This window comes from Qipengyuania sp. JB2-7 (assembly GCF_055693485.1).
Window position 1 is genome coordinate 780001 of the sequence record NZ_CM146335.1, and the last position, 115343, is coordinate 895343.

At 56.8% G+C, this 115343-nt stretch carries 91 protein-coding genes, 2 tRNA genes, 2 rRNA genes, 1 other RNA gene and 6 pseudogenes (2 of these 102 only partly in view); 52 read left to right on the top strand and 50 right to left on the bottom strand.

The features are described from left to right. The 4 genes from ACZ1GM_RS03840 to ACZ1GM_RS03855 all read left to right on the top strand — a co-directional run. Positions 1 to 1376 (top strand): 23S ribosomal RNA (locus ACZ1GM_RS03840); it begins 1415 nt to the left of the window's first position. A 138-nt stretch (positions 1377 to 1514) separates the two neighbouring features. Then, a 5S ribosomal RNA gene (gene rrf / locus ACZ1GM_RS03845) occupies positions 1515 to 1631 on the top strand. Between the two features lie 109 nt (positions 1632 to 1740). Further along, positions 1741 to 1817, top strand: a tRNA-Met gene (locus tag ACZ1GM_RS03850). A gap of 270 nt (positions 1818 to 2087) precedes the next feature. Further along, entirely contained in the window at positions 2088 to 3962 is a 1875-nt protein-coding gene (locus tag ACZ1GM_RS03855) for a DEAD/DEAH box helicase (RefSeq protein WP_472677834.1), read from the top strand. Positions 3963 to 3984: 22 nt separating this feature from the next. Here ACZ1GM_RS03855 and ACZ1GM_RS03860 read toward each other — a convergent pair whose 3' ends face one another. The 11 genes from ACZ1GM_RS03860 to ACZ1GM_RS03910 all read right to left on the bottom strand — a co-directional run bounded on the left by ACZ1GM_RS03860 (position 3985) and on the right by ACZ1GM_RS03910 (position 26263). Continuing rightward, a complete protein-coding gene (locus ACZ1GM_RS03860; protein WP_472677835.1) occupies positions 3985 to 6144 on the bottom strand; it encodes a site-2 protease family protein in 2160 nt (719 codons plus the stop codon). Positions 6145 to 6154: 10 nt separating this feature from the next. Continuing rightward, positions 6155 to 6349, bottom strand: coding sequence for a hypothetical protein (locus ACZ1GM_RS03865; RefSeq protein WP_472677836.1), 195 nt, complete (start codon positions 6347 to 6349; stop codon positions 6155 to 6157). A gap of 7 nt (positions 6350 to 6356) precedes the next feature. Further along, positions 6357 to 7541 (bottom strand): efflux RND transporter periplasmic adaptor subunit, encoded by a 1185-nt coding sequence (locus tag ACZ1GM_RS03870; RefSeq protein ID WP_472677837.1) that lies wholly within the window; start codon positions 7539 to 7541, stop codon positions 6357 to 6359. After that, positions 7522 to 8514: an efflux RND transporter periplasmic adaptor subunit gene (locus tag ACZ1GM_RS03875; RefSeq protein ID WP_472677838.1), complete on the bottom strand. Its 993-nt coding sequence runs from the start codon at positions 8512 to 8514 to the stop codon at positions 7522 to 7524. The genes ACZ1GM_RS03870 and ACZ1GM_RS03875 overlap by 20 nt, the downstream gene beginning before the upstream one ends. Next, a complete protein-coding gene (locus ACZ1GM_RS03880) occupies positions 8489 to 9985 on the bottom strand; it encodes a TolC family protein (protein ID WP_472677839.1) in 1497 nt (498 codons plus the stop codon). The genes ACZ1GM_RS03875 and ACZ1GM_RS03880 overlap by 26 nt, the downstream gene beginning before the upstream one ends. Positions 9986 to 10043: 58 nt before the next feature. Then, positions 10044 to 13730: an Ig-like domain-containing protein gene (locus ACZ1GM_RS03885; protein WP_472677840.1), complete on the bottom strand. Its 3687-nt coding sequence runs from the start codon at positions 13728 to 13730 to the stop codon at positions 10044 to 10046. Beyond that, positions 13696 to 14352: an Ig-like domain-containing protein gene (locus ACZ1GM_RS03890; protein WP_472677841.1), complete on the bottom strand. Its 657-nt coding sequence runs from the start codon at positions 14350 to 14352 to the stop codon at positions 13696 to 13698. The genes ACZ1GM_RS03885 and ACZ1GM_RS03890 overlap by 35 nt, the downstream gene beginning before the upstream one ends. Further along, the gene (locus tag ACZ1GM_RS03895) at positions 14324 to 14806 is read right to left on the bottom strand and encodes a cadherin-like domain-containing protein (protein WP_472677842.1); all 483 of its coding nucleotides are present in this window, start codon (positions 14804 to 14806) and stop codon (positions 14324 to 14326) included. Before ACZ1GM_RS03895 ends, ACZ1GM_RS03890 begins: the two co-directional genes overlap by 29 nt. Continuing rightward, complete coding sequence (locus ACZ1GM_RS03900; RefSeq protein ID WP_472677843.1) at positions 14770 to 22677, bottom strand: Ig-like domain-containing protein; 7908 nt, start codon at positions 22675 to 22677, stop codon at positions 14770 to 14772. The genes ACZ1GM_RS03895 and ACZ1GM_RS03900 overlap by 37 nt, the downstream gene beginning before the upstream one ends. Further along, positions 22625 to 24106 carry a DUF4347 domain-containing protein gene (locus tag ACZ1GM_RS03905; RefSeq protein WP_472677844.1) on the bottom strand — a complete coding sequence of 494 codons (1482 nt, stop codon included), beginning with the start codon at positions 24104 to 24106 and terminating at the stop codon, positions 22625 to 22627. The genes ACZ1GM_RS03900 and ACZ1GM_RS03905 overlap by 53 nt, the downstream gene beginning before the upstream one ends. A gap of 288 nt (positions 24107 to 24394) precedes the next feature. Beyond that, on the bottom strand, positions 24395 to 26263 hold the full coding sequence (locus ACZ1GM_RS03910) for a beta-galactosidase (RefSeq protein WP_472677845.1): 1869 nt from the start codon (positions 26261 to 26263) through the stop codon (positions 24395 to 24397). Between the two features lie 104 nt (positions 26264 to 26367). On the opposite strand from ACZ1GM_RS03910, the gene ACZ1GM_RS03915 reads away from it, so the two are divergent. Continuing rightward, positions 26368 to 27243 (top strand): HpcH/HpaI aldolase/citrate lyase family protein, encoded by an 876-nt coding sequence (locus ACZ1GM_RS03915; RefSeq protein ID WP_472677846.1) that lies wholly within the window; start codon positions 26368 to 26370, stop codon positions 27241 to 27243. A gap of 28 nt (positions 27244 to 27271) precedes the next feature. Here ACZ1GM_RS03915 and ACZ1GM_RS03920 read toward each other — a convergent pair whose 3' ends face one another. From ACZ1GM_RS03920 to ACZ1GM_RS03955, 8 genes are all read right to left on the bottom strand, one after another. Further along, a complete protein-coding gene (locus ACZ1GM_RS03920) occupies positions 27272 to 29047 on the bottom strand; it encodes a methyl-accepting chemotaxis protein (protein WP_472677847.1) in 1776 nt (591 codons plus the stop codon). Continuing rightward, positions 29044 to 30612, bottom strand: coding sequence for a putative bifunctional diguanylate cyclase/phosphodiesterase (locus ACZ1GM_RS03925; protein ID WP_472677848.1), 1569 nt, complete (start codon positions 30610 to 30612; stop codon positions 29044 to 29046). Before ACZ1GM_RS03925 ends, ACZ1GM_RS03920 begins: the two co-directional genes overlap by 4 nt. Positions 30613 to 30688: 76 nt before the next feature. Beyond that, positions 30689 to 31567: a CheR family methyltransferase gene (locus ACZ1GM_RS03930; protein WP_472677849.1), complete on the bottom strand. Its 879-nt coding sequence runs from the start codon at positions 31565 to 31567 to the stop codon at positions 30689 to 30691. Beyond that, positions 31564 to 32655 (bottom strand): chemotaxis-specific protein-glutamate methyltransferase CheB, encoded by a 1092-nt coding sequence (cheB, locus tag ACZ1GM_RS03935; RefSeq protein ID WP_472677850.1) that lies wholly within the window; start codon positions 32653 to 32655, stop codon positions 31564 to 31566. Before cheB ends, ACZ1GM_RS03930 begins: the two co-directional genes overlap by 4 nt. A gap of 14 nt (positions 32656 to 32669) precedes the next feature. Further along, positions 32670 to 33035, bottom strand: coding sequence for a response regulator (locus tag ACZ1GM_RS03940; protein WP_472677851.1), 366 nt, complete (start codon positions 33033 to 33035; stop codon positions 32670 to 32672). Positions 33036 to 33090: 55 nt separating this feature from the next. Continuing rightward, on the bottom strand, positions 33091 to 33525 hold the full coding sequence (locus ACZ1GM_RS03945; RefSeq protein ID WP_472677852.1) for a chemotaxis protein CheW: 435 nt from the start codon (positions 33523 to 33525) through the stop codon (positions 33091 to 33093). Then, complete coding sequence (locus tag ACZ1GM_RS03950; protein WP_472677853.1) at positions 33522 to 35909, bottom strand: chemotaxis protein CheA; 2388 nt, start codon at positions 35907 to 35909, stop codon at positions 33522 to 33524. Before ACZ1GM_RS03950 ends, ACZ1GM_RS03945 begins: the two co-directional genes overlap by 4 nt. 84 nt (positions 35910 to 35993) lie before the next feature. Beyond that, positions 35994 to 37334, bottom strand: a complete 1341-nt coding sequence (locus ACZ1GM_RS03955; RefSeq protein WP_472677854.1) for an MATE family efflux transporter — start codon at positions 37332 to 37334, stop codon at positions 35994 to 35996. A 129-nt stretch (positions 37335 to 37463) separates the two neighbouring features. Between ACZ1GM_RS03955 and ACZ1GM_RS03960 the strand changes: the two genes are divergently transcribed. Beyond that, a complete protein-coding gene (locus ACZ1GM_RS03960; protein WP_472677855.1) occupies positions 37464 to 38231 on the top strand; it encodes a class II aldolase/adducin family protein in 768 nt (255 codons plus the stop codon). A gap of 41 nt (positions 38232 to 38272) precedes the next feature. Further along, on the top strand, positions 38273 to 38839 hold the full coding sequence (locus ACZ1GM_RS03965) for a (2Fe-2S)-binding protein (protein WP_472677856.1): 567 nt from the start codon (positions 38273 to 38275) through the stop codon (positions 38837 to 38839). Positions 38840 to 38898: 59 nt separating this feature from the next. Here ACZ1GM_RS03965 and ACZ1GM_RS03970 read toward each other — a convergent pair. Then, positions 38899 to 41108 (bottom strand): annotated as a pseudogene (locus ACZ1GM_RS03970) (TonB-dependent receptor). Positions 41109 to 41219: 111 nt separating this feature from the next. Between ACZ1GM_RS03970 and arsC the strand changes: the two are divergent. Further along, positions 41220 to 41564, top strand: a complete 345-nt coding sequence (gene arsC / locus ACZ1GM_RS03975; RefSeq protein ID WP_472677857.1) for an arsenate reductase (glutaredoxin) — start codon at positions 41220 to 41222, stop codon at positions 41562 to 41564. 20 nt (positions 41565 to 41584) lie between these two features. Here arsC and ACZ1GM_RS03980 read toward each other — a convergent pair whose 3' ends face one another. Then, positions 41585 to 42931: an MFS transporter gene (locus tag ACZ1GM_RS03980; RefSeq protein WP_472677858.1), complete on the bottom strand. Its 1347-nt coding sequence runs from the start codon at positions 42929 to 42931 to the stop codon at positions 41585 to 41587. Positions 42932 to 43030: 99 nt separating this feature from the next. Between ACZ1GM_RS03980 and ACZ1GM_RS03985 the strand changes: the two genes are divergently transcribed. Then, positions 43031 to 43654, top strand: a complete 624-nt coding sequence (locus ACZ1GM_RS03985) for a class I SAM-dependent methyltransferase (RefSeq protein ID WP_472677859.1) — start codon at positions 43031 to 43033, stop codon at positions 43652 to 43654. A 16-nt stretch (positions 43655 to 43670) separates the two neighbouring features. Here ACZ1GM_RS03985 and ACZ1GM_RS03990 read toward each other — a convergent pair whose 3' ends face one another. Continuing rightward, positions 43671 to 44492, bottom strand: a complete 822-nt coding sequence (locus ACZ1GM_RS03990) for a glycerophosphoryl diester phosphodiesterase membrane domain-containing protein (RefSeq protein WP_472677860.1) — start codon at positions 44490 to 44492, stop codon at positions 43671 to 43673. 56 nt (positions 44493 to 44548) lie between these two features. On the opposite strand from ACZ1GM_RS03990, the gene lipB reads away from it, so the two are divergent. After that, positions 44549 to 45235, top strand: a complete 687-nt coding sequence (gene lipB / locus ACZ1GM_RS03995) for a lipoyl(octanoyl) transferase LipB (protein WP_472677861.1) — start codon at positions 44549 to 44551, stop codon at positions 45233 to 45235. After that, positions 45232 to 45564 (top strand): hypothetical protein, encoded by a 333-nt coding sequence (locus ACZ1GM_RS04000; RefSeq protein WP_472677862.1) that lies wholly within the window; start codon positions 45232 to 45234, stop codon positions 45562 to 45564. Before lipB ends, ACZ1GM_RS04000 begins: the two co-directional genes overlap by 4 nt. Here ACZ1GM_RS04000 and ACZ1GM_RS04005 read toward each other — a convergent pair. Then, a pseudogene (locus tag ACZ1GM_RS04005) lies at positions 45561 to 46669 on the bottom strand (alkene reductase). The gene ACZ1GM_RS04000 and the pseudogene ACZ1GM_RS04005 overlap by 4 nt on opposite strands. A 63-nt stretch (positions 46670 to 46732) precedes the next feature. Between ACZ1GM_RS04005 and ACZ1GM_RS04010 the strand changes: the two are divergent. After that, on the top strand, positions 46733 to 47665 hold the full coding sequence (locus tag ACZ1GM_RS04010; protein ID WP_472677863.1) for a DMT family transporter: 933 nt from the start codon (positions 46733 to 46735) through the stop codon (positions 47663 to 47665). Here ACZ1GM_RS04010 and ACZ1GM_RS04015 read toward each other — a convergent pair. Next, positions 47632 to 48951 (bottom strand): DUF2254 domain-containing protein, encoded by a 1320-nt coding sequence (locus ACZ1GM_RS04015; RefSeq protein WP_472677864.1) that lies wholly within the window; start codon positions 48949 to 48951, stop codon positions 47632 to 47634. The two genes, ACZ1GM_RS04010 and ACZ1GM_RS04015, sit on opposite strands and share 34 nt — an antisense overlap. A 70-nt stretch (positions 48952 to 49021) precedes the next feature. Further along, positions 49022 to 50008 carry a quinolinate synthase NadA gene (gene nadA / locus ACZ1GM_RS04020; RefSeq protein WP_472677865.1) on the bottom strand — a complete coding sequence of 329 codons (987 nt, stop codon included), beginning with the start codon at positions 50006 to 50008 and terminating at the stop codon, positions 49022 to 49024. Positions 50009 to 50170: 162 nt separating this feature from the next. Here nadA and ACZ1GM_RS04025 point away from each other — a divergent pair, with 162 nt between their 5' ends. Then, positions 50171 to 51787, top strand: a complete 1617-nt coding sequence (locus ACZ1GM_RS04025; protein ID WP_472677866.1) for a class I adenylate-forming enzyme family protein — start codon at positions 50171 to 50173, stop codon at positions 51785 to 51787. Here the strand turns inward: ACZ1GM_RS04025 and ACZ1GM_RS04030 are convergent. After that, positions 51784 to 52659, bottom strand: coding sequence for an MBL fold metallo-hydrolase (locus tag ACZ1GM_RS04030; RefSeq protein WP_472677867.1), 876 nt, complete (start codon positions 52657 to 52659; stop codon positions 51784 to 51786). The two genes, ACZ1GM_RS04025 and ACZ1GM_RS04030, sit on opposite strands and share 4 nt — an antisense overlap. Positions 52660 to 52739: 80 nt before the next feature. Between ACZ1GM_RS04030 and ACZ1GM_RS04035 the strand changes: the two are divergent. Beyond that, positions 52740 to 54210, top strand: a pseudogene (locus ACZ1GM_RS04035) (glycerol kinase). Between the two features lie 37 nt (positions 54211 to 54247). On the opposite strand, the gene ACZ1GM_RS04040 reads toward ACZ1GM_RS04035, so the two are convergent. Then, positions 54248 to 54715: a DUF1465 family protein gene (locus ACZ1GM_RS04040; RefSeq protein WP_472677868.1), complete on the bottom strand. Its 468-nt coding sequence runs from the start codon at positions 54713 to 54715 to the stop codon at positions 54248 to 54250. 117 nt (positions 54716 to 54832) lie between these two features. Then, on the bottom strand, positions 54833 to 55030 hold the full coding sequence (locus tag ACZ1GM_RS04045) for a YdcH family protein (RefSeq protein WP_472677869.1): 198 nt from the start codon (positions 55028 to 55030) through the stop codon (positions 54833 to 54835). Positions 55031 to 55228: 198 nt separating this feature from the next. Between ACZ1GM_RS04045 and ACZ1GM_RS04050 the strand changes: the two genes are divergently transcribed. The 6 genes from ACZ1GM_RS04050 (at position 55229) to tilS (ending at position 60867) form a co-directional block, all read left to right on the top strand. After that, positions 55229 to 55399 carry a YdcH family protein gene (locus tag ACZ1GM_RS04050; protein ID WP_472677870.1) on the top strand — a complete coding sequence of 57 codons (171 nt, stop codon included), beginning with the start codon at positions 55229 to 55231 and terminating at the stop codon, positions 55397 to 55399. Positions 55400 to 55484: 85 nt separating this feature from the next. Then, positions 55485 to 57758: a phosphoenolpyruvate--protein phosphotransferase gene (gene ptsP / locus ACZ1GM_RS04055; protein ID WP_472677871.1), complete on the top strand. Its 2274-nt coding sequence runs from the start codon at positions 55485 to 55487 to the stop codon at positions 57756 to 57758. Between the two features lie 179 nt (positions 57759 to 57937). Next, positions 57938 to 58774, top strand: a complete 837-nt coding sequence (locus ACZ1GM_RS04060; protein ID WP_472677872.1) for a helix-turn-helix domain-containing protein — start codon at positions 57938 to 57940, stop codon at positions 58772 to 58774. 156 nt (positions 58775 to 58930) lie between these two features. Beyond that, complete coding sequence (locus ACZ1GM_RS04065; protein WP_472677873.1) at positions 58931 to 59455, top strand: hypothetical protein; 525 nt, start codon at positions 58931 to 58933, stop codon at positions 59453 to 59455. Beyond that, positions 59439 to 59858 carry a tetratricopeptide repeat protein gene (locus ACZ1GM_RS04070; RefSeq protein WP_472677874.1) on the top strand — a complete coding sequence of 140 codons (420 nt, stop codon included), beginning with the start codon at positions 59439 to 59441 and terminating at the stop codon, positions 59856 to 59858. The genes ACZ1GM_RS04065 and ACZ1GM_RS04070 overlap by 17 nt, the downstream gene beginning before the upstream one ends. 79 nt (positions 59859 to 59937) lie before the next feature. Further along, on the top strand, positions 59938 to 60867 hold the full coding sequence (gene tilS, locus ACZ1GM_RS04075; RefSeq protein WP_472677875.1) for a tRNA lysidine(34) synthetase TilS: 930 nt from the start codon (positions 59938 to 59940) through the stop codon (positions 60865 to 60867). Positions 60868 to 60882: 15 nt separating this feature from the next. Here the strand turns inward: tilS and ACZ1GM_RS04080 are convergent, their stop codons facing one another. Next, on the bottom strand, positions 60883 to 61545 hold the full coding sequence (locus ACZ1GM_RS04080) for a L,D-transpeptidase family protein (RefSeq protein ID WP_472677876.1): 663 nt from the start codon (positions 61543 to 61545) through the stop codon (positions 60883 to 60885). 103 nt (positions 61546 to 61648) lie between these two features. Then, a complete protein-coding gene (sppA, locus tag ACZ1GM_RS04085; RefSeq protein WP_472677877.1) occupies positions 61649 to 63535 on the bottom strand; it encodes a signal peptide peptidase SppA in 1887 nt (628 codons plus the stop codon). 111 nt (positions 63536 to 63646) lie between these two features. On the opposite strand from sppA, the gene ACZ1GM_RS04090 reads away from it, so the two are divergent. After that, positions 63647 to 64681, top strand: a complete 1035-nt coding sequence (locus ACZ1GM_RS04090) for an aspartate carbamoyltransferase catalytic subunit (protein WP_472677878.1) — start codon at positions 63647 to 63649, stop codon at positions 64679 to 64681. Next, positions 64678 to 65904, top strand: coding sequence for a dihydroorotase (locus tag ACZ1GM_RS04095; RefSeq protein WP_472677879.1), 1227 nt, complete (start codon positions 64678 to 64680; stop codon positions 65902 to 65904). Before ACZ1GM_RS04090 ends, ACZ1GM_RS04095 begins: the two co-directional genes overlap by 4 nt. A 201-nt stretch (positions 65905 to 66105) precedes the next feature. On the opposite strand, the gene ACZ1GM_RS04100 is transcribed toward ACZ1GM_RS04095, so the two are convergent. From ACZ1GM_RS04100 to ACZ1GM_RS04110, 3 genes are read right to left on the bottom strand one after another with little or no spacing between them, the layout of a single operon-like run. Next, positions 66106 to 67578 (bottom strand): SPOR domain-containing protein, encoded by a 1473-nt coding sequence (locus ACZ1GM_RS04100; RefSeq protein ID WP_472677880.1) that lies wholly within the window; start codon positions 67576 to 67578, stop codon positions 66106 to 66108. A gap of 39 nt (positions 67579 to 67617) precedes the next feature. Next, on the bottom strand, positions 67618 to 68160 hold the full coding sequence (locus ACZ1GM_RS04105) for a hypothetical protein (RefSeq protein WP_472677881.1): 543 nt from the start codon (positions 68158 to 68160) through the stop codon (positions 67618 to 67620). Positions 68161 to 68199: 39 nt separating this feature from the next. Next, positions 68200 to 68919, bottom strand: coding sequence for an AAA family ATPase (locus ACZ1GM_RS04110; RefSeq protein WP_472677882.1), 720 nt, complete (start codon positions 68917 to 68919; stop codon positions 68200 to 68202). Between the two features lie 231 nt (positions 68920 to 69150). On the opposite strand from ACZ1GM_RS04110, the gene ACZ1GM_RS04115 reads away from it, so the two are divergent. The 4 genes from ACZ1GM_RS04115 to bfr all read left to right on the top strand — a co-directional run bounded on the left by ACZ1GM_RS04115 (position 69151) and on the right by bfr (position 72592). After that, entirely contained in the window at positions 69151 to 70254 is a 1104-nt protein-coding gene (locus ACZ1GM_RS04115) for an SPOR domain-containing protein (protein WP_472677883.1), read from the top strand. A gap of 66 nt (positions 70255 to 70320) precedes the next feature. Next, positions 70321 to 71619, top strand: coding sequence for a DUF418 domain-containing protein (locus ACZ1GM_RS04120; protein ID WP_472677884.1), 1299 nt, complete (start codon positions 70321 to 70323; stop codon positions 71617 to 71619). Between the two features lie 156 nt (positions 71620 to 71775). Then, positions 71776 to 71964 (top strand): (2Fe-2S)-binding protein, encoded by a 189-nt coding sequence (locus ACZ1GM_RS04125; protein WP_472677885.1) that lies wholly within the window; start codon positions 71776 to 71778, stop codon positions 71962 to 71964. A 142-nt stretch (positions 71965 to 72106) separates the two neighbouring features. Continuing rightward, entirely contained in the window at positions 72107 to 72592 is a 486-nt protein-coding gene (gene bfr / locus ACZ1GM_RS04130) for a bacterioferritin (RefSeq protein WP_472677886.1), read from the top strand. A 27-nt stretch (positions 72593 to 72619) separates the two neighbouring features. Here the strand turns inward: bfr and ACZ1GM_RS04135 are convergent, their stop codons facing one another. From ACZ1GM_RS04135 to ACZ1GM_RS04145, 3 genes are all read right to left on the bottom strand, one after another. After that, positions 72620 to 73105, bottom strand: coding sequence for a DUF2721 domain-containing protein (locus ACZ1GM_RS04135; RefSeq protein ID WP_472677887.1), 486 nt, complete (start codon positions 73103 to 73105; stop codon positions 72620 to 72622). Beyond that, the gene (der, locus tag ACZ1GM_RS04140; RefSeq protein ID WP_472677888.1) at positions 73105 to 74538 is read right to left on the bottom strand and encodes a ribosome biogenesis GTPase Der; all 1434 of its coding nucleotides are present in this window, start codon (positions 74536 to 74538) and stop codon (positions 73105 to 73107) included. The genes ACZ1GM_RS04135 and der overlap by 1 nt, the downstream gene beginning before the upstream one ends. A 170-nt stretch (positions 74539 to 74708) precedes the next feature. Beyond that, positions 74709 to 74993 carry a DUF3297 family protein gene (locus ACZ1GM_RS04145; protein ID WP_472677889.1) on the bottom strand — a complete coding sequence of 95 codons (285 nt, stop codon included), beginning with the start codon at positions 74991 to 74993 and terminating at the stop codon, positions 74709 to 74711. 162 nt (positions 74994 to 75155) lie between these two features. On the opposite strand from ACZ1GM_RS04145, the gene ACZ1GM_RS04150 reads away from it, so the two are divergent. Further along, positions 75156 to 75240, top strand: a tRNA-Leu gene (locus ACZ1GM_RS04150). Between the two features lie 75 nt (positions 75241 to 75315). Beyond that, complete coding sequence (tig, locus tag ACZ1GM_RS04155; RefSeq protein ID WP_472677890.1) at positions 75316 to 76866, top strand: trigger factor; 1551 nt, start codon at positions 75316 to 75318, stop codon at positions 76864 to 76866. Positions 76867 to 76887: 21 nt separating this feature from the next. Here tig and ACZ1GM_RS04160 read toward each other — a convergent pair whose 3' ends face one another. From ACZ1GM_RS04160 to ACZ1GM_RS04170, 3 genes are all read right to left on the bottom strand, one after another. After that, positions 76888 to 78486 (bottom strand): amidase, encoded by a 1599-nt coding sequence (locus ACZ1GM_RS04160; protein ID WP_472677891.1) that lies wholly within the window; start codon positions 78484 to 78486, stop codon positions 76888 to 76890. Between the two features lie 40 nt (positions 78487 to 78526). Further along, on the bottom strand, positions 78527 to 79615 hold the full coding sequence (locus ACZ1GM_RS04165) for a hypothetical protein (protein ID WP_472677892.1): 1089 nt from the start codon (positions 79613 to 79615) through the stop codon (positions 78527 to 78529). A gap of 77 nt (positions 79616 to 79692) precedes the next feature. After that, positions 79693 to 80658, bottom strand: a complete 966-nt coding sequence (locus ACZ1GM_RS04170) for a TonB-dependent receptor plug domain-containing protein (protein ID WP_472677893.1) — start codon at positions 80656 to 80658, stop codon at positions 79693 to 79695. Positions 80659 to 80872: 214 nt separating this feature from the next. On the opposite strand from ACZ1GM_RS04170, the gene ACZ1GM_RS04175 reads away from it, so the two are divergent. The 7 genes from ACZ1GM_RS04175 to ACZ1GM_RS04205 all read left to right on the top strand — a co-directional run bounded on the left by ACZ1GM_RS04175 (position 80873) and on the right by ACZ1GM_RS04205 (position 89308). Further along, positions 80873 to 82102, top strand: a complete 1230-nt coding sequence (locus tag ACZ1GM_RS04175) for a HAMP domain-containing protein (RefSeq protein ID WP_472677894.1) — start codon at positions 80873 to 80875, stop codon at positions 82100 to 82102. A 13-nt stretch (positions 82103 to 82115) separates the two neighbouring features. Next, positions 82116 to 82544 carry a methyl-accepting chemotaxis protein gene (locus tag ACZ1GM_RS04180; protein WP_472677895.1) on the top strand — a complete coding sequence of 143 codons (429 nt, stop codon included), beginning with the start codon at positions 82116 to 82118 and terminating at the stop codon, positions 82542 to 82544. A 211-nt stretch (positions 82545 to 82755) separates the two neighbouring features. Then, a complete protein-coding gene (locus tag ACZ1GM_RS04185; RefSeq protein WP_472677896.1) occupies positions 82756 to 83454 on the top strand; it encodes an ATP-dependent Clp protease proteolytic subunit in 699 nt (232 codons plus the stop codon). A gap of 224 nt (positions 83455 to 83678) precedes the next feature. Then, positions 83679 to 84950 carry an ATP-dependent Clp protease ATP-binding subunit ClpX gene (gene clpX, locus ACZ1GM_RS04190; RefSeq protein ID WP_472677897.1) on the top strand — a complete coding sequence of 424 codons (1272 nt, stop codon included), beginning with the start codon at positions 83679 to 83681 and terminating at the stop codon, positions 84948 to 84950. Between the two features lie 385 nt (positions 84951 to 85335). Then, entirely contained in the window at positions 85336 to 85641 is a 306-nt protein-coding gene (locus tag ACZ1GM_RS04195; RefSeq protein WP_472677898.1) for an Lrp/AsnC family transcriptional regulator, read from the top strand. Further along, a complete protein-coding gene (locus ACZ1GM_RS04200) occupies positions 85616 to 85741 on the top strand; it encodes a hypothetical protein (RefSeq protein ID WP_472677899.1) in 126 nt (41 codons plus the stop codon). The genes ACZ1GM_RS04195 and ACZ1GM_RS04200 overlap by 26 nt, the downstream gene beginning before the upstream one ends. Before the next feature lie 270 nt (positions 85742 to 86011). Then, positions 86012 to 89308, top strand: a complete 3297-nt coding sequence (locus ACZ1GM_RS04205; RefSeq protein WP_472677900.1) for a TonB-dependent receptor domain-containing protein — start codon at positions 86012 to 86014, stop codon at positions 89306 to 89308. 144 nt (positions 89309 to 89452) lie between these two features. Here the strand turns inward: ACZ1GM_RS04205 and ACZ1GM_RS04210 are convergent, their stop codons facing one another. The 7 genes from ACZ1GM_RS04210 to ACZ1GM_RS04240 form a co-directional block, all read right to left on the bottom strand. Then, positions 89453 to 90016 (bottom strand): fasciclin domain-containing protein, encoded by a 564-nt coding sequence (locus tag ACZ1GM_RS04210; RefSeq protein WP_472677901.1) that lies wholly within the window; start codon positions 90014 to 90016, stop codon positions 89453 to 89455. Between the two features lie 110 nt (positions 90017 to 90126). Then, a complete protein-coding gene (locus ACZ1GM_RS04215; protein ID WP_472677902.1) occupies positions 90127 to 90858 on the bottom strand; it encodes an anti-sigma factor in 732 nt (243 codons plus the stop codon). Beyond that, positions 90855 to 91379, bottom strand: coding sequence for a sigma-70 family RNA polymerase sigma factor (locus ACZ1GM_RS04220; protein WP_472678496.1), 525 nt, complete (start codon positions 91377 to 91379; stop codon positions 90855 to 90857). The genes ACZ1GM_RS04215 and ACZ1GM_RS04220 overlap by 4 nt, the downstream gene beginning before the upstream one ends. A 176-nt stretch (positions 91380 to 91555) precedes the next feature. Further along, entirely contained in the window at positions 91556 to 92227 is a 672-nt protein-coding gene (gene mtgA, locus ACZ1GM_RS04225) for a monofunctional biosynthetic peptidoglycan transglycosylase (RefSeq protein ID WP_472677903.1), read from the bottom strand. 314 nt (positions 92228 to 92541) lie between these two features. Next, entirely contained in the window at positions 92542 to 93873 is a 1332-nt protein-coding gene (locus ACZ1GM_RS04230; RefSeq protein WP_472677904.1) for an MFS transporter, read from the bottom strand. Positions 93874 to 93986: 113 nt separating this feature from the next. Then, the gene (locus ACZ1GM_RS04235; protein ID WP_472677905.1) at positions 93987 to 94448 is read right to left on the bottom strand and encodes a hypothetical protein; all 462 of its coding nucleotides are present in this window, start codon (positions 94446 to 94448) and stop codon (positions 93987 to 93989) included. Between the two features lie 128 nt (positions 94449 to 94576). Then, positions 94577 to 96322 (bottom strand): bifunctional helix-turn-helix transcriptional regulator/alpha/beta hydrolase, encoded by a 1746-nt coding sequence (locus ACZ1GM_RS04240; RefSeq protein WP_472677906.1) that lies wholly within the window; start codon positions 96320 to 96322, stop codon positions 94577 to 94579. Positions 96323 to 96668: 346 nt separating this feature from the next. Here ACZ1GM_RS04240 and ACZ1GM_RS04245 point away from each other — a divergent pair, with 346 nt between their 5' ends. Both ACZ1GM_RS04245 and ACZ1GM_RS04250 read left to right on the top strand, forming a co-directional pair. Further along, positions 96669 to 96866 carry a hypothetical protein gene (locus ACZ1GM_RS04245; protein WP_472677907.1) on the top strand — a complete coding sequence of 66 codons (198 nt, stop codon included), beginning with the start codon at positions 96669 to 96671 and terminating at the stop codon, positions 96864 to 96866. 98 nt (positions 96867 to 96964) lie between these two features. Continuing rightward, entirely contained in the window at positions 96965 to 97303 is a 339-nt protein-coding gene (locus ACZ1GM_RS04250) for a PEPxxWA-CTERM sorting domain-containing protein (protein ID WP_472677908.1), read from the top strand. A 331-nt stretch (positions 97304 to 97634) separates the two neighbouring features. On the opposite strand, the gene rpoH is transcribed toward ACZ1GM_RS04250, so the two are convergent. Together rpoH and ACZ1GM_RS04260 are read right to left on the bottom strand one after the other, a co-directional pair. Beyond that, positions 97635 to 98522: an RNA polymerase sigma factor RpoH gene (gene rpoH / locus ACZ1GM_RS04255; protein ID WP_472678497.1), complete on the bottom strand. Its 888-nt coding sequence runs from the start codon at positions 98520 to 98522 to the stop codon at positions 97635 to 97637. A 141-nt stretch (positions 98523 to 98663) separates the two neighbouring features. After that, a pseudogene (locus ACZ1GM_RS04260) lies at positions 98664 to 99624 on the bottom strand (RluA family pseudouridine synthase). 17 nt (positions 99625 to 99641) lie between these two features. Here ACZ1GM_RS04260 and ACZ1GM_RS04265 point away from each other — a divergent pair. After that, positions 99642 to 100031: a M67 family metallopeptidase gene (locus tag ACZ1GM_RS04265; RefSeq protein WP_472677909.1), complete on the top strand. Its 390-nt coding sequence runs from the start codon at positions 99642 to 99644 to the stop codon at positions 100029 to 100031. Between the two features lie 2 nt (positions 100032 to 100033). Here the strand turns inward: ACZ1GM_RS04265 and ACZ1GM_RS04270 are convergent, their stop codons facing one another. Next, a complete protein-coding gene (locus ACZ1GM_RS04270) occupies positions 100034 to 100675 on the bottom strand; it encodes a PEPxxWA-CTERM sorting domain-containing protein (RefSeq protein ID WP_472677910.1) in 642 nt (213 codons plus the stop codon). Between the two features lie 328 nt (positions 100676 to 101003). On the opposite strand from ACZ1GM_RS04270, the gene ACZ1GM_RS04275 reads away from it, so the two are divergent. From ACZ1GM_RS04275 to rnpB, 4 genes and pseudogenes are all read left to right on the top strand, one after another. Next, positions 101004 to 101663, top strand: a complete 660-nt coding sequence (locus ACZ1GM_RS04275; protein ID WP_472677911.1) for a histidine phosphotransferase family protein — start codon at positions 101004 to 101006, stop codon at positions 101661 to 101663. A 116-nt stretch (positions 101664 to 101779) separates the two neighbouring features. Beyond that, positions 101780 to 102415: an N-acetylmuramoyl-L-alanine amidase gene (locus ACZ1GM_RS04280; protein WP_472678498.1), complete on the top strand. Its 636-nt coding sequence runs from the start codon at positions 101780 to 101782 to the stop codon at positions 102413 to 102415. Between the two features lie 110 nt (positions 102416 to 102525). Further along, positions 102526 to 103246: pseudogene (gene aqpZ / locus ACZ1GM_RS04285) on the top strand (aquaporin Z). Positions 103247 to 103321: 75 nt separating this feature from the next. After that, positions 103322 to 103786: RNase P RNA component class A (gene rnpB, locus ACZ1GM_RS04290), an RNA gene on the top strand. Positions 103787 to 103799: 13 nt separating this feature from the next. On the opposite strand, the gene ACZ1GM_RS04295 is transcribed toward rnpB, so the two are convergent. After that, positions 103800 to 105302, bottom strand: coding sequence for an acetyl-CoA acetyltransferase (locus ACZ1GM_RS04295; RefSeq protein WP_472677912.1), 1503 nt, complete (start codon positions 105300 to 105302; stop codon positions 103800 to 103802). Positions 105303 to 105389: 87 nt separating this feature from the next. Here ACZ1GM_RS04295 and ACZ1GM_RS04300 point away from each other — a divergent pair, with 87 nt between their 5' ends. The 10 genes and pseudogenes from ACZ1GM_RS04300 to ACZ1GM_RS04345 all read left to right on the top strand — a co-directional run. After that, positions 105390 to 106367, top strand: coding sequence for an NAD(P)H-dependent flavin oxidoreductase (locus tag ACZ1GM_RS04300; protein WP_472677913.1), 978 nt, complete (start codon positions 105390 to 105392; stop codon positions 106365 to 106367). Positions 106368 to 106406: 39 nt separating this feature from the next. Then, positions 106407 to 107549, top strand: coding sequence for an acyl-CoA dehydrogenase family protein (locus tag ACZ1GM_RS04305; RefSeq protein WP_472677914.1), 1143 nt, complete (start codon positions 106407 to 106409; stop codon positions 107547 to 107549). A gap of 14 nt (positions 107550 to 107563) precedes the next feature. Further along, positions 107564 to 108304, top strand: a complete 741-nt coding sequence (locus ACZ1GM_RS04310) for an SDR family NAD(P)-dependent oxidoreductase (RefSeq protein WP_472677915.1) — start codon at positions 107564 to 107566, stop codon at positions 108302 to 108304. A 272-nt stretch (positions 108305 to 108576) separates the two neighbouring features. Then, the gene (locus ACZ1GM_RS04315) at positions 108577 to 109173 is read left to right on the top strand and encodes a lytic transglycosylase domain-containing protein (protein WP_472677916.1); all 597 of its coding nucleotides are present in this window, start codon (positions 108577 to 108579) and stop codon (positions 109171 to 109173) included. 15 nt (positions 109174 to 109188) lie between these two features. Next, complete coding sequence (locus ACZ1GM_RS04320; protein WP_472678500.1) at positions 109189 to 109479, top strand: TrbC/VirB2 family protein; 291 nt, start codon at positions 109189 to 109191, stop codon at positions 109477 to 109479. A gap of 4 nt (positions 109480 to 109483) precedes the next feature. Beyond that, complete coding sequence (locus ACZ1GM_RS04325; RefSeq protein WP_472677917.1) at positions 109484 to 109768, top strand: VirB3 family type IV secretion system protein; 285 nt, start codon at positions 109484 to 109486, stop codon at positions 109766 to 109768. A 29-nt stretch (positions 109769 to 109797) separates the two neighbouring features. After that, positions 109798 to 112235, top strand: a pseudogene (locus ACZ1GM_RS04330) (VirB4 family type IV secretion/conjugal transfer ATPase). Further along, on the top strand, positions 112232 to 113470 hold the full coding sequence (locus tag ACZ1GM_RS04335) for a TrbL/VirB6 family protein (RefSeq protein WP_472677918.1): 1239 nt from the start codon (positions 112232 to 112234) through the stop codon (positions 113468 to 113470). Before ACZ1GM_RS04330 ends, ACZ1GM_RS04335 begins: the two are co-directional and overlap by 4 nt. Next, entirely contained in the window at positions 113467 to 114264 is a 798-nt protein-coding gene (locus tag ACZ1GM_RS04340; RefSeq protein ID WP_472677919.1) for a TrbG/VirB9 family P-type conjugative transfer protein, read from the top strand. Before ACZ1GM_RS04335 ends, ACZ1GM_RS04340 begins: the two co-directional genes overlap by 4 nt. An 11-nt stretch (positions 114265 to 114275) precedes the next feature. Further along, on the top strand, positions 114276 to 115343 hold the 5' portion of the coding sequence (locus ACZ1GM_RS04345) for a TrbI/VirB10 family protein (RefSeq protein WP_472677920.1). The gene runs 42 nt beyond the window's last position; 1068 of the gene's 1110 nt are visible here — the first part of the coding sequence; its start codon is at positions 114276 to 114278; its stop codon lies beyond the right edge, outside the window.

Sequence of the window (115343 nt, forward strand, 5' to 3'; positions counted from 1 at the left end):
CCACGTAAATATTCGTGGGCTTGGAGATGTGTGACGGATGGCGGAAGTAGTGTGTCCTTATTGGATTGGGCATGCTGCCATGTTGTTCCAGGAAATAGCCTCTCCGTATAAACCGTACCCGAAACCGACACAGGTGGTCAGGTAGAGTATACCAAGGCGCTTGAGAGAAGTATCCTGAAGGAACTCGGCAAATTGCCTCCGTACCTTCGGAAGAAGGAGGCCCTGAATCGAGGCAACTCTTTTCAGGGGGCACAGGCCAGGGGGTAGCGACTGTTTAGCAAAAACACAGGACTCTGCTAAGTCGGCTTCAAGACGACGTATAGGGTCTGACGCCTGCCCGGTGCTTGAAGGTTAAGAGGAGGAGTGCAAGCTCCGAATTGAAGCCCAAGTAAACGGCGGCCGTAACTATAACGGTCCTAAGGTAGCGAAATTCCTTGTCGGGTAAGTTCCGACCTGCACGAATGGCGTAACGACTTCCCCACTGTCTCCAGGATATGCTCAGCGAAATTGAATTCTCCGTGAAGATGCGGAGTACCCGCGGTTAGACGGAAAGACCCCGTGCACCTTTACTGCAGCTTTAGAGTGGCATTAGGAAAGAACTGTGTAGAATAGGTGGGAGGCTTTGAAACTTGGGCGCCAGTCCGAGTGGAGCCAACCTGTGAAATACCACCCTGTTGTTTTCTGATGTCTAACCTAGATCCGTTATCCGGATCAGGGACCCTCTATGGCGGGTAGTTTGACTGGGGCGGTCGCCTCCTAAAGAGTAACGGAGGCGCGCGATGGTAGGCTCAGGCCGGTTGGAAACCGGCTGCGAGAGTGCAATGGCATAAGCCTGCCTGACTGCGAGACCGACAGGTCGAGCAGAGACGAAAGTCGGTCATAGTGATCCGGTGGTCCCTCGTGGAAGGGCCATCGCTCAACGGATAAAAGGTACGCCGGGGATAACAGGCTGATGATTCCCAAGAGCTCATATCGACGGAATCGTTTGGCACCTCGATGTCGGCTCATCACATCCTGGGGCTGGAGCAGGTCCCAAGGGTTTGGCTGTTCGCCAATTAAAGTGGTACGTGAGCTGGGTTCAGAACGTCGCGAGACAGTTTGGTCCCTATCTGCCGTGGGCGTCGATTGTTGAAAGGAGTTGCCCCTAGTACGAGAGGACCGGGGTGAACATACCTCTGGTGTACCAGTCATTCCGCCAGGAGTGCCGCTGGGTAGCTATGTATGGACGGGATAACCGCTGAAAGCATCTAAGCGGGAAGCCTCCCTTAAGATAAGCAATCTTCGAACCGTCATAGACCATGACGTTGATAGGCCGGGTGTGGAAGCGCAGTAATGCGTGGAGCTAACCGGTCCTAATAGTTCTTTTCGCGCTTGTAGAATTCATACCATCAACGACAGCTCTGCCTGATTTCGATTGGGTCCGTTGTCCTCGATGTGGAGGAACTCTTCAGCCGGATACGCTCAGAAGTAGCTCAACAAGCATCGATTTAACCTGTTTTGCGCTGGCTCCATTGCTTGGTGGCCATAGCGTCTGTGACCCACCCGATCCCATCTCGAACTCGGTACCGTGAAACCAGATAGCGCCGATGGTACTAACGCTTAAGCGTTGGAAGAGTAGGTCGTCGCCAGGCATTGCAGCCAGCGCGGAACGGTAAAACCCATTCATAAGTCAAAGGGCTGGCCTCACGGTTAGCCCTTTTGGCGTCTCTGGGATCCGCAGAGTACGCCCATGCTAGGTGACGCGGGATGGAGCAGTCCGGTAGCTCGTCAGGCTCATAACCTGAAGGTCGTTGGTTCAAATCCAACTCCCGCAACCAGCAAATGTTTCACATATTTGCGCAATATGGCCTCACTGGAAACGGTGAGGCTTTTGTCGTTTTATGGGTGATGTGGGTAGCGCTCAATGCAGTACCCATTCTGACCCAAGAAATAAGACGGGCCAAAGCGAAAGGTAGTTGGTATGGGCGTGCGCCTGCTTTGTGGGCATTGGCCCTTATCACGCTACACTAGCCGAGTGCGGCGTCTGCACCCTTCATACCTCCTATCCCTCTGCGACAACATCCGCACAGCCAGTATCGTGAACACGCATGTCTTTTGAAACCCTTCCAACGATTTTGTCTGCGGCCTTGGCTGATCGCGGATATGCCGAGCCGACCCCAGTGCAGGCCGCAGTAATCGCGCCGGACGCTGCGGGGCGAGACCTGATTGTTTCGGCGCAGACCGGATCGGGCAAGACGGTTGCATTCGGTATTGCCTTGGCGGACGAACTTCTCGGTGAAATTGGCGGCACGCCGCTCGCCGACAAGCCACTTGCATTGGTTGTTGCACCGACGCGCGAACTGGCTTTGCAAGTTAGCCGCGAGCTTGGTTGGCTCTATGGCAAAGCAGGTTTGCGTATCGCGACCTGTGTAGGCGGGATGGACGCCAGCAAAGAGCGTCGGGCATTGCGCTCGGGCCCCGCCATTGTAGTTGGCACTCCCGGCCGTCTGCGTGACCATTTGGAGCGCGGCTCGCTTGATCTTTCGGGCTTGGTTGCGGCGGTTTTGGACGAGGCCGACGAGATGCTCGATATGGGCTTTCGTGACGATCTTGAAGAGATCCTCGATGCAACCCCGACCACCCGCCGCACGCTATTGTTTTCGGCTACAATGCCGCGCGCAATCGTCCGTTTAGCAGAACGATATCAGTCAAACGCGCTGCGGCTTTCGCTCGCCGGTCAGGATCGCGGGCATGGTGATATTAGCTATCAGGCGATCACGGTGGCCCCGTCGGAGGTTGAAAACGCAGTGGTCAATCTGCTTCGCTTTCACGAGGCCGAATCCGCGATCTGCTTCTGCGCTACACGTGACAGCGTCCGTCGGCTCCATGCCACACTGCAGAACCGCGGTTTTGGTGTGGTCGCTCTTTCGGGCGAACACTCGCAATCAGAGCGCAATCAGGCCCTGCAAGCTATGCGTGACCGGCGCGCTCGTGTCTGTGTAGCAACTGATGTCGCAGCGCGTGGACTCGATCTGCCAACGCTCAGCCTCGTGATCCATGTTGATACCCCGCGTGATGCCGAAACACTGCAACATCGCTCTGGTCGAACTGGGCGCGCTGGGAAAAAGGGCACCGCCGCTATCATCGTGCCGTATAATCGGCGCAAGCGCGTGGAGAGCATGCTGCGAGGCGCGAAGATCAAGGCCGAATGGCTAGGAGCGCCAACGCCTGAAGCGATCCGTAAGAAGGATCATGCGCGCTTGATGGAAAAGCTTACATCTCCCGCTGAGTATGAAGACGACGATCGTGCGATTGCTGCCCAGCTGCTTGAACGAATACCAGCCGAGGACATTGCCGCTGCACTGGTGAAGGCACACCGTGCCAAGATGCCGCAGCCGGAAGAACTTCTCGCCAACACGCCCGAGGCGCGTGCAAAGGACAAGGCCGAACGCCACCGTCCAGGCTTTGAAGATGTTGTATGGTTCAAAATGGACATTGGCCGCCGCCAGAACGCTGAACCGCGCTGGATCTTACCACTCATCTGCCGCCGCGGGCACATAACACGCAACGAAATCGGTGCCATCCGGGTTGGCCCTAACGAAACCTGGTTCCAGGTTCCCCGCGCCATTGCACCCAAGTTTGCCGACACGTTGCAACGCACGGCAAACAGCGAAGACGAGCAAGACGCGATTGCAATTGAGGAATCTGCCGAAGGTCCCCGGGTCGAGGCACGCCACAATCGCAAGCGCAGCGGCTCAGGAGCACCCGCAGTTCGCGCCAAGACATTCCGCCAGAAGTCGGGCGGTAAAGGGAATGCTGACAAGGCGCGCCCGGGACCCAAGCGCGTCAAAAAAGACGCAGAAGGGCCTGATGGTGGCAAGCGCGCCGGGGGTAAGCCTCCACGCGGCAAAACGAAGCCCGCTTTCAAGAACAAAGCGGCAAACAAAAATAAGGGCAAACCAGCTAAGGGAAAGCGAAGCTAAACGTGGCGCTCTCAGGAGTGGCTTAAAGTATCCGACGCACCATGCGCGCTATCTCGCCAAAGGCCCAGCCCGCGAAACTTCGACCTTCTGTGCGGATTTGTACCGTCCCCGGTACTGGTTGGATCTGTTGCTCTTTATCGCCAAGTCTGCCGCGTTCGGCCACAAGACGCACGCGATAGAGAGCTTCGCGCGGTTTCAGCTCGTTGCCGTCTTTGTTAACCGCTATCGGTCCGCCATTATCTGAGGCCAGGATTGGTTGGTCGAGCCGCTCAATCGCGCTGGTGGAGACTTCAATCAGTTTTGCATCTCTGGCTGATCCCGTTCCATTGCTAGCGACAAAGGTGCCGATTGCGCCTGTCCGGACGCGCCAGATGTCGTCTTCGCGGATATATGCCTGCAGATCATAGTCACTTGGGCTCAACACATAAGCGATCACCTCTGCACCATCGAGCCACCTGCCGACATGTACATTGGGGCCTAGATCGCTCACGATGCCCGCGATAGGTGCTCGCAAGACCAATTTATCAGACCGTCTTTCCAGCCCGGCGAGCTTGCTCTTTTCACGCGCCAGCTCGCGTTCGATAACCGCGCGGTTGGACAGATCCCGGTCATCGGCCACAGCGCGACCGAATTGCAATTCCAGCTGTGCAACGCGCACTTTGGTGGCCGCCGCCTCTGCCGTGAGTTCTGGCGCACTTAACTCGATAATCGGCGTGCCGGCGGCGACTTGCGCACCATCTTGCACCAGAATCCGCTCAACACGAGCGGATTCGCCCGCGACGAGGGGAGACGCACCAATCGGCGCGAGCACAGCATGTCCGGATACATGCCGATCAAGCGGCAGCACTGCCAAGATTACGGCACCCAGGCCGATCCACAACCACGCCTTGCCGCGTCGTGTTTTGAAAATGCGGTCGCGCATCTCAGTCCAGACCTTGAGTTCTGAAAAGATCGGGCGGAACACAAACACACCCATTTCAACGATGGCCAAGATCAGGCCAAGCGGCGCGAAGAAGACACTGTACACGAGGATTGCGATCCCGGTGAACAGGAATAGACGGTAAATCCACGTCGCATAGGCATAGAGGATCATGCCGATATGCAGGCGCCGCGGCACATTTTCTGGCGCGGCATCGCCAACTGAAAACAGCAGCTCACGCAGCTTCCAGCGGCCCAGGGCGAAGGCGCGCGGTTGAAGGTTCGGTACATTCAGCAGGTCAGAGAGGATGTAATAGCCATCAAAACGCATGAACGGATTGAGATTAACTGCGAGGCTCATAATCCAGCTGGTCGTCGCCAGAATGAAGGCGACGCTGCGCAGCAAGCCATCTGGCAGGACGACCCAGAGCATCGTGGCAATACTCGCCACCATTAGCTCCGTCGCCACGCCCGCGCAGTCGATAGCGAGGCGTTGTTTGCGCGAACGCAAGCGCCAGGCGGATGTTGTGTCGGTGTAAAGGACCGGCATCATTACCAGAAAGCTCACCCCCATTGTGGGCACGCGACATCCATAGCGGGTCGCGGTATAGGCATGACCAAGCTCGTGCAGGATCTTCACAAAGATCAGCCCTATTCCGTATGCGATCAAGCCCTGCCAGCTGAAGAAATAGAGGAACGAGGCGACAAACGCGTCCCATTGACGCGACACCAGAAAGAGGCTGGTGAGCGCGAGACAGGCGAAGAAGATCAGGCTGTAGACTGACCAGAGCGGGCGGACGCGGTCGATCGTTCTTTCCAGAAACCGCGCAGGCTTCACCAGCGGCAAACGGATAAACAGATAATTATCGAGCAGCCACTTCCAGGCGGCTTTCTTACTGGCCTGTTTCTGCGATGTGTAAGCGGTTACCGCGTCCTGTCCCACCGGCGCGACGGTCAGGCCATTGGTTGCTGCGAATTCGATAACATCATTAAAGGCGTCGTCGGCGTCCTCGTCTTGAAGGCCAAGCGTCGCCAGTTGTTCGACAATCCCATCAAGCTTGCCCGATGCCCAGCGCGACAGGATGGTAAACTCGACTTTGCCCAATTGAAAGAAAGCATGACGAACCGGGTCGAACAGGGTCCAGCTTGGTGCTCCATTGACGAGAGGAGCGCCGGGTTCGATCCGTAATTCTTGGCGCAATGCGGGCAGGGGCGGCGGTGCGGGAATGTCCGGCAGTTGGATCGGTATCGCAGCATCCGCCATACGTGCGGGCCTATATGCCGATAAATTGGCGCAGCGCAGCGATTGGTCGGCGCAGCACCGAGTAAAATAGCGGTACCCATTGGCCATAGACTTGCGCAGTGCCGCGAGAGCCGATGCGCGGATTGTCGCCGTCTAACTTTGCTGTGAGGGCAAATGCCAACGTACCCTCCGGTGTCTGGCGCGCCTGATAGCTCGCCGTTTCCAACCTGCCATCAATTGCCCAGAGCGGCTGCGAGATCCAGCCACATTTTGACCTTTGCGCCCTTTTCCAGCGTCATTTGTTCTGCAGAGGGCAAGTCAATACGAATCATCGTGTTGTTCGGATCAACCACTTGCATGATCGGATCCCCGACATTCACTGCGCGACCTTCCCAATCACGCCGGTCACTGAACAGCGCCATGCCATCGCGCGGTGCGGTAATCGCGGACTGACCGACCAGATCTTTAGCATAGTCATATTCCGCCTGCGCGACCTCCAATTCGGCGCGCATGATCGCGATGTCGTTGGTTTCGTCACGCTCACCGAAGGCGGAGCTAGTTGACCTTTCGAGCCGCGAACGCGCAACGGAGAGCTTCTCTTCTGCAAGTTCCAGCTCATTGGCCAGTCGTACATCATCAAATCGCAGCAGAACCTCGCCCGCCTTGACCGGTTCGTTCGGTGTGACCTCAATGGATGCGATCCTGCCAGAGAATGGCGCGGCGACGACAAATGGCCGCTCGGCGACAATCTCTGCCGGGGCAAGTGCGGTCAGACGCACAGGAAACAGCAGGATGATTGCTATCGCTGCGGCGATCCACTTCCTTTTTGAGCTATCGAGCGCAGGTAGTCGGCGGACCGGCTTGTTGCCGCTTAGCGCACGCCAGGCATGTGCGCTTGTATCAGCTATGCGTTCAAGGCGTTTGGTTTCGCCCTCGCGAAATGCCTCTTCTCGGGCAACCAGCAGGCCACCAAAGGCCGCGCCGTCCTCGCTCAGCAACGGCTGCCAATGCATTTGCGCGAATGGGTAGTCGGCCAGCGCCTCATCCTCACCCAACTGCACAACGTCAAAGCTCCGTGCTTTGGCCAAGCCATGGTCTGCATCCAGCTTTGCCAGCAGCTTTTCAAGCCCGTGAATCAGAGGGGCATTGCGATCAATCGTTGCTAGCGAAGATGCGCAGGTGACCTGGAATCCCTCGCCCATCATCTTTTGGCGTAGGATGAACATCTGTCCGTATGGCACGATATTGCGCGCATCGTTCGCGATCAGATATTGCAGTTCGTTCACCGTTGACTGTCGGCGGATATCCGCCTCAAACTGCAACAGCCCGGCCAGTTTGCGCGCATCGGGCGGCGGTGCCTTGGGAGCCTCAGCCAGTTTTGGCTTGGCTTTGCGAGGTTCAGCTTGCGGGGCTGCCATCGCTCTCTGGTCCGGTTTCGTCTGCTGCGGGGCTTTCTGTCTCAGCCTCAGCTTCGGCTTCGCGCGGCTTCTCGAAAGTCGCGGTCCCGCTCATTCCCGGCAGAACCAGCCCGTCGCCGCGATCAATATCGGCGGTGATGCGGATCGTCTTGCTGACGGGGTCGACAGCGGCACCCAATTGCGTGACAGCGCCAGTGATCTCCGCAGCAGTCTCATCAATCGCAAAGGTAAAGTTGGCGCCGGGCCGCAGCCAGGTGAGCCAATTGCTGGGTACAATGAGCTCCGCCTCAAGATCACCACCGCTCTGGATTTTCATCAGCGGTTGGCCGCTCGCAGCTATCTCTCCGCGACTGGCGATTTCCTCGACTACGCTGCCAGAAAATGGCGCGTAAACCGCACAGTCTTTCAGCTGTGCCGAAATCGCGTTGGCTTCTGCCTGTGCCTTTCCAAGATTCGCACGAGAAACCGCCACTTCGTTTTTGCCCACCGCTTCGAACGCATCAAGCTCGACGTTGGTTTCGTAAGTGGTCTGATAAGCGTTGGCAGAAGCCCTTGCAGCGGCCAATTGTGCGCGAATTGATGAGCAATCAAACCGCGCGAGCAGAGCACCGCGGCGAAAACTCTGACCCTGACCAAATGGCATCGCCGTGATCTTTGCGGTCATGCGCGAGGCAATGGTCGATTCTTCCTTGGCCTTGATCACGCCGCGCGCGGACAGCTCCGGTTCGACAACGGGCTCTTCCTCGACCACGGCGACATCTGTCGCAGCATCACCGTTTTCAGCTGTTTGCGTTTCAGTGTCCGACCACACGGTCTCACCGCTATTTGCATAGATATATGCGCCAGCGAGCACGGCAGCGGTAATACCCCCGCCGATCAGGTATTTGGTCTTTGAATTGTCCGCAGCCGGTTCAAATTCTTCCGGCTGCACATCTTCTGTCATGATCTTATTGCCCAGATAGTCGGACCGCATTCTCGCGATCTTGCCACAATTGCGCAAGGGAGGCGCGCAGAGTGGCAACATCTTCCTGGCCAGTCACATTGGGGCTGAACTCGTCAATACCCATCGATGCGAACAGATTGGCGTAGGCGTTTTGTGCCTCGGCATAGGCGATGTCGTACTTCACCTCGCTGACCAGCGTGTTCATTTCTTCACGCAGTAGCGTCTGACGGCTCATCGCGCCAGCAGAGTGACCGGAGCGGATTTGGCCGAGGATCTTGTCCTGGACGTTCATCTGTCGTGATGCGGTGTCGAGTTCTTTGGTCAAGTGGCCAAAGCGTGCCCGCGCGACATGAACCTGAGTAATTACCGCCATTGTGAGGGCCAGTTCACGCTGCTCCAGCAAAGCGTCTTGCGCTTCAACGGCCTTTCTATGTGCGGGTAGGCGGAACAGGTTCAGCACATTCCAGCTGGCCCGTGCACCGTAGCTGATCCAGTCATTGTTAAACAGGAAGTCATTGGAATCGACATTGACGCCCAGCACACCGCGGAAGCTTGGCAGGGCAGACAGAAGTGCGGCATCCAGTTCGCGCGAGTTGATGCGCTGACGATAGCTGACTTCGCGCAATTCTGCCCGGTTGAGCAGAGCCGTCATCATCATGTCTTCACCGTCATATTTAACATCAGGAAGCTGTGTTGAACGATCCGGCAATGCGAGAGAGAATTGCGTGCCTGGGCGCAGGTTCATCAGTGCCGCAAGTTGAGCCTTCGCAACAACCAGCTCACGCTGAAGCTTGCGAATCTGCGCCTGAATTTCGAGCAATTCGCGCTGGTAGGTGAGAGCCGTCAGCGGGGCTGACAGGCGCCGCTCTGCCAAACGCTCTGAATTCTCAAGCGTGGTTGTCACTGATCCCTCAAGCTCCTGCAGCTTGGTGAGAAGGCGTTCTGCGCTGACTGCGCGCCAGTAGGCCGACCGGACATCTTCCACGATCCGGTTGGCGACCTTGCGACGACGCTCCTGAGCTATCAAAACTTCATCAGCGCCTTGCTTTGCTCGCACATAGGAAAGGCCGAAATCGAGCACATCCCAGCTGAGTGCCAGATCCGCCGTAAAGAGATCGCGTTCCTGCGATGTCGAAGGCTCCAGCGACTGACGACGAGTGATCAGCGATAGTGAGCTAGCACCGGAGAAGTTGTTGCGTCCGGCATAGCCCGCGCTCGCGACCAATTGTGGCAGCATGTCATAGCGTTGCAGGTTTAGCTCGCGATCACGCAGCGCGATTTCCATCAGCTCAACCTTGTAATCAAGGTTGTATTTCAGCGCGCGGGCCATCGCCTCATAAAGGTCAATCGAGCCAGAAACCGGTTCTTGATCAACATCGACCTGAGCGAAGTTACGCTCCGCCGTTTCATTGAGCTCTGCTGCCGTAAACGGTTCGGGAACCGTGGCGCAGGCACTGAGGAATACTGCCGATACGCTAGCAAGTGCGATACCTTTTTTCATAACGTTACCACCGTGCCTTTTTCTGACTTTCGTCCCTGAGTGTGATTATTCGAATATGTTAGCTGAAGGCTTTGAGCAGATCGCTCGCCTCATTGTCTTTTTCCGCGTTTGCTTTGGCCATCATCGTATTGAGCGTATCTGCCCGAGCCGCCTGTTCGCCTCCGCCATCATCCAGTTGAATTTCGCCGGTTGCACCTTGGATTACAACGGCGGTTTCGACCGTCTCGCCATTTTCCAGCACCGCACGAACTATCAGTCGGATTGCCTCTGCGTCCACTGGCCTTTCGATAATTGCGAGGCCGCGCGCATCCATGCGGATCCAGTCGGGTAATGGAGAACCATCACGTGTCACGAGTTGGAATTCCACGACGCGCGGCGCACTCTCCGGTCCGATATCGCGCATCTCGACATAGACCACCCGGTCGCGAACAATGCTCTCAATCATAAAGAGGTCATTGCCAGTGCTCAGCTGACGTACCGAGAAGCCGGTGAGGCTTTCGGGGATGAAATCGCCAAAGCGTGGATCGAACAGGTTATCGAGACCAAAGCGCAAGTCGCGAATGTCATCAAGGTAGCGTGTCAGATCATTGATCGGATGGCCGTTTACATCAAACTCGCCGATACCGCGCAGCGGCGCGATATCGTTCACCGCCGTAAGTATCGGCTTGTCGACATTGAGCGTGCCTGTGCCGCGCAGATCACGGAAATCATTGACTGCGTCGAGGATCACCAGCGGAGCACTGATGAACTTGTCAGTTTGATCAAGCACGCGGTCCACGCGATTGGGGTCTGGGAAACCGGGTTCTGGATCATTACCAATTAGGAATGAAATATCGGCGGTTGCCTGAACGACCGTTACCGTCGCCGTTGACGCCACAAAGCCACCATTTCCATCGGAGACGATGTAATTGATCGTGGCAACGCCATCAAATTCTGGCGGAGCAGTGAAGGACAAGGTCCCGTCCGGGTTGATGACAACCTCGCCAATGTCCGTTTCAGCGAAGAAGATGCTAAGTGGATCACCATCCGGATCACTCGCGTTTGCCAGAACATCGAGAACACGCTCACCGCCGCTGATGACTGTGAAGGCCTCATCATCATCGATTGGGGGCTCGGTCAGCGGATTGACTGTGACGGTTACTGTCGCGGTTGATGTACCACCATTTCCGTCACTGATTGTATACGTGATCGTATCCGTGCCGAAGAAATCGGGGTTCGGCACATATGTCACAGTGCCGTCTGGATTGATCGTAACCGTGCCATTGGGGGCCGAAGCATCTGTGACAGTCAGAGGGTCGCCATCTGCATCGGTGTCGTTGACCAAGACTGGGATCGTCACCTGACTGTCTTCATCGACGCTAGATATGTCGTTCGCCGCAACCGGTGGATCGTTGACTGGGTTCACGGTGACTGTGATGGTCACCGTGTCGAACCCGCCCATGCCATCGCTCACCTGATACGTGATCGTATCTGTGCCGTTGAAATTCGGATTCGGCGTGTAGGTTAGCGTTCCATCAGCGTTGATGGTGACCGTACCATTTGGCGCATTGGCCGATACAATCGTCAGCGGATCGCCATCCACGTCCGTGTCATTCGCGAGCGCAGGAATGGTAACCGGTGTGTCTTCATCCGTCGTCGCGACATCGTCAGTGCCAACTGGCGGATCGTTGATCGGGGCGACATTGACCGTGACGGTCGCCGTCGCGGTGCCACCCATGCCATCATCAATGGTATAGGTGATGGTGGTCGGCCCGTTGAAGTCGGGATCCGGTGTAAAAGTAATCGTGCCGTCTGGGTTGATCGTGACCGTACCATCAGGCGATGTCGCCTCTGTCACGGTCAGCGGATCACCGTCGGCGTCGCTATCATTGCCGAGCACTGGGATCGTGACCGGCTGATCCTCAACCGCATTGACTGTATCATCTTCGGCAACCGGCACATCGTTTACCGGATCGACTGTGACCGTGATTGTGGCCGTATCGAAACCGCCATTGCCGTCACTGATGGTGTAGGTGATGACATCTGTGCCGTTGAAATTCTCGTCCGGCGTGTAAGTGACTGTGCCGTCGGGATTGATGACGACGGTGCCGTTGGGCGCCGTCGCCGCTGTGACCGTCAGTGGATCACCATCGGCATCACTGTCATTGTCGAGCAGCGGGATCGTTGCAGGCGTATCCTCAGGCGTTGTCACCGTGTCATCGACGGCAACGGGCGGATCATTCACTGGAGCAACATCGACTGTGACCGTGGCGGTCGCGGTGCCGCCATTTCCATCATCGATGGTGTACGTGATTGTGGTTGGACCGTTGAAATCCGGGTTCGGCGTGAACGTGATCGTGCCATTGGGGTTAATGGTTACCGTGCCATCCGGTGAGGTCGCCGCTGTAACCGTCAGTGGATCGCCATCAACATCGCTGTCATTGGTCAGCACGGGAATAGTGACTGGCGTGTCTTCCGGTGTTGCGGCGGTATCATTTACCGCAACCGGCGCGTCATTCACTGGCGTTACGGTAACTGTGATTGTCGCCGTGTCCGTGCCACCCATGCCATCGCTGATGGTATAGGTGATGGTATCGGTGCCGTTGAAGTTCTCGTCTGGCGTATATGTGACCGTGCCGTCGGGATTGATCACGACGGTGCCGTTGGGCGCGGTTGCATCAGTGACAGTCAGTGGATCGCCATCAACATCGCTGTCATTACCTAGCAGCGGGATAGTGACCGGCGTATCTTCCGGTGTCACCGCACTGTCGTTCACGGCAACAGGTGGATCGTTCTCTGGGTCAACCGTGACTGTGACGGTCGCCGAGGCGGTGCCACCATTGCCATCGCTGATCGTGTAGCTGATCGTGTCGACGCCATTGAAATCCGGGTCGGGCGTGTAATCGATCGTGCCATCGGGCAGGATCGTGACGGTACCGTTTGGCGCGCTCGCGGTGATAACCGTCAGCGGATCGCCATCTGGGTCACTGTCATTGTCGAGCACATCGATATTGACCGTGGTGTCTTCGTTAGTGCTGGCCGTGTCATTGACCGCAATCGGCGCAGGGTTGGTAACCGTCCAGGTGAAGGTTGTGGAGACGGTGGGCGGTGCATCAAACGGGTCCATTGACATTGTGCCGTCGTTAGCGGTGATAGTTACCTCGTAAACACCATCACTATTTGGGCCACCAATAGATGCTGCTGGATCAATTGTTCCGCTAATCACACCCGTGTTTGGGTTGATTGTGAGACCAGGCGGTAGGCCGGTCGCAGTGAACGTCAGCGTATCGCCATCAACATCATCAAAATTCCCGGATACATCGACACTGATGTTGTCACTGTCAGCATTGTCGCGCGCTGGCAGTGGGTCGGCGGTGGGTGTATCGTTAAATGGTGTGACAGTTACTGTCACAATGGCGGTGGAGGTTCCGCCATTTCCATCACTGATCACGTAAGTGATGATGTCAGTGCCGTTAAAGTCTACGTTTGGCGAGTAATCGAGCAGGTCGGTCGGGCCGAAAGTTCCAGCTGGGATGACCATGACTGACCCGTTCAGCGCGGTCGCCGAGATAATTGTTAGCGTGTCGCCATCTGGATCGGAATCATTAGCAAGAACATCAATGATGTTCATTGGCAGTTCCTCACCAGCGGTGAGCATATCATTTACCGCAGTCGGCGCAGGGTTAGTCACCGTCCAATTGAATGTCTGGTCGACTGTGCCGCTATTGCCATCATCGGTACGTGATCGTGACTTCGTAAATGCCATCGCCGTTCGGGCCACCGATTGACGCGCTTGGATCAATCGTACCGGTGATATTGCCATTGGCGTCAATAGAAAGCCCGGTTGGCAGGCCCGTCGCGCTGAATGTGAGCGGGTCGCCATCGGCATCGGCAAAGCCGCCGGATACGTCCAGATTGATGATATCAGCATCGGCATTGCTGCGCGCCGGCAAAGGCGGCGCAGTTGGCTCATCGTTCTCTGCGCCCACCGTGACTGTGACGATGGCGGTGGATGTTCCGCCCTGGCCATCATCAATCTGATAGGTGATGGTGTCAGTCCCGTTGAAGTTTGCATCCGGTGTATATGTCAGCGTGCCATCGCCATTGATGACGACCGTGCCATTCGGCGCGCTGGCAGAGACAACGGTCAGCGTGTCATTGTCTGGGTCGTTGTCATTGGACAGCACATCAACTGCCGTGATCGGCGTATCTTCGGTGGTTGAGGCCGTGTCGTCATTCGCTGTCGGACCAGGGTTAGTGACCGTCCAGACAAACATAATGTCCGTCACCCCGCCATTGCCATCATCAGCAGTGATGACCGCTGAATAGACGCCGCCATTCACCTGGCTCGCGTCAGAATTAATTGTGCCGGTGATCTGACCTGTCATCGAGATCAATGCTGAGCCCGGCGGGCAGATTGCTGACGCTGTACGTCAACGTGTCACCCTCAATATCCGTGAACAGCGCTGCGGCATCGATAGTGATCGCGTCGCCATCTTCATCCGCACGATCAGGCAGTGGAGTTGCCTGTGGCGCGTCATTTTCCGGGGCGATCGTAATTGTCGCAACAGCGGTTGCTGGATCGCCGTTTGCGTCTTCGATCGTGTAAGTGACTGTCGCAACGCCGTTAAAGTCATCGTCTGGCGTAAACGTGATCGTTCCATCAGGATTAACCACAGCAACGCCGTTCGTTGCGGTCGCGGCGATCACGACGATGGGCGTCATCGGATCGCCATCGGGATCAATATCGTTGGCGAGGACATCCAGCACGATTGGCGTGTCTTCCGTGCCAGTGAATGTGTCGTTCACGGTACCGTTGGCGGTTCGTTGTTGATCGTCCATGTGAACGTCGTTGAAGTTACGCCGCCATTGCCATCGTCAGCGGTGACGGTAACCGTGTAAACTCCATCGCTAAGCGGCCCGCCGGTCGAAGCAGTCGCCGATGTCGTTCCGGAAACAAGCCCAGTCGCGGGGTCAAATGTCAGCCCATCGGGCAGGCCTGTGACGTTGAAGGTTAGCGTGTCGCCTTCAGGGTCACTGAATGCTGGCGCGAGTGGAACGCTGATCGCTTCGTTATTGCCGTCAACAAGATCGGGCAGGCCGACCGTTTCCGGCGCATCGTTCAGCGGATTGACAGTGACGGTGACTGTAGCGGTTGACGTGCCGCCTTCGCCATCGTCGATAGTATAAACGATGGTGTCGGTGCCGTTGAAGTTTCCATCCGGTGTATATGTCAGCGTGCCATCGGCGTTGATCGTCACCGTGCCGTTATTCGCGCTCGCCGCTGTCACGGTCAGATCGTCGCCATCCGGATCATTATCATTGGCAAGGACCGGAATCGTGACCGGGTTATCCTCGTCAGTCGTGGCCGTGTCATTGGCGGCGACAGGAGGCGGGTTCCCGATCATCCATACGAAGGTTGAGCTGGTTGTCCCGCCATTGCCATCATCGGCGGTGACGGTGACAGTGTAAATGCCGTTGCTGGCCGGGCCGCCCTGACTGGCAGAATTATCAATCGTGCCGGTGATGTTGCCATTGGCATCGATGGAAAGGCCGGCTGGCAGGCCGGTGGCCGTAAACGTCAGTGTATCACCATCAACATCGTCAAAGTTGCCCGATACATCGAGCGAAATGACATCGCCATCTTCATCCGTCTGATTGGTCAATTGAGGGTCGGCAACCGGGTCATCATTTACCGGATTTACGGTGACAGTTACCGTGGCGGTGTCTGTCCCGCCTTCGCCATCGCTGATGGTATAGGTGATCGTGTCGGTGCCGTTGAAATCATCGTTTGGCGTATAGGTGATGGTTCCATCAGCCTCGATGCTGACTGTGCCATTATCCGCGCTGGCTGACACGACTGTGAGGGCATCGCCATCCGGATCATTGTCATTCGCCAGCACGTCAATATTGACTGGCGTGTCTTCGTTGGTGGTCTCTGTATCGTTGGTTGCGACCGGTGCAGGGTTAGTGATCGTCCAGGCAAAGCTGGTGCTCACCGTGCCGCCATTGCCGTCATCGGCGGTAACTGTGACGGTGTATATGCCATCCCCGGCTGGGCCGCCCTGAGAGGCAGAATTGTCAATTGTGCCTGTGATATTGCCAGCGGCATCAATTGTAAGGCCTGGAGGTAGTCCGGTGGCGCTGAAGGTCAGCGTGTCGCCATCAACATCGCTGAAACTACCACCAACGGGCACGGAAACCGTCGTACCATCAACATTGGCCAGATTAGCCACTGTGGTGGTGTCGACAACCGGATCGTCATTCACCGGGTTGACCGTAACCGTGACGGCAGCGGTGGATGTGCCGCCTTCGCCATCGCTGATCGTATACGTGATCGTGTCTGTACCGTTGAAATCAGCATTGGGCGTGTATGTGACCGTACCATCGGCCTCGATCACCACCGTGCCATTCGCCGCGGTCGCTGCTGTGACTGTTAGGTCATCGCCGTCGGGATCATTATCATTGGCGAGAACTGGGATGTTGACCGGGGTATCCTCGTCGGTCGTCGCGGTGTCGTTTGTCGCCGTTGGGGCGGGGTTCGTGACTGTCCATGTGAACGTGGTATCCACCGTACCGCCATTACCGTCGTCAGCAGTAACCGTTACGGAATAGATGCCATCGCCCGCCGGGCCACCCTGGCTGGCCGAGTTGTCAATCGTGCCAGTGATTACGCCGGTGTCAGGATCGATACTGAGGCCAGTGGGAAGGCCGGAAGCAGTGAAGGTCAGATCATCGCCATCGACGTCGCTGAAATTGCCAGACACATCGAGGGTTGCCGTATCTGCATCAGCGTTGTTCTGTGCCGCAATGGGTGTGGCAACGGGGCCGTCATTCACCGGGTCGACGGTGACGGTGACCGTGGCGGTTGATGTCCCGCCTTCACCATCGCTGATCGTGTAAGTGATCGTGTCAGTGCCGTTGAAATCCGCATTCGGCGTGTATGTGACGGTGCCATCAGGCTCGATCACTACAGTCCCATTGCTCGCGACCGCGCTGGTCACCGTCAGGTCATCGCCATCAGGGTCGCTGTCATTGCCCAAGACATCGATATTAACCGGGGTGTCTTCATCGGTTGTTTCAGTGTCATCAGCGGCAATCGGAGCGGGGTTGTCGACTGTCCATGTGAAGGATGTCGTGACCGTGCCGCCATTGCCATCGTCTGCGGTGACTTCGACAGTGTAGACGCCATCGCCCAGCGGGCCGCCTTGCGATGCGGAATTGTCTATCGTGCCAGTGATGTTGCCATCCGCATCAATCGTCAGACCCGGTGGCAGGCCCGTTGCGCTGAAGGTCAGATCATCGCCATCCACGTCGGTAAAGTTGCCCGACACATCGAGCGTGACGGGCGCGTTGTCGTCATTGGTCTGCGGCGCGATCGGCGCAGCAACTGGTGCGTCATTTTCTGGTGTGACCGTGATCGTGGCGGTGGAGGTAGAGAATCCACCATTGCCGTCGCTGATCGTATACGTGATCGTGTCGGTGCCATTGAAGTCAGGATCAGGCGTGTAAGTGACGGTACCGTCGCCATTGATCACAACGGTGCCGTTGTCAGCATTCGCCGCCGTAATGGTCAGTGAATCACCGTCTGCATCGGTATCGTTTCCAGTAAGGTTGACCGTGACCGGCGTATCCTCTGGCGTCGTGCCCATATCCGGATTCGCAACCGGCGGATCATTGATTGGATTGACTGTGACATCGACAGTCGCCGTCGCTGTGCCACCATTTCCATCACTGATCTCATAGGTGATAGTCGTATTGCCGTTGAAATCCGGGTTTGGCGTGAAGGTGATCGTGCCATCGGCGTTGATGACCACAGTGCCATCAGGCGATGTCGCGCTTGTCACGGTCAGCGGGTCGCCATCCACATCGGTGTCATTGCCGAGCACACCGATAATGACTGGCGTGTCTTCGTCGGTTGTTACCGCATCATCATTCGCAACCGGCGGGTCGTTCACTGGATTTACAGTAACGACCACTGCTGCGGTGGAGGTGCCACCATTGCCGTCACTAATCTCATAAGTGATTGTGTCAGTGCCGTTGAAATCCGGGTCTGGCGTGTAGGTGAGTGTACCATCAGCCTCTATTACCACGGTGCCATTTGGCGCGCTGGCTGAAACAACAGTGATCGGATCGCCGTCAGGGTCGTTATCATTGCCGAGCACATCGATATTAACCGCCGTCTCTTCATCTGTGGTCGCCGCATCGTTCACGGCGGTCGGGGCCGGGTTGGTCACCGTCCAGGTGAAATCCTGAGAAATGGTGCCGCCATTACCGTCATCCGCAGTTAGCGTAACGGTGTAGGGGCTGCCCTGGCTTGCATCGACATCCAGAGTCCCTGAGATAATGCCGGTCGCAGGATCAATACTGAGACCCGGCGGCAGGCCGGTCGCGGTGATGGTTAGCGTATCGCCATCGACATCGCTGAAAAAGCTGTCGGTCGCGACGGACACGGACTGACTGTCTTCATTCGTCACATCAGGGATGTCGACCGCTGTCGGCGCATCATTTTCGACCGTTACAGTGACAACCAGCGTCGCGGTCGCAATTCCGCCCTTACCATCGCTGACCGTGTAGGTGACCGTGGCATCGCCGTTGAAGTTTTCGTCTGGAGTAAAGGTTACGGTGCCATCAGCGTTCACGACGACCGTTCCGTTGTCACTGCTGGCGCTGGTGATCGTCAGCGCGTCGCCATCAGGGTCGCTGTCGTTGGCCAGCACGTTAACGGTGACGGGCGTATCTTCCGGTGTGGTCGCCGCATCATTCTGCGCGATCGGCGGAACGTTCTGGATCGAATAGACAAAGGTCGTGCTGACTTCTTCGCCAGAAGGATCGGTCGCGGTCACGGTGACAACGAATGGGCCGCTCTGCGACGAATCTGAGGCCAGAGTGCCAGAGATAACGCCTGTATCGGGATCAATCGTCAGCGATGGCGGAAGACCTGTGGCGGTAAAGGACAGGTCATCACCATCAACGTCGGCGAAAGCACTGGCGGTCGGTATGGAAACATCCGCACCGTCTTCGCCATTCTGGTTCGGCAGACCAACAGTCGTCGGCGCGTCATTCACCGGCGTGACGACCACATCGACACTTGCGGAGCTTTCGCCACCTTCGCCATCGCTGATTGTATAAACGACGGTGTCAGTGCCGTTGAAGTCCGGGTTTGGCGTGTAAACCAGCGATCCGTCCGGGTTAATCGTGACGGTGCCGTTGCCCGCGCTAGCCTCGATAACAGTCAGGTCATCGCCATCTGGATCGACGTCATTGGCGAGGACCGGAATATTGACCGGCGTGTCCTCGTCCGTCATCGCATTGTCATTGCTGGCGATTGGGGCGGGGTTCGCGACGGTCCATTCGAAGGTTTGCGAGACTGTTCCGCCCTGACCATCATCAGCTGTCACCGTGATACTATAGACGCCGCCATTCACCTGGCTGGCAGAGTTATCGATGGTGCCGGAAATCACACCCGTGTTCGGGTCAATCGTCAGCCCCGCCGGCAGGCCCGTGGCGGTGTAGCTAAGCGTGTCGCCATCTGGATCGCTGAATGCGCCTGCGACCGGCAAATTGATAACCTGATCGTCGAGATTGGTTTGATCGCCTATGGATCCGCTTGTTGCCGGCGTGTCATTCACATCGGCAACGGTGACCGTGACAGTTGCAATGGAGGTTCCGCCATTGCCGTCAGAAATCTCGTAAGTGATTGTATCGGTGCCGTTAAAGCCGGGATTCGGTGTGTATGTTACTGTCCCATCGGGGTTGATAACCACGGTGCCATTTTGCGCATCGGCAGACGTCACTGTCAGCGGGTCACCGTCCGGGTCGCTGTCATTGGCCAGCACAGGAATCGTGACCGGTGTATCCTCATCAGTTGATGCGGCATCATTGGTGGCCTGCGGGCCAGGGTTTGAGACATTGAAGGTAATCGTCTCTGTCGTCGTGCCGCCATTACCATCATCAACGGTTATGGTTGCGGTGTAGACGCCGCCATTGGTCTGGCTCGCATCTGGGTCGATCGTGCCAGAAATGACGCCTGTATCGGGGTCAATTGTGAGGCCAGGTGGCAAGTCTGTCGCACTGAAGGTCAGGTCATCACCTTCAACATCAGTAAATGCATCCGCGACAGGCACCGAAACGGTCTCGCCATCCTCAACGTCTTCGGCTGGGATCGGCGTGGATTCCGGAGCGTCATTGATCGGGTTAACTGTGACAGTCACTACCGCCTGTGACGTCCCGCCTTCGCCATCGCTGATCGTATAGGTGATGGTGGCCGTGCCGCTGAAATTGGCCGGAGGGGTGTAGTTGATCTGGTTCCCCACCAATGTTGCCTGACCAACCGAAGCCACCGCCGCAATCACATTGATCGCATCGCCATCTGGGTCGCTGTCATTGGGAAGCACATCAATGAGTACAGGCGTGTCTTCATTAGTGCTTGCGGTGTCATCAACCGCAATTGGTACGGGGTTGGCAACAGTCCAGCTGAAGGTTTGTGTGGTCGAGAGGCCGCCCGCGTCAGTCGCAGTGACTTCAACGGAATAAACACCGCCAGCGCCGCCTGTGCTGGCGGAATTGTCAATGGTTCCGGTGATTTCACCGGTTGCACTATTGATCGTCAAACCGGGAGGCAGACCAGTGGCACTATAGGTTAGCGTCGCGTCGTCGACGTCGTTAAAGCCGCTCGCCGTGTCGACGCTAATCCCGCTATCAGCATCCAAATTGGTTTGCGGAGGCAGGGTGCCAACCGGCGTGGGTGCATCATTCTCGGTCGCAACCGTTACAGTGACGGTCGCGGTGGACGTGCCGCCTTCGCCATCGCTGATGGTGTAAGTGATGGTGTCGGTGCCGTTGAAATCCGCGTTCGGCGTGTAAGTGACTGTGCCGTCGGCATTTATCACAACTGTGCCATTCGGCGCGCTTGCAGAAGTGACGGTCAGATTGTCCCCATCGGGATCATTGTCATTGGCCAGAACGGGAATATCCACCGGCGTGTCTTCGGTGGTAGATGCCGTGTCGTTTGCTGCGATTGGGGCAGGGTTGGTTACGGTCCAGCTAAAATCCTGTGTCGCGGTGCCGCCCGCGCCATCATCTACCGTCACGGTGACCATATAGACGCCGCCCATGCCGCCCTGGCTGGCGGAATTGTCTATCGTGCCGGTGATCAGGCCAGTTGCACTATCGATCGTAAGGCCCGGTGGCAGGCCGGTCGCGCTATATATCGCGCTGGGACCATCGACGTCATTGAAGCCGCCCGACGTGTCGACGCTAATCCCGCCATCAGCATCCTGATTGCTCTGTGGCGGAAGGTTACCGACTGCGACCGGATCATCATTCTGCGCGGTGACGAACAGGCTTACGGTCGCCGAACTTGTCCCGCCTTCGCCGTCACTGATCGTATAAGTGATGGTTTCGGGACCGCTATAATTGGCGTTCGGCGTGTAGGTGATCGTCCCATCGGCATTGATCGCCACGGTGCCGTTAGGCGCGCTGGCCGAAACGACGCTAATATCGTCACCATCAGGATCTTGGTCATTGGCCAGTACGTCAAAAGTAACCGGCGTATCTTCGAGCGTCGAACCGCCATCATTGTTGGCTTGCGGCGCGGGATTGGTGACTGTCCAGCTGAAATCTTGTGTGGTGGATAAGCCGCCAGAATCCGTCGCAGTAATGGTGACAGCATACACGCCGCCTGTGCCGCCCTGGCTGGCGGAGTTATCGATATTGCCTGTGATGAAACCGGTATTGGGGTCAATCGACAGGCCTGCTGGCAGACCAGTGGCCGCGTAAGTCAAATTGCTGTCTTCGGCATCATCAAAGCCGCCGGAGACATTGACGAAAATCCCCTGCTGATTGTCGATGTTGGTTTGTGAAGGGAGTGAGCCCACAGCAGTCGGCTGATCGTTAACCGCGTTGACCACAATCGGAACAGTTGCGGTATCAGTACCGCCGCGCCCATCGCTGATCGTATAAGTGATGGTGTCTGTGCCGCTAAACTCTGCGTTTGGCGTATAGTTCAGTGTGCCATCGGGATTGATCGTTACCGTGCCGTTGCTTGCATTCGCGCTGATGACAGTCAGCGTTGCATCATCGACATCGGTGTCGTTACCCAACACATCGATGTTGTTGATCGGCGTGTCTTCATTGGTGGTCTGTTGCGGATCATTCGCCGCGATCGGCGGGTCATTGACCTCGACCACTTTGATTGTCGATGTCGCAACGTTTGATGTCAGCGATGCGTTGGCGAAACTGATATCGATGGACCGGTCGGCTTCGCTTGGGAATTCTCCGCCGGTCTCGAATGTGATTGCGCGAAGGGCGTTGCGATATTGGTTCGCATTCGCCGCACCTGTCAGTGTAATTTCGTCCGCGGTGCGTGTGTAACTGATCCCGCCGCCTAGCGTCCCCGAAGCTGCAGTTGATCCATTGACCAGTAAGGAGTCACCCGTCTGTGCATTGGTCAGCGTGATTGTCGCGCTCTGTACCTGGCCAGCGGGATTGGTGATGCGCACATCGCGATCAACTATGCCAACAGCCGCACCATTTTCGACATATGTGCCCATATAGGCAGAGCCATTGGCCGTGCTGTCATTGCGGTCCAGGTCAAGCCGCGGGATCGAAACCGTCGTACCGCCCGTACCCAAATTGAAATCGAAATCGCCATCATGGCTAAAACCCGCTCGACCGTACCGCAGTAGGCACGAGATTATAGGTGATTTCAAAACTGCTGGTATCGAGCCAGTTGAACCGCGCCGCCGACGGCACGCCAAAGTTCTCGTTCGTGCTGCCGGACGCTGTAACTTCGCCTGGAACAGACGTGTCGAACAGAATATTGGACCCGTTTCCAGACTCAAACGAAGAGAGCGTGTCTGTGTCGACTGTCACAAACTCGCGGCTGCGCGGTTGGCTGCCAACACCATCAATGTCGGCCACCGTGTAGGAAATGTCGATCTGGGCCGGCGCGCCCGTCGCCGTGAAGAAGATATCCCAGCGAAGCGTCGCTGAGGCGAGCATGCTGGTCGGCCCGTTCGCATCAAGCAATATGCTTGGGTCGTCACTGCCCGGTCTTGGCCGGTCAAATTGAATTACGTCAGTATCAGTAATCGATACAATAGTGGCTCGGATAGAAACTGACTGGCCATTGAGTGTGCCGACATTGTCCCATGTTGCCGTTGCTCCGGCGCCCACACCAATTGAGCGAGGCGGATTACCAAAGAAGCCCGTTCCGCCAGAGGCAACAATATTTCCGCCGGCATCACGCACGGTGAGCGAGTCAGGCGGCGCCGAGATATTCGTCGGCGCAAGCAGCCCCTCCCAGTTTTCCGCGACGAGCGAGGCGGCCTCTACCACCCCAACGCGGTTTTCGAGTGTCCAATCGCCGCCGCGCAGAATGCTGCCGGTGTCGTCAATTGAAGCAGCGATATCAGCGCCAGTGATTGCAGCGAGATTGTCGAGCAACGCTTGTCCAGCGTCATCAGCGCCTACGTCACAACCATAAAGCAGAATGTCGCCGTCAGCAGAGAGCTTCGATCCAATCGAGGCAAATGCAGCAGCAAGATCGCCGGTCAATGCAGCGGAGTCGACACGCGTATTACCCAGCCAGAACAGGCCATCTTCACCATGGCTGACGATATGGATCGCGCCTATATCAGATTGGCCTGCAAGCGCTGCCAATATCTGATCGACGCCGTCACTGCCTGCATCTATCAGAACGATGGTGCCGCGACCTGCCCAAGTGTCTACAAGTTCCTGATAATTTTCGACGCTTGTGTCGATAAAGATGAATTCGTTCGGGGTGTCGGCGGATGAGGCGGTCGCCAGGTCGTCGAAAGAGTCGTCGGCATTGTCAAAGCCTAGCACATCTACCCGGTCGACATCGAAATATCGGGTCGCGATGGCCTCAACATTCTCGACCTCGGCAATGGCACCAATTTGCGCATCGCCTGCAACACGTTGGGGGCTTTCTGTAGATGCGCTCTGCGCCGCTGACGGCAAAAATGATAGAGTATCAGCGCGAGATTGGTTGTCGCGCGCACCCAAGGAGAGCGGGCTGACCAATGTCTCCGCAATTGAAAACTGATCTGTCAGCTGCGCTTGTTGCGCGGCTTCGACGCCAACGGCGGTGACGACACCTGCCCCGTCAAACATCATTCTCGGCTCAAGAGCTAAAAGATGAGACTTCCGCTTGAACTTCGATGCCATTCTCGACCCCACTCACCGTTCACTGGCTCTTCTGTATTTTTACAGCAGGGATTACGCCTGCCGAAATTACACAATCGCCAATTTCATCCATAGCCCTCAACCAAAGCGTACAGAGTGCTCTGACTCAGCGTCAACCAAGTCCTTTCCAGACAGGCCAATTAATAGCTGAACCGTGCGTCATAAGCGACCGACTAAGTTAAAAATGTATGACCAAGTCGTGGAGAAAACCGTTAATCATTAAGAGTTTACATTTATCGTGACATTTCCGGAGAGGTAACCGAAATTAAATGTCGCCGACTTGGTCGTGCGGCGACGCCGACCTTTGGCCATTGTTTCAATAGGCAGATTTGTTTCCCGTAATGCACGGCTGATTACTTCGCGCAGTACTTGGCCCTCCGGCCAAGCGGCACAGTATCGCACGGTGCCCGACCGGTAGCTGGCGATCACCCCATCTTTGGCGACAAGTTCCGGTTGAGCATCGCCTTCCAGATGGTCGAGCCAGCGGGCGATTTTCCAGCCATCACCGTCATGCTCGGTGTGCGGGCCAAGCGTTTCTGAGAGTGCGACTGTTCCGCCGACCAGTGGAGTGAGTTTCCCTGGTGCGAGGGTGTCGGGGATCGTGAAGTCTGCTTCACGGCTGCCGGAACGCGGGCCGATGACAACTTGTCCAGCAAAGCTGTCCAGCGAGCGTGCGAATTGGTCGGACACTATCGGCAAACACGGAACGCAAACGAGTTCATATCCGTCCAATGAAGAATCCGGTGCGACAATATCGACATTAAGCCCCTGTTCTCGCAGGGCTGAATAGGTCTCAAGCGCCGCCCAAAGTGCTGAACATCCCTCTCCTTGTGGCTGGATTTGGGTGATCCATTCTGCCTCATATGCGAAGATGATTGCGGCATGCTTGACCGGCACACCGAGATCGCCAATTTCAGCGATCTCTTTGGCGGCTTGGCGGACTTCTTCCAGCCCTGGTGCGGGTTTGCTGTCGGGCCTCAGCAGTCCCGCATGCATTTGCTCCTGTGCAAAGGGCGCCTGCCGCCATCGGAAATAGCTGACCATCTCTGCGCCATGCGCCATCGCCTCTAGCGTCCACAACCTGACCATACCCGGTAGCGGCGCGGGATTGTGCCGTGCCCAATTCACAGGGCCAGGTTGCTGCTCCAGCACCGACCAACGACCATTCTTGGCGCAGCCGCGATACAGATCGTGATGGAACGCCGCGATATCGGGATGCCCCTGCCGGGCATAAGCGCCCTTGTCATCATCTGAAAAACGAAACATCTCAAGAAAGCCAAGAGGATAGCTATCCCACCCCAGCACATCCAATTCTGCACCCAGGTCGTGATGGTCATAGCCAGTGTAAAAACCCATCGCGTTATGGGTGATGTCACGACCCGGTGAAAGTTCGCGAAGGATATCGACCTGCCGCCTATTGAAGGCAATGACCTGGTCGGAGGAAAACCGACGGAAGGCGAGCCAGTGCGCAGGGTTGGCCTCCGTCACGGTAAGGTTCGGGAGATCAATCTCGTCAAAGCTGCGATACTCCATGCTCCAAAAGACATTGCCCCAAGCTTCGTTGAGCGCGGCGATGGTACCGTAGCGCTTGGCCAGCCATCCGCGGAATGCGTCCTGAGCGGCTATTGAGAAGCTTTGCACAGTATCGTGGCAGCCATATTCATTGTCAGTCTGCCAGCTGACGATTGCAGGATGGTCGCCATACCGTTCCGCCATTGCGCGGGTGATCCGCTCCGCCTCGGCTGCGTAGCCTTGATGGCTGAAGCAGTAGTGGCGACGGGAGCCAAAGCCGCGCAGTTTCCCGTCCCGGTCAATCGCAACCATGTCTGGCATCTGATCGACCAGCCATTTAGGAGGCGTTGCCGTCGGTGTGCCCATGATTATCTCAAGACCAGCCACGTGAAGGGTGTTGACCGCGCGGTCGAGCCAGTCCCATTTGAACCGTCCGGGATCGGGCTCAATCCGGCTCCAGGCAAACTCGGCAATCCGAACTCTGGATAGTCCTGCATCAACCATACGCCGGGCATCTTCTGCCCACATCGATTCAGGCCAATGTTCGGGATAATAGCAAACGCCCAATTTCGTCATGCGCCAGCGTCTATCCCGCAATGGATGCTGTGCGCCAGCGCTTTGTTGCGCGGTCTCTCAAGATGCTGTTAGGCGCTAGCTCAATGAGAAAGGACTATTGAGCGATGCCCATCCCAAAGACACGATCATGGCTGTTTGCGCCGGGTGACAGCGCACGAAAGATGGAGAAGGCGCTGGGCGGTCCTGCGGACATAATTATCCTCGATCTGGAAGATGCCGTTGCTCAAGAGCAGAAACCGCTTGCGCGCGAAATGATCGCTGATTTCTTGGCGGCCAATGCCGACCAACGGGCGCGCTTATGGGTGCGCACTAATCCGCTCGACAGCGGTATGACGCGGGATGATCTAAACGCGGTTATGCCCGCGCAGCCTGGCGGGATTATGCTCCCCAAGGCACAAGGTGGGCATGATGTAGAGGCGCTGGACAAATTGCTGAGTCCTCTCGAAAGCACGCATGGAATGGACGCGGGGAGCACGCCAGTAATACCGCTCGTTACGGAAACGGCGGCGGCAATGTTCACCACTGGAACCTACCTGGGAACACCGCGGCTTGCCGCCATGACGTGGGGCGCGGAGGATCTCGCCGATTCCATCGGGGCCATGGGTAACACGCATGACGATGGCAGCTATCGCCCAACTTATGAGCTTGCGCGCAGTCTGTGCTTGCTCGGTGCCGCTGCGGCAGGAGTACCGGCAATCGAGACAATCATGGCAGACTTTCGTGATTTGGAGGGGCTCAAGGCGCGCGCGGAGTTGGTCCGGCGCGATGGATATCGCGGCATGATGGCGATCCACCCCGCGCAGATTGATGTAATCAATCAGGCTTTCTCGCCTAGCGAAGAAGAAATCACTGAGGCGCGAGAGATTGTGGAGTTATTCGCTGCTAACCCAGGCGCTGGTACAATCGGCTGGCGCAAAGGAATGCTGGACCGACCACATCTCTCACGCGCGCAGCAGCTATTGGCTCAGATCGAAGACTGAGAAGTCGCTCAATCAATTGAGCTTAGCTTTATGCTGCGTTCTGAGCCCTGATATTGCCTAAGAATGCGTCGGCTTTTTCGCGCAGGGTCGAGGCCTGCTTGCCCAGATCAGTCGCCGAAGTCAGAACCTGATTTGCAGCAGCACCTGTGGCCAAAGTAGTGTCGCGGACCTGCGAGATATTGGATGTGACATCGTCTGAACTGCGCGCCGCGAGGTCGATGTTTCGGGCCAGATCCTGGCCTGCTACGGATTGCTGATCTACCGCGCTCGCAATCGAAACTGAAGTGGTCTCAAGTTCAGCGATTTGATCGCTGATGGATTGTAGCGCGGCAACGCTTGCGCTCGTTGAGGACTGCATTCCGCGAATTTGTTCAGAGATTTGCTCAGTGGCGCGGCTGGTCTGCGCTGCCAGTTCTTTTACCTCTGAAGCAACCACCGCGAAACCGCGTCCGGCCTCACCGCCGCGGGCGGCTTCAATGGAGGCATTTAACGCCAAAAGGTTGGTGCGCTGGGCGATGGAATGAATGAGTTCAACGATCTGCTCAACTTCTTCCGCTGACATCGCCAGGGCTGACACAGTCTCATCCGCGCTGCTGGTCGCCTCTTTGGCCTTACGGGCCAGTTCGGCTGAACTACTCGCTTGTCGGCTGATTTCGCCAATCGACAAGGCAAACTCATCTGTCGCAGATGCGGCGGCGGTCACCCCTTTTGATGCCAAGGCCATAGATTCGGCAACCTGGTCGGTTTGCGTTGCCGATTGTGTGGCTGTCGTGGCCATTGAGCTTGCTGTGCTTTGCAACTGGTTCGATGATGCTGCAAGGCTGTTGACCACATCCCCCAGCGACGTTTCGAACTGCGATGCCAGTTCCAGCAATTGCTCAGCTTCCTTTTGTGCCTGTTCTTCTCGCTCGGCCCGCAATTGTGAGATGTATCCGTTCGATTCCTGAAAGATCAGCATGGCCCGAACCATGTCGCCAATCTCATCTTGGCGGTTTGCCCCCTCTAGTTCGAAATTGGCATCGCCAGCTGCCAATTGGGTCATGTGAGCAGCAAGACTGCTAATTTGGTCGCTGATTTTCTGCGAGCTGAGGCGAATGCCGAGCATAATGATGACGCCTGACAGAGTTGTCAGGGCAACAATCACGGCCAACAGACCGTAAAAGTAATTCAAGCCATCCTCTTTGATGACTAAGGCGTCACTATCGAGGCTGCTAGTCACGCGATCTGACGCTACGTAGAGGCGGTCGCCAGCAACCGCCAAGCCGCGCAAGGCATCGCTCGCCTCGCTATCATTTCCTTGTGCGACTGCGGACCGCCATGTCTGAAACAGCGCAGTGTACTGGGTGACTGCCTGCTGCAAATCTGCGATATTGCGCTTGGTCTCAGCGGTTCCGTCGCTACTTTTTTGCATCAGCGTTGCGACTTGGCTTTCCAGCTGGTCACCAATGCCGATAACTTCCGCTAGAGCGTCTTCATTGTTGCCGACGACATACATCACTGCGAAATACCGCATCTCACCGACGCTTGAGTGTATGCGGGCGGATGCAGATGAAGCTTCGACAGTATCGGCATGGCTTTGGAACCGGCTATACATCCCCGCCATGCCAAGGCCGAGGATTGCGACAGTCAGGACTGCAGAAACCAGAAACGCCCCGAAAACGAGGCGTAATTTTTTGGGAATGGGTTGGCTCTCATACCATGCAATGAATGCCTCGCGCCATCCATTCGGGCCGGTATGCTCCATGTCAGACTGCTCAGAGACGGCCCGTTCCATCTCCTCGGCGAAAACTTTCATGTCGCTCATGCAGCAGATTTTCCTGAGTTAGCGGTTCTGGTTACCTCGGCGTCGATAAGGGCAGGCGTATCGATTGCGCTTTGCATATCGATCTCTTTGCCAAGATACCCTGGAATCTCGGCGGCTGGCATCGGCTTGAAATAGAGCCAACCCTGAATCTGGTCGCAGCCCGCAGCGCGCACCATATCAGCTTGCTCGCTTGTCTCGACACCCTCAGCCGTGACCGCCATTTTAAGCGCTCTTGCGACTGTAATGCTCGATAACATCATGGCCCGGCTTCCATCATCCTCGCCTGCTTCCACGACCAGGCTACGGTCCAGCTTCAGTTTCTCGAACCGGAACTGGCGTAGGAAACCGATGGATGCATATCCGGTGCCAAAATCGTCAAGTGCCACGTGGACACCAAACCCGCGGATAACGGCCAGACTACGTTCCGCAATAACCGGATCGACAACCAAACATGTCTCGGTGATTTCGAGCTCGAGGCGCTCGGGCGGGAAGCCCGTTTCCTCTAAGATGTGCCCGAGCTGCACCGGGAATTCCGGATTGCGCAGCTGTGCAGCTGAGATGTTCACTGACAGTGTGATGTCTGACCATTCGAGCGCATCAAGACACGCGCGGCGCAACACCCATAGGCCAATGGGGTTTATCAGACCCGATTGTTCAGCAATGGGGATGAATATGTTCGGGCCGACATGTTTGCCATCGGGGCGTTCCCAGCGGATCAGGCATTCTACCGCAACGATCTGGCGCGAGCGGCAATCAACGAGTGGTTGATAGACCAAGGCGAACTCGTCATTTGCGAGGGCACCTCGGAGTTCTTCGTCCATTTCACGCGTCTGCTCGCGAACGATATCGAACTCGTCGCTGAACCATGTGCAACGCGCTTTGCCGCCGCGTTTAGAGGCATACATCGCCACGTCGGCGCGGCGAAGCAATTCGGACGAACTGAGTGGCTGACTTGCCGTAGCTCGTGACAATCCGATACTTGCGCCCAATATCAGTCGGCGTTCATCAACCTCGATCGGATTGGCAAGCCGTTCAACAATCCGTCGTGAAATGCCTTCCAACAATGTGCCGGCCAAAGGGCCAATCATCAAAATTGCAAACTCGTCTCCGCCCAGGCGATAGATCGTGGCCTCTCCGTCGCAAACCTCTGTAAGGATCTCGGCGCACTCGCGAATGGTACGATCGCCAACACTGTGCCCATATTGTTCATTTACGTGGAGAAAGCCGTCGAGATCAATTAGCGCGACCGCTGCTTCCGCATTGTCAGATGATTGTTCGTCAAAATCGGCGTGAAACGCGTGCCTGTTAGGTAAAGCAGTTAGCGGGTCATCGCGGCCCAGGTTTCGGATGAGACCGATCTGCCGCGAACCCTGCCAGAACATCACTGCGCTGATGGACAGATATACGAGGCTACCGATAGCAACGGCTGCGAGGGCGAAGGTGTTGGTTTCGCCGACCAATACAATTGCGGCAAGCGTCGCGACAAATACGCATGTGAGCGTAACCAAGGGAAGAGCTACAGTGCTCTTCGGCTCACTCAATATCAGGTTTCGCCACTTCGACACGCCCATATCCTCAGATCACCCCCTTTCCCAATATGACCTGCTAACGACCAAGTTCTAAGGAAGGGTAAAGGGATATTTACCTTGTTTTCTGAGGCGCTTCGGCACTCAACCAGTCCGACCGCGACCGGCCATTTCCGCCTGCTTCGGCTAGATGAAGTGATGAACCATGACGGGATGGTTCAAATTGTACTGACTGGTCCATGATCGTCTCGCCAGCACCCAGCATTAACCAGCCGTCAGCAGCGATCGCATCGTTTAGTCGATCAAGCACCCTGCGGCGCACCGATCCATCGAAATATAGCAAGACATTGCGGCATAGGATCAGGTCGAACGTGTGTGGAGATGGTGGCCGATCAAGCAGGTTATGCTGCTCAAACCGGATCATCGAGCGCATTTTGTCCTCTGCTTTCCAGCCAGAATCCGTTTCTGAGAAGAAGCGAAGCATCTGCGCTACGGAAATGCCACGTTGAATTTCAAATTGTGAATACACACCCGACTGCGCAGACTTTACAGCTTTTGAAGAGATGTCGGTTCCCAGAATGCTGATCTGCCAACCATTCCAGAAGCCAGAATTCTCAAGAAACAGCATCGCCAGCGACAGTGCTTCCTGTCCCGTCGAGCAGCCTGCAGACCAAATCGAGAGGCGTTTTGTTCCGGCGCGCTTCTTGGCCAGATCCGCGAGAACAGTGTTGCTCAACGTATCGAAGTAAGCCCGATCACGAAAGAAATACGTTTCGTTATTCAGCAATGCCTCAACGACATTGGTGGACAGCTCATTGTCATTAGTATCCGCCAACATGCAGACAAGTTGGTCCACATTGGTGATACCGCGATCACGAAAAATACCTGAAAGCGCGGACGATATGCGCCATATACGGTTGGATCCGAGGTGTTGACCAGTTCGGGCGGCAAGCAGATCGGCGATGATCTGGTGGGATGGGTCCATCGCTGTCATGCGGCAACAGCCGCATATTTTGAGACATGCATAGCCAGGTCTGCTGGCGGTGCGATAACCGCTGCAGTCCCATCTTCAGAGACTGTTCGAGGCATGCCCCATACCGCGCAGCTTTCCTCGTCTTGCGCAAAGACAGTTCCGCCAGCTTCTTCTATTATCTTTGCGCCCAGCGTTCCGTCGCGTCCCATGCCAGATAGCAATACGGCTGCAACGCGGCCGTCAAAGGCTTCAGCGCAGGATCGGAACATGGGATCAACCGACGGCATACAGCCACTGGACACCGCTTCGTAACCGAGCGTCGTGATGACTTCTGCGCCGCGGCGTTTGACGATCATGTGACCATTGCCCGGGGCGATAACGACCCGGCCTGATTTCACGACCACGCCTTCATCCGCGAGAACTGCCTCGCGACCAGCAGCCATCTCAACCTGCCGCGCAAAGACCGGGATGAAGCTGTCAGGAAGATGTTGAGTTACAAGAATGGGCAGGTCGAAATCTGCAGGCAGAGCTTTCAACAACACGTTGAGAGCATGAATGCCTCCGGTAGAGGCACCGATAGCCAGAACCTGGGGTCTTGCTGTTGACGGCTTTTTGGCCGGACGCGCCGCCTTCTTGCGCGGCATCGGTGCGACTTTCTGCTCGCAACCTGCAAGCGCTCTAACCTTGGCAAGGATGGCATTGCGATACGCCTCGTCGAACCCGCCGGGACGTGGCTTCAACATCGTGTCAGCAGCGCCCATCGACAGCGCTGACAAAGTGGCCTCAGCGCCTTTCTCTGTCAGTGATGACACCACGAGAATCTGTGCACCTTGGCCGCTCTCGATCAAACGTGGCAATGCTTCGAGGCCGCCCATACCGGGCATTTCAAGGTCGAGCAGGATTACGTCAACCTTCGTTGAACGCAGCGTTATCAAAGCTTGTTCTGCCGTGGCGACAGTCGCGACGATTGACAAATCATCCTCGCGATCAATCATACGTTTGAAAATGGTGCGCACAGTGAGAGAATCGTCGACCAGCATCACCTTGATGCTATCCGAATTCACCTCCGGCGTGACCTCAGCTTTTTCGAGTCTGGATGGATGAGACATGGGGCCCGTGTTCCTCAGGCCATGCCAACAAGCTGTAGCTTTATTTGCAGGGTCTCATGATCAAACGGTTTCATGACATACTCATCCGCACCAGCTTCGATGGCTTCACGGATGTGAGCGACGTCATTTTCCGTAGTGCAAAACACCACTTTAGGGACGCTGCCGTCTTCGCGTTGTCGCAGCTTTGTGATGAACTCAATGCCGCTCATGATCGGCATATTCCAATCGAGCAGAATTACGTCCGGCATCGCGTCTTCGCACTTCTCGAGTCCCTGCTGGCCGTTCTCAGCCTCGCTAACTTCGAACTCGAGCGTCTCGAGGATGTGTCGTGACACTTTGCGAATTACGCGCGAGTCATCGACTATGAGACATTTCTTCATTGCTTTGCGCCCATCTTTGTTTTGGTCGACATACGCTCAATCCCTTGCCAATCGCTTAAGCCGCGAGTTGCTGAACCCCAGTGGCAAGCCGATCAATGTCGACGAGCAGTGCGGGGCCGCGTTCAGTTTCGATCATGCCAATGGCAACGTCCTGCCATCCTTCACCAAAGCCGCCGGGCAATGGTTCCGGTGTGCTGAGGACCGCGCAGACGTCGTCCGCGTGATCAATCATCAGCGCATAGGAATGCCCCTCAATCTTGGCGACTACAGCTCTGAAATTGCTCGAGATTGGCTTGGTTTCGAGTCCCAAGGCGCAGCGAGTGTCAATCACCGTGAGTGCCTGGCTTCGTAACGCAGTAAGGCCCAAAACGTGTGCTGGGGCCTCTGGTATGCTGGTAACGTGTTCGATATCGATCACAGAGCGTACGCGGTCAGTTGAAATCGCGATCTGGCGATCAGCGATCTCGCAAATCAGGACTAATTCTTTCATCCTGCGCTCCTGTTCTCATTGCGAATTTGGCCCAAGGCACTGAGCAATCCAGCACGGTCATAGCGATAGATTGAATGATCATCGTCACCGTGAGCGTCGCGCTCAGCGCGAAGTTTGATGACGGCCTTGGCAGTGCCATCAGCTGGCTGCTCCGCCCCTTCGTTCATGTCGATGACAACGTCGGCGACCTCTTCGCCATCTTCGAGCAATTGATAGCCTGCGGCAGATACCAGCGGCTCTAGAATTGTGCGGGCCCAATTGCTGTTTTGCGGAATACGGCACGTCAACGCCCTGGCGTCGGATTGTCGCCAGTTATATCCAGCGAACAGCGACAGTGCATCGATTATGATTACGGGCTTGCCGTTGATGAGCGCAGTTCCCTCTGCCCCCGGCGATTCTGATGTTCGGTCCAGTTCGCGTTCCACATCAATGGTGTCGTGCACTTCATCGACGACATATGCGACTTGGTTTGTGCCATCTGACAGGCGAAGAATGCGGTACTCATCTTTGTCCAGTTCCGCATCGTATAGCCCAGCCATCGGCAACAGCTGACCATTGATCACAACTTGCGGCTTATCGGAAGTCAGATCAATTGCTGACCTGTCGATTGTGTCGATGCGCGAGACGAGCGGTAGCCTGACAGCACGCCGGACAGCATCAAGGCCGGTAAACACCATGACCGACATCGTGGTGCTGGCTTGAGCGCCGCTCGCGTCTTCTTGGTGCACGCGCACTCGGCGATGCTCCTCAGCCACAAGGCCGCGTTTGCTGGAAATTTTTGCGATATCCAGCAGCATCATCGGGCGACCATCATCAAGCAGTGTCGTACCAGCGTAAAGACCGGTTGCCATTATGGATGGAGCGATCGGCTTTACCACGACATCTTCGTGATCGTGCACTTGATCCACACCCAGGGCAAACACGTCATCACTCGCCATGCGGATGAACAGGATGGTTTTTTTGGACCAATCAGTCCGGTTTTCATCGCGTCCCAGCACTTCGTTCAGGGAAATGCATGGGACACGTCGTTCGCGGAAAGTGACCATTTGCCGCTCGCCTGCGGTTGCCCATTCAAGGCCTTTAGATCGGCCAAGCACGATCTCTTCCACGAAGGAATATGGCAGCGCGAACATTTGCTCGTCACTCTCTACTGTGAGCGCCGACATGATGCTTAGCGTCAAGGGCAGCCGTAAATGGAACGATGTTCCCTCACCTGGCGTACTGCGCACATCGATCAAGCCGCCCAGCTTTTCAACATTAGCGCGTACGACGTCCATGCCAACGCCGCGACCGGAGATTGAACTTACCGCTTCCGCAGTAGACAGGCCGGGCTCAAACATGAGGTAAAGCTTCCGCTGTTCGCTCATCTCTTTGAGTTCTTCGGCGGTGTAGAGGCCTACTTCGAGAGCCTTTGCCGCCAGGCGTGACGTATCGACGCCGCGGCCATCATCAGAAATCACCAAGGTGATTTCATTGCCCGATTGACGGGCGGCGAAATGGAGCAGGCCGATTTCGCGTTTTTCAGTCTTAAGGCGGTCTGACGGCGTCTCGATTCCATGATCGATTGCGTTACGAATGATGTGGGTGATCGGATCGCGGATTAGCTCGATCATTTCGCGATCCAGCTCAACATCACCGCCCTCGAAATCCACCATGACTTGTTTGCCAAGTTCGCCGGACAGGTCCCGGACAAGACGTGGCAACGTGCCGAAAAGGCTTTCGAGGCGCAGCATACGCATCCGAGTGATTGCGCTACGTACATCGCCCAGGATTGTGCTTAAGCGATCAAATGGGCCTGTTACCTCGTCCTGCGCATCGAAATCGCGCAGGCGGCGTGCAAGGTCATTTCGCGCTAGCACGAGATCAGAGACGCCCTTCATAACCTCGTCAAGCAGATCGACGGTCAGTCGAATAGAGCGCTGCGCCGCTGGTTTTTTCTCGCCCGTGTCCTGTTCGCTCGCTGGATTGTCATTGGGCTGAGGCATTTGTCTTGGTGCATCAACCAACCCAGTCTGCGTGCTCGGCGCCAAAGCTGCGATCAGCTCGTCATCTCCGCCTTCGGGAAATTCCTCGCCTGCTTCGATAGCGCTAGACATCGCAGAAATTCGGTCGACGATGGCCAGCACTGCTGAAACCAGTGCGGCATCTGGATTGCGACGTCCTGCACGGCATTCGGCGAGCGCATCCTCAGCCGCATGGCTTAGGCTCGCCAGCCGTGGGAAATCAAAGAAACCGCAATTCCCCTTGACCGTATGGACAAAACGGAAAATGGCATCGAGGCGCTCGCGGTCGCTGGGCTCAGCTTCCCATGCGACGATTTCGCCACCGATTGCTTCAAGCATTTCATGCGTTTCCGCCAGAAAGTCTGCCAGCAGATCGTCCATTTAGTGCGCATCCCCATCTATTACGAGAGCAACCTATGGAGCAGGATGGTTAACGTTTGGTAAGAGGCGCGCGTTCGACGCCAGTTATCTTTGCTTGGCGACCAAAACGTGCCGAACCACCAAAATTGCGATTAAGCCGCCCGTAAGATTGGCGACCAACTCGGCTGCATAGATTGCCTGAGATCCCCAATAGCTGCGCATGATCCACGCAAATGGCATCATGACCAGAAATACCCGCGCTGCGCTTTGGGTAAGAGCGAATGAGGCACGGCCCACCGCGTTCAGCACACCATTACCGACAATAAGCAGTCCGAAGCCTGCATAACCCCAAACAGCAATGGCAAGATAATCGATAAACTCGGATTTAATCGCGGCCTCATCAGAAAAGAGACCAGCAAACCAATCCGCCGCGAAGAACAAAACCGCTGCTGTCAGCAAGCCATAGCCCATGCAAAATGCAGCCGCCTTGGCGAATGCTTCTTGCGCACGATCATAGTGTTTCGCGCCCCAATTCTGGCCAACAATCGCGCCAATGGATCCAGACAGCGCAAGTAGCGGAACCACCGCGAAACTCTGTAGCCGTCCGGCTGCGCCAAATCCCGCAACAGCGGCTTGTCCTTCAGCAGCCACCAGGCCGGTCAAAACCGCCAGACCGATGGGATTGATCGCGTTCGAGAACGCTGCAGGCCCTGCTACACTCACAATTGCCTTCGCAGAATCCACCGGGTCCGTGTCTGCAATCCTGCGTCCCTGAAACGGAAGCTTGGTCTTTGACAGCAATTTCGCCGCTACAACGACGCCGATGCCCCATCCGATGATTGTGGCATAGGCCGCGCCGACAATGCCAAACCCCTCAAAGCCGAACACGCCTGTGATCAGAATTGGGTCAAGCACCCAGTTGGCTGATGCATAGGATAGCGAGACGAGTAACGTTTTCTTTGCCTCTCCCTGTGCTCGCATCACACCATTGATGCCCATGATAATCAGCAGAAATGGCAAACCACAGGCAAACGGAACGATATAGGTCTGGATCAGTGGGAGCGTGTCTGCGTCAGCCTGCATAAGCCTGAAAAGCGGCCCCGAAAGCGCGAGCAACGCCAAAGCGAGAACAACGCCGACCCCCGCGGCGAACACGACGCCGAAGCTCGCTCGCCGATGCGCGCGCTCAACGTCTCCCTCACCCAACGACCGCGAAATAACCGAGTTCACGCCAACCATGACGCCAACGCCGAGGCTGGAAATCGCAACGGTGATTGGAAAGATGAAGGCGATCGCTGCCAGCGGTGTACTGCCCAATTGGCCGATGAAATACGCGTCGACCAAACCAATCGACATGAGCGCCGCGACACCCAAAATCATGGGCGCTGTTTGGTGATAGAGATGGCCGGATATGCTGCCGGTGGCCAGTTTGGCGGTTTCGCTCATTGCCGCCTCGCTAGCCGCGCAAGCACGATGTGGGAAGCACGAAATGCGTGCCGTCAAAGCGTGCTTGTCTGGCCGCGCGCATCATGCGATACTTCCCGATAAACAAGATTACGAGATGAGGAGCCCGTCATGGCGACGCAAGCAGCCAATTTGAATTACGAATGCTCGGAAGAAGAGTGGAAAGCGCGTCAGGATCTGGCCGTTTGCTACCGGATATTTGATCATTTCGGTTGGTCGGAATCGATCTATAATCACATTTCCATAAAGGTGCCGGGGGAAGAGGATACGTTCCTGATCAATCCCTTTGGGATGCTGTATGATGAGGTGACCGCTTCGAACCTCGTGAAGATTGATGTAGAGGGCAATAATGTCGGCGGCTCGCCTTATATGGTGAACAAGGCCGGCTTTACGCAGCACGCCTATTTTCACAAGCATCTCGGCAACCGTGCCAATGCCATCTGCCACGTCCACACGACTGCGACGATGGCGGTGTGCAGTCACAAAGAAGGGCTGGTCCCGACCAATTTTTATGCCTGCAATTTCCAGGATCAGATTGGCTATCACGACTTTGAAGGCGTCACCGTTCGTGAAGAGGAGGGCGAGCGGCTGGTTCAGAACCTCGGCAATCATTCGATCCTTATGTTGCGCAACCACGGCCCGGTCGTGATGGATGAAACCATCCAGGGCATGTTCGTCAAGATGTGGGCCTTGCAGCGTGCCTGCGAAATTCAGATCGCGACGCTGAGCATGGGCAATCCAAACATCGTGGCGCAAGAGGTGGTTGACGTGCATCAGCGCGACATCGCCGTAATGCAGGGCCAAGGCGGTGCAGGCATGTTCGATTTCGAAGCGTGGAAGCGTAAGGTCACCAAGATCGACGATAGCTGGCAGAACTAAGCGCTGAGCGATGTTAGCGACCAGGCCTGTAGAGAGCTGACATGCCGCGCATGACCGTCAATGGACGACCAGTGGAATTTCTGCTGGACCCGGAGACTCCGCTTTTGTGGGCGCTGCGCGATGCGGCCAATCTGACCGGTAGCAAATATGGCTGTGACACGGGTGGTTGCGGCGCATGCATGGTTCACATCGACGGCGAAGCGCTGAGAAGCTGTCTGGTCACTATTGCTGAGGCAGAGGGGCGTTTCATCACAACTGTTGAAGGCCTGAGCCGCGATCGTTCGCATCCGGTTCAGCAAGCCATGGTGGCTGAACAAGCGATCCAATGCGGGTACTGCACGCCGGGGATCGTGATGGCGGCGAGCGCGCTGCTCAACAAGAATTCTCGGCCCAGCGCAGCGGAGATTCGCGAGTCGATACCAAACCTGTGTCGTTGCGGCGTCTATCCGCGGTTGATCCGCGCCGTAGAGTTGGCGGCGCGCGTGGCCCGGCGAGAGGCGCAGATCAGTGCGGCTCCGCCCCCGGGTATCAGCGCAGAAGACGCCGCGCGTGAGGTGCCTGCGCTCAGTGTCCCGGAAGCTGAAAGCGAAGCAGACGCTAACGAATGAACGCTAGCGCCTGCGACTAGGAGCTTGGGGGGAAGAGGGTGAGCTCCTAATTCTCGCTCTTAGAAACGCCCGCTAATCGCAAAGCGCGCGTTGATCGGTGCACCAACGCTTGCCTGATGTGTGGCATGCGAGTTGGGGAAGTATAGCTCATCAGTCAGGTTCTCAACATTGACCTGAATCCGCACATTGTCTGACAGATCGTAATATGCGGCTGCATCAATGCGAGTGTAGCTCGGCAGGGTCGCCGTATTTCCGTTATTGATGAAGCTTTCGTCCTGATAAGTCAGGCCTAAGCCAAGGCCAAAGCGATTAGTGACCTGAAACGCATTCCACATGGAGAACATGTTTTCCGGCAACTCGCGTGCGCGCAGGTCAGTCGGGCCAGAGCGACTAACCTGTTCGCCGTCCAGATAGCTATAGCCGGTACCGTAATGGACCAGAAATCGGTAACCTGACCGGTAACCTGTAATTCAAAACCCTCAATTTCAGAATCGATCACATCCAGCGTCGCCGGATCGTTGTCATTGGGTTGCGGAGAGCTTTGCTCAATTTGAAAAACGGCTGCTGTGAAGCTGAGAGTAGGGTTGATGTCCCACTTCACGCCTGCTTCCAGATTGGTGAAGGTGTCAGGATCAAGCGCATTGTTGTCGCCATTGATATTGGCAAATTGCTCGCCTGATCGCGGCAGGAAGCTCTCGGAGTAACTGCCGTAGATTGAGATATTTTCTTGTGGCTTGAAGATGATCCCACCGCGCGGACTGAATTCCTCATCCTTGCGCGTACGCACCTCTGCCGCTGGAACATTGTTGACGGTAATATCAAAGCTGTCGAAGCGTCCACCAACAACGATGTTGAGCCAATCGGTCAGCTCAATCTCGTCCTGAATGTACAGAGAGAGCACGTCGATATCGACGCGCGTGTCGTCATTAAGATCAGCCGTGAAGTCATTGACCGTCGGGTTGCCAAGCGCATTCACACCAACGCCGCCGCGCAGGTTGAGAGGTCGCTCGATGGTGAACACTTCATTGTCATCAAGCGTTTGATCGAAGAAGGAGTTGAAGCGGTCCTGATCCGATGAGGTGCTGATATACTCGCCCCCGATCAGCAGCGTATGGTCGATAGAGCCAGTTTCAAACTCGCCAACCAGATTGCTCGTCAGAATGAAGTTCTGGCGGACCGTTGTGTCGATATAACCATCGAGCGTTACAACATCGGGGGTGTTCGCCTGGTCATATCCAGATGCGTAGAAGTTGGAGTAGACCTTGTCATAATCGCCATAGAACGCGCTGACATTGGCTTTCCAGCTGTCGGAAAACTCATGGCTGAGATTGGCACGCAGGATGTGCGCCTCAAGCTCAGTGAAGTTCTCCAGCTCGTCGCCGAAGACGATGTCTTCAAAGGCCTCTACCGGGCGACCGTCGGTGCCTGTGGGGATGCCGCGATCAATGAAGCGTTCGTGATTGGCATATTCGTATGACAGGTCGAGCATGGTGGTTGGGCTGAGCTTGATCCGCGCGGTCGGATTGATGCCAAACCGGTCACCGTCGTAAAAATCGCGGTGATTATTAAGGCTTTCATACATCGCATTCACGCGGAATGCGGCGGTTTCGCTGCTCGACAAATTCAGATCGGCGTAGATATTGAATGCGCCAAACGTGTCGACACCGACATTAAGGCCAGTGAAGTTCTCGTTGAACTCACCCTTCTTCGTTACGCGGTTAAGAACGCCGCCAGCGCCGCCGCGGCCAAACAGTAACGCGTTTGGACCACGCAGGATCTCAACCTGTTCGAGATTGTAGAGGCTACGATAATACTGGACGTCATCACGTACGCCATCAATGAAGAAGTCCGCAGTTGATCGGACCCCGCGGAACACGATCGCATCGCGGTGCCCCTCACCCTGAGAAGTGTTGATGCCCGGCGTATAATCGACAATCTGACCGATGCTGGTGAAGCCACGATCTGAAATTTCATCCGCCGTTACGATCGATAGGCTCTGCGGCACATCAATGATCGGGGTGGGAGTTTTGACCGAGTTGACCTGGTTCGACTGAAGCACCTGGCCCGTCACCAAGATGCCGCCATCGGCTGTGAACAGGGTTTCGGCCCCGTCATCTGCAGCAGCGTCTTCTGCTGCAACCGGCGCATGGAAAAGTGCGACACTGGTGAGAAGAGCGGTTCGATGGATGTGTGTGAGCAAAATGGTTTCCCTCGGGTTTTTGCGAGTCGTTCGCAAGTTGCGAGAGGTGTTATTGCGAGTTATTATCATTTGCAATGGCTAATCGCGGGAATGCGGTGACTTTTTTGCCGGTGTTGCTTTCGTCACGTGTAAGAGTGCGATAATCGCGTCCAAACAGACTAACGACCCGGAGTGATTTCGATGAAGGCAACGATCTGGCACAATCCCAAATGCGGCACGTCGCGCAAGACGTTGGCGATACTAGAAAACCTTAGCCGTGTTGATGTGACCGTGGTCGAATATCTCAAAGAGCCACCAACGCGCGACAAGCTGGCACAGCTGTATTCGGATGCCGGGATCAGCCCAAAAGATGGGCTGCGGCTTCGCGGAACCGATGCCGAGGAGCGCGGGTTGCCCGATGCAGACGCTGACACCATCCTTGACGCGATGGCCGAAGATCCGATCCTGATTAACCGGCCTCTGGTGGAAACTGAAAAGGGCGCACGTCTTTGTCGACCTCAGGATATCGTGTTGGAGATCTTGTAAGCGGCGAGGCAGCTAACGCGCTAGCGCCGATCTTTGGTTAGATCGCTATCGGCTTGCATCGTCCGCCCGCCAACCAGTGCGACGGCAACGCATAGTGCAGCAATCAAGCCGAAGCTCAAAGGTTCTGATGAATTATAGAGCCAAACGCCGAGCGCAGGCGCGTAGATGAAGCTGGCTCCCGCCACCGATGCGACAACGCCAGAAGCCTGCCCCTGTTCCGCGCGAGTAACCGCAAGCGATGTCCCGGCTGTTGTGCCAGGACGGGTGAGACCGAAGCCGAGCGATGCGACAGAATAGGCGAGAGCTATAGAGTGAATTTCTTGCGCAACTCCGAGCCACACGACGCCTAGTGCCGAGATGACTGTCCCTGAAAGGGTCGCTGCCCTGGGGCCAAGCTTCAGTTGTGGGATCAAGCCCCACTGCGCGAGCAAAGTCGCACCAGCGCCGCACATTAAGACGATCCCAACGGGGCCCGCACCTTCTATCGGGCTATCGCGCAATCCCAAGCGGTCCAGCACCAGAAAACCGGAAATACCCAGAACCATCGCCTGCGCATGACCACTCAACAGCGCGGCAATGACCCATGGCCGCAGGCGTGGTTCAAACCAACGAAGCTTATGCGGCACTTCCTCTGCTTCATCGTCGTCATCGCGGTGACTGGTGGTTGAGCCGCTCGAATAGGGCGCATCATAGGCGTCACCGCGTGCAGCAAATTGCGGCTCATCATTGGGAAGGCGCAGGCGCAGCAATACCAGCGCAATCAGGCCCAGTAATGCGAAGCTGATGAAGGGGCCGGTCAGTCCCAAGAGCGGCAGTACCATCAGCGGGGCCAGCGCCGGGCCTATGACGGTGCCCAAGCCAAAGCTTGAGGCGACCAATGAAAGCGCCTGTGTGCGTTCAGACCGAGGTGTGCGTGCGGCGACATAGGCCTGGACGGCGGGCGGTGCGGCGCTGCCGAAGCCGCCATAAAGGCTGCGCGCTGCAGCGAATGCCAATAAGGCCCAAACTGATGTGAGAACTCCAGTCAGGCCAAGCCACAAAGCCATGCCGCACAATGCCATGGACACGACGAAACCCATCATGCCCAGCGCCATCATCGATTTACGTCCACGCTTATCCGACCGCGCGGCCCAGATTGGTGCGCAGACAACCCAAAGCAACGCTGACCAGCTATAGGCCAGACTGATCCATACATCGTTGATTTGGAGGGCTGTGCCAATCGATGGCATGACCGATTGCATGGCTGTGTTTCCGGCAGCGGTCACCAGCATGACGGAAAAGAGCAGCGCCATCCGCCAGCCAGGAATGCCGCCAATCCTGCCGGGGCTCGTTTCGGCCAACATATCTTGCAACTTATCGTTAGCCATCGTGTGATAGCGCTAAGGCTTGAACACCAAGGTTGCAATGCACAAACACGCCGTTCACATCGTGTTGCATGCATCAGGCGCTGAAATAGGAAGAGTACCTTGTCGAAACAATCCGCCACCGTCGCGGTCAAAAAACTTCAACCAAAGCAGAAGCTCGCCCAACTTTTCGGCCAATGGGGTGTGTTTTTCCGAGGGTTTTTGGAGCATCCGCGCATGGTTGGATCAATCATTCCATCGTCGCGCTACACTGTTCAGAAAATGCTGGAGCCCGTCGATTGGGGACGATGTACCCTGTTTGTCGAATATGGCCCTGGTGTGGGCACATTCTGCCAGCCAGTTCTGGATCGACTGCGGCGAGACGGGACGCTGATCGTGATTGATACCAATCCGCTGTATATCGATTATCTCAAAAAGAGCATTGCAGACAGCCGGTTCATTCCCGTGCTCGGATCTGCGGCTGACGTGGAGGCTATCATTAGAGCTAACGGCTTTGATCACGCTGATTACATTTTGTCGGGCTTGCCCTTCTCAACTCTTCCGGGCGATTTAGGGCCACAGATTGCAGCGGCGACCCACCGCGCTCTGACGCCGGGCGGTGGTTTCCTGGTTTATCAGTTTTCGGCAAAAGCACGCGACTTTATGGCGAGACACTTCACGAAAATTGATAGTGGTTTTGAATGGCTCAATATCTTGCCCTGCAGATTGTTCTGGGGCTGGAAATAGTCGAGCGATTTAACTGCTAGCCAGCTGGCGGCACAGATACATTCGTGGGCGCACCTGACAATTGCCGCAAGATCGCCGTCCTGATCGCCAGATACAAGACCGAGAATCCCGCGCCGAACAGGCTTCCGATTATTGCATCGCCCGTGGTTGCTATTTCTTCGCTGGCCAATGACAGCAATATGCCAGCGACCAGAGATGCGACCGAAGAGATGATCAGAAATGCAATCACGATCAGTACGTAAAAGGTGACCAATCGCCCGCTATTTCCTTTGGTCAACGCCCATGACCGTCGCATGGCCATGAGCGGATTAGGTTGGTTCTCCACTCCGATAACTGGCGGCGCTAGTGAGAGTTTCGCAGCGATGTAGATGCAAATCACCACAGCTGGAATGCTCAGCAAGGTCAAAGCAGGGGACATCGCAGATAGGACTGAGACAAGCGCAATCGGTGCAAAAATGCCTGCCCATGTCAGCACTTCTGCGGCAAATTGGCTTGGGGTAAGTTTGACGCCGCGTTGCATCGCCTCGTTCACTGTGGGGCGGTCTGCCGATCCCAAGACTGATAGGATTGCCGTTATCCCGACCGCCTGAACCAGAGTTATAAGCACCAGCGCCCACCAGTATTTGTCGGCATAGGCAGTCAAAGCCTCCGCAACTTTCTCTGGATCGATCGACTCGGCCTCAAGCATTGCGGGGTCGAACATCGGATCGGTGAACATCGAGAAGGCCAGTTGAGGGACGAGGAAGAACACGCCGCCCAGCACCAGAACCAGTTCTTTGTTGGTGGAGAGTCGGCGCATGGCACCGTCCCACGCTCTCGAAATGTCCAGCTTTGCCACGCGCATGTCTCCTTTGCCCCTTGATAACCGCTTCACTTCGCGCCACGCAATCTTTGATGGATCGCAAGTCACCACATTCTGTTGAGATTACCCAAGAATCCGCGCAAGTGCCGTATACGCAGGCGCTTGACGTGATGGACGCGCGCAACCGCGCGATTGCGGCAGGCGAAGCCGATGAATTGCTTTGGTTGCTAGAACATCCGCCGGTCTACACGGCGGGGACGAGCGCTGATCGGAACGAGCTGCTCGATCCGCGGTTTGAAGTCGTCGAGGCCGGACGTGGTGGTCGCTATACTTATCACGGCCCCGGCCAGCGGGTGGGCTATGTGATGCTTGATCTAGCCAAGCGCGGGCGCGATGTGCGCTGCTTTGTTCATTCACTGGAAGGTTGGGTGATCGCAACATTGGGCGATCTGGGCGTCGAGGCGTGGCGCGCTGAGGGTCGCATTGGTATCTGGACCCAAGGGCCGGATGGTAACGAGGCGAAGATTGGTGCGATTGGTGTGCGAGTGCGCCGATGGGTTACGATGCACGGGTTTTCAGTCAATCTTGCGCCTGATCTGTCGCATTTCACCGGCATCGTGCCGTGCGGTATCGACGAATTCGGTGTCACCAGCCTCGCCGATATGGGCATTGATCTTGCACCCGCGACCTTTGATGAGGCATTGCTTGCGCGCTTTGATGATTTCCTGATGGCTCTTTCAAAAAAGAGCTTGGCAAAAGAAGGTTGCAGCCTGCCATGATGTATCGCGTGATTGTTCCACTTCTGGCTATGACCATGGTTGCGTGCAGCGAAGAGCCAGAGACCGCTGTTCCTGAAGAAAGCGCTGGCGGTGCAGAGGGCGAAGTTCTGGGCGGCACGATCAGCGACGCGATGTTGCCGATCGATAGTGTCCAATCCCAATCACCCACTATGGAGCCGCGCCGTTCGAGCACCGGCTCTGATGCTGCTGCAACAGGCGACGCAGAGGAGGCGGCGCCGGCCGATGCGGCGATCGAAACACCCGAACCGACCGTTGCAGCAGAGCCTGTTTTGGAAACTGCCCCCGCAACGCCGGAAGAAGAGGGCTAACCCGCCTCAGCTCGTTCCTCATCCATCGTTGGATAGTCGACGTATCCCGCCGGACCCGGGAAGTACCAGCTTTTGGGAACATTGGTGTTTGGCGCGAAGTCGGCCCCTACGCGGATGCGCTCGACCAGGTCAGGGTTGGAGATATAAGGCCGACCAAAGCTCACCGCATCGCAGCGCCCGCTGGCGACGTCGTCCGCTGCTTCCTGCGCGCTGTAATCTGAATTGAGGATCAGTGGGCCTTTGTAATGCTCGCGGAACAGCGGGTCTTGTTGAGGAACATCAGTGCTGCCAAATGTGCCATCCGGTCCCGGCTGGCGCAGCTCAACGAATGCAAGGTTCAGATCGTTGCAGACTTTCGCCGCGGCGCCGAATGTCGCCTTTGGATTGCTGTCATCGGTGCCTTGGGAATCGCCATTGGGGGACAGGCGGATACCAACCCGGTCTGCGCCCCAGACATCAATGAGCGCCTCCAGCACTTCACGCATCATCCGTGTGCGGTTCTCTGGTGACCCACCGTAATCATCGTCGCGCAGATTGGTTTTGTCGCGCAGGAACTGGTCGATGAAATAGCCATTGGCACCGTGCAATTGGACCGCGTCGAACCCCGCCTTTTTCGCATTCTCCGCTGCGCGGTGATAGTCATCTATAGTGCGTTTGATATCATCCAGAGTGGCTGGGCGTGCCTCGGCATAAGGTTGCTTACCGATGGGCGTATGCGCCTCACCCGGCGCAGTCGTCGCGCTGGCTGACAAAGGTGCTTTTCCGTCAAGGAAATAGGGATGCACGATCCGGCCCATATGCCACAATTGCATGGTGATCATGCCGCCATCTTCGTGCCCCCCTCAACAATCGGCTTCCACGCCTCGGTCTGCTCATCGCTCCATATGCCAGGTGCTGACGGCCAGCCGAGCCCCTCAACACTGATGCCCGTCGCCTCGGTCAGGATCATGCCCGCACCGGCGCGCTGACGGTAATAGGTCGTCATCAGATCATTCGGCACAAACATCGGTTCAACCGCGCGACCTCGCGTGAGAGGCGCCATAAAAATGCGGTTTTTCGCTTGGAGTGCACCCATTTTCAGCGGTTGGAACAGAGTGTCGTGCATGGTTGAGTGCTCTCCAGAAATTATTGCGTTCGGTTTTGCTACTTATGGGGCTAGTGCAGGGCGATGGCAGGTGCAACCGGGGAAATTGGCGAGAAGCGTTTTGATGCGCCGCAATGGCTGCTGTTGATTGCATTGCTGGCGGGCAATGTTGCGCTCGCGACTGGCCCTTGGCTCGTGCGGCTGGCGGACACCGGGCCGGTTAGCGCGGGGTTCTGGCGGTTGTTTCTTGCGTTGCCAATTCTAGTTGTAATCGCGCGTGTCAGCGGCCAACGCATGGGCGGAATGCCACGCAAAACGCTGGCGCTTGTGGCTCTTGGATCGGTGGCCTTCGCGCTTGATCTGGCGAGCTGGCATATCGGCATTGGTATGACGCGGCTGGGCAATGCGACCCTGTTTGGCAATGCCGGGTCGATCATCCTGCTGTTTTCCGGCTTTGTCATGGCGCGCATGTTGCCGCGCGGATTTGAATGGCTTGCGATTGTGTGCGCTCTTACCGGTGCGGCGATCCTGCTGGGGCGCAGTCTTGAGATTTCGACCTCGACCTTTGTCGGCGACCTGTTTTGCCTCGCCGCCGGGTTGCTTTACGCCGTGTATCTGTTGAATTTGCAGGGCGCGCGATCGGCGTTTGGCGGATGGGGCCTGCTGGTCTGGGTGAGTGTTTTTGCATGCCCAGTGCTATTGGCTTTGGCGCTGGCTCTTGGCGAGCCTGTCTGGCCGACTGACTGGACGCCGATTGTAGTGCTTTTCATCACCAGCCAGCTGATCGGGCAGGGGCTGTTGGTCTTCAGCCTTGGCCATTTCCCGCCGCTGATTATCGGGCTGGCGCTGCTGACCCAGCCCGCTGTCGCGGCGCTGATCGGGTATAGCGTATTCGATGAAGTGCTGACGCCGCTCGATTTGCTTGGGATGGTGCTGCTGGGCAGCGCCCTGGCCGCGGCGCGTGCGAGTGAACGCAAGGCGGCTCAGTCCCCAAAACGCCGGTCGAACTCGGCGTAACGCCGCTCGACCATTTCCAAGTCAGGGCCCTCAAGCGCCGATCGCGCCTGTTCGACCAGCAGGCGGCCTTGCTCTCGTAGCTCTGAACACCTCCCGTCATGCTGGATCGGCGTTGCCGCGTTGGAAAGCACATCTAGCATGACGCGCGCAGCGTTGGGGCTTGTCGCCACTGCACTACGCATTGCCACAAACCCACGTTCAACATAGTGATCAAAGGTGTCTGGACGCGGGATTACCGGACACTCATCACTGTCATCCCTGCAAACGTCCTTGCGCAGATCACGCCGACCGATTTCAGATGTAGCCGCGCCCAGCCAGTGCAGAGCGGTGATCGCAGTAAACGGGTCGTTGATACCGGGGGACAGAGCGCGCAAGCCAATTTCCACAAGTTCATCGATGAGGAATTGCGGGTCTTGTTTTGGCGTTCGTGTGGGGCCGAGCGTGAAGTCTTCACTCACCTTATGCTCAACCTCAGCAACGTCGCAGCCTTTGATGTCCATCAGGGCCATATCGCGATGCACGAAATCCCCGGTCCTCACACACAATGAGAATGTACCGCCACAGTCACGGGCGGTTTTCTCAAGATCCTCAAAGTCGATCATCTGGACATAGCCAGTGCCTCTGGCAGTGATCGTATCGCCGCCAGCGGGTTCTCTGGCATCAGAAAATTCATCCTCTACCGGATAGGTTTTGCGAATGGCGCAGAGTAGTCGCTCCCCGATGCGTTCGAGCACGATGTTGATGCGGATGGAGGACGGGATGTGGTGGAGGAAGAAAACCAGCACCGCCACACATATCGCCATCAGTACATATGCCACCAATAATGACAATTGCGGTGTGAAGCCTGGCAAAGCAGCGCCTGCTGCCTCTGCGCTTGATGCAGGAGTTTCATCTTCAGCCCGAACGCTGCGCAAGACGATTATTGCGTAGACGAAGCTGCCAATAAAGGTCGCAAGGCTAATCTGATTGCCGCGATCCTCAAGAAAGTTGGTCAGGATACGCGGTCCATAATTTCCGCTTGCATAGGTAACGGCGACCAGTGTGATGGAAAACACGGTCGATGCCACTCCGATCATCGATCCAGCCATCACCGTCAGCATATCTGACGCGCCTTTAGGGCGGGCAGGCACCAGCCAATTCACATCGGACAAAAAATCGGCGAAGCCGCTGCGGTCCAGCCACAGCATACCCAACGCCAGAATCGCGGCCAGGACCGAAAAAAGCGCTGGAAAGAACCAGTAATTGGCGTTGAGGCGCGCCCAGAAGAAACGGAGTTCGGCGGTCATGTGAGGCTAAACGCGCGAACCCGCAAAATGGTTGCGGTGCGGGTGCCTCAGTCAATCACACCGCTCAAATTCAGACCTTCCCCAAGTCGCCTTGGCCCACCGTGCCGCTGGCCATCTCCAGCATTGCATCGAGGCTCTTTTTCGCTTTCAGGCGCAGTTCCTCTTCGATCTCGATCCGCGGTTCCAAGTCGCGCAAACACACATAGAGTTTCTCCATGGTGTTGAGCGCCATATAGGGGCAGATATTGCAGCTACAGTTGCCGTCCGCGCCGGGCGCGCCGATAAAGTTCTTCTCCGGCAGCGCCTTTTCCATCTGGTGAATAATGTGCGGCTCGGTCGCGACGATCAGCGTGTCGCCTTCAAACTCTTTCGCAAATTTCAGAATACCGCTGGTCGAGCCGACATAATCGGCGTGATCCACGATAGTCGGAGGGCATTCCGGGTGAGCAGCGATCGGCGCGTTCGGGTGCTCTTCTTTCAGCTTGAGCAATTCGGTTTCGCTAAATGCCTCATGCACAATGCACACGCCCGGCCACAACAGCATTTCGCGGTCGAATTTGCGGCTTAGATAGCCGCCCAGATGCCGGTCAGGGCCAAAGATGATTTTCTGCTCTGGCGGGATTTGCTGAAGGATGGTTTCCGCGCTCGAACTGGTGACGATCACATCGGACAGCGCCTTCACTTCGGTCGAGCAATTGATGTAGGTCAGCGCGATGTGATCAGGGTGCTGCTCGCGGAAGCGAGCGAATTTTTCCGGTGGACAGCTATCTTCGAGCGAACAACCCGCATCCATGTCGGGCAGCACGACAATCTTTTCTGGTGAGAGAATCTTGGCGGTGTCGGCCATGAACTTCACACCGCAAAAGGCAATGACATCCGCATCAGTCTCCGCCGCCATCTGGCTCAGTTGCAAGGAATCGCCGACAAAATCCGCCAGGTCCTGAATATCGGGCGTCTGGTAATAATGCGCGAGGATAACCGCATTGCGCTCTTTACGCAGGCGATTGATTTCTTCGAGCAAATCGGTGCCCGTCGGCAGAGTGGTTTGGGCTGTCATAGTGCTTTCCCGCTAAACTGTTACGCCTTTCATATAGCGCGCGAAGATCGTTTTGCGAGCGCGGTTTGCATGTTCTTAGCCGCTGGATAAGCTGCCTGTCTGTCGTGTCTGTCCAATAACCTCAGATTTAGCGGGATACGCTACTGAACAAAGGAGACGCGCATGTATGATGTATCGCTGACTGAGTCGTTTTTTCCGGCACAGGCCGATACATCGATTGAAGCCATGACGATCCAGAGTTTGCTGGAAAAGCAGGCTGATGAGCGCGGCGATCAACTGGCTCTGCGTGAGCTGTTGCCGACGGGCGAAATGGGCCGCGAATGGACATACGCTCAGCTTAAGAATGACTCTGAGATACTGGCGCGTGCATTGGCATCGCGGCATGCGCCCGGTGCGCGTATTGCGATCTACGCCACCAACTCGCCCGAATGGGTGATGACGCAGTTTGCAGCCTCTTTGGCCGGATTAACCGTGGTGACTGTAAACCCGGCCTTTATCGCGCGGGAGCTGAAATATGTCTTGGAGCAGTCCGGGGCCGAGGCGGTGTATCACTCAACCGCTGCGCGCGGCACGCCGCTCGCGCCAGTTGTGGCAGAGGCCTGCGCAGATTTGCCGAGCGTGAAAACGCAGCAGGATTTTACCGATCTGGATGCCATGCTGGCAGGACATGAGGAAGGCATGCTCTCTCCATTACCCGGCGATGGCATTCTGCAAATTCAGTACACCTCCGGGACGACCGGATTCCCTAAAGGTGTCCTGCTACGACAGGCGGGCATCTTGCAGAACAATCTCGATCTGATGCGCCGCTGGGGCGCGTATCCCGGCGCGCTCGATCTTACACCTACACCGCTGTTCCATGCAGGCTCTTCCTGCTTCATGTTTGGCTGCCTTGCGGTGGGCATGATCTTCATCCCCATGCCGCATTTTGATCCTGCCATGATGCTGGAGGTGATCGAGCGCGAGAAGCCAGAATTTACCGGCGGCGTGCCCACCATGCTGGTGATGATGGTTGAAGAGGCAAAACGCAGCGGGCGTGATGTCAGCTCGGTCAAAGCTCTGATGGCCGGTGCCGCCATGGTTGCGCCAGAGTTGGCTTCCAGCGCGGAGAAGGTGTTCGGCGCGCCTATTCAGGTCGTGTACGGTCAGACCGAGTGCTCTCCAGTCGTTACATTCTGCCGGGCCGATGACAGCTTTCAGGATCGCACGACTACGATTGGTCAGCCTATCTCTCACCTCGATGTTGCGATCCTCGACCCGCAAACCAACGCGGTCTGTGCGCTGGGCGAGCAAGGGGAGATCTGTGCACGCGGAGGCGCCGTGATGGCGGGCTACAATGACAATCCAGAAGCGACTGCAGCGGTGATTGATAACGAGGGTTGGCTGCATACCGGCGATCTGGGTACGATGGATACGCGCGGCTTTGTGACGATTACCGACCGCGTGAAAGAGATGATCATTCGCGGCGGCGAGAATCTGTTCCCCGCCGAAATTGAAAACGCAATGTTGCTGCACCCGGCCATCGCGGAAGTTGCCGTAGCGGGCATTCCCAATGACAAATGGGGCGAGGTCGTGGGGTGCTTTATGCGGCTGGCTGACGGTGCACCCAAGCCTTCGTCAGCGGACTTGAAAGCCCATATTCGCGAACATTTGTCGCCGCAAAAAACGCCGCAGCATTGGGTCTGGATGAAGGAATATCCGCTAACCGGCTCGGGCAAGATCCGCAAATTTGCACTGGCCGATAGTTTTGTTGCGCATGAGTTCGCAGGTCAGGAGGCTTAAGCAGCCTGCCAGATATCGTTCTCGCCTGACACCATCCCTCGCCGTTCCAGATCGATAATATGCGCTGTGACTGACAGGGCCGCCGCTTTGTTTAGTCGCGGATCGAGCCCCTTATACATTTGCGGCACGAGTGCTTCGATGGATTGCGCCTTTTCACCCAGCAACCGCAAAATCTGGTTTTCTCGCTGGCGGCGATGCCCGATCATGGAGCGGACAAGCTGGCGCGGCTTTTCAACTGCGGGGCCATGCGCTGGGTAATAAATCCGATCCTCACGCTCATAGATTTTGTCGAGACTGCGCATGTAATCGCCCATCTCGCCGTCGGGAGGCACAATAACGCTGGTCGACCAGCCCATCACGTGGTCGCCAGTAAACAACGCACCACTCTCTTCCAGTGCAAAACATAGGTGATTGGAGACGTGGCCGGGGGTTGCCACTGCACGCAGGGTCCAGCCCGGGCCAGTCATTGCCTCTCCATCCTCAAGCACTCGATCAGGCTCATAGTCAGCGTCAAATCCCTCGTCAGCGCGGGGACCATCGACCACATCCATTGCGATCGGGGCGCACCCAACAATGGGGGCGCCCGTCCGTTGCGCTAAGGGGCGCGAAGCAGGCGAGTGATCGCGATGTGTATGCGTGCACATGATCGCGCAAACATGCTCTTCGCCTATCGCCGCATCCAGCGCGAGCAAGTGTTCTGGCTCATCCGGGCCAGGATCGATCACAGCGCAACCATCGCCCATTCCGACAATATATGTTTGTGTGCCGGTAAAGGTGAACGGGGAAGGATTTGGCGCGAGGACACGGCGCACTAGCGGTTCGATTTCTTCGGCTTTGCCCGTGGGCCACGGCTTTGGAGGTGCTTTGACCATGGAGTATCTATGGAGTGTGGATTGCGCTGTGTCACGTGGGAGTTATGGTTGAGATTGCGGAAAGGGAGAGAACGCAGATAATGGCCGACAAGATTCTGGTTTTGGATGAGGGGACGACCTCCACACGCGCGATGGTTTTCGCGCGTGATGGCGAGATGGAACAGGTCGCTCAGGAAGAGCTAACGCAGCATTACCCGCAATCAGGTTGGGTGGAGCACGATCCTGCCGAGATTTGGTCCAAGACGCTTTCCTGTGCGCGCCGCGTAGTTGAGGCTGCAGGCGGAGCGGATGCCATCGCGGCCATAGGGATCACCAATCAGCGCGAAACGGTTGTTGCCTGGGATAAATCGTCGGGTGAGCCGCTATGCCGAGCTATAGTCTGGCAAGATCGCCGGACCGCGGATTTTTGTGCTGAGCTGAAAGAGCAGGGTCACGAGACCCTGTTTCAACAAAAGACGGGCCTGCTGCTCGATCCCTACTTCTCCGGCACGAAGATGCGGTGGCTACTCGACAATGAGGCGTCGGTGAAATCGGCCCAGGCTGCGCAAAGGTTGGCGCTTGGCACAGTGGAAAGCTGGCTGACCTACAAGCTGTCCGGCGGTACTCATATCTCCGATGCGAGCAATGCCTCGCGCACGCTCTTGCTCGCCTTGGACGGGGCAGGCTTTGACCCCGAGCTGAGCGAAGTTCTGGGTGTACCTGTCGACGCTCTGCCAAGGGTCGTTGACACGCATGGGCAATTGGCAATGTGCGGCGCAGAATGGTTCGGCAAGGAAATCCCGATTTGCTCGATGATCGGCGATCAGCAGTCTGCAACTATCGGTCAAGGGTGCCTGTCTCCCGGCGATACGAAAGCAACATATGGGACGGGTGCGTTTGTGCTGACCAATAATGGCGGCGAGATTCCCAAATCAGAAAACCGTCTGCTCGGCACGGTACTGACGCAGGAACATGGGAAACGGGCTTATGCAACAGAAGGGTCGGTTTTTGTCGCAGGTAGCCTGGTGCAGTGGCTCAGGGACACGCTGGGTCTCATCAGCAGCGCGGCAGAAACCGAAGCCCTAGCCCGATCTATCCCGGACAATGGCGGCGTTGTGATAGTTCCCGCCCTGTCAGGTTTAGGGGCACCGCACTGGCTGCCGAACGCGCGCGGTGTAATCACGGGGCTGTCCTTCGCCAGCGGCAAGGCAGAAATCGCGCGGGCAGCGCTGGAGGCGATGGCACATCAGACGTATGATTTGGCACAAGCTTTTGCGGTACGATGGCGCGCAATGGTCGGGGCTGAAAATCGATGGCGGTATGAGCGCGAACGATTGGATGGCGCAGGATATGGCGAATATGCTTGGCTTGACCGTTGAACGGCCTGACTTTGTTGAGACAACGGCGCTGGGGGCGGCGCTCAGTGCGGCAGTTGGGGCGGGGCTCTATCCAGACCTGGCCAGCGGTGCTGAGGCTATGCGTGGCGCGACAAAGCAGTTCGAGCCGCAGATTAACGATGCCTCGCGCGAAAAACGCCTCGCGGCCTGGCGCAAGGCGCTATCGGTAGTCTGATTTTCCAGGGGGCTTTCTGTCGTTCGCGACGCGTGCGTTAGCCACCAAAGGCCGAGGCAATTCGCGAATGCATATTCTGCACACCGCTAACGGCCTCCGCACTGGCTTGACGCCAGCTTTCATCCAATCGTGCGATGCGATCATACATTTTTTCGCTTTCGCGGATTAGGCTCTGCGTCTCGGGCATAAGCTGGCGAAGCTGTGTTGGGTCAGAGGGGCGTTCTTCGGCCAGCGCACCATGACGCTCCATTTGTACTGATGACAATTCGCCTTCGATATACGCTCTTTGGTTCAGCAACCATGCAAGCATATGCATGACGCGTGTTGTTGTGCGAAGCCCCTCAATCGAGAGCGCAATCCGCATTGCGTCATTCTCATCGTCGGCGTCCCTTGCGCGTCTGTTTTCGCGTACGTCGAATATCGCGCGTACTTCATCCGCCAGAATAAGAGCTTGCGTGTAGAGCTCTTCAACAATGGGCTTTCTTATGGCTTTGTCGGTTCTCATGGCGACCTGCGCTATTGCGAAATTATCATCAAAGCTATTGCCACAAATACTATGTCCCGCAATTGAACGGGCAACAGGGCCAAGATTTACCAGTCATATGCTCAGCAGATACTGGCCCTAAGCAATTATGTCTGGCACCAGATTGTCTTCGATCATGGCTATGTGATCACGAATCTTGAGCTTACGCTTTTTCAGTCGGGCAATCTGCAGCTGATCGGTGGCTCCAGCCTCTGTCAGCGCCGAAATTGCCGCATCCAAGTCGCGGTGTTCGACGCGCAGCATTTCAAGACGCTTTTTGAGTTCTTCTTCTGTCACGTCTTTCGCTTTCGACCCCGCTTCTTTTCAATGTCGATTCCTCGCATCCGTGCGATACCTTATCGATTGGCCCTTCGCAAAACGTAAAGCTTGTGGTTGAATAGTGATGTCGCGGCGCGTCCGCTTGGCGAGTCGCTGACCTTCACAGGTGCGGACATTGGTCTGCGCCACTTGGTTTGAGATTCAGGAGAACGCTCTATGCAATCAGCCCCAGTACAGTCCACTCATGTCGACGCGCTTCAAGCGAAACATGCCGGCTTGGAAGCTCAATTGCGTGAGGAGCTTTTGCGACCGCACCCTGATGAACAAGTGGTCCAGACCCTGAAGAGGCGAAAGCTCAAGATAAAGGAAGAACTGGCGTCGATCTGAGCCATAATGGCTTCAAGTCTGACAAGTTAGGCCAAAACCCGCATACCGCTTCCGCAAAGCTCGGCGTCTGCTATAGGGCGCCTATATGACCGCCGCGACCACTAGCGCACGACAGATTCTGACCCGCCTGCATGAAGTAATGGCGGCGCGTAGCCATGCGCAGCACAAGCTTGATCGCGTGGTTCAGATTATCGGCGAAAGTCTCGATAGTGAGGTATGCTCAATCTATCTGCTACGCGACGGCGCCCTGGAGCTTTATGCAACCCGGGGTCTGAACCCAGAGGCGGTGCACGTTACACGCATGGGTATCGGCGAAGGGCTGACGGGTACCATTGTCAAAAATATCGAGATGCTGAATCTGGCTGAGGCCAAGGCGCATCCCGACTTCCTCTATCGCCCCGAAACAGGTGAAGAGAAATTCCACTCCTTTGCCGGTGTGCCGATCGTTTACCGAGAGCGAGCCGTAGGTGTTTTGTGTGTCCAGCATGTTGACCCGCGCCGCTATGAAGATGTCGAGATCGAGGCGTTACAAACAACCGCAATGGTCCTGTCGGAATTGATCGCGCATAATGAGCTGGTTGATGGCGAGCATGCGCGGGGATTGGGTGAGATCGATACCGGCCCAGCCATGATCAACGGTCTGACCCTTGTGAAGGGCCTGGGTGGGGGCAAGGCGGTGTTTCACCAGCCCCGCGTTGAAATCACGCAAGTCATGGCGGACGATATCGAGGCCGAGCGTCAGCGGGTCTATCGCGCTTTTGACAAGATGCGTGACCAGATCGATACGATGGCAACGCAAGTCGAATTTGGCAAAGGCGGCGAGCATGATGAAGTGCTCGAGATGTATAAAATGTTCGCCTATGACGAGGGGTGGTCGCGGCGAATTAACGAAGCCATCGACTCTGGTCTGACGGCTGAAGCGGCAATCGAACGGGTCCAACAGCGTACCCGAATGCGTATGCGCGAGATTGATGATCCGCTGCTGGCCGACCGCATGCACGATCTTGAGGATTTGTCGAACCGGCTGTTGCGCATTGTCGCAGGCCAGCTCGGCACCGCGGCGACACAAGGCTTGCGGCAGGACGCGGTACTGGTTGCGCGAAATCTGGGGCCGGCAGAACTGCTCGAGTATGATCGGCGCAGGCTGAAAGGCGTCGTGCTGGAAGAAGGCTCGCTCACCGCGCATGTCGTCATCGTGGCTCGAGCTATGGGTATTCCTGTCCTTGGCCGGGCAACCGGATTGCTGCGTCAAGTGCAAGAGGGTGATGAGGTCCTGCTGGACGCTGACAAGGGCGTGGTAACGCTGCGTCCAAGCCAGCCAATGACTGATGCATTCGATGCGCGTTTCGCCAAAAGTCGAGAACGCGCCGCGACATATGCAGCCATGCGCGATGTCGAGCCAGTGACGGCCTGCGGGACGCGCGTAGAGATTCTGATGAATGCGGGCCTTCGCGACGATGTCAGCGCGCTTCAGCTGACAGGTGCGGACGGGATTGGTCTTTTCAGAACTGAGTTTCAGTTTTTGGTCTCTGCGACACTTCCACAGCGCGAACGCCAAACCAAGCTTTACAAAGACGTTTTGGATGCCGCTGGCGAAAAGCCGGTTATTTTCCGAACGGTCGATATCGGCGGTGACAAGGGTGTGCCCTATCTGAGCTCCGACGCGCTGGAGGAGGAAGAGAACCCCGCGATGGGTTGGCGTGCTCTGCGCCTTGCTCTTGAGCGAGAGGGGCTACTCAAGGCTCAGGCGCGCGCTTTGCTCGAAGCGGCGGCAGGGCGGAACCTCAAAGTCATGTTCCCCATGGTAAGTGAGCCATGGGAATTCGATGCGGCGAAAGAGGTCTTTGAAAAACAGATTGCATTTATGAAGAAGCACCACCGGCGTTTGCCGGATAATGTCGAATATGGTGCAATGGTGGAGGTTCCAGCTCTGGTCGAGGTTCTGGATCAGATGGCGGGGCGGCTGTCATTCCTGTCGGTGGGCACGAATGATTTGACTCAATTCCTGTTCGCCGCGGACCGTGCCAATCCGAAGCTCGCACAGAGATATGACTGGCTCAGCCCCGCAATCCTGCGTTTTCTCAAACGCATTGTGAACGGGATTGAGGGTGACCAAATTGATCTTGGTGTTTGCGGAGAAATGGGCGGGCGCAGGCTTGAGGCGCTGGCTTTGTTGGGCATTGGTTATCGCCGCCTGTCTATCACGCCCGTTGCGATTGGCCCCATCAAGGAATTGGTCACCAAAGTTGATCTTGCGGAAATCACCCAATTGATGGACGACTGGCTCGCCGCACCCAATGAGAGTTTGCGCGTGAAGCTCAAAGAATGGGCCGAAGAGCGCGGCATCGAGACCGACTAGGCGTTTTCCCCGCCTCCGCTGACTTAGGTTCACCGCATGCGTGGCTCGGTTGATCAGATTGGGACATCGCGAAAAAGTTAATATTCGTCGTTACGCTTGACAGTTGTACGAAATCGTCATTTCCTGTGCGCAAGGAACGAGCACAGTTCCAACCCAAGCCCAAAGCCGATGGGGATCGCATGGCTGAAAGTGAAAGCGAAGCAAACGAATCTACGTTGCTGAATAGCGCGGGTGAGAGGCTGCGCGCCGCTCGCACGGCCAAGGGAATGGAACTGACACAGGTCGCCGCTGAAACACGCATTCCCCAGCGCCATCTTGTCACGATAGAGGAGGGCGACTTCACTGCCCTACCGTCGCGCACTTACGCGATTGGCTTCGCGCGAACCTATGCAAGAGCAGTGGGCGAAGACGAAAGCGCGATCATCACGCTGGTCCGTGATGAATTGGCAGTGGCTGGCGAAGATGCAGAAACGTCCCGCCCGGCAACGTTCGAACCGGGTGACCCAGCCAGAATTCCTTCGCGCGGGTTGGCGCTCATGTCGCTTTTGGCAGCCGTGCTTTTGATCGTCGGCGGGTACACGTCATATCGCACCTATTTCGCGCCGGGCGCTGGTCCGGCCCCTTTGCGGGACGACACCGTTCAAGTGGCTGAAAACGCACCTGGCGAAGCAACGATTCAAACGACCGCAGAAACGATGCCGTCGGGAAGGCAGCCCGTAACCTTCACCAGCGAGGAAGACGGCACATGGGTCAAATTCTATGATGCTAGCGGCGAACGCCTGTTCGAAGCACAAATGGCAGCCGGAGAAAGCTACACCATTCCAGCGGATGCAGATGGTCCCCAGATATGGACCGGGCGACCCTATGCCCTGGCGATCACGGTTGGCGGCGTAAGCGTGCCGAAACTGTCTGAGAGCGACGAAGTGATCAAGGACGTGCCCGTAACGGCCGAGGCGTTGCGCACACGCAGCACTGTGCTCTGGACAATCAGAGATCATCGACGCGACTTGATTTGAAGGGCGCGGGCAGGGCAGGGCAGGAGCGAGCTGTCGAGGTAACTCGAATTGCGCTCTCCCGTCAATTCAGGTGGGATAACAGTCTTCATCCTCTCGACAGGGTGAGTCGCCTACGGCATTTCCGATGAATACGCAGCTTTTTAGGAGCCTCTGACAATGAACGCTCGTGCCCTGATCACGACAACGCTTGCCGCAACCATGCTGGCGACCCCGGTGCCAGTCCTGGCCCAGTCTGAAAATGACGAAGCACGGATGCGCAAGCTTGAAGCAGAGGTTAGAGCGCTGCAAAGGCGTGTGTTCCCCGGCTCTGAAGGCCGTTTCTTTGAGCCGGAGATCTCTGGCTCTCCCGCGCAGACTACCAGCACTACCGCGCCTTCAACGACTGCGGTTACTGACATTTTGTCGCGGCTTGATGCGCTGGAGGTTCAGATTCAGCGGTTGACCGCGTCGAGTGAGGAAAGCAGCAATGCAATGAGCCTGTTAGCGGCGCGCATTGATGCGCTGGAAGGTCAAGGCGCTCCTACGACCATTGGTACGCCAGCAGCTCTGCCAACTTCCGGCCCGGTTCTAAGTCAACCGGCCACCACTACAGCAAATACAACCCCGGCTCCTGCTGACGCGCCAGCAGTCGCATCCGGCCCAAGCGCGGAACAGCCTGGAAGCGGTGCAAGCGATTGCTAAGCCGCAATCTGACGACGCGGCGGATGATGAATATTCTTATGGTTTCCGCCTTTGGAATGCGGGTTTCTTTCCAGAGGCTCAGCAGCAGCTGACAATGTTCGTTGAGCGTTACCCATCGCATTGGCGCACCACATATGGGCGAAATTTGCTCGGGCGGGCGTATCTTGATGACAACAAGCCCCGCGAAGCAGCGCCTTGGTTCCTAAACAATTATCAAGCAGACAAATCTGCTGCGCGGGCAGGCGACAGCCTGCTCTATCTGGCCGAGGCGATGATTACGCTCGAAGATACTCAACGCGCTTGTATCGCGCTGGCAGAATTCGCCGAGACCTATCCGGCGCTGGCCTCTGGACGTTTGCAAGGTCAGTATGAGCGCAATCGCGCAAGGGTGAGCTGCAATTGATAGCAAGCCTGATCTTGCGGGAATTGACCCTGAGCTAGTTACGCGGTTTCGGCGCGATCTGGAAAGTGTTTATCCGGAAGTGCGCTCTGACCTGCGGAAGTTCGGCCTCGCCGTTTCGGGCGGGCCGGACAGTCTGGCGCTTCTGTTGCTAGCCAAGGCTGCTTCCCCCGAGCTTGTTGAGGCCGCCACCGTCGACCATGGCCTACGTGCAGAAGCTCCTGATGAAGCGGCGTTTGTCGCTGATATATGCGCACAATTGGCGGTCCCGCACCGGATCCTGACGGTGAATGTTGCACCCGGTAATGTGCAGGCCAATGCTCGCGACGCGCGATATGCTGCGCTCTCTGACTGGAAGGAGGCGCGCGGCCTTGATGTCATCCTGACCGCGCATCATGCCGATGATCAGGCGGAGACCCTGCTTATGAGGCTTAACCGGGGGAGCGGTCTGTCGGGTCTCTCTGGTGTGCGTGCGGTTGGCAAAATCCCTGGTCGATCAGGGCGCGTACTGAGGCCGTTGCTGGGCTGGCGAAAGGCTGAGCTTGAAGCTGTTTGCGCATCGGCAGGTATCACGCCCGTCGCTGATCCCTCTAACGAAGATGACAACTTTGATCGGGTGCGTATTCGCAAGGCGCTGGCACAAGCAGACTGGATTGATACTGAAGGTTTGGCGCGTAGTGCACGGCTATTGAGCGAGGCGGCTGATGCGCTGGATCGACTGGTTGACGAAACTTACGAGCGACGGGTCGAGCGATGCGGCGATGGATATCGCTTTGCGATCGAGCAAGCCGATTTTGTGCGGATCGAGGTAGTCCGCCGCATCTTTGCGCATATGGATGCCGAGCCGTCTCGTTCAGAAATCGCGCGATTAGTTGCGCGACTTTCAAGCCAGCAAAATGCCTCTCTGGCTGGTATTCTCGCTAAATGTTCAAGCGAAGGAAGCTTCAAGGATGAAGAGCACACAACGGTCTGGTGGAATTTCGTGCCAGAGCCGCCGCGTCGGACAGGCTAGTGGCTAGTGAAGTCGCTAGATAACGCTGTCACCCACACTCATACGTTTGCCATCGGTGATGATCACCACATCGCCTTTTTGTGCGATGTCATAGAGCCGGTCTGCGAATTCATCCGGCACGGCGATACAACCATGGCTGGCATAGCCATTTTCGACTTCGGACCCGCCATGAATGGCAATGCCATCCCAGGTGAGGCGCAGCGTCCATGGCATTGGGGCATTGCCATACTTTTCGGAGACGTTGTGGCGTTCTTTCGTCAGGATCGGGAATGTACCGAGCGGGGTGGGATGTTCTTCTGTACCAAGCATCGCGACTGCCGCGCCGATCTCGTACCCATCGCGAAACACCGAGATCACACGTGCTTCGAGATCGACTGTCATGACGAGTTTGCCGTCCTCAGGAACCCCGTCAACATTCCAATGCCAATCACCATACTTCATCGGGCCTTCGATTGGCAGCACCCGCCTGATTGTGAAGGCTGCGGCTTCGCGCTTCTGGGCATCCGCCTGAAATTTGGCCGCAACCGCGCCGAGCGGAGCAAGCGGCTCAGCGTCCGTTGTTTTCGCAAGTTGCGCATCTGCCTTGTCGCTGAACGTTAGACCCGCAAGCGTAAGCCCGCCCAATGCAAGAATCGCGACCAAAGTAGCGCCGCCCAACCATTTCAACGTCGTTGACATGCGAACTAAATAGCCGCTCCAGTGTCAAAAATCCACCTCGCCGCTCCCGCGCGTCTCTGACCGGTACGCCGAGGTCGCAAAGGTAAACGCGTTGCTTGGAGGCCTAGTCAGCGAAGCTCACAAGCAATCGCCCAAACCACGTCTGCGGTTTCGTTGGTACGGCCAAGGCTTTCGCGCGTTGAGGGCATTCAAGGCAATATGCCTGCATACCGTTGGCAGACATCAATCGGTTCAAGTCAGCCTGTAATTGGCCGAAATGCCGATTTTGCGCCTGTGCAAGCCGCGCGACAACATCGCCGCTGGCTTTGCCGCCGTCGGCCTCGCCGCCATTGCCGAACAGCATTTGGCGCAGCAGCGAGTCGTACGCGCTGGGCTGTGTGCCGATATATTTCGCATGCCACTCGCCATCGCCAAGTTTCGCTTGTTCAGCGGTCCATGCAAGCGCGGTCGCAAGGCCGCCATATTGATCGACTAGCCCGATCTGACGCGCGGCGCCGCCATCCCAGACACGGCCCTGACCGATCCGGTCAGCTTCTTCGCGCGACAGGCTGCGCGCTTCGGTGACGCGATCAAGGAAATCTTCATAGCCATTTTCGATATTGGCTTGGATTATGGCGTCCACCTCTGGCGTGAAACCGCCAATAATATCGGGTTGGCCGGAGAGAGGGGTGGTCTGCACGCCGTCGACATTCACACCCCATTCGGCCCCCAGACGCTCCAGCGTCGGGATCACCGCGAAGATGCCAATCGACCCTGTTATGGTTTCAGGTTCGGCGAAGATCCTGTCAGCCGGGGTCGAGACCCAATAGCCGCCGCTCGCCGCGACATTCGCCATGGACACTGCAATCGGAATGTCATTGGCTTTGTGGCGCAGCACGGCGCGGCGAATTTCCTCGCTCGCCAAGACTGACCCGCCCGGTGAATCCACACGCACGACCAGTCCTGCGAGCTCATCATCCAGTGCCTCGTCCAGCAGGTCAGCTATCCGTGTACCCCCGGCAACGCCTGGTCCGGCCTCACCGTCAACGATCTCGCCCGCGATAGTAATCACACCAATTGGCTTGCCCGAGGTGTCTTCACCGACATTTTGCAGCCATGGGCCGAGTTCTGTGGCGGCATACGGATCATCTGACCAACTGTTTTCGCCAACGATCTCTGCAACATGGGCTTCAAACTCTGAACGATCGCCAAGCGTATCGACCAAGCCAGCACTCATCGCAGCCGTCGCGAAGTCCCCATCCGCAGCCTCAATCCAGGCAACCGGGTCGCGTGTGATCTGATCCAGATCGACTTCATCGCGCGCCTTTTTGACATGCGCCTGCCATTCTTCCCACAAAGCGCCATATAGCGCGGAATAGTTTTCGCGTGCTTCCGGCGACATTTCGTTACGCAGATACGGTTCCACTGCACTCTTATAGGTGCCAACGCGATAGACCCTCGCATTGACGTTCAGCTCATTGAGTAACTGCCCGTAATACAGCCGTCCGCCACCGGGACCTGCGACGATTGCTCCGCCGAGTGGATCCATCCAGATCTCGCTGGCGTGCGAGGCAAGCAAGATGGAATCGTCGAAATAGGCGGTGGCGTAAGCGAGTACAGGTTTGTCAGCAGCGCGCACGCGGCCAAGCGCCTCGCCGATTGTCTGCAGGTTCACATGTCCGCCGCCCAGAAAACCATCAAGGTCCAGAACAACGGCCCTGATCCGATCATCAGTTGCCGCAGCATCAATTGCGCGTACGAGATCGCGAGCCTGAAACTCTGGAATCGGGGTTCGTCCCGAAACGAATGTCTCAAACGGATCGATCTGAGTTTGCTCCTCAACGATCACGCCGCTGAGTTCGAGCAGAAGCGCGCCTTCGCGCACTTGAGCAGGGCTGGGGCGAGAGGTCAGGACCGCGAATAGTGCCCAGAAAAACAGCAGCATAAAGACGAGCACTAGCCCGTCTTTCACGCCGACCAATAACCGCCACACCTTGCCTGCAAAACGCATGCGAAACCTCAAAATCCATTGCTTTTCGCACCTTACCTAGTGCCGAAGTATGAAAAGACCATGCAAAACTGCTTGAGCGACTGACCTGCCTCGACTAGGGGGCTGACTTTAATGACAGTATCGAACACTCCACCGGTCATGCCTTCGCAGCATGATGGACGCTACCCGGCGGGCCGTATGGCGTTTCCCCATCGCGACCTTACTGGCATTGGGCATCTGGAACGGCATGAAATTCTCTTCCTGCTAGATGAGGCCCAGCAATGGGTGGAGCTGAACCGTCAATCGAATAAACGCAGTGATGCTTTGGCTGGGCTGACCATCATCAATGCGTTCTTTGAAAACTCTACCCGCACGCTGTTAAGTTTTGAAATCGCTGGCAAAAGGCTGGGTGCGGATGTGGTGAATATGCATGCCGCCCAATCCAGCGTGAAGAAGGGCGAGACGCTGATCGACACTGCAATCACGCTCAATGCGATGCGGCCTGATGCAATTGTTATTCGCCATGGATCGAGCGGGGCGACACAACTGATCGCGAGCAAGGTCGATTGCCCGGTCTTAAATGCTGGTGATGGAAGCCATGAACATCCGACGCAGGGTTTGCTGGATGCATTGGCGTTACGCCACGCCTTGCGAGAACGGGGTGAGGCCGCAGATGATTTCACCGGGCACACCATTGTGATCTGCGGTGACATAAAACACAGCCGGGTCGCACGCTCTAATCTGCTGTGTTTACAAGCGCTTGGGGCGACCGTGCGACTGTGCGCGCCGCCTGCATTGATGCCATCCGGGATCGAGGCGATGGGCGCTGAAGTGTTTCACGATTTCGATGCGGCGCTGGATGGTGCGGATGTTGTCATGATGTTGCGCCTGCAGACAGAGCGAATGAGCGGCCAGTTCATCCCCTCTGCGCGTGAATACCATCATCTCTATGGCCTAACGGAGCAGCGCCTGGCCAAGGCCGCGCCGGATGCGCTGGTTATGCATCCCGGCCCGATGAATCGCGGGGTGGAAATCGACAGCGAAGTTGCTGATTCCATTGATCAATCAATTATCACTCGGCAAGTTGAGATGGGCGTCGCGATCCGCATGGCATGCCTCGAAGTGCTCACCCGTTCGACGCGCGGCGTTGAGGGGTGGCAAGCATGAAGCAGGCGAAACCCCTTGCGATAACAGGTGGCCGCGTTGTCGCAGATGGCGGCGTCATTGAATCAGTTGTCCGCATCATTGACGGATTGATCGCTGAAATTGGCGACATAACCCCGCACAATGGCGATGAGATCGTGGATGCAGGGGGAAAGCTAGTCGCGCCCGGCCTGATCGATTGCGGTGTCTTCGCGATCGACAAGCCTGCATTTCATTTTGGCGGGATCACCAGAGCGGCGCTGATGCCAGACCAATCGCCGCCGCTCGATCTGCCCAGCCGCGTTTCCTACATCGCGAAAAGCGGCAAGCCCGACCTTTGGGTGCATCCCATGGCAGCGGCTACTCGCGACCTTGCTGGCACCGAGCTGGCAGAGATTGGGCTGATGAAAGAGGCTGGTGCGCGCGGTGTTGCGACCGGGCGCGAATGGATTTCGGACAGCGGGGTGATGCTGCGCCTGCTGCAATATGCGGCCAGCCTTGATCTGCCAGTCATCACGCACGCTGAGGATGCGGCCATTGTTGGTGACGCCGTTGCAACAGCGGGCGAGATGGCGACGCGGCTTGGATTGCCCAGCGCGCCGGCAGAGGCAGAGGCGCTGGCTTTGGCCCGCGATATAGCGCTTGCGGAAATGACCGGGGCCAGAATGCATTTCCGGCAGGTCACAACGCGGGCTGGGCTCGATTTGGTGCGTCAGGCGAAACAGCGCGGCGTGAACATCACCGCTGGCGTAACCCCGGCGCATTTCATGCTGTCGGACCTCGCGATGGCCGATTTCCGCAGTTTCGCGCGGCTTTCGCCGCCTTTGCGCAGCGAGGATGATCGCCATGCCGTGCGTGACGCCATCGCCGACGGCACCATCGACATCATCGCCTCAGGCCACGACCCACGCGGACCGGAGGATAAACGTTTGCCTTTCGCGGATGCAGAGCCGGGCATGGCCGGGGCCGAGACCTTGCTGGCGATGACGCTCAGCCTGGTGCGCGATGAAGTGATCGATCTGCCCCGCGTTTGTGATCTGCTGGCCAAGGCTCCCGCGCGGCTATTGGGCGTTGATGCAGGCGAGCTGCGCGAAGGGTATGAGGCGGATATCGCGATTGTTGATCCGGACAAGCCCTGGGTGGTGAAAAGCGCCAAGATGGCAGCGACCGCGGGCAACACGCCGTTTGACGGGCAACCGACACAAGGGCGGGTGCTCAAACTGTTTAAGGGCGGTGTTGGGATCTAGTTCTGAGTTCTTGACCACATCCGGGTGCGAGCGTCCTCAAATAGCGAAGCGATAGGACAGACAAGAACGCGTGGAGGGTGCGGGTGGCTGCGGTCGCTAAGGCCAAAAAAATCCCCTCCCGGATCGCTCCGAGAGGGGATTTGCTAAGTCTTTATCGTTGGATGGAGTGCGCTACCGTCAGAGCTTGGGACTCTCTAGTGATTAACGCGCCGCAACCCGGACATTGTTATCAATTGTTCCTGGCAGCGGATTATTTGCGGCGTAGGCAATGCAGCCTGCACCACCGCGTTTAACTTGCGAACACATGCTCACCGCAGAAGCTTTGGCGAAACCGCCTGCTGCAACGCGATAGTAAATCTTGCCTTTGACTTTGGCCTTGCTGATCACCTTCTGAGCATCTTTCAGCTCTGGGTGGCGGGCCAGGAAGACTTTCCACGCGGCCTGTGCGTCAGACATTGAGAAGTATGAGCCAAGCTGGACGCGGTAACCGCCGTCGGCAGAGGCCATCTCTGGTGCTGGTTTCGCAACTGGTTTGGCCGATGGTTTTTTGACCGGGGCGGCTTTTGCAACGCGTTGAGTGTGCGGAATTTTCTGCACGATCTCACCGCTGGAATAGCTGACGCCATTTACCTTTTTGACGCTAGCCGGACTAGCTGCTGCAGTTTTGACAGCTGGCTTAGCCACCGGTTTTGCAACTGGTTTGTTCACGACAGCCTTTGCCACGCGAGGTGCCGCTGGCTTTTGGGTCGGCTTAGCTGCGGCCATTTTTACAGGAGCAGGCTGTTTAGCCGGTTGGCTATCGACCGCGCTGGTCCAGTCGCTGACCGCTGGCAGTTCGCCCTTAGTGGCTGATGCTGGCGTCATGACTGGGCTTGCAGCAGCCATTGCTGGCGCCTGCTTGTTCTTGCTGGCCCCGTTTTCACTGGCAAGCATTGGAACGCTTGGGTGATTGCGCAGGGCAAGCTCAACCGGCTGACCCGGGTCGGCAACGATTGGAACGCCCAGCAGCGATGCGACGCGTGCCTGATGATATCCGTTTGCTGATGTAACCGCCCATGAACCCAAGCGCTCGTCAACTTTATGTGCAGGCAGATCTTGTGCGACCATCAGGCGGGCTGAACGCCAATCGCCTTTCAGGGCATAGGCATAGGCCAGGTTCTGACGAACTTTGGCCGTGTTCTGGCCGGACCGCAGAGCATTGCCGAGGACATGGATGCCCTGCTGTGGGCGGCCAGCCATCGCAACGGCAAGACCGAAGTCAGCCGGATCAAGGTCTGCCTCATATGTATCGAGTGTCTTCAGCGCGGTCGATGATTGGCCGGCAGCCATTTGCGCCAAGGCATAGCTGATGATCGTGCGCGCATCGGTATCGCCCAGCTCAACCGCTTCGCTAAATGTAGTGGCAGCAGAGCCGAAACGACCTGCTTCCATATATGCGCTGGCAAGAAGAGCACGATTTTCAGCAGCGCGCGGCGCGGCCATAACAGCAGCCTCAGCGTGCTTGATCGCCTTGCTTGCCTTGCCTTTTTTCAGGGCAACTTGCGCCTCACCTGAAGAGTGCGATGCCTGCGGAGCAACCTTTGTGCTGCAACCGGCCAGCGTCGCACTGGCCAGTGCTGTGGTGACAGCCAACCCGATCATACGGGTGCGGTTCGCTGACTTATCCTTGCTCATCAATCCTCTCCTTGAGGCAGTAATCATCAATATCTGGGTTCAGCCGCGCGATACTTGCGTGGCGAGTTCGTCGATTTCGGGCATGTCGCGCAGCAATGTGTCGAGTGCTTCGGTCACAAACTGTTGTGCGCTACAATTGCGGATAGTGCTGGCCAGACGGAGGCGCAGGTGACGCTCCGGATCAAGGCGCAGAGTAAAGGCAGCGCGTTTGCCGCCCTTCAGAATTTTGGGAGCGCTCGGCGATTTGCGCTTGGGTAGGTCCAGCTTGCCGGCCAATTGGTCAAGATTGGTTTTTACAGGGTTGGGCGCCTTGGACACCATTTCTGGTGTGGTGCTGACCTCAGCCGTGTCTGACGCAATCGGTACGACATTGGATAGAGCGCCACCTTCCAGCATCTCTTCACCAGCCTCATCGCCCATGTCATTCCAGCCGAGATCCTCCAGATTGGCAGCAGACAGATCGCCATTCATCGCCTCAGCCAGATTGCTGGCCAGGCCCAGTTGCGGACGCATGGCCGGCTTTGCGCCGCCTTTGCGGGCAAGCAGGGTTGGGCAAAGTGAGGCGAATGAAGTGTCTGTCATATCTGGTCTCCGCTGATTCCCGTGTCCGGTCGTATGCCCTTACTGGGCAACCCGGCGGCCAAAGCCGCCGCCTGGACGTGCAGCACCGGGTGCTGCGGCTTGCATCGTGTTCGGCGCGGCGAAGACGGTGCGGCGGAAGTTCTTCTCGAGACGATCAGAAATATATTTCCACAAGGCGACCATTTCAGCAGAGCTGCGGCTCGCAGGGTCTACTTCCATGACTGTGCGGCCATCGATCATTGATGCTGCAAAGTCAGTGCGGTGGTGCAATGTGATCGGCGCAACGGTGCCATGCTGTGACAGGGCAACGGCTGCTTCTGATGTGATTTTCGCTTTCGGTGTCGCGGCGTTCACGACGAACACCAGCGGCTTGCCAGCACGCTCACACAGATCGACCGTGGCACCAACAGCGCGCAGATCGTGCGGGCTGGGGCGTGTCGGTACGACAATCAGTTCAGCGACCGAAATCACTGACTGGATCGCCATGGTAATCGCTGGCGGAGTGTCAAGAACGGCAAGCTTAAAGCCCTGCTGGCGCAGAACCGCCAGATCATTGGCCAGACGGGCGACAGTGGTTTGTGCGAACGCAGGATAGTCATCCTCACGTTCATTCCACCAATCGGCGAGTGATCCTTGTGGATCGATATCAATCAATACGACTGGGCCAGCGCCAGCGCGCTGTGCCTGAACGGCAAGGTGTCCGGACAACGTAGTTTTGCCCGATCCGCCTTTTTGTGATGCCAAAGCCAGTACTCTCACGGCCTTGTCCCCCTGTCTAGTAGCCCTAGGTTGCTCAATGGTGTCACCGTGGATCGATGACGTCAGCAATGGGATCGCAGACTAGAACTAATTTTAGGTTAACCAGCGGCGCGAAATGCGTGATGCCGGGTTGGTGTGCTTATGTCGCAAGAGTTCACTAACGCACTGTTTACCATAAGTGTGTATGTAGCAGCGAGAGAAAGAAACTCAGTGAATTATTGGGGCCGTAAAATGATCCGCACATCGATCCGGAAACGCCAGATTACCCGTACATGGCTGTTGGCAGGTGCTGTATTCTTTGCCAGCTCAACCGCTTCGCTTGCTGACGTCAAGGCAGGCGTTGATGCATGGAGTGCAGGGGATTATGACGCGGCTGTTCGGGAATGGTCAGGGCCGGCGGCCCAAGGCGATCCCGATGCGCAGTTTAATATGGCGCAGGCTTACCGTCTGGGGCGTGGCGTCACTGCCGATCCGGCGCAGGCTGAGGAGCTTTACCGCAAGGCGGCGGCGCAAGGCCATGTGAAGGCAGGCGACAATTATGGTCTGCTGTTGTTCCAGAATGGGCGGCGTGAAGAGGCCATGCCATATGTCACCGCTGCGGCAGGCAGGGGCGATCCGCGCGCGCAATATTTAATCGGGATCGCGCACTTTAATGGCGATCTGGTCGAGAAAGACTGGGTACGCGGCTATGCAATGATGACATTGGCCAGCAACACCGGTCTGCCTCAGGCGCGCAATGCGATCACGCAAATGGATCAGTATGTTCCACTGGCTCAACGCGAAGCTGCGCAGATTTTGGCGCAGCAATTGCGGGCCGAGGCAGAGGCCAATCGGGCACGCGACTTGGCTGCCGTCGATTTGGCCCTTGGGTCTCCAGCGCAGACCAGTTCGCCCGCACAGACGCGCGTACCCGCTCCGGCGAGCACGCGTCCAACGCCACCAACCGCAGCAAGTGCAGGCGCTGATTTCGCGCGGCCAACATCCACCACGCCCGTTTCTGCGCCGCCGCCTGTACAAATCGCGTCGGCTGCGCCAGCGACGCAAGCCGTGGCTCAGCCCGCACCAGCACGTGTCGCGCCAGCTCAGCCTGCGCCGCGACCGGCGATGAACGGCCCCTGGAAAGTCCAGCTTGGCGCATTCGGTAGACCCGGAAATGCGGATCGACTATGGCGCAAGGTTAGCGTTCATCCCGCCCTTGCAGGGGCGCAAAAGGTCACTGTGCCCGCGGGCAGGATCACCCGATTGCAGGCTGGCGGTTTCGTTTCGCGGACTGCTGCAAACTCGGCATGTTCTGCGCTGAAGCGTAGCGGTCAGGATTGTCTCGTTACTCGGTAATTCTCACGAAAGCCCTTCCGCTTCTGCATTGGTGTGCTAGTGCAGTGCATCACGTGGGAGGAATGTGTGAGCACAAGCACGAGTACTGGCGCAGCGCCGGATGCTGAAGAGGTCTCAACCGAAGGCGTAAGCCCAACCGGGCTCTCCGCAACCCGGATCGGTAGCCTCGACTTCATTCGCGGGCTGGCCGTCATGGGAATCCTCGCCGCCAATATTGTCGCCTTCGGCCAACCGTGGAATGCCTACACCTACCCGGACGCATTCCTGACCGAGCATGGCCCGGCAGAGGATTGGATGTATATCATTCAGCTCACTCTGATTGACGGCAAAATGCGTGCCCTGTTCACGATGCTGTTCGGGGCGGGGATATATCTGTTTATGGAAAAAGCGTGGGCCAAGGGGCACACTCGGGTGTTACAGGCGCGCCGTCTTTTCTGGCTGCTCATATTCGGCCTGATCCATTTCTTCTTTATCTGGATGGGCGACATCCTGACCTATTATGCGCTGATCGGCTTTGCTGCGCTCGCCTGCGTCGGTTGGTCAGCATCCCGTCAATTAAAGGTCGGCATCCTTGGCTATATCGCTGGCGGCATTCTCTATGGCGCGATGATGACCATGCCGTGGGCCGTTGCCGATACCAGCTTTGGCGATGATGCCATGTGGGAAGAGATGCGCACGGATCTCGATGCAGGCATTGTCGAGGCGTTCGAAGATGATCGGATCGATACGGCTTTGATCCAGTCAGGGGATTATGCCGGTTATGTCACTCACCGTGTAACCGAAGACTGGTGGGAGCCGATCGGGAACACCTTTTTCTTCGCGATGGAGACCTTCCCGCTAATGCTGATCGGGATGGCTCTGTACCGCTATGGCTTTTTCAGCGGAACGCTCGATCCCGGGAAGATGCGCAAATGGGGCTGGATCGCCTTCTTGGGCGGCGGCGCAATGACACTGGCAATCGGCCTATGGGCGAAGGCGAACGGTTTCACATTCTACGGGTCACTGGCCGCGATGATGGGGTGGAGCGTGCTGCCGCGCCTTGTCATGGCAGTTGGTCTGGCGGCTTTGCTTGTATTGTGGAGCGCGAATGCCACCGGGTGGTTCGCGCAGCGTGTATCGGCGGCGGGTCGCGCCGCATTTACCAATTATCTGGGCACCTCAATCCTGATGCTGTTTGTGTTCCACGGCTGGGCCGGGGGCCTGTTTGGGGAGCTGACCCGGGGTCAGCTGTATCTCGTCATGGTCGGCACCTGGGTCATTATGCTGCTGTGGTCGAAGCCGTGGCTTGATCACTTCCGCTATGGCCCGCTGGAATGGCTGTGGCGTTGTCTGACCTATGGTCGGCTATTCCCCTTTAAGAGATAGACATTCGCGGTATTTTCGATCTTTGTGATCGCTAAAGGCGAATAGATTCAGTTGAATAGCGTTTTTCCAGTGCGAATGGGTCGCAAAACCGCTTGCTATTGAGAATAAGTCGCATAAACTGGCAAATGCGAATCAATCGCAGGAGCTTTCGAACCGATGTATACATGCATCTGCAACGCCATCAGGGAAACCGATCTTCGCCGCGCGGCAAAGGCATGTTCGGGCGATGCGGAAGCGGTGTATGCGAAACTGGGTAAGCGGCCCAATTGTGGTCAGTGCTTGAAAGAGGCCGACGGCATCCTGTTTGAAGAGCGTGAAATGGCTTGCGAAGCAGTAGCAGTTTGAGGTGAAAACTCGCTACTGACAATCGCTCGCAAATGGCGGAATTCCGCCGTTTCTGACCCCCGCTGCCCTTGAAATCATAACCTCTCCGGCCCTATGTGCTGCGCAACGAATTCAGTTTAGTGCATCACAGGAGCATGTCCCCATGAAGGGCGATAAAAAGGTCATCGAATTTCTCAACAAGGCTCTCACGAACGAGCTGACCGCGATCAACCAGTATTGGCTGCATTATCGTGTGCTCGACGATTGGGGTGTGACGAAGCTAGCCGCGTATGAGCGCAAGGAATCCATCGAAGAGATGGAGCATGCGGACAAATTGGCCGCGCGCATCCTCTTTTTAAATGGACTGCCTAACTTTCAGGCGGTCCATAAACTGCGCGTCGGTGAGACGGTCGAGGAGATTCTCAAGGCCGATATGGCGCTGGAGGAAGACGCGATCCCATTATTGCGCGATGCCGCAGAATACGCGAATTCAATTAAAGATTTCGCATCAGGCCAGCTGTTTGAAGATATCCTCGCCGCCGAAGAAGAGCATGTGGACTTCCTTGAGACGCAGTTCGATATGATCGAGCGGATGGGCCTGGAGAATTACGTACAGCTGCAAAGCCAGGCAGCGGGTGAGGGTGGCTAGGGTTAAGCGGCCTTTGCCAGTTCTGATTTAATCCTTATCCATCAAACCATGGCGTGGTTGCCCCCGGGCGGCCACGACCGTTTCCATCGCAAAGTGGATTAGCCCGGTGATCAGGAACACCATGGTGGTTATCCACGCGATGGCGATGATTGTGCCAATGCGCGGGCTGATGAAGGCGCTCACGAATAGTAACGCGATGACGACGCAAATGGTCAGCGCAGCAGCCGTGCTGAACATAACCGCGCGTTGAGCCAGCCGGCGCCTGTTGCATAGTCTGGCGAGATCGAGCCTGTCCTTCGCCGTCATCTCGTCTTCCATTTGCATTTGAAATCGCTCGATCCGGTCAGCGATCCAGATGAGCCGCGCCATCATCACATTCATGACTGCGCCGATCCCGGCCAGCAGGAAGGCCGGGGCAAGGCTGATCCGCACCACCTCTTGAACGCGCATTGTGCTGGATGTCTGCGCGATCAGGTCAGTCGCTATGGTCGAGGATGCAAGGATGTCGAGCATCACGTCTTGCTTGAACCGCCGCTATAATTACCGCCACCACCGCGATTGGCGTTATACGGGTTCTTGGGCGACTTGAGCACAACGCGAACAGGTACCGCCTCAAAGCCCAGCTTCGCCCGGATTCCGTTGACCAGATAGCGTTCATAGCTCTTGGGAAGATCATCCAGCCGCGTACCGAAAACCACGAAGCGCGGCGGGCGCGTGCCTGCTTGCGTAATATAGCGAAGCTTGATCCGCCGTCCGCCCGGCGCGGGTGGCGGGTTGGCCGCCATCGCATCGTCGAACCAGCGATTGAGCGCAGCGGTCGGCACACGTTTTGACCAACTTTCGCGGATTTCAAATGCCGCGCCCAGCATGGTGTCGAGACCCTTACCGGTCTTGGCTGACACAGCGAACAATGGCAGGCCGCGCACCTGCGCCAGCCCATCATCCAGCGCGCCGCGAATGCCGTTAAACAGGCTGCTGGCGTTTTCGGCCACATCCCATTTGTTGATCGCGATCATCAGCGCGCGACCTTCTTCCAGTACCATGCTGGCGATCTTGAGATCCTGATGTTCCAGACCCTGCGTCGCATCGAGCAACAGCACCACGACCTCCGCAAAATCAATCGCGCGGCGTGCGTCAGCGACGGATAGCTTCTCCAGCTTCTCAGTCACATTGCGCTTCTTACGCATGCCGGCGGTATCAATCAGACGGATATCGCGGGTCTCGCCGCTCTCTGGGTCTTCCCATTGCCAGTCAATCGCGATGGAATCGCGGGTTATTCCGGCCTCTGGCCCGGTCAGCAGGCGATCCTGACCGAGCAGGCGGTTGATCAGCGTGCTCTTGCCCGCATTTGGCCGCCCGACAATGGCCAGCTTTAGCGGGCCGGTGGGCACCCCGTCGTCATCGTCTTCGTCTTGCGGCGCATTCGCGGCTTCCTGCGCCGCGTCTGCTTTTTCGCCGATCATTGGCCAAAGCGCGCTGAACAGATCGGCGATCCCCTCGCCATGTTCAGCCGACACCGGTGCGGGATCACCCAGGCCCAACGCATAGGCCTCCAACACTCCGGCCTCGCCAACTTTTCCCTCTGCCTTATTCGCGACAACAGCCACGGGCACATCCTGCTCGCGCAGCCAGCGGGCAATTTCTTCATCAAGCGGCGTCAGGCCCGCGCGGGCATCGACCACAAACATGACGGCATCCGCGCCCTCCAGGCTGACCTCTGTCTGGATCCGCATGCGTCCGGGCAGCGTTTCAGCGTCTTCATCTTCCCAACCCGCGGTATCGACGACTGTAAATTCCAGGCCCGCAATATTGGCATCACCCATGCGCCGGTCGCGTGTCACACCCGGCTGATCATCGACGAGCGCCAGTTTTTTGCCGATCAGCCTGTTGAACAGGGTCGACTTGCCGACATTGGGACGGCCGATGATGATGACGGTTGGTTTCATTGTTTCGTGAGGTGGCCCCTATCCCTTCACTTAGCAAGGTGGGACTGGCGCTCGATGTGCTTATTCTGGCTTCAGAGAAAGTTGATCCGGGTGACTGTCCTCACGTAGCGAAGCGGTAGGACACAAAAGCGCGTGGAGGGTGCGGGAGGCATGGTTCACACCAACGAAAACTAATCCTTCTTCGCAACAGGCGGATCATCGCCCATATCGTCAAACCATGCCTCGACCGGGCCTTTGAGCTTGACCATCAGCGGCTTGCCCTTGCGATCAACCGTTTTGCCCGCCTGCACGCGCACCCAACCTTCGGAAATGCAGTATTCCTCAATATTGGTGCGCACGGTCCCCTTAAACTTGATCCCGACGCCGCGCGGTAATGCGTCGGCATCGAAGTACTTCGAATCCGGATGGATTGAGAGGCGGTCTGGCGGGGTCTGTGGTTTGGTGTCTTCAGTCATGCTGCGAGCCATTAGGCGCGGAATGCGCCCCCGGCAAGCGGCACAATGGCGATCAAATGCCCGATCCATGCCGACTCTGCTTGCCCTTTTGCCGACATACGATTAGAGGCACGCGCCTGAACGCGCGGCGGCGGCTGTCGGCGCGCGGCTTCGTTTGGGTATGCGGGCGTGGCGGAATTGGTAGACGCGCTGGTTTTAGGTACCAGTATCGAAAGATGTGGGGGTTCGAGTCCCTTCGCCCGCACCAAGCTGTGCCGCACACGTCCATGCAGACGTAAGTTATTGACCAATAAAGTGTATTGAGAAAGTCAGAGTGCCATCCATGCAGATCAAGGAAACGACCAATAAGGGTTTGAAGCGCGCCTATGAGGTGACGATCCCCGCCAGTGATATCGCCGCACGCGTTGATGCGGAAATCAAGAAGGTCGCCCCGCAAGTGCGCATGCCCGGCTTCCGCCCCGGCAAAGTTCCTGCGAATCTCGTTCGCAAAATGCATGGCGAACAAATTCACGCGCAGACGATCAATGATGTTTTGCGCGAATCGATTGAAAAGACGCTGGCCGATAATGAGCTGCGTCCGGCGATGCAGCCCAAGGTTGATCTCAAGGAAGGCTATGAAGAAGGCAAGGATGCTGAGCTGAGCCTTGAGCTGGAAGTCCTTCCAGAAGTCACCGCCCCGGATACGGACGGCTTGAAGCTGGAGCGTCTGGTTGTTCCGGTAAGCGACGCTCAGATCGACGAAGCGGTCGAGCGCATTGCGGGCCAGAACAAGAGTTATAAGGACGCGGCGAAGTCCAAGAAAGCCGCTGAAGGTGACCAGCTGATCATCGATTTCGTTGGCCGCACCGATGGCGAAGAGTTTGAAGGCGGCAAAGCCGAAGACGCGCCGCTAGTGATTGGTTCCGGCCAGTTCATTCCAGGCTTTGAAGAGCAGCTCGCTGGCTCCAAAACGGGCGACAAAAAAACCATCAAGGTTACTTTCCCGGAAGAGTATCAGGCGGAGCACCTCGCCGGCAAAGACGCTGAGTTCGACGTCACCGTTAAGCAAGTCAAAGTCGAAACCGACACTAAGGTTGATGACGAGTTCGCCAAGAACCTTGGCCTCGACAGCCTTGATAAGCTGAAAGAGCTGATGAAAGGCCAATTGGAGCAGGAAACTGCTGGCCTCACACGCACACAGATGAAGCGTGCGCTGCTTGATCAGCTAGCGGGTGATCATGACTTCGACGTGCCAGAGGGCATGGTTGATGCCGAGTTCGACCAGATCTGGGCGCAGCTTCAGCAGGAAGCGGCTCAGTCAGAAGATCCCGAAGCAACGCTGAAAGAGATTGAGGCGGAGAAAGACGATTATCGCGACATCGCGGTGCGTCGCGTGCGTTTGGGTCTGTTGCTGTCCGAAATCGGTCAGGCCAATGGCGTGGAAGTGACGCAGCAGGAAATGTCCATGCTGATCCAGCAGGCAGCGCAGCAATATCGCGAAGAAGATCGTGAGCGCTTTATGCAGTACATTCAGCAAGAGCCAATGGCCGCTGCTCAGCTGCGCGCGCCGCTCTATGAGGACAAGGTCGTCGACTTCCTGTTTGAGAAAGCTGACGTGACGACACGCGAAGTAACGCGTGAGGAGCTGGAAGCGGCAATCGAGGCGGAAGAAGAGGAAGCGGCTAAGAAGCCAGCGAAGAAGAAGGCTGCGGCCAAGAAAAAAGCGCCCGCCAAGAAGGCTCCGGCGAAGAAGGCTGCTGCGAAGAAGGCTCCTGCGAAAAAAGCACCAGCCAAGAAGGCGGCTGAGACAAAGCCTGCGGCGAAGAAGGCCCCGGCCAAAAAGCCGACGGCTAAGAAGGCTCCGGCCAAAAAGGCCGCCGCTAAGAAGAAGTAATCAGACCAAGCTCTGCCGCCGTTACTGCGCGGCAGGTTTCCAAGGTTCAAAGGAAGGCGTGGGCAGTGTTGCTGTCCGCGCCTTTTCATATGCTGCGCCCACTTTCAGCACCTCATGATCAGCCCATTTCGCGCCGAAGAAACTAATGCCAACGGGCAGTTGCTCAACATCGCCCATCGGAACGGTTAGATGCGGGTAGCCTGCGATCGCCGCAGGTGAGCCAAAGCCGATGGACCCGTTAAAGCTATCACCATTGACCAGATCGGTCGTCCAGGCTGGCCCGCGTGTTGGCGCGACGAGGAATTGGACGTCGTGTTTGGCAAGGAGCATATCGAGCGTCTCCTCGCCCGCAATCCGAACGGCATTGGCGCGCGCTTTCTCATATGCCTCACGGTCAGTAGTCGCTTCGGCCTGCTTGAAAATACCCTGACCGAACCACCGCATTTCGGTGGCGGCATTGGCTTCGTTGAATGCGATCAGGTCGGCGAGACTTCGCGGCGCGACGTCAGTGTCGGTTTCGCCCGGCCCTCCACCAAATCCCGGAATTGAGTCGAGATACTGGCCCATGCCTTCGCGTAACTCGAACAAGAGCACCGTGAAGCTGTCGCCAAACATCTGCGTGTTGATGTCATGCTCGACGTCGACGAGCACTGCGCCCGCGCGTTCCATATCAGCCAGCGCGGTTTCAAACACCTCGCGCAGATCATCGCGATTGCCGATCTGGTTACGCATGACGCCAATGCGCACGCCCTGCAGCGAGGCGTCGGCCAAACCGGCGGCATAACTTTGCGGGTGATTGGGGACTGTGAGGGTCACGGCATCGCTGGGATCTTCACCGGCCAGCGCGGTCAACAGCAACCCCGCATCGTGTACCGTGCGCGTCATTGGCCCCGCCGTATCCTGCGTATTTGATATCGGGATCACGTGGGTGCGACTGATCACGCCGACGCTCGGCTTAAACCCGACAATACCATTGATGCTGGCTGGGCAGCTGATCGAGCCATTGGTTTCCGTACCGATTGCTGCCCATGCAAAGCCTGCTGCGATGGCGGCACCGCTGCCTGATGACGAGCCACAGGTGTTCCGATCCATCGCATGGGGGTTGCGGGTCAGATCACCCACTGCGCTCCACCCGCTGGTGGAACGGTTGTCACGGATATTGGCCCACTCGCTGAGATTGGCCTTGCCGAGCACCACGCCGCCCGCACGGCGCAGGTTTGCAATCATGGGTGCATCGCGCCCGGTCATGTTCTTCTTCAGGGCGAGGCTACCCCCCGTCGTTGGCAATTCGCGCGTATCGATGTTGTCTTTGACCAGTACGGTGCGGCCACCCAGCAACCCGCGTGAAGCAACTGCATCGCGTACGTCCTGCTGCCAATTTGCATTTAGCGCGATGACCGCATTTAGCCCGTTTGGGCCGTTATCGTATTTGTCGATCCTGCGGACTTGCTCAATCGCCTCGAATTCCGCTTCAGATTGCGCCCGCGATGACTGCTCGACGGTTACCGAACTTGCTTGGGACGGGATCGAGATTGCTGGCGGCACCTCAGGTGATTGGTCCTGAGCGGCAGCTATGGTGCTCGCGCTTGCGAGTGCGATGGTGAGGACGGCTTTGTTCATGGCGGGCACCTTGCCAGCCACACAGGACAAATCAAGCGAACTAAAAATTCCCGCTTACATCCAGCCTGAAGATCGGCCCGATTTTACGGTTGCGTGTTTCGATAAACTCAACCGGCGCAGTGTTGCGCGGGCCATCGAAAACAGTTCGGTCAAGCAGCGCTCTGCCGCCCAAAAGGTTGCCAACAAGCGCGCGTACGGTAAGGCCAGCCACATTCTTGTGCTCGACGAAGATGTTCGCAAATGTCGGACCGATTTGGCCAAGGCTTACCTCTTCCAGGCGGAATGCAGGTCGATCGCGATTGTAGCGGATCCCCCCGCCATAGGCGATTGCGCTGCCAGGTATGTCATGTCGATAATCGACTTCAAGCTCGCGGTCGCGGCCATTGGAAAAGTCGCGCAGTTCGCCCGTGAGAGGATCGCGGATCTCGCCTTCCTCATATTCCAGGCGAATATCCAATTGCGCCCCGTTTATGCCGACAGGAGCAAGCAGCAATGTGGTTTCCCATTCCATTTCGGTGCGCCGCGCAGTGGGAATATTGCCGCGCGCCTCGCCGCCGCCCGCCAGCGGGATCAGATCAATCGCATCCTCAATCCAGCGCTGTTCAAAAATGAATGTCGTTGAACCCCAGGCGCCCAAGGTTTTGTTGATCTCAAGCTGAGCCTCCCACGTTTGCGATGGGACAAGCTCGTTATTACCCGCATTTGCATTCTCATCATCCAGGAATACGCGCGCAAGAAAGTCGCCGAAAGACAACTGACCGACGCTGCGTTCACCGGTCAGGGCAACATCAAAGCCCTTGCCATTGGACCATGCAAGCGAGACTGACCCTTTGGGCCGCGCAAAGCTGCGATTGTTGGCGGCGCTGCCTGTTTGTTTGAGTTTCGAAAATTCGTAGGCACCTGTCGCTTGCAGGCTAAGCCGATTGGTGAGTGCTCTGCTGAAGCTGAGCGAGGTCTCATAGCGATCTTCGCGAACTCCGCCGGTGCCTTCGGGGAAATCAAGTTCTGCGAAGTCTTCATCATCGTCCAGCTCGAAGAGCCCTGATACACGATCCAGCCGGTTGAAAGCTGCCTCTCCCGCTATTTGCCAGTCTGCGCCAATGAGAGGGAAATTGTATTCAACCCGCACAATGCGTTCGCCAGATTTGTCGAGCTGCGTAAACCGGCTGCCGGTGGGACCAAGTGCCGGGTCTTCGAAAGTCGAGATTACCTGCTGACTGAAGTCCTCCTCTTCAAATGTCTCAACGCCGATAAGCTTGAACTGACCTGCGCCAATCGGAACAGTGATGTCCCCGCTGATCTCGTACTCAATTCCATCCTCGGTACCGTACGAATAGCGCGCAGGTTTGGGTCGATTTGCGGTCCGGAAAGCTGTTCGTCTTCGCGCCTGTCGAGGTAAGTTCGTCCGTAGGAAAGGTTGAGCGTGGCCGTAATGTCATTGCCAAAGTCGTAGCCAAGATTAGCTGAAATCGCGGGATCATCAAAACCTCCGGTGAAAACAGTCTCTTCGGCTTGAATTAGATTGCCCGCGCCATCTGTGATGACTGTGGGACCTTCGGAGCCGAAACGATCATTTTCATTGGAGAGAGCGACCGTGAAGGTCAGGTCGCCGGTAGTTCCAGCAACAGAAATTTCGCCACCATACCATTCCGGATCGACTTCATTGGTGCGCAGCCGTGCCTTCCAGTTAAATGTTCCGGAAATGCCGGCAAGATCGACAATGACGTTTGCGACTTGGCCGGTGAGCCCCGGCAGATCGAGACTTGTGCCATCAATGATTTCGATGCGGACAACGTCGCCTGCGGGAATACGCTCTAGCTGTGCGCGGACGTTATCTGATTTGCTGGATAGCCTTTCCCCATTGACCAATACGTTCTCATTGGCTTGCCCGAGACCCCGGCCACCGCCACCACCGCCTCCTCCCGAAATGGAAAAGCCGGGGATGCGATCAACCATGTCGAGCGCATTGCGCGGCGTAAACTGATCAAAGAATTCCGGCTGGAAGATCCTGCCACGTGTTGGCTGGCCCGTCGCTTCAGTGGAGTTGTCGGTTGACTCAGTGGTGTTGGAGCGTGTGGGCGCAGGTCGCTCCACTGACTGGCCAAGCGCTGGCGCAGTGCAGGCACAGCCAAGAAAAATGCTTCCTGCAACGATAAGCGATCGACGATGCACGATGTAGCCCAGCCTCCCAGCGAGGCAATTTCCTTAACTGCGCCCAGCTATGATCGTAATCCATATCGACGGGCGGGGTTCCCACACCGACAAATGAGTTTGCCGGGGTAGTAGTCTCGCCACTGAGCCGAGTTAACCGCAAATTAGTCACTTTTGGTTAGCTTGCTCTTAACTATCGGGCGAATTGCGCTGGATACGGGGGAACAAACGGACAATGTTTGGCGAAACTGAAAAAATTCATCACCGGGTCACCGGCTTTTGGACCAGGTGGTCCAAACAAGGCACGATCACAGCGCAGATGGGCCGGGTGTTCAACCTGTTCCTGATCATCATTGCGGTCTTCGGCCTTGTGACCACCTTCGCTTTTGCCCGCGTGGAGCAAAGGGCAAATGGCCTCTCCGACTTGACGAATGTCGCCTTCCTCACCTCAAATATGAGTAGTGCGGTGACTTTGGCCAAGGATGAGATGGGCGCATATCGCGCTCGCAACTTTGATGCCGAACGGATTGCAAACTCGATCGCTCAGGCGCAGCGCGCGTCCGAAATGAACAAGCAATTGCGCGTCGCCGCAGGCGGCGTTGATACCGCTTATCTGCCTATCGTTGATGGACTCGATGCGCAGCTAAAAGGCATCGAACAGCGCCTCAAGGAAGTACGTGACGCGCCTCGCAACGTTGTCGAGCAAGAATCCTTCTTGGGGCCACGCTATGACTACATTGACACAACGATGGACGACATCGTGGCGCTGCGCGAAGATGCAGCCCAACGGACTTCTGACTTTGCAATCGAAGGCCGGGGTGAGTTGCAAGCGCTGATCGCTGTCTTGATCGCGCTGCTGGTATCTGCGCTTGGCTTGGCCATGTTTGGCCGTCGCCTCGTAGCAAAGCGTGTGCTGAGCCCGATATCAGAGATCAGTGATGTCAGTGAGCGAATTGTCGCGGGCGAGACTGAGCTGCATATTCCGGGCGTTCATCGGGAAGACGAAATCGGCAAAATGGCCAGCGCGCTGGCGGTCCTGCGCGAACGTCAGGCTGAGGCAGCCGACGCGATCCAGCATGAGCTGGAACAAGAACGCACCTTGCAAGAAGAGCGCAGCCGTCAAGTCGACGTATTACAGCGGTTGGCGGCCACTTTTGAGCAGACCGTTGTTGATGTCGCCAGCGAAGTTGCAGCAGCGTCTGATCAAATGCACTCGGCAGCCGGGGATCTGGCGAAGAGTGCCAAAGATACCTCGCAGCGAGCAACCAAGGCATCTGCGGATTTGCGCGAAACGTCGACCACCGTCACCGGCGCGGCCTCGGCCAGCGATGAATTTGCCATGTCGATCCGTGAGATCAGTCAGCAGGCAGCATCGTCTGCGGAACGGGCTCGTACTGCAAGCGATGCAGCCAGTCGGGCCGACAGCACCATTGGCACCATGACCAGTTCGGTACGAACGGATTAGCTCCGTTGTCGAGATGATCTCGCAGATTGCACAGCGTACTAATCTTCTCGCGCTCAATGCGTCTATCGAGGCGGCGCGAGGCGGCGAAGCCGGGCGTGGGTTTGCGGTTGTTGCGTCGGAAGTGAAGGAACTGGCCGCGCAAACAGGCAAAGCAACTGAAGAAGTCGAAAGCCTCATTACAGAGATGCAGGATGCGACGGGCACGAGTGCAGCGGCTTTGCGGACCATAACCGACGAAGTGGTCGAACTTGAGCAGACCGCCGTGGCCATTGCGTCCGCCGTGGACCAGCAATCAATTGCTGGAGAGGGACTGGCGGAAAGTATCGGTACGGGTCGCTACGGGCACCGAAGCTGTGACGGCAAATGTCGAGGAGGTCAGCGACCTATCTGTTTCGGTTGGCGGAACGGTACGGCCAAGTCCTGGAATCATCAACCTTGCTGAAATCACAGTCAGAGCGTTTGCGCGAGCAGGTTAGCGAGTTTCTGACTGACGTTCGCGCAGCCTAATCGGCTGGGCTGGGTGAAACGCTGACCGCCGTTTTGGCAGCGGTAAGAGGACTTTTCCCACCCTTGCGATCCTTAAGGCTCTTGAATTGCGCGGCGCAGTCGCGAAATAGTGGGTCAACTTATACAGACCTCAAGAGGATTTTTGCATGATCGATCTGTTCGGTGGCGAAGGCCACGCAACCCAGGGCCAATTCACTCGCGACCCCGTAACGGGGGCTTTGGTTCCTGTGGTCGTTGAACAGACCAGCCGCGGAGAGCGCAGTTTTGATATTTTCAGCCGTCTGCTGCGCGAGCGGATCGTCTTTGTTTCCGGACAGGTCGAAGACGGCATGGCGTCAATCATTACGGCGCAATTGCTGTTCCTTGAGAGCGAAAATCCATCAAAGCCTATCTCGATGTACATCAATTCGCCCGGCGGCGTGGTGACGGCCGGCATGGCGATCCACGACACCATGCAATACATCAAACCACGCGTTTCGACGCTGTGCATGGGCCAAGCGGCCAGCATGGGCAGTTTCCTTCTCGCAGCCGGTGAACCTGGTATGCGCGTTGCGCTGCCCAATGCGCGCATCATGGTGCACCAGCCATCGGGCGGCGCGCGCGGTATGGCCTCAGATATCGAAATTCAGGCTAAAGAGATTTTGCGCATCAAAAAGCGCATGAATGATCTCTACGTCAAATATACTGGTAAGAGCCTCAAAGATATCGAAAAGGCGATGGATCGCGACACCTTCCTCGAGGCGGATGAAGCGTTGAAATTCGGACTTGTGGATAAGGTGTTCGAGACGCGGCCTGAAAATGACGAAGGCGACGGTGAAGAGGGATCGGGCGGCGCGCCAGAGTAAATTGGGCTATGAGCTCATAATTTACTTTTGCCAGTCCATTTGTCTTTTTGGTGGTCATCTGCCGATTTGACGTAGTATTTTGGTAAGCTTGCCGCTTCAGCTTGTGGCAAGGCGGTTGCGCTAGCGACCATTTTGACGGAAACCCCGTTATACGCCTGCCCACGAGTCGGCTGGGTGTGCGTAGGACAGGCCGCATAAGGGCATCCGGGGGTGAGCAGTAGGAAATGACTAAATTGAGTGGAACCGATAGCAAATCGACCCTGTATTGCAGCTTTTGCGGCAAGTCTCAGCATGAGGTGCGCAAGCTGATCGCGGGGCCAACGGTATTCATCTGTGATGAATGCGTTGAGCTGTGCAATGACATCATTCGTGAAGAGACAAAGGCTGGTGGTGTTGGCCGTAAAGAGGGCGAGGTTCCAACCCCTTCAGAGATTTTTGCCACGCTGAACGACTACGTCATTGGCCAGAACTCGGCCAAACGTAACCTGTCGGTGGCGGTTCACAACCACTACAAGCGCCTCAAACACTCCGGTAAAGCTGGCGAAGTTGAACTGGCAAAATCGAACATCTTGCTGGTCGGTCCTACCGGCACCGGTAAGACGTTGCTCGCACAGACTCTGGCGCGCACATTTGATGTGCCGTTCACCATGGCTGACGCGACGACACTGACCGAAGCGGGCTATGTCGGCGAAGACGTTGAGAACATCATACTTAAGTTGCTTCAAGCCTCTGACTACAATGTCGAGAAGGCGCAGCATGGCATCGTCTATATTGACGAGATCGACAAGATTACCCGCAAGGCGGAAAATCCCTCGATCACCCGTGATGTGTCGGGTGAAGGTGTTCAGCAGGCTCTGCTTAAGCTGATGGAAGGCACCACTGCCAGTGTCCCGCCGCAGGGTGGCCGCAAGCATCCACAGCAGGAATTCCTGCAGGTCGACACGACGAACATCCTGTTCATTTGTGGCGGCGCGTTTGCTGGCCTCGACAAGATCATTTCTGATCGACTGCAGAAAAGCTCGATCGGTTTTGGCGCGCATGTTGCCGATCCGGAAAAACGCAAGGTTGGTGAGCTGCTTGAAAAGAGCGAGCCGGAAGATCTGCTGAAATTCGGCCTGATCCCGGAGTTCGTGGGCCGTCTGCCTGTCATTGCGACACTGCATGATCTTGACGTTGATGCGCTTATTACGATCCTGACCGAGCCGAAGAACGCGCTGGTCAAGCAGTATGGGAAACTGTTTGAGCTTGAAGATGTTGAGCTGACCTTCAAGGAAGACGCGCTCAAGGTCATTGCCGAGAAAGCCATCGCTCGCAAAACTGGCGCGCGCGGCCTTCGCTCAATCCTGGAGGGCATTTTGCTCGATACGATGTTCGACCTGCCCGACATGGAAGGCGTGACAGAGATTGTGATCGACAAGGATGTCGCCGAGGGGCGCAAAGACCCGATTCAAGTGGTCGAGAGCAAGAAGCGCAGCAAGAAAGAAGAGGCTGCGTAAGCTATGGTAAGTGTCGGCGCATATCTGGTCGCCGGCGCAACCACAGTCCTTCTTATTGCTATCGCGCTGTGGACTGACCGGCGCTATCGACGTTTTGATAGACTTCCTGCCCACTTCAATTTCAGTGGTGAGCCAACATATCTTTGGCCGCGTCGTGTGGTGGCCTGGTTGTTACCCGCGTCCTTTATCTTAGTGCTGCTTGGGATTGTGGGATCATTCGCATTTGCCCCACCAGAGCAACTAACTGGCGATCCGACGTCAGCGGTCGTCTGGGCGAGCATCGCCTTGTTGGCGTCACAGGGGTTAGTGTCATGGTTGATCGAGCGTTGGGCTAAAGCTCAAAACGCGCGCTGAGGAGCGGGGAATCGACCATTTAGATCGCCAGTTGCTGGGCCTGCTGAAACAGGATGCACGACTGCCCATTGCCAGCCTCGCAGCGGCGGTTGGCGTGTCGCGGGCGACGGTGCGCAGTCGAATAGAAAAATTGCATCACGAAGGGGTGATTGCACGCTTCACCGTGGAGCTTGGCCCCAGCGCGCGCAATGCCGCAATCAGAGCCATCGTTCATATTGAGGTGCACGGAACCAACACCGATGATGTGACCAGGGCGTCTTATCGGTCTAGACGACATTCACGCGGTTCATTCGACCAACGGCCAGTGGGATTTGGTCGCCCAGCTGGAATCGGCTGATTTACAACGCTTTGATGAGACACTGCGGTTGATTCGGTTGATCGACGGCATCACAAAAACTGAAAGCAGTCTGCTTCTGTCGTCATATTACGGCAACTGACTGCGGCGACTGCAACTTGCCACATGACTGTGGCACATACACAACAAACTTCCCGATATGATAAGGAATGCCGCGCAAAGTGGTCGATTTGGCTTATCCAAATGGCAAATTTCCGGGTTTACCGATTTGCTGCACTGCGTCATACAGCATGTAACAGATACAAAACCATATGAGGGCATATCTATGATTACTCGTCGGACCACATCCCGCGCAATTTTACTGCTTGCCGCTAGTTCGCTGCCACTTGCAGCGCAAGCTCAAGATCAGGGAGTGGATCAGGCTCCAGCCGGTGCAGAGACCGATGAAGATCAGGTCATTGTTGTTACCGGCTCGCGTATCGCGCGTGATCCAAACATTGGCTCGCCTGCGCCGATTACGTCGATCAATGCCGAGGCGCTGACTGAGACTGGTGGTTCAGACGTGGTTGATGTCCTGCGGGATATTCCAGCGCTTTCGACATCCACAACGTCGGCTGGTTCAATCGACGGTGCTTTCACGGCAGCCGACAACGTGTCGGTGGGTCAGTCAGTCCTCAATCTGCGTGGTCTTGGCGGCAATCGGACTTTGGTATTAGTCAATGGCCGCCGTCACGTGTCAGGTGTTGCCGGGGCGCAATCGGTTGATATCAACTCGATCCCAACGGCGTTAATTCAGAGTGTTGAGACGATCACTGGCGGTGCCTCGGCTGTTTATGGCGCGGACGCGGTGACCGGTGTGGTCAACTTTCAGCTGAAAGACGATTTTGAAGGTCTCGCGGCCAATGTGCAGACCGGTATCTCTAGCGAGGGCGATGCATGGCGTATCAATGGGGACCTGACATGGGGCCTCAATTTCGCTGATGGTCGCGGCAACATCACCATTTCGGGCGAGTATGCGCGCAATGACGAAATTCAGTTCGGCGATCGCAGCTTCAGCCGCAATAACGGCATCTTTGATGACCAAGGCAACCCGGCGCTGCGGTTTCAAACTGGCGAACTCAGCGCAACCGATACGCCCAATTTCTTCGCAAGTAGTATAATCGGCGACTTGATTCCGACTGAGGGTTTTGCGTTCACTCCGACAGCCGCAGAGCAAGCCTTGATTGATCGCGCATCGGGTGCGACCAGCCGTTTGATAGCGACCAATTCGCGCTTTTCTTTGTCGTCGGCTGGCGGCGTGATTGCTCCGGGTGATATTGGCCTGAGCGACGGACCAGACATCAATGGCAATGGCACGGCTGACTGTCTTGAATCGGCTGTTGGGTTTAATAGCACGTTCAACCCCGGGGCATTTGGTGCCGCCGGTGGATGTGCGGTGATCAACGCTGACGGCTCGCTCTCTGTGTACGAGGATGGCCTGATTACGGGCCTGTTCAACCAGTTCGGCGGGAATGGCATTCCCAACAATTTTGACAGCAACTCACTGATCCCGGAAACAGAGCGTTGGTCCATAAATGTACTTGGCACGTACGAGTTTTCCGCAGCAGCGGAGCTGTTTTTCGAAGGCAAGTATGTTTCGAGCAATGCGGAGTTTCAGGCGCAGCCCAATACTTTTTACGACCTTTTGACAATTCATGCGGACAACCCATTCATCACCGCCGATCAGCAGCAATTTGTCGGATCATTGTTCCTGCCAGTCTCAGGCTTTGCAGCTCCTAACTTCGACCCGATTTTTGATGCTGGTATTCAAACTGAGGGTTTCTACATAACCCGCGACCCTGCCGATCTGGGGCCGAACCGCGATCGCAATGAGTTTGAAACATGGCGTTTCGTTGGCGGTTTGCGGGGCGAGATGACCGATCACTTGCGCTATGAGTTGTCGCTCAATTACGGTAAGTTTGAACAGACAACGTTCGACAACAACCGCGTCATCACTGACCGGTTCTTCGCGGCGATTGATGTGACCACTGACGCGGCGGGGAACCCGATCTGTCGGTCCGATATTGATCCCACCGCGCCAGCAACAACGCCGTTTGGTATCCCAACCGGGGCACCGGGCTTCTATTCCTTCAACCCCGGTGATGGCACGTGCCGTCCGGCCAACATTTTGGGCGGCGTCGGCGGTATCAGCCAAGACGCAATCGACTTTATCACAACGACAGTCGTCAATCAGTTCGAGCTTGAACAGTTCGTCATTAACGGTCTTTTGATCGGCGACACAGGTGCCTTTTTCGAGCTACCCGGCGGGCCGGTCGATTTTGTGCTGGGGACTGAATTCCGTAAGGAAACCAGCACGTCAACTTTCGATCCGCTGGCGCTTGGCATCCTACCGGTAACCACCCCGGAAGGTGCTGCAGGCGAGCAGATAAGAAACATTACCGCAGACCCCGTGTCTGGCGCATTTAGCGGTCAGAACAGTCTTGTGTTTGACCCCGACACAATCCTTAATAACTCGTCGGACAATTTCGACGTTTTCGAATTCTTCGGTGAAGTACGCTTGCCGATTCTGGCGGACCAGCCTTTCGCCCAATTGCTCGAAGTCAACGCTGCTGCACGGTATGCTGACTATTCGACAGTCGGCAATGCTTTCACATGGAACGTGAACGGGCTTTGGGCACCGGTCGAAGATATCTTGTTCCGCGCGACATATTCCAAAGCCGTTCGCGCGCCCAATATCAATGAGTTGTTCAATCCCGGCACGGGCGCGTTTTTCCGTCCAGTTGACCCGTGTGATGCATCGGAGTTAGGTAACGCTCCGGATGAAGCGCTCCGGACAGCGAACTGCATCGCATTTTTTCAGACAGTTGGCATCAATCCGACGGACGCAGCTGATCCGAATGATCCCGCTGCAAACTACGTCTATGTCGACCCATTGACCGCCCGTTTTTCTGGCGTGCAGGTGGGTAATCCGGACCTGACCGAAGAAACTGCGACGACATGGTCAGTTGGCGCGCAGATCACTCCGACCTTCTTGCCTGGGCTGGTCGTGAGCGTGGATTACTATAACATCGAGATTGAGAACGCGATTAACTTCTTCCCAGCGCAGGACATCGTAGACAACTGTGTCGATAGCTCGTCGATTGATAACCAGTTCTGTTCGCTAATAACTCGTCGGCCTGACAATGGCGGTTTCGCCGGGCTTCGTCAGCAGACACTCAACTTTGCACGCCTTGAAACCGCTGGCGTAGAAGCCTCGGCACAATATCGCTTCGGCCTTGGTGAACATAACTTCACACTCGCAGCGGCGGGGACATGGGTCGATAAACTCGATCAGTTCATTGATCCAAATGACCTGACATTGGTCGACCCTGAGTTGGGCGAACTTCAGCGTCCGGAGTGGGCAGGTAACGCCTCGCTGACATGGGACTGGGATCGTCTGAGCCTGACGTGGTCAACCACATATATTGGTGAGCAGGCTCTGCGCGCGGTCGAAGTCGAGAACATCGGAACCGTTTTCAGCGAGGAAAACGGCACGGTGGGCGACACGTTTATTCATGACATCTCGTTCAACTTTGACCTGAGCGATCGCTACGGGATTTATGGCGGTGTGAACAACATCTTCAACGAAAACCCGTTCGTGACCGAGCAAGCCTATCCGGTAAGCCCAGTCGGCACCTTATTCTTCCTTGGTGCCAGAGCAAATTTCTAACGGAACTTCTAACCCCAAAACGCCACATCGAAGGCACAGAAAAGCCCCGCTCGACCAATGGTCGGGCGGGGCTTTGATGACTCAGCGCACTGGCAATGGGGGATGGAGGAACCGGCGCTGAGCCATCCGAGGAAAGGTGTTCGGTTATGCGGGGAGGAAAACCCCGTCAGTCACGTGAATAACGCCGTTCGATGTCTGCACATCAGCCTGGGTGACGGCGGTTGAGCGACCTGCGGCATCAGTGACGATAATCTTGTCACCAGACAGACGTGCCTCAAGAGTGCCCCCAGCGAGGGTCTTGATACGCGCGGTACCGTTGCCTTTCTCGATATAGTCCAGCAGCATCGTGCTGGTGATGTTTCCGCCAACGACGTGGTAGGTGAGAATGCCAGCCAGCGTTTCTTTGTTTTCTGGTCTCACGAGCGTTGCGACAGTACCCTCTGGCAGTTTCGCAAATGCCGTATCGGTCGGCGCGAAAACGGTGAACGCACCCGGCTGTGACAGCGTGCCGCCAAGATCAGCAGCGGTGACGGCTGCGACCAGCGTGTTATGCACACCGGTGCTTTGTGCGGTCTCAACAATGTTTGGTTGAGACTGTGCTGCGGTGCGCTTGTGAGCCTCAGCAGGAACTGACGCAACAGTGGCAAAACCGGCCATGGAAACTGTTGCGGCGAGAGCTGCGATCTTGAGTGAGTTTGAAAATGGCATTGTAATCTCCTTTGTCACGCAAAGGCCCCGTCCTTACCTTGCACAATAAACTACGATGCTGGGTTCGCAGCGGATGCACCGCCAGCATATTTTTCTGAAAATCGGCAGATTTAGACTGCTTGCAATTGCCCTTCGGCCACCACTGGCCCAGCATTGACGCCCTCAGGCTTTCCGCCAATCGGCTCGCGTGTCAGCACAAGGCCAGATCCATTACGAAACAGCTCCGCAACCTCTGGCGTAATGGCAACTTTCCGCTCTTCTCCCGGAACAACTACGCCGAGTGATTGCAATGGACCTTCGTCCGGCACGAGCCACAATTCATGATCGTGGACGCCATCGGCGGTCAGCCCGCTGGCTGATACCAACAGCTCTTCTTGTCCGGGCAGATACGTGACGGCAAGACGCAACGGCGTATCTGCAATCGGGATAGACGCGACCAGCGGTGCCTGCACTGGCGGCTCTACCATCTGCACTTCAGCAGGTGACAGGACGAGCAAGCTTAGTGCACCGACCGCCGCGACGGCAGATGCGCCCGCTGCCATTTGCCAATTGCGCAATCGCTGTCTTAGCGACACTAGATCGGCGACCTCTGGCGCGTCTTTGGCGATCTCGGCATGAACGCGCCGCCACACATCCGCAGGCGGGTTGATCGACTGCACTCCGTCAATCATCGGGGCGAGGCGGTTCTCCCAACTCTCCACCAATCCCGCAAGCTCTGGTTCCCGCGCTACGCGGGCGCGCATCATCAGAAGCTCCTCTCCCTCCAATAGGCCAAGCGCATACTCAGCGGCGAGGATCGCATCTGGGCGCGCATCGTCACTCATGGGTGTTTCGTCGCTCATGCTGGCGTCTCCAGACACTTGCGTAAGGCTTGCAAGCCGCGCCTGATCCAGCTCTTCATTGTGCCCAGCGGCACGTCTGCGCGCTCGGCCAACTCGGTGTATGTCGCCCCGTCAAAGAAAGCGGTGCGGATATTGTCGCGCTGATTATCCTGTAATGTCTCGATGCAGTGATGAATGCGCTCGCTACGCTCACTGTCAATCAGCAGTGCCTCGGCCAAGGGCGCCTTGTCGGGCAGTTCCATTGCTTCATCAACCGGCACCGCGCCCCTTCGCACTTTTCCCGTCCGCAAACGGTCAATCGCCCGGTTGCGCGCAAAGGTAGCAAGCCAGCTTATCGGGCTGGCCCGTTCCGGATCGAACCGATCCGCGCGTTTCCACAACGATACATATACGTCCTGCAATGCGTCCTCTGCTTCTTTGGTATCATTTAATATACGCAAGCAGATGCCAAAAAGTTTCGCCGAAGTTGCGCGATAAATCTGATCAAGCGCGGCCTCATCGCCCGCGGCCAGACGCTGCATTGCCGCCGTCAGTTCAGCGCGCGCCTGTGGATCGCCAGCAGCCACTAACCTGTGCCTCGGCAATCTCTGGGCGGGTATCCGTGGCCAGCGAAACAGCGTTGTTCAAGCATGGCGCTGAATTACCGAGGTTCAGACTGCTTTGACAAGCGGTTTGTCAAGCAATGTGGACGGTCAGGTTATTCATACACGCACTTATCCAGCCCATCGCGCCTGACAATATTGATCCGCGCTGAAATCGTGCTGCCATATCGGCGCAGCCAACCGCTGGGGTTGGCGACCGCACGTTTTTTGGGAAGGGGAAGAGCAGCGGCCATGCGCGCCGCCTCCAGCGGTGTCAGTGACGCCGCTGACTTGTCGAAATATCTTTCGGCACCCGCTTCTGCACCATAGGTCCCAATGCCGGTTTCCGCGACATTGAGATACACCTCCATGATCCGGCGTTTGCCCCAGATTTTCTCAATGAGAAAGGTGAACCACGCTTCAAAACCTTTGCGGACGTACCCGCCACCTTGCCACAGGAAGACGTTTTTTGCTGTTTGCTGGCTGATGGTGGAGCCGCCGCGTATACGCCCACCTTTCGCATTGTTTTCAATGGCTTTCTCGATGGCTTCTTGATCGAAGCCTTCGTGTGAACAGAACTTGCTATCTTCCGATGCGATCACCGCGCGGATCAGGTTGCGATCAATATCGGCCAGCGGCTCCCAATTCTTTGTGATCCCGTTCTCGTCCATCAGCATTGTCGCGGTGACGGGCACCGGCACGAATTTGAACAGCAAAGTTACGATGAGCGACAGGCCCACAAATCCCACGATCAGTTTGAACAGAAAGCGGGTGAAGATGCGGATCATAATGGGCAGATAGCATGGGGATCGCCCAGCGCAATTGTTCGGGCGCGACGAAGCTCGGTTTTGCTTTCGGCTTCCGCAAACAGGCCCCTCACCTCAGTTGTTCAATGCGTGCTTATGGGGGTGGAACCAGACGTTTGCTAGGTCGCTCTAACTGGTCTGTCTTAGTTGACGCGACACTTCTCGTTTTGCCACCCAATATAGCGTTGTACCAATGCCCAGCATAGCGACGGCGGATAGGCTCGCTCTAAACACGCCAACCACGCGATGTGATATCTTACTCGCTGTCGTCGACTTTCCCCAAAGCACTGCAATTTCTATGGTCCAGAGATCACGCGATCTCCGCGCGCAATGGGTGGGGACGTCTCGACAAGCTCTGCAGCTTCGTGTGCACGTGCTGGGAAACGAACAGCAACCAGAATAGCGCAGATCACGGCGAAAATTCCGGCAAGAATGAAGTACATCATCTCGGGGCGGCCCATCTCATCCGCCGCCACCGCAATAGCATTCCCAATCGGTCGTCCGACGTTCGATGCTGCCATGTAAAGCGTGAATTGTGTTGCTGCGACCGCCGGCTTGCACAGGCTCATTGCGATCGGAACTGTAGCTACCATGAGCAAGGTGCGCGATAGTTCCGCAGTCCAGAAGTAGGTGGTCAACAGCACGGGTTCGCCCCACCAGTCGCTCGACAGCGCGAATAGTAAGACGCCCGCAAAAGACACAATACCAAGCGACAGAGCAGCACGCTGCGCACCAATTTTCGCAACAGACCAGCCCCCAATTGTCAATGCAATCGCCCCACTTACAAATTGGGCTATCGCTATCGTGTTGGTATAGTCGGTCTGTGTCCATCCACCAATTCCGGTCGCAAGGTTTGGATGGTAGGCTTCGGACACGCCGGGCATTGTTGAGCTGCCAACAAGAATGACGAGAGCCAGAAGACTTAGAGGCGCGAGCATTGCCCTGCCACTTTGTGTCAAAAGTGGTTTCCACGCATCAATCTGCATCGCAATATTGCGCGCATGAGGCTCTCCTTCGGACCACGGGAAGCGCTTCTCACCAAGACGCTCTCTGATGAGAATGCCAAAGGCCATTACACACGCAACGACAGCGGCAGCCGCCAGATAACCGCCTGCTATTCCAAAATACGCGATGATCTGGCCGACAGCAAAAGTTGTGATGGAGATTCCAAGCGTTTGCGCGCCAAACATGATGCCAGCCGCCTTTGCACGTTCCTCCTCGGGCATAATGTCAACAGCAAGGCCGTCAATCGCAACGTCTTGAAAAGCTGTTCCCGCATTTCCCAGAAGAGCTAGAAGCGAGATCAACCAGATTTCACGTACTCCCGGCGATAGGGCTGCGCCCACCAATAGCACAATTACCATGATCGACTGCGCGCCAAGGATCCATGCACGCCTGCGCCCCATCGGCAAATAGGTGTATCGGTCCATTAGAAAGCCGACAAAGAACTTAAGCGTCCATGGCAGAATAGAGATGGCAACAATACCAGCGATAGCCGCAGTGGATGCGCCGTTTGCAGCTAGCCATGCGGGGACCGCATACACAAACAAGCCGATAGGAACGCCTTGAGAAAAGTAGAATAGTAATACGGTCAAAAGACGCAGCCGAGCGCTTTTCTCAAGTATCATATTCTGCCTACCATTTTTGGAAATTCTGCGACAGTCAGCCGGGTCGCAATGACTAACTGCCGCAGTCAGAAAACCAGCGTATTCAACGCATGGTTATCGATTTTCTGGCGTCCCTAGTCGCCGATCAACTTCACTTCGCGAAGCAGTGCCGTGCTCTGAATCTCACGGATGTCATTGTAGATTTTGAGCACGGTTTCATTGCCTTGATCGATGTTGGCTTTGCCGAATGCTTCAAGGAAATCCATGTAGCGCTGCTTGTTCGGCTCGAGCATTTCCCCGCTTGGGAAGGTGATCCGCAGGACCATGTTATAGTCATCCTTGTAAGGCACCGTGTAGATGGCGAAGCTGGATATTACGCCTTGTTCCTGCTGGATCTTATTGGCCGCGACCCACGTGCTCTTGAGACCTTCAACGTAGGTCTCTTCCTGCCCTTGCTCGACCTTGACGAAAGTAAGTTCTGTCACTTCCTCGGCAGGCTCCCAATTCTCATAAATTTCCATCTGTGCTGCTGCAGGAGCAGCCATTGAGAAAGCCAGCGCCATTGTGGCGGCAACGAATGTAGTTCCAAATTTCATGTGTGTTCCCCATTGTCGTGAGGCATTGGCCATCACTGAATAGAGGTTTAGTCATCGCGGAATAGCGCGCATCGTCCATTTGGAGGATAAGGGCAAAAAAGGTTCGGAGCCTCGCCCCCACAGCCTTTCTAGGAAATGCCAAGATCCTGCTTTAGCCATCTCAGAAACGCGCTAGGCTGCTGATGCTGCACAAAGTATCCGCTGTCGGGCAGCACATGCAGCTCCACGTGATCCAGCTGATCAGACCAGTACCGGGCAGCAGTCCATTGAACATTGCGATCATACTCGCCGATCACCAATCGGATCGGTACGGGTGCCTCTGTTAGCAAGTCGGTCCAGTCGTTAGCGTAAGCAATGTCGCCGTAGTTTCCCAAGTATCCCTGCTCACGGTGCACTGGCAGCCCAGCAATGATGAGTGGCAAAATCTCTGGCCTGCTCACCCATTCATAATCTCTGGGAGAGTCCCTGACGACGGCGGTCGCGAACGCTTCAGGCCCCTTGGACGTGACAAAAGCAAAACCCGCCTTGCACAGAAACCGCAAAGCCTGCGGGAAATGCAGCCGGGTCTTTGGTATGAGCAGATTGTAACCGTTTGTACCTTCGAGATCAGCATCACAGGTCGCGGGCAATATCGGGTTTGCAGCCGTAATGCTGGTTATGCGCTCTGGCATAAGCCGCGCTGCAGCAAGGCCGTGAACCAAGCCGGAGCGCAGGGTCATCAAAGCGACTTTATGAGCCCCGAGATGATCAAGCAGCTGCTCTATGTCCGGCGCGAAGGCAACCGGATCACTTGCCTCACCTTTATACAGAGTTGTTCGCCCAAAGCCTGGCCGCAATGGCGCAATTATCTGCAACCCCGCGCGGGTTGCAGCGGTGACCGCTTCCTTGAACCACGTGTCACCGAGGGCCTGATCATGGTAGAAAAGAACAATCCCTTTCCGTTTGTCTGGGTCCTCCACGCCAAAGACCGAATAATCGATTTGCCGACCATCGCTTAGTTTGAAGATGCGTCGCTGGCTCTCGCGCGGATAATGCGCGGTCTCAATCTCCGCCTGCAGACGGGCAGCGATCAAATTGCCATCATCCTGATCATGCATCAGCGCAAGGCCAATGACCATGCGAACACATTCGATTTGAGACGCTGTGTCAGTCTTTGAAAAAATCGCGCGCAGCTGGCTGCGAACCGTCGTGACCGAAGCCGTCCGCGACTTCGCAATCTCGTTTACCCTCTGGCCCGCTAACATAAGCCGGATGACTTCGATTTCCGCGAGCGTAAGATTGAACAGATCCTGCAAGATCGGGCCAAGATGCACGGGCCAGTAAATGTCGTTCGTCAGTATAATCGCGAGATGGCGATCCTCATTCTCATCATGGTGCCGCTCCAATGTTATCAGCAGGGGCTTCCCGGTCCGCTGATTCTGGAAACGGTGCACATTGTTGGGGGTGTTGCGGGCGCTTACTCCCGCGACGATACCGCTGATCAGCTTTTTCAAGGTGGCGCGATCAGTCTGCGACAAGGGCAAGTCTTCAGTTGTCGCGCGTGGGCTCAAATCATACAGGCTCCGCGCGGCGGGATTGGCCGCGACGATATTGCCGCCGCAATCCACCGCCAGCATCGCTTGCATCTTCGCGGCGAGGTAAGTGTCAAGCTCGCTTCTTGCTTCACTCCGCCAAGGTGTGACCTTATCGACTAGCAGTGATGCCTTGCCCCAGTGGTTACCGAAAGGCTGCGGCTTCGCATCGCCACCCTCATCTTGTAACAGCTCGAGCTTGCCCAGCAGCGACCGCATGAACGCATCATATTGGTCTGGCTCGGACACCAGATTGTAGAGGTTGTCGAGATCGAACTCTTTTTCTGCGCTGTCCGTTATCATTCCGCCCCCTCAGGGCATCACACGGTGTGCAGTCCCTACTCGACCAATAAGCGACAAATGATGAGAAGCAAATCGCGCCTTCAAAGCACCGAGTGGACGTGCATACATTTGATAAAGCAAGGTTCTGCCCCATTTCGGGACGGCTTCAGAATTCCAAACCAGCGCAGATTTGAGCCGCCGCCCCCGGAAAACCCATGCTCCAACGCATTGGACGCTGTGCCACTTGATCACAAAAAGGTCATTTTTTGCAGCGCATCCTTCAAATGGAGGATGCGCGTTTGGCCTGAATGGTTAAGCTCGCCGATGAGCACACTTTATCCATCCCAAATGAACGGAAAACTGGTCTATGAAAAAGATTTTACTCACTTCTGCAGCAGCAGCTCTATCGATGGCCGCTATAGTGCTTCCGGGCGCTGCGCAAGCAGCGATAGTCTTCGACATTGAACAAAATGGATCGGACGTAATCGGTACTGTCAGCGGTTCGTTGGATTTAACCGGCCTGACGTTTTTTCGCAGTGTTGCAAATTTTAACGGGGGGCTCTGAACTCTGTAGAAGCAGGGCGCGGCCTTTTTTTAGGCGCAGAAATTACAAAGGCACCGTCTGATATTTATCAAGGAATAGTAGGTCCATCGAATTGGGGAATGGGCCGTCGGCAAAATGGACAGTCATTCTCCGGTGACACGTTTGGCATAGTGGTAGATCAATCAGCTGTTTACCTTCCTGTCGGCTATATATCTAATTCTGCAATTGCATCGACTGCGACCTTTGCTGGTGCAACCATAGCGAGCCTGGGTCTCGATGTTGGTGTCTATTCCTACACCACGCCGAATGACACGATCACCGTGAACATCGGCCAGGCGGCGCTTGGTGCAGTTCCCGAACCTGCCACTTGGGCGTTTATGATCATTGGCTTTGGCGCAATCGGCGCGAGCCTGCGCAGCCGCAAGCAAAACGCCAAGCTTTCGGTAAGCTACAGCTAAGCGGCAATCTGATCTGGCTCATCATTTTGGGTCAGAAAAGCACAACAGGGTCAGCGTGGCGGGAGGTTTTCTCCTCGTTGCGCTGGCCTTTTGATTTGCACGGACGGTGCGCGGACGGCTTTGAGAGAACGCTGTTAGGAACGTCCGAAATTGGGTCGAGAGCGGAACGACTGCTTTCGCTGGGAGTAAGGGAGCGGAGGCCGACGGTCCGCCTTTCTCGTATCACCAACGTTATCGCCGAGACGCAAAGCAAAACGCCGGAGGTACCCCCCCCCGGCGCTTCGATGTTTCGGTTTTTAGTGCGTTGCTGGAACGCTTGTCGAGTTGAGCGTTACGCCGCCCCAGGCAGCAAACGCTCTCCGGCGATTGCCTTCATCGCCTTCTGCAGCTTCTCGAAAGCGCGCACTTCGATCTGACGAATACGCTCGCGAGAAACGCTATAGACCTGTGACAGCTCTTCCAATGTCTGCGGGTTTTCCGTCAGGCGACGCTCAGTCAGAATGTGCTGCTCACGCTCGTTGAGGCTGTCCATCGCCTCCACCAGCATGTCATGACGGACTTCTTTCTCTTCCGCATCAGCAACGGTTTCGTCCTGCAGCGGGCGATCGTCAGTCAGCCAGTCGAGCCATTCGCCCGCGCCTTCCTCGCCATTGCGCATCTGCGTGTTCAGCGAGCCATCACCGCCCATCATCATCCGGCGGTTCATGTTGACGACTTCCTGTTCCGGAACGCCAAGATCAGTTGCGATCTTGGTCACGTCATCGGGATGCAGGTCCGAATCCTCGTAAGCGTCGAGATTCTTCTTCATCCGGCGCAGGTTGAAGAACAGCTTCTTCTGCGCGGCGGTGGTGCCCATTTTAACGAGGCTCCACGAACGCAGGATATATTCCTGAATGCTCGCCTTGATCCACCACATTGCATAAGTGGCGAGGCGGAAGCCGCGATCGGGCTCAAACTTTTTCACGCCCTGCATCAGGCCAACATTCCCTTCCGAAATCAAATCGGACACGGGTAGGCCATAACCGCGATAGCCCATCGCGATCTTCGCAACGAGGCGCAGGTGACTGGTCACGAGCTGCGATGCAGCTTCGCCATCCTCATGCTCGGCATAGCGTTTAGCGAGCATATATTCCTGCTCAGGCTTGAGCATGGGGAATTTCTTGATTTCGGAAAGATAGCGGTTGAGGCTCTGCTCTCCGCCGAGCGTTGGAACGCTCAAAGCTTTGGTATTGGTCACGTTGTTCCTAACCTTTCTAGCGTCGACCTCACTCGCTCAGACCCCTGATGGGCATCCGTGCTTTTGGGCCACTGGGTTACATATAAACACACTTTCGGCACTTTGCAGCGCCTTTCATCGATATCAACGTACGGTTTCGTCGATTAGTTCCCGAATATCCGCCGGTAAATCGGCCTCAATACGTAGGGTTTCGCCTGTTGCAGGATGAGTAAATCCCAGTTCGACCGCGTGCAGCGCTTGTCGCTGGAAATTCAGTGACTTAAGCAGTGATGCAAGCTGTTTTGGAGGCCGCCCGTATGTTGGATCCCCTAATAGCGGATGGCCGATTGACGCACAGTGAACGCGTACCTGATGGGTGCGTACCGGTTTCGAGGCGACATTCTATTAAAGAACAATGCTTTAGGCGCTTTTTTGTCTCAAAATGGGTCACTGCATGCTTGCCGCGCGTGGAGCCGGGCGGGAGCACTGCCATTTTCTTGCGATCCCGGTCACTGCGACCGATCTCGCCCCTCGATTCGGCCAGAAGTGGGATTGGGATGCCCGGCGCAAATCGCCAGATAGCGGCGGTGGATCGAATGGTCGGCGAATTGTGCTGCGAGACCTTCATGCGCCTGATCCGTCTTCGCAACAACGAGCAGGCCAGAGGTGTCTTTGTCGATCCGGTGGACAATGCCGGGCCGCTCAACCCCGTTTATGCCGGACAACTCACCCTTGCAGTGATGCAGCAACGCATTGACCAGCGTACCATCTTGATTGCCAGCGGCGGGGTGGACGACCATGCCCGCAGGCTTGTTCACGATGATCAGATGCTCATCTTCATAGGCGATTTCGACGGGGATGTCCTGCGGCTCGAGATCCAGCGGCTTTGCGGGCGGAAAGTCGATCCGAAACGGAGCGCCCATATCGACTTTGCTGCTGGGCGAAGTCGCTTTCCGGTCATTCACTAGTACCGCTGATTCCGCGATCAGCGCCTTGATCCGCTCGCGCGATAATCCGCTCGCTTGCGCCAGCGCCTTGTCGAGGCGGTACCGGCGAGAGGCAACGTTCCTTCGATGACATCTGTATCGTTCACAGCTATCGCCATGCGCGATGCAGATCGAGGTGACAAGCACAGTGCTATCCGCGTTGCGGGAAGAAGCGGTGAACGCGCAGCCCTTTGAATGCTGCGGAATCCTGTTGGGGGAGGGCAATCGAATTGTGGAGAGTACTCCTGCGGCCAATGTTCATGCGACCCCGGAAACGCATTTCGAGATCGATCCGCAGGCGCTGATCGACGCGCACCGGGCTGCGCGCGATGGAGGGTCTGAAGTGCTTGGCTATTATCATTCGCATCCGAACGGACTGGCTGCCCCGTCTCAAACGGATGAGCGTATGGCAGGCAATGATGGATCGATCTGGGCGATAATAGCCGACCGCGAAGTCACTTTTTGGCGCGTGACGAAAAAAGGGCGGAACCGTTTCCGGCCCGCCCCTTTTTCAATTTCTGCTTAAATTCAAGCGAAGTCGTAGCTGACTTTTGGCTTGTTTGCGCGGCGCATGCTCGCACCGATTGCGCCGAAGCCGAGAATCATCAGCAGCCATGTACCAGGTTCTGGAACCGCGCCGCCCATGCCGACACGGAATGCGGTGGCAACATCACAGCAATTCAAATTGGTGCGGAATGTCGAACTGCCGAACGTGCCTCCTGCGTTTTGGTTGCCGGTGAGGAAATTGAAGTCGCCCACCTCATTTGCGGTAAAGTCTACCGCATATTGACCACCGTTGCTGGACGTAGCGCCAACCGAATAGGTGATGCCCGTGTTGAACGTGAAGCTCAGCATGTCGCTCCACTTATATTCCAGCCCATCATCAGCGAAGCTTTGGATCGAAGACGTGAAAAGGTTAGCGCCGGTATCCGCATCAAAGATCAAGAACTGCATGTCAGAGTCGCCGTTCAGGTCGACCAGCATGCCGATTTGAGAGATGGTGACAGCATTATCAACGGTCAGGCGACCAAATGGCGCACTGCCCGAACTTCTGCCCGTATTGAAAGCTCGTGGGTCATCTTCGTCGAAATGGAAGATATCGGCTGCCATTGCCGGTGTTGAGGCCAGCCCGAGGGCCAGTGCGCTCGAAACCAATGTCACATATTTCATATCGTCACCCTGTCTACTAATGGATTTCGGCTTTTGCCGGATTGCGCCCCGGTGTTTGAAGCCCGATAATACCCCCGGCGATCATGGTCAACAAGTCCCTAATAGCATTAGATTTTCGTCCCAAAAATGGACAGTTGGGGTAAGCGCGGGCGCTATCGTCACCTGCGCATTGAGTGGGCTGAGACGTTACGGTCTAGTCCAACTCCATCGGCGAGCGGGGAAACATGGATTCTCACGGCTTCACTATCGCGAGGTAGATGGGTAGTACCATGCCAAACCGAATTTACATCCCCTTCGCGCCCGGTTGGGTGCAGATAATGAGGCAGCCATGACTGACCAATCCTCCGTAGATCTAGCCGCGATGCTGTGTTCGCGCCTGTGCCATGATATGTTGTCGCCGGTGGGCGCGATGGCAAACGGCCTGGAATTGCTCGCTACCGAGACCGATCCGGACATGCGTGCCAATTGCATCGAGTTGTTGGAACAGAGCGCCACGATCAGCACCAACAAACTCAAATTTTTCCGCCTCGCTTTTGGCGCTGCGGGCGGCTTTGGAGAACATGTTCCGGTCGAAGAGCCAAAAGAACTGATTGATGCGCTGGCATCGGACAAGTCGAATATCACTATCAATTGGGCTTTGGCAGAAAGCTCACTTTCGAAACCAGCGGTTAAGGTGATGCTCAATTTCGCGCAGATCGCGCTTGATACGCTGGTGCGCGGCGGGACAATCGATGTCGGTGCCGAGTTGCGCGATGGCGCGCACGAGCTGGTTATCCGCGCGAGCGGTGACAAGATTGCCTTTGATGAAGTGATCGGCGCAGCGCTTGATGGCTCGCTAGACCAGTCTGAACTATCCAGCCGTACAGCGGCGGCGCACATGCTGTTCCTGCTGGCGGAACAATGCGGTGGCGGCTTGCAATATGCGCTGACCGAAGAGGCGCTGGTGCTTGGTGCGGTACTGCCTCAGCCAGAGGGCATGATCGGTTGAGCGAAACAGGCGAAGAAACGGGCGGCGACGGATCGCAGCCCGTACATCATCGCGGCGAGTTGGTTCATCGCGAGCTGTCCTCGCCCAACCAGAATGAGCGCAAGCTGCCCATTTCCATGGTGGTGGTGCATTACACCGAAATGGAAAATCAGCAGGTGGCGATTGAACGCTTGTGTGACACAGAAGCGCAGGTATCCGCGCATTACATAATTAGCCGAGAGGGCGAAGTTGTCCGCTTGGTGCCTGAGCAAAAGCGGGCCTGGCATGCCGGGCTGTCGATGTGGCGCGGTATCAAGGATGTGAACTCCGCAAGTATTGGGATCGAGCTTGATCATCCCGGTCATGGTCTGGGTTATGGCCCATTTCCGGACGTGCAGATCGAGGCGCTGATCCCATTGCTGGCTGCGATCAGAGACGACCACAATATTCCGCGCGCCAATGTTGTTGGGCACTCAGACATAGCGCCAGCGCGCAAAACTGATCCTGGCGAGCTGTTTCCGTGGGAGAGGCTGGCAGATTTGGAGCTTTGTCTGGGCACGCCAAAGATTGAGCTGGGTGATCCGTTCGGCAATGATGGCGCGTTTTATCTGGCGTTGGAACGATTTGGTTACGACATTACCGATGGTCGCAAGGCAGTTGAGGCGTTTCAGCGACGCTGGCGACCGCGCAAGATCGACGGCGAAGTTGATGGCGAAATTCGTGCGATCCTTTTCCAGCTTTTGCTTGATCGCGACCGGGGTGCTTCGCGTTAAACCTTGTTTCTAAAACGTGGTTTTCCCCACTCAGAATTGCAATATCGGCAAGATCGCGCATGATCCGCCCCGAGGCGTGCCGAATGGCGCGCGAAGTGGAGGGGTTGGATATGTTTCGTAAGCTATCTGCAGAAATGATCGGCACATTCTGGTTGGTCTTCGGAGGCTGTGGCTCTGCCGTTTTAGCAGCTGCGTTTCCTGAACTTGGGATTGGTTTTGTCGGCGTCTCGATGGCGTTTGGCCTCACCGTACTGACCATGGCCTATGCGGTGGGCGGAATTTCTGGCGGGCATTTCAATCCTGCCGTTTCGCTGGGTCTCGCGCTAGGCGGGCGTTTTTCTTGGGGAGAGCTGATCCCGTATTGGATCGCACAAGTCGTGGGCGCTTTTATCGCAGCGGGATGTTTGTTCGTGATTGCTTCGGGTGTCGACGGTTGGACACCGGGTGGCTTCGCTTCGAACGGATATGGTGATTTGTCGCCGGGCGGTTTTTCAATGCAGGCCGCGTTGTTGATTGAAGTGATCCTGACCGCAGTGTTCCTGATCGTGATACTCGGCTCGACATCACCCAAGGTGCCCGGTGGTTTTGCACCAATTTCGATCGGCCTTAGCGCTTACGCTCATCCACCTGATATCGATCCCGGTTACCAACACTTCGGTAAATCCAGCACGCTCGACAAGCGTGGCATTTTATGCGGAAACAGGGGCCGTCGGCCAGCTCTGGCTGTTCTGGGTCGCGCCGCTAATTGGTGCGGCGATCGGTGCGATGATTTGGCGATTCCTGTTGTCGCCGGATGATACGCTTGAGGATATTGGCGGCGAGGGCGAGTAATCGCACCGAGTGCAATGTGATGAATTGGTGCGGGCGGCTTCCCAAGCGAGGCCGCCCGTTCTATATGGTGGATTGTCAGGAGGCTGGGCAGCCGCGTCCTTCGACAGGCTCAGGATGAGCGGGTTGATTGGACGAGGAAAGTCCGGGCTCCACGAAACAAGGGTGGCGGGTAACGCCCGCCGGCCCCGGACCTGATCCGGGGTCAGGGAAAGTGCCACAGAGAGTATACCGCCGATGGCCCGCGCTCCTTTCGAGGAATTGGGGGCACAGGCAAGGGTGAAAGGGTGCGGTAAAGGCGCACCGGGGCTTTGGTAACAACGCCCGCATGGCAAACCCCACCCGGAGCAAGGCCGAATAGGGGCAGCGCGTCGGTTTCGGCTCGGCCAATGTGTTTCGCATTGAGCGTAAGCTGCGACTGCCCGGGTTGGCTGCTTGAGCTGCGGAGCAATCCGTAGCCTAGATGAATGGTTGCCCCTGTGGCGCTGGTCCTTTTAGATACCGGCCACGGGACAGAACCCGGCTTACAGGCCTCCTGGCATTACCCCTTTGGGCATCACATCGCGGACCACATCCCGACGCCGTCATCGCCGCGTGCAATATGTCCTCGCGCTCCGATTGGACTGGGCTGGCCAGCAGTTAGGTGGGCGATCATCTCTACGTCTTCGGCAGGTACGATGGCCAGCGTCCGGGCACCCTTGGGCGTCATTGCGACTATGGTACCCATACGGACGCTACTGTCGCGTTTGTAATGGACCGTGTAGGTTTCGATTGTTGCAGGGCCAGAATAGCTTTCATCAAGCGGCGGCACTGGTCCGCGCTTTTTGTCGGCTTCAGCCTGATAATCGAAATCTTGCGGGAATTGCGCGTTCAGCGGCTCAGCCGAAATCAGGATCGTGTGGTTGTGCGTGGCGTACCCGCCATTTGCAAATAGCAGGCCCTTGCCGCCGGTATCACGCAGCGCGTCGACCATGCTTGCGACCGCATGGCTCATGTAATTTCCGATCGGCCCTCCGCCAAAGGTGAGGCCACCGAAGACGCTCATCGGCTTGTCCAGTGGCCAATCCAGCACGCGGCGCGCCATTTTGGGCACGCAGGGGAAGCACGAATAAAGCTCCACATGGGCGAGGTCCGTCGTCGCGACGTCGTTCAATTTCATCGTTCGGCTGATTGATGTCTCAAGACTAACTGAGCCATCATAGCTGGCCCGCGCCAGAAAATTTGCATCCTCATGCGCAGCCGCGCCATAGCCGACATAGATCAGCTTTTCGTCTGGCACACCGCGCCTTCGCGCCTCAGCAAGGCTGGTAACGATAAAACCTGCGCCCTGATTGACGCTGGAATTGGCGACTTGCAGCTTGGTATATGGGAAGGCGATTGGTCGGTTGCTGTCAGACGCTGTCACGACCTCTTTTGACGTCACCGGTTCTCGAATCCATGCATTTTCGTTGGTGGCTGCAACCTTAGAGAAACCCGCCCAGGTTGCACCGCTTTCCGCCTGCGCCTCAGCAAACGATTGCGCGCGTTTGTGACGCAGGGCATTCTCATAGAGCGGATAAACATCCACGGGGACCATCAGGCCATGGATAGGGCCGAAACCCTGACGTTTGCGATGAGGGGCATCGCGTAAGGCATTTGGCTTGTCACCCGACTTTGCTTTCTTGGCCGCCGCAAGCTTCGCCGCAGTCCGCAATGCCTCCGCGCCGACCACTGCGCAGACTGCCGCCTCGCCCGCACCAATCCGATTGGCCGCTTCATGCAGCAACCGGATCGGGCTGTCGCCATTGGGCATGGCGGTTTGCTCGCGATGCGCCGGATCAATACCCAATAATTTTGCAAGCGCGCCATCTACTGGGTTGAGGTGCGGCCATGCCAGCTGGCTCACCACGGCCAGACTGTCACAATCTTTCAACCACTCACCGCCAGCATCATCATCTGCTCGGCGCAATGCCGCCTCCATCAGCTCGATTGGATCCAGGCCATCCGCCGGATTCTCCGGACGGTCATTGATTTGACCGACCCCGACAATGACGGGGATCCGCTCTACGTTGACTGACATTGCCTATTTGCTCCCTTGCGCGCTGCGTATGGCCCAGATACCCGTTGCAAAACGCAACACAAGATTCTGTTTTGGGAGAGAACCGCAATGAAAACCGCCATCACCGAAATGTTCGGCATCCAGCACCCAATTATTCAGGGCGGCATGCACTATGTTGGTTTTGCAGAAATGGCGGCGGCGGTCTCTAACGCAGGCGGGCTCGGGATCATCACCGGACTGACGCAGGGCACGCCGGAAAAGCTCGCCAATGAAATCGCACGTTGCAAGGATATGACGGATAAGCCGTTTGGTGTGAACATCACCCTGTTGCCCACGCTAACCCCGCCAGATTATCCGGGCCTGATCGCTGAAATCGTCAAAGCCGGTGTGCCAGTTGTTGAGACCGCTGGCCGCAATCCCAGCCAGCTGCTCGGCCCGTTGCAGGATGCGGGGATCAAGGTGATCCACAAATGCACCAGCGTGCGTCACTCGCTTAAAGCGCAGGAGATCGGCTGTGATGCGGTGTCGGTCGATGGTTTCGAATGCGGCGGTCACCCAGGTGAGGACGACATACCCAATATGATCTTGTTGCCGCGCGCCGCGGACGAGCTGGACATTCCCTTCGTATCCTCTGGCGGTATGGCCGATGGCCGCAGCCTCGTGGCCAGCCTCGCCATGGGGGCAGAAGGCATGAATATGGGCACTCGCTTTATCGCGACGAAAGAGGCGCCAGTTCACGACAATGTGAAAGCCGCCATTGTCGCCGCAAGTGAGCTTGACACACGGCTGGTCATGCGCCCCCTGCGCAATACGGAGCGCGTGCTGAACAACGAAGCGGTCGAACGCCTGCTGGAAAAGGAAAAAGCGCTCGGTGATGAGTTGAAGTTTGAAGACATTATCGAAGAGGTCGCCGGTGTTTATCCGTCAATCATGATGGAAGGCGATATGGATAAGGGCGCGTGGAGTTGTGGCATGGTGGCAGGCCTCATCAATGACATCCCGACATGTCAGGAACTGATCGACCGGATCATGGGTGAGGCAGAAACGCTTATCAATGATCGCTTGGCGCGGCTTCAGGCCGCCTAAGCCCCACGCTCAAACTGACGACTTTTTTAGGATTTGTTGATGCTCAATACCGCTACTCGTTTCGCCTATAATGAAGACCACGACATGTTCCGGGACTCGGTTCGCAAAGTGCTGGCCGAGCACATGGAACCGTACCTTGAGCAGCACGAGGAAGAGGGCATTGTACCACGCGAGGCGTGGAAAGCACTGGGCGAGGCTGGCATGCTGTGCCCGACCGTTGCCGAAGAAAATGGCGGCCTTGGCCTCGATTTCGGGTTTAACTGCGTGCTCGCCGAGGAACTCGCTTACCTAGGCACGTCTGCCGGTTTCACTCTGCAAAATGACATTACGGTCAATTATTTTGAACGTTTGGGCAGCCCAGAACAGAAGGAGAAATACCTTCCTGGCATGATCTCGGGCGATATCATCACAGCGATTGCGATGACGGAGCCGGGCGCGGGCAGTGACTTACAAGGCATCCGCACCACGGCGGTCGAAGATGGCAACCACCTCGTGATCAACGGCTCCAAGACATATATCACTAACGGCCAGAACGCCGATGTGGTGATCGTGGTTGCGAAAACCGATCCGACAATGGGCGCGAAGGGAACATCGCTGATCCTGGTGGATGCGGATACGCCGGGTTTTGAAAAGGGGCGCAATCTCGACAAGATCGGGCAGCATTCTGCGGACACTTCCGAGCTGTTCTTCTCCGACGTACGTGTGCCCAAGACCAATATTCTGGGCGGTGAGAATGCGGGTTTCATCCACTTGATGGAGGAGCTGCCGCAAGAGCGACTGAGCATCGCCGTGTCGGCTCAGGGCGGGGCGCAGCGGGCGTTTGATGAAGCGGTGAAATTCACCAAGGATCGCAAAGCCTTCGGCAAGACAGTGTTCGAGTTCCAGAATACGAAGTTTACGCTGGCCGACCTGGCGGCGAAATTGCAGGTGGGGTGGGCGCACCTTGATTGGGCGATCAAGCGGCACCTTGCTGGCGAATTGACCACTGGCGAGGCGTCCTCCGCCAAACTCTGGCACACCGAGATGCAGTGGGAGATGGTCGATGCTGCCCTCCAACTGCATGGCGGCGCGGGTTATATGAACGAATATGCGATTGCGCGTCTGTGGCGTGATGCGCGGGTTCAGCGCATTTATGGCGGCACGTCCGAGATCATGAAAGAAGTGATCAGCCGCGCAATTTGAGGAGCGTACGCACTATGTCAGACCCACTCGACTTTACCGGTAAGCGCATCCTTGTGATCGGTGGATCGGGTGGCATCGGCAATGGCATAGCTCAGGCATTTCGCCGGCATGGCGGCGAGGTGATCGTGACGGGCACGCGCCCAGACCCCAGCGACTACCGCGACACTGGCGACAGCGATTTCGACGGGCTGAACTATCATCAGCTTGATGTGACGGACCGCGCTGCAGTCGATGCTTCGCCTGATGTGATGCGCGAACCGGACGTGCTGATCCAATGTCAGGGTCTGGTGCGCTATGGGCGTGAAGAGTTCGCCCAAAAGGGCTGGAATGATGTTGTCGATGTGAACCTCAATTCCGTAATGGATATCGCGCGGGCTTACCATTCAGCCTTGGCCGATACCGGCGGCAGCATGATCGTAATTTCCTCCATTGCAGCCTTTAACGCAGTGATCGGCAACCCGGCCTATGCCGCGTCCAAGGCGGGCGCTGCGAGCCTTGTGAAGACGCTCGGCGTCGCATGGGCACGCGATGGCATCCGCGTGAACGGCATTGCGCCGGGCCTCGTGCCGACCAAGATGACGTCCGTGATGACCGATCATCCAGAACGGTTGGAAACGATGCTTAGTGGAATTCCGTTGCGACGACCTGGGACGCCTGAAGACATGGCGGGCGCGGCGCTGTTTCTCGCATCGCCACTTGCAAGCTATATTACCGGACAGACAATCACCGTTGATGGCGGATTGACGCTATCGTGAAGATCAAGCCGCGATTGGTGCGCCACTTCCACCTGTAATGATGGCCTCTTTGCGGAATTAACCATGCGAGCGGCAAATCGGCGGTGCCGCGGCAGAATGATGACCGAAAGCCCAACATTTCATCGGTCTGCCGCTTTCTACAAGCGGCGGGACGTTTCCGTACTTGCTATGGTTAATATGAGGTTGTTAACCACTCCGTCACTCCTGTGTCATAAAACGCGGCATAGCAGGTTCTGATGGAGGGCTTTTGGGTGGTACAGCGAAGAAGGCTAATGCAATTGGTTAACGCCATCTTTGCGTCTGCCGCTGTGTGTCTGGCTCTACCCGCCCATGCCGACGTGATGCAGATCGAAGATAACGGCGCGCGCTGGGTGGCGGGCGGTGTCGCTGCTGTTGCACCCGTGGCATTGGACGATGCGCAACTGGATATGTCAGCGAGCTATCCGATTATGTCTGATCCGACGCGCACCGCGCAGGGTGTTCCGGTCGAGTATCGCGCGAAGGTTGCCGAACTCTCGTCACGGTTTGATCTTTCGCCCTCGCTGATTGAGGCGCTGGTCTGGCAGGAAAGCCGGTGGCGTCCCAACGCTGTTTCGCATGCTGGCGCGCGTGGTCTGGCGCAACTTATGCCAGGAACTGCCCGTGACCTGGGTGTGAACCCTGATGATCCATTCGCCAATCTGGAAGGCGGCGCGCGTTATCTTCGCGAGCAACTCGACCGCTTCGATGGCGACCTCGAAAAAGCACTCGCTGCGTACAATGCCGGGCCGGGCCGCGTGATCCGCGCTGGTGGCATTCCGCGTATCCGCGAGACACAACTTTACGTTGCGGCTATCATGGGCCGCCTGGCTGACCATTCTCGGGAGTAATCCAAGTTGAAGCGTATTCTTTCTTTGTCTGCAATATCTGCACTTTTGATGACGCCAAGCGCCGCTCTGGCACAGACCGCTGATCCAGCTGGCTCTGGTCCAATTGTCGCTGCACTCGGTTGGTTGCAGGGCACGCTGCTGGGCAATGTTGCAACAGCTGTCGCGGTTATGGCTGTCGCAGCGGTCGGTTTCATGATGCTGACCGGTCGCCTCAACTGGCGTTTTGGTGCGACCGTAATCATCGGCACCTTCATCCTGTTTGGTGCGGCATCTATCGTTGCCGGTATCCAAGGAGCGGTAGGCTGACGCCATGAACCAGCTGGTCCGCCATCCCGTTCACCGTGCATTGACCCGCCCGCAAATGTTTGCGGGCGTTACGTATAATTTCTTCATCATCAATGCGATGCTGACGACGGAATTGTTTCTTGTCACGGGCAGTTGGTGGGCGTTGCTGGCTGCGGTCGTCATTCATGCCGTCGGATATTTCGCGTGTCTACGTGAGCCGCGCATTTTCGACCTCTGGATTACCAAGGTTTCTCGTTGCCCACGGGTCAAAAATTACAACCGTTGGGGCTGCAATTCCTACGCAGCCTGAGCGGTTCGCCCTGAAGGAGGGCAAGTGATATGAGCAAATGGATCGGCCATGCAGCCTGGAGCGCGAAGGAAGCGCGCGCCGGCGATCGCCTGCCATATTTGCGTATGCTGGATCAGCATACTTTGTTGATGCGCGACGGTAGCATCATGACCGCGCTGCAAGTGCCTGGTCTGCTGTTTGAGACGGAAGATAGCGATGCGCTGAATGCTCATGCAGCGACGCGCGAGGTCATGCTGCGCTCGACCCTGGACGCGCGTTTCGTGCTGTTCCACCATGTCATCCGCCGCCGGGTAGAGGTTGAGCTTGACGCCGAGTTCCCTGATCCGTTGAGCCGTCATATCGACGCACGTTGGAAAGAGCGACTGGGTTCCGGCTCACTGTTTATAAACGACCAGTTTATCACTCTGATCCGTCGTCCCGCGCGTGGCAAAGCAGGGTGGGCAGAGCGGATTAGCAAGGCATGGAGCCGCAAAGGTCGCGAGATCGTTGACGCGGATCCAAAAGATGTTCGCGCGCTGAAAGCTGCGGCCACGGGTTTGGTCGCTGCATTGCAGCCTTATGGCGCGCAGCTGCTGGGCGATTATGAGGCGCCGCAGGGGCACACGAATAGCGAGATGCTGGAGCTGCTCTCAGCGCTCTACAATGGTGAGATGCGCCCGGTGCGCAAACCCGATGACGAAACCGATATTGGGCACATGATCCCGTATCGCCGTGTCAGCTTTGGCCTGGATGCCATGGAGCAACGCGGCGCAGGACAGCCGGATTTTGCCTCGATCCTCGGGCTAAAAGACTATCCCGAAGCGACCAGCCCCGGCCTGCTCGATGGCTTGCTGCGGCTGCCCTATGAAATGATCGTCAGCGAGAGCTATGCACCCGCCGAGCGTCAGACTGCGCGCGAGCGGATGGATTTGTCGATCCGCCGTTTGAAGTCGGTACCGATGAAGAGGCGATGGCTGAACGTGCCGATATGCTTGCGGCGCGCGATGCACTGGGCAACGGTGCGGTCAGCTTTGGCGATCATCACCTGACTGTGATGGTGCGCGAACGCGATCTGGAGCGGCTTGATGACGCGACAGCCGCGTGTGCAGCGGCGCTTGCGGATACAGGCGCGATTGCTGTGCGCGAAGATACCAATCTTGAGCCTGCATTCTGGGGCCAGTTCCCCGGCAACGAGGCCTATCTGGTCCGCCGCGCGATGATCTCAACCGCCAATATGGCGAGCTTTGGTAGCTTCCATGGTTTTGCGCTTGGTAGCGCGGAAAACAATCACTGGGGCGATGCGGTCACGCTACTCGAAACGACCAGCGCGACGCCGTTTTTCTTCAACTTCCACAATGGCGATCTCGGCAATTTTTCCGTTATCGGCCCATCGGGCTCCGGTAAAACGGTGGTGATGAATTTCCTCGCCGCACAGGCGCAGAAGTTTTCCCCGCGCACTGTTTTGTTTGACAAGGATCGCGGCGCGGAGCTGTTCATTCGTGGTATCGGTGGGCGCTATGATGCGATCCGGGCGGGCGAGCCAACCGGCTTTAACCCGATGGCGCTGGAAGACAGCCCGGCGAACCGCGCGTTCTTGCGCGAATGGCTGGGCGCTCTCTTGAACGCCGAAGGTCCGGAAGAAGAGGCGACCATCGCACAAGCGGTCGATGCAGCCTATGCCAACGACTCATCGCTGCGTCGTCTGCGCCATTTCCGCGAATTGCTGTCTGGCTCTCGCCGCCCACAACCTGGCGATCTGGCAGACCGCCTGAGCGCATGGATCGGTGAAGGCGAACATGGCTGGCTGTTCGACAATGAAGTCGACCAGCTCGATATGAATGCCCGCGTGTTGGGTTTTGACATGACGGCACTGCTCGAAAACCCGCGCCTGCGCACGCCAACCATGATGTATCTGTTCCACCGCATTGATGAGCGGCTGGACGGCAAGCCGACCATAATCCTGATCGATGAGGGGTGGAAGGCGCTCGATGATGAAGTCTTCGCCGCACGCATTCGCGATTGGCTGAAGACTTTGCGGAAACGCAATGCGCTGGTCGGCTTTGCGACGCAAAGCGCCTGCGATGCTTTGGAAAGCCGGATTTCCACCGCTCTGGTTGAACAGACCGCGACGATGATCTTCATGCCCAATAGCCGCGCGCGGCCAGAGGATTATTGCGATGGCTTTGGCTTGACCCAGCATGAGCTGGCACTCATTCGCACGCTGCCCGCGCATTCACGCTGCTTCCTGGTACGTCAACCCGATGCGAGTGTGGTGGTCCGGCTCGACCTTTCTGGTGCACCTGAAGTTCTCACGATCCTGTCGGGCCGCGAGAGCGCGGTTCGTCAGCTCGATAATATCCGCAGCGCCGTGGGTGACGCCCCGGCAGACTGGTATCCGCAGTTGACTGGTACAGCGTGGCCGGGCGGAACGCAGTTTGAAGACGCAGCAGACGCGACTGACCACGCATTGAAGATGGCGGTCGAATGATCGCTGTTGCGCCTCCACCAGCTGCGTCATCAACCTTGGCGCAATGCCAACAGGCCGCTGAGCAAGTTGGCAATGGTGTTGCCGCCGCGCTGCGTGCGGTCGATTGCGCAGCAAGCGAGGTAACCGCGACGGCTTTCGGGCGGCTATTCGCGCCGGGCGGACAGCTAGCAACTGTGCTGGTCATCATCCTGACGCTTTATGTGGCGTTTTTCGGCATTCAGCTACTGACAGGGCGCGGCAGCCTCGGTGTTCGCTCGCTCACGCCGCGTATGCTCACGGTCGGTCTGGTGCTGACTTTTGCGACCAGCTGGGTCGCGTATCAAAGCGTTGTCTGGAATCTGGCGATTGGTGCGCCGGATTATCTTGCGACCATGCTGACGGGTGATCAAGGGTCAGCAACGCAAACCTTCGCGCAGAAAATCGACATTGTTTTTGTGGCTATTCAAGAAGCGAGCGGGCCTCAGCGCGACTTTGGCGCATTCTCGCCAGAGGGGCTGATGTGGCTCGGCGCTTTGCTGTTTATGCTCGGTACGGTCGGTTTGCTGGTAACAGCTAAGGTAGCGCTGGCATTGCTCGTGGCACTCGGCCCGCTGTTCGTGATTATGGCGCTGTTCAAGGGCACACGCGGGATGTTCGCTGGCTGGCTCAAGGGCGTAGTTCTGTTGGCTCTGGCACCGATGTTTGCGGTGCTCGGTGGCGGCCTGATGCTCGAACTCGCCGTGCCTATCCTTGCTTCGCTGGTGGCAACGCCCGGCCAAGTCGATCCGCAGGCAGCCATGGCATTCTTCATGATCGGCGCGGTCCATGTTGCGTTGATGATCATGGTACTGAAAGTTGCGACCACAATGGTGAGTGGTTGGACCGTCTTTGGGTTGGTTGATGCCGATGAAAGCCCACGCGACCGGACAGTTCCAGCCATGCAAGCGCCAGCTTCACCCGCAGTTACGCATGCTCAGCAGGCGACTGCAGCCGCGCAAGCCGCACGGCGTATCGATGTATCTGCACCCGCAGTTGCTGCGGCGGCGGCCAACGATGCAGGCGGCGCTGCCGTTGGCTCGGCTTCCAGCAGCACAGTTCGCACAACCAAAGTTTATGCCAGCGCTTCAGATGGAGGTCAGGTAAAGCCGCTTAGCGACCGGCCATCACGCGCAAGCGGGATTGGCAGCCGGTTCAAAGCCGCCTCTGCATCAAAGTCTATAGGCGCTTCGGCACGTTCAACGGAGAAAGTAAAATGATCCGAGTGGCCTTCCCCACTCTCCTGGCCCGTTCGGGCGCAATCGTTCCAGCACTGGTTCTGGCTGCAACCCCCTTGGCTGCGCAAGATTCCCGCCTGATCGAGATACCATATGATCCAGCAAGCGTTGTCCTGATTGAAGGACGCGTGAAGGTTCAGGCGACTATTCGCTTTGAGGACAGCGAGCGGATTGAGAACGTCGCGATTGGCGATTCACAGGCTTGGCAGGTCACGCCCAATAAGCAGGCTAATCTGCTGTTTGTGAAGCCGCTACAACCGCGTGCAGCAACCAATATGACGGTTGTGACCAGCAAGCGGACTTACCTGTTCGATCTAGTCGCTCGCCCAAATTCCAAGCCAGTCTATGTCGTGAATTTCAGCTATCCTGATGAGCCGGACGAAGCGCCGCAAATGGCGGACGCTCGTACCAATCTTGAAAAAGAGGCATCTACGGATGGGTTGGCGGTTCTTGACCCCACACAGCTCAATTTTGAATGGTCATCCGATGGCGATGAAGACCTGCTGCCAGCGCGTATTTTTGATGATGGCGAGGCGACATTCATGACTTGGCCGACTGGTGAGCCTGTCCCGGCCATTCTTGTCACTGATGCCGAAGGCGTCGAAGGCCCGGTCAACTTTGTTGTGCGCGGTGAAACGATCGTGGTCGAGGGTGTGCCCCGCCAGATTATTCTGCGCTCCGGCAAGGAAAGCGTAGAGCTCAACAATAATGGTCCGGTTCGCCCGGCCAAACTTGAGAGCGTGGACCCCTCGCTCGCAGCAGCGGAGATGCGATAATGCGACTGGCAATGCGGCTTCCGAACAAGAATGACGGCGATACCGTCGCCAACGACAGCGATCCGCGTGATACGGCAGAGGCGGAGGTTATCGATCTCGCGCAGCGCAATACCTATCCAGCGGTTACGCAGAAACGTGGCAAGGCCGACGGGCTCGGCATGGTGGCTGGAATCGCGCTCGTCGCTGGGCTTGGTCTGGTCACGCTTTGGGGCATGAATTCTGCACGTCTGGCACCCGATGAGAGTGCTGGCACTCAGGCAACTCAAGTTCCTGCGCCACAACCTGCCGTTCAGCCGGCGCCACAGAACCAGCCACAAGCGGTCAATGCGCCCGCGCCAAGATTGGTTGATCCGGCACCGCGACCCGTTTTGGCGAATGCGCCACGCACCAGTGTGGGACCTGCGACTAACCCGTATTCCAGCCCTACTGTCGTGTTTGATACTGGCGGTGCCGTTGTCGAAGCCGCGGTGCCCGGTACCCCTGCAATGGCTGCGGCTACTGCCAGCACCGGCAACTCTTCAACTGACTTTGCGGCCCGGATTGGCGGGGTCGGCGGTGCACCCGCGACCGCGCAGCCGATGACCAATCCATCGACCACAGTCACTCAAGGTACGCTGATCCCTGCTATCCTAGAGACTGCAATTGACACCAACGTACCCGGCTTTGTTCGCGCGGTGGTGAGCCAGGATGTGCGCAGCTTCGACGGCAGCCGAGTGCTTGTCCCGCGTTCTAGCCGCTTGATCGGCCAGTATCAGTCGGGTTTGCAGGGTGGTCAGCGCCGTGCTTACGTGATCTGGCAGCGTCTGATCCGCCCGGATGGCGCGTCGGTAAACCTTGCATCCCCAGCGATCAGTTTTGACGGCACAACCGGGCTTGAAGGCGAGGTTCAATCGAACTTCTTCAAACGCTTCGGTTCAGCCATGCTGTTATCCGTCGTTGGTGGGCTTGGCGCGTTGGCGTCTGGCGGTACGTCTGCGGTGCTTATCGGCGGGGCGGGTCAGTCCGCTGCCGCTGCTGCTGCGCAGCAGGATGGCCAGATTGGCCCGACCGTACGCGTGCGTCAGGGTGAGCCAATCCGT

Bases quoted from the DNA above. Each gene is read 5' to 3' on its own strand.
- ACZ1GM_RS04230 (WP_472677904.1), bottom strand. From the start codon at position 93,873: ATGATACTTGAGAAAAGCGCTCGGCTGCGTCTTTTGACCGTATTACTA.
- ACZ1GM_RS04050 (WP_472677870.1), top strand. From the start codon at position 55,229: ATGCAATCAGCCCCAGTACAGTCCACTCATGTCGACGCGCTTCAAGCG.
- cheB (WP_472677850.1), bottom strand. From the start codon at position 32,655: ATGTCTCATCCATCCAGACTCGAAAAAGCTGAGGTCACGCCGGAGGTG.
- ACZ1GM_RS04310 (WP_472677915.1), top strand. From the start codon at position 107,564: ATGTCAGACCCACTCGACTTTACCGGTAAGCGCATCCTTGTGATCGGT.
- ACZ1GM_RS04180 (WP_472677895.1), top strand. From the start codon at position 82,116: ATGATCTCGCAGATTGCACAGCGTACTAATCTTCTCGCGCTCAATGCG.
- ACZ1GM_RS03880 (WP_472677839.1), bottom strand. From the start codon at position 9,985: ATGAAAAAAGGTATCGCACTTGCTAGCGTATCGGCAGTATTCCTCAGT.
- lipB (WP_472677861.1), top strand. From the start codon at position 44,549: ATGGATCGCAAGTCACCACATTCTGTTGAGATTACCCAAGAATCCGCG.
- ACZ1GM_RS03910 (WP_472677845.1), bottom strand. From the start codon at position 26,263: ATGACGAAATTGGGCGTTTGCTATTATCCCGAACATTGGCCTGAATCG.
- ACZ1GM_RS03955 (WP_472677854.1), bottom strand. From the start codon at position 37,334: ATGAGCGAAACCGCCAAACTGGCCACCGGCAGCATATCCGGCCATCTC.
- ACZ1GM_RS04215 (WP_472677902.1), bottom strand. From the start codon at position 90,858: ATGAGCGACGAAACACCCATGAGTGACGATGCGCGCCCAGATGCGATC.
- ACZ1GM_RS04315 (WP_472677916.1), top strand. From the start codon at position 108,577: ATGCAATTGGTTAACGCCATCTTTGCGTCTGCCGCTGTGTGTCTGGCT.
- ACZ1GM_RS04335 (WP_472677918.1), top strand. From the start codon at position 112,232: ATGATCGCTGTTGCGCCTCCACCAGCTGCGTCATCAACCTTGGCGCAA.
- ACZ1GM_RS03885 (WP_472677840.1), bottom strand. From the start codon at position 13,730: ATGGCATTTACGAAGTCACGATCACGTACCGATGATGGCAATAGCGGC.
- ACZ1GM_RS04305 (WP_472677914.1), top strand. From the start codon at position 106,407: ATGCTCAATACCGCTACTCGTTTCGCCTATAATGAAGACCACGACATG.
- ACZ1GM_RS04240 (WP_472677906.1), bottom strand. From the start codon at position 96,322: ATGATAACGGACAGCGCAGAAAAAGAGTTCGATCTCGACAACCTCTAC.
- nadA (WP_472677865.1), bottom strand. From the start codon at position 50,008: ATGACAGCCCAAACCACTCTGCCGACGGGCACCGATTTGCTCGAAGAA.
- ACZ1GM_RS03940 (WP_472677851.1), bottom strand. From the start codon at position 33,035: ATGAAGAAATGTCTCATAGTCGATGACTCGCGCGTAATTCGCAAAGTG.
- sppA (WP_472677877.1), bottom strand. From the start codon at position 63,535: ATGCGTTTTGCAGGCAAGGTGTGGCGGTTATTGGTCGGCGTGAAAGAC.
- ACZ1GM_RS04275 (WP_472677911.1), top strand. From the start codon at position 101,004: ATGACTGACCAATCCTCCGTAGATCTAGCCGCGATGCTGTGTTCGCGC.
- ACZ1GM_RS04090 (WP_472677878.1), top strand. From the start codon at position 63,647: ATGACAGTATCGAACACTCCACCGGTCATGCCTTCGCAGCATGATGGA.
- ACZ1GM_RS04115 (WP_472677883.1), top strand. From the start codon at position 69,151: ATGATCCGCACATCGATCCGGAAACGCCAGATTACCCGTACATGGCTG.
- mtgA (WP_472677903.1), bottom strand. From the start codon at position 92,227: ATGATCCGCATCTTCACCCGCTTTCTGTTCAAACTGATCGTGGGATTT.
- ACZ1GM_RS04160 (WP_472677891.1), bottom strand. From the start codon at position 78,486: ATGAACAAAGCCGTCCTCACCATCGCACTCGCAAGCGCGAGCACCATA.
- ACZ1GM_RS03855 (WP_472677834.1), top strand. From the start codon at position 2,088: ATGTCTTTTGAAACCCTTCCAACGATTTTGTCTGCGGCCTTGGCTGAT.
- ACZ1GM_RS03945 (WP_472677852.1), bottom strand. From the start codon at position 33,525: ATGAAAGAATTAGTCCTGATTTGCGAGATCGCTGATCGCCAGATCGCG.
- ptsP (WP_472677871.1), top strand. From the start codon at position 55,485: ATGACCGCCGCGACCACTAGCGCACGACAGATTCTGACCCGCCTGCAT.
- ACZ1GM_RS03890 (WP_472677841.1), bottom strand. From the start codon at position 14,352: ATGACAGGTCAGATCACCGGCACAATTAATTCTGACGCGAGCCAGGTG.
- ACZ1GM_RS03965 (WP_472677856.1), top strand. From the start codon at position 38,273: ATGCCGCGCATGACCGTCAATGGACGACCAGTGGAATTTCTGCTGGAC.
- ACZ1GM_RS04095 (WP_472677879.1), top strand. From the start codon at position 64,678: ATGAAGCAGGCGAAACCCCTTGCGATAACAGGTGGCCGCGTTGTCGCA.
- ACZ1GM_RS04325 (WP_472677917.1), top strand. From the start codon at position 109,484: ATGAACCAGCTGGTCCGCCATCCCGTTCACCGTGCATTGACCCGCCCG.
- ACZ1GM_RS04210 (WP_472677901.1), bottom strand. From the start codon at position 90,016: ATGCCATTTTCAAACTCACTCAAGATCGCAGCTCTCGCCGCAACAGTT.
- ACZ1GM_RS03920 (WP_472677847.1), bottom strand. From the start codon at position 29,047: ATGAGCGACATGAAAGTTTTCGCCGAGGAGATGGAACGGGCCGTCTCT.
- arsC (WP_472677857.1), top strand. From the start codon at position 41,220: ATGAAGGCAACGATCTGGCACAATCCCAAATGCGGCACGTCGCGCAAG.
- bfr (WP_472677886.1), top strand. From the start codon at position 72,107: ATGAAGGGCGATAAAAAGGTCATCGAATTTCTCAACAAGGCTCTCACG.
- ACZ1GM_RS04080 (WP_472677876.1), bottom strand. From the start codon at position 61,545: ATGTCAACGACGTTGAAATGGTTGGGCGGCGCTACTTTGGTCGCGATT.
- ACZ1GM_RS04220 (WP_472678496.1), bottom strand. From the start codon at position 91,379: ATGCAGCGTCTGGCCGCGGGCGATGAGGCCGCGCTTGATCAGATTTAT.
- ACZ1GM_RS04235 (WP_472677905.1), bottom strand. From the start codon at position 94,448: ATGAAATTTGGAACTACATTCGTTGCCGCCACAATGGCGCTGGCTTTC.
- ACZ1GM_RS04040 (WP_472677868.1), bottom strand. From the start codon at position 54,715: ATGAGAACCGACAAAGCCATAAGAAAGCCCATTGTTGAAGAGCTCTAC.
- ACZ1GM_RS03860 (WP_472677835.1), bottom strand. From the start codon at position 6,144: ATGGCGGATGCTGCGATACCGATCCAACTGCCGGACATTCCCGCACCG.
- der (WP_472677888.1), bottom strand. From the start codon at position 74,538: ATGAAACCAACCGTCATCATCATCGGCCGTCCCAATGTCGGCAAGTCG.
- ACZ1GM_RS04245 (WP_472677907.1), top strand. From the start codon at position 96,669: ATGAAAAAGATTTTACTCACTTCTGCAGCAGCAGCTCTATCGATGGCC.
- ACZ1GM_RS04025 (WP_472677866.1), top strand. From the start codon at position 50,171: ATGTATGATGTATCGCTGACTGAGTCGTTTTTTCCGGCACAGGCCGAT.
- ACZ1GM_RS04250 (WP_472677908.1), top strand. From the start codon at position 96,965: ATGGGCCGTCGGCAAAATGGACAGTCATTCTCCGGTGACACGTTTGGC.
- ACZ1GM_RS04135 (WP_472677887.1), bottom strand. From the start codon at position 73,105: ATGCTCGACATCCTTGCATCCTCGACCATAGCGACTGACCTGATCGCG.
- ACZ1GM_RS03950 (WP_472677853.1), bottom strand. From the start codon at position 35,909: ATGGACGATCTGCTGGCAGACTTTCTGGCGGAAACGCATGAAATGCTT.
- ACZ1GM_RS04000 (WP_472677862.1), top strand. From the start codon at position 45,232: ATGATGTATCGCGTGATTGTTCCACTTCTGGCTATGACCATGGTTGCG.
- ACZ1GM_RS04060 (WP_472677872.1), top strand. From the start codon at position 57,938: ATGGCTGAAAGTGAAAGCGAAGCAAACGAATCTACGTTGCTGAATAGC.
- ACZ1GM_RS04340 (WP_472677919.1), top strand. From the start codon at position 113,467: ATGATCCGAGTGGCCTTCCCCACTCTCCTGGCCCGTTCGGGCGCAATC.
- ACZ1GM_RS04015 (WP_472677864.1), bottom strand. From the start codon at position 48,951: ATGACCGCCGAACTCCGTTTCTTCTGGGCGCGCCTCAACGCCAATTAC.
- ACZ1GM_RS04100 (WP_472677880.1), bottom strand. From the start codon at position 67,578: ATGAGCAAGGATAAGTCAGCGAACCGCACCCGTATGATCGGGTTGGCT.
- ACZ1GM_RS04295 (WP_472677912.1), bottom strand. From the start codon at position 105,302: ATGTCAGTCAACGTAGAGCGGATCCCCGTCATTGTCGGGGTCGGTCAA.
- ACZ1GM_RS04300 (WP_472677913.1), top strand. From the start codon at position 105,390: ATGAAAACCGCCATCACCGAAATGTTCGGCATCCAGCACCCAATTATT.
- ACZ1GM_RS04270 (WP_472677910.1), bottom strand. From the start codon at position 100,675: ATGAAATATGTGACATTGGTTTCGAGCGCACTGGCCCTCGGGCTGGCC.
- ACZ1GM_RS03895 (WP_472677842.1), bottom strand. From the start codon at position 14,806: ATGGACGATCAACAACGAACCGCCAACGGTACCGTGAACGACACATTC.
- ACZ1GM_RS04010 (WP_472677863.1), top strand. From the start codon at position 46,733: ATGGCAGGTGCAACCGGGGAAATTGGCGAGAAGCGTTTTGATGCGCCG.
- ACZ1GM_RS04280 (WP_472678498.1), top strand. From the start codon at position 101,780: ATGGTGGTGGTGCATTACACCGAAATGGAAAATCAGCAGGTGGCGATT.
- ACZ1GM_RS03870 (WP_472677837.1), bottom strand. From the start codon at position 7,541: ATGGCAGCCCCGCAAGCTGAACCTCGCAAAGCCAAGCCAAAACTGGCT.
- ACZ1GM_RS04175 (WP_472677894.1), top strand. From the start codon at position 80,873: ATGTTTGGCGAAACTGAAAAAATTCATCACCGGGTCACCGGCTTTTGG.
- ACZ1GM_RS04145 (WP_472677889.1), bottom strand. From the start codon at position 74,993: ATGACTGAAGACACCAAACCACAGACCCCGCCAGACCGCCTCTCAATC.
- clpX (WP_472677897.1), top strand. From the start codon at position 83,679: ATGACTAAATTGAGTGGAACCGATAGCAAATCGACCCTGTATTGCAGC.
- ACZ1GM_RS03960 (WP_472677855.1), top strand. From the start codon at position 37,464: ATGGCGACGCAAGCAGCCAATTTGAATTACGAATGCTCGGAAGAAGAG.
- ACZ1GM_RS03905 (WP_472677844.1), bottom strand. From the start codon at position 24,106: ATGATGTTTGACGGGGCAGGTGTCGTCACCGCCGTTGGCGTCGAAGCC.
- tig (WP_472677890.1), top strand. From the start codon at position 75,316: ATGCAGATCAAGGAAACGACCAATAAGGGTTTGAAGCGCGCCTATGAG.
- ACZ1GM_RS04105 (WP_472677881.1), bottom strand. From the start codon at position 68,160: ATGACAGACACTTCATTCGCCTCACTTTGCCCAACCCTGCTTGCCCGC.
- ACZ1GM_RS04030 (WP_472677867.1), bottom strand. From the start codon at position 52,659: ATGGTCAAAGCACCTCCAAAGCCGTGGCCCACGGGCAAAGCCGAAGAA.
- ACZ1GM_RS03930 (WP_472677849.1), bottom strand. From the start codon at position 31,567: ATGACAGCGATGGACCCATCCCACCAGATCATCGCCGATCTGCTTGCC.
- ACZ1GM_RS04185 (WP_472677896.1), top strand. From the start codon at position 82,756: ATGATCGATCTGTTCGGTGGCGAAGGCCACGCAACCCAGGGCCAATTC.
- ACZ1GM_RS03980 (WP_472677858.1), bottom strand. From the start codon at position 42,931: ATGGCTAACGATAAGTTGCAAGATATGTTGGCCGAAACGAGCCCCGGC.
- ACZ1GM_RS03875 (WP_472677838.1), bottom strand. From the start codon at position 8,514: ATGCGGTCCGACTATCTGGGCAATAAGATCATGACAGAAGATGTGCAG.
- ACZ1GM_RS04125 (WP_472677885.1), top strand. From the start codon at position 71,776: ATGTATACATGCATCTGCAACGCCATCAGGGAAACCGATCTTCGCCGC.
- ACZ1GM_RS04065 (WP_472677873.1), top strand. From the start codon at position 58,931: ATGAACGCTCGTGCCCTGATCACGACAACGCTTGCCGCAACCATGCTG.
- ACZ1GM_RS03915 (WP_472677846.1), top strand. From the start codon at position 26,368: ATGCCCATCCCAAAGACACGATCATGGCTGTTTGCGCCGGGTGACAGC.